Origin of the sequence: Acinetobacter sp. 243_ASPC, assembly GCF_001054715.1 — a bacterium.
GTDB classification, from domain to species: Bacteria; Pseudomonadota; Gammaproteobacteria; order Pseudomonadales; family Moraxellaceae; genus Acinetobacter; species Acinetobacter soli.
In genome coordinates, this window is sequence record NZ_JVOR01000131.1 from 1 (window position 1) to 92,477 (window position 92,477).

Genomic DNA, 92,477 nt, shown 5'->3' on the forward strand with positions numbered 1-92,477 from the left:
TGAACTGCACCCCAAAAATTGGACATAAAACTCCAACTGATGAGGTGCATTCACATGGGACGGTATACGTTAGAATTTAAACTCTCTGTCGTAGAATATTTTCTATCTGGACAGGGAGGACAAAAAGCTACAGCCAAAAGGTTTGGGACAAACCATTCTGCTGTTCGCGTTTGGGTTGCTGCATATAAAAAGTACGGTGTTTCAGGATTAGAATCACCACAAGTAAATTTCACGCCAGAATTTAAAGAATCTGTGATTTTATATATGCGCGAACATGGTTTATCTATGCGTGAAACTGCTGCGCATTTTAATATCCATGCTGTATCTTCTGTCAGTTTATGGGAGCGATGTTATGATGAAGGTGGTTTGCAAGCCCTAATACCCAAAAAAAGAGGGAGACCATTTGCAATGAAGCTAACAATAACAAAGTCACTACCTACTAATAAAAGCTCCTCAACTCTCAGTCCTGAAGAAATGCAACGTGAGTTAGATTATTTACGTGCTGAGAATGCCTGTTTAAAAAAGTTGCATGCCTTGATTCAGCAACAGTCACCCAACAGCAAAAAACGCTAATCATCGTTGAATTAAGGCAACAATATCGTCTAGATAGTCTGCTGAGCATCATGAAATTAGCTCGCAGCACTTTTTATTACTGGAGCAAGGCGTTACAAAGGCCCGATAAATACGAGCAAATAAAACAACATATTCAGATGATCTACCAACACCATAAAGGACGTTATGGCTATCGTAGAATTACCTGCCAGTTAAAGCGTTATGGTTACGCTATTAACCACAAAACCGTACAACGATTAATGCGGCAATTGAAGCTAACAGCATTAATTAGATGCAAGAAATATCAATCATATAAAGGTGCTTATGGGAAAACAGCGCCCAACTTGCTTGATAGAAAATTTAACGCTACCAAACCCAATCAAAAATGGGTCACGGATGTTACTGAATTTAATGTTCATGGCAAAAAGTTATATCTTTCCCCGATATTGGATTTGTTTAATGGTGAAGTGATTGCATGGCAATCCACTGAAATACCTAACCAGAAAATGATAGCAAAAATGGTTGATATGGCTTGTATGAGATTGGGTTCAAAAGACTCACCGATACTGCATTCTGATCAAGGTTGGCAATATCAAATGAGGAGCTATCAAAACAGACTTAAACAAACTGGCATAGAACAAAGCATGTCGCGCAAAGGCAATTGCTTAGATAATGCTGTAATAGAAAACTTCTTCGGATTATTAAAATCTGAACTATTTTATTTGCAGCAGTTTGACAATATTGACCAGTTAAAATGTAGTATTGATGAATATATTTATTACTACAATAACGAACGAATTAAGATGAAATTGGGTGGATTGAGTCCAGTTGAATACAGAACTCAATCCTGTTTAACCGCCTGAAAAACTGTCCAACTTTATGGGGTCAGTTCACGCAGGTGGTTTTCGTTTTAGCTCAGATTAGTGACCATTGCCATTAATGGCTTTGGTCATATCTTCCACCACTTTCTTGGCATCACCAAAAATCATCATGGTTTTTTCGTTATAGAACAAATCATTATCCAGACCTGCATAACCTGTTGCCATTGAGCGTTTGATCACCATAATGGTTCGTGCCTTGTGGGCTTCCAAAATCGGCATACCATAAATTGGAGAGCTTGGATCATCTTTCGCAGCCGGATTGACGACATCATTGGCACCAATCACAAGCACGACGTCGGTTGCTGGAAAATCAGAGTTAATCTCATCCATTTCCAGAATATCTTCGTATGCCACATCTGCTTCTGCTAACAATACATTCATATGGCCCGGCATACGCCCCGCCACAGGGTGAATTGCGAAACGCACTTTTACGCCTTGCTCTTTGAGCAATTCACAAAGTTCTTTTACTGCGTTTTGTGCACGACCTTGCGCCATACCATAACCTGGTACGATCACCACACTATCTGCATTCGACATCAAGAAGCCTGCATCATCTGCCGAACCTGAACGATGGTTACGTTGAACCTGCTCACCTTTGGCAGCACCCGCAACCGCAGCACCGCCCATTGCGCCACCAAACAAGACATTCAAAATGTTACGGTTCATGGCTTTACACATAATGTAAGACAGAATCGCACCCGATGAACCCACCAGAGAGCCTGCTACAATCAGCATGTTATTTTCTAATGTAAAACCAATCCCTGCTGCCGCCCATCCAGAGAATGAGTTGAGAAGTGACACCACCACTGGCATATCACCGCCACCGACAGGCGCAATCCAGACCCAGCCAAAGGCCAGTGCCAGTGCAGTCATTGCCCAGAACGCCGTCATGTTGCCCGTCGAGAAGAAGTAAAAACCACAGGCAAGCATTGCAATAAAGATAATGGCCTGCACTGGCTTTACCCAAGCGCCAGAAATGGTTTTGGCCCATTTCTTTGCAGCCAGTTTACCGTAGGCAAAAACCGATGCAGTAAAAGTAATTGCGCCGACAAAGCAACCTACAAACAGCTCAAACAAATGTACTGGGCTCATGTGTGCATGCTGAACGCCCGCAGCAGTCAACGCTGCTTCGTTTTGTTCAAACAGAACTGTTAATTGGTTGTTGTGCAAAATTGCCGCAATAGCAATCAGTACCGCTGCCAGACCCACCAAGGAGTGCATCAGTGCAACCGTTTCTGGCATTTGTGTCATTGGTACCGTCCGTGCGCGCACAATCCCCACAATTGCACCCAGCACCATCGCCCCCACAATCATCCAAACCACAGGATGATCAGCCACAAAGAACGTGGTCAATACCGCAATCGCCATACCGATCATGCCGTAGCGGTTACCCGAAATTGCTGTTTTAGGTCCAGACAATCCGCGAAGCGTCATAATAAACAGGACTGCACCGATCAGGTAGAACCACTCTGCGTTTGCTCGAATAAATTCCATGTTTTCGTCCTCTTATTTTTTCTGCTTCGGCTTAAACATTTCAAGCATGCGCGCTGTTACAGCGAAGCCACCAAAAATGTTAATACTGGCCAAGAACACCGCAATAGCACCCAATACACTCACGACATTGATGCTTTGAAAATCGACACTGCCTTCTACACCAATCATGGGTAAACCCACGGTTTGGATCATCGCCCCCACGATGATAATGGAAGACAATGCATTCGTAACCGCCATCAGCGGTGTGTGCAATGCAGGCGTAACGCCCCATACCACGTAATAACCTACGAAGATGGCAAGGACGAAAATTGTAATCGTTTCAACCATGAGTATTCTCCTTAACCACGCTTGAGCAGTACATGACCGCCATGAGTGACCAATAGGGCTTTTTGAATTTCTTCTTCTGGATTGATGGCAAAATTCTTGTCTTGATCAAACAGAGTTTCAACAAAATTGAATACATTGCGTGCGTATAGTGCTGAAGCTTCTGTCGACAAGGTCGATGGAATATTTGGAACACCTAAAATCTTCACACCATTTTCGGTGAATACCGTTTCGCCGACTTTAGAGCCTTCAACATTACCACCTGTTTCGACGGCCATATCCAAAATGACTGAACCCGGTTTCATTTTGGCTACGGTTTCCGCTTTAATTAGACGCGGTGCATTTCGACCCGGTAATAGCGCAGTCGTAATGACGATATCGGCATTGGACACTGCTTTATCGACAATGGCTGCCTGATCCTTGATGTACTGCTCACCCGGCGTCCAGCCATATCCATTTTTGGCAGCTTCATCGGCACGCGCTTGCTCTTCAGGTGACATCGGCACATCTAACCACTTACCCCCAAGCGATTCGACTTGCTCTTTAGCCGTTGGGCGTAAATCGGTGGCTTCAACCACTGCCCCTAAGCGTTTGGCTGTGGCAATCGCCTGAAGGCCTGCCACCCCAACCCCCATAATCACCACACGTGCAGGTTTTACAGTACCTGCTGCGGTCATGAGCATCGGGAACATGCGCTGGTATTCTGCTGCTGCCAGCAAAACCGACTTATAACCCGCCAAGTTGGCTTGAGAAGACAACACGTCCATGTTTTGCGCACGAGACAACGTACGTGGCAACAACTCTAGAGCAAATGCAGATACGTTTTGACTGGCAAAGGTATCTAGGTCTGGATTTCGATATGGATCAAACATCGCCACAACGGTTGTATGTGCAGCTAACTTTTGAATTTCGTCACCTTGAGGTGCCCGAACTTTCAAAATCAATTGACTACCCGAATAAACATCTTCCGTAATGGTAGCACCTATCTGTTCATAAGCGCTGTCGATATACGCGGCTCTTACCCCTGCTCCACGCTCAATCAAGACGCGATGGCCAGCACTGATCAACTTTTTCACTGTCTCTGGTGTCGCTGCGACACGATTTTCACCAGCGATCGTTTCTGTTGGGATTCCGATCTGCATGAGCATTCCTCAAGCTAATTTTCTTAAGTACAAACACCGTATTAAACGATGTTCTCCCCCAGGTTATGTTTTGTTCATTTTTTGGATTCTAATTGAACTTTTTTAAATTACCACCCACTATTTATTTAATAAATACCTATATTTTGAACTAATGATTCATCTTTATACCTTAAATCTATAAAATAGGAGAGTTTGACTAAAAATTAAAAAACGACTCAAGATGCTATTTTTTAGATGAAATTTTCAATGAATCCGGTACAAACAGGATCCCTGTGTGCCATTTTTGCTGCTTTTTTATTCAGCACCAAAGCCATTTTTATCAAACAGGCTTACGCCCTCTCTCCTTTGGTTGATGCAACCACCTTAATGGTGCTTCGAATGGGAAGTGCTTTACCCTTCTTTATACTTATTTGCTGGTTAAATCGGCATCATAATCAAGGCATTCATATAAAAGATTGGCTCATTTTAGTTTTTGCTGGGCTATTGGGCTATTATTTCGCCAGCTGGTTAGACTTTGTGGGGCTGATGTTTATTAGTGCTTCACTTGAACGCATTATTTTATTTTTGTATCCCACGCTCACTGTTTTGGCCTCAAGTTTAATTTATCGTCAAAAATTAAATGCAAAAACTTGGTTTGCCATTTTTTTGAGTTATGGAGGAACGGTTCTGGTCATGCTACAAGAAGGCAAAATCGCACCAAGTCAGGGCAATCTGTGGATCGGCTGTAGCGCCGTATTTGCCAGTGCCATCGCGTTTGCAGCGTATTTATTATTGACCCCTCTTCTTATTAAAAAATTTGGTTCATGGAATTTTAACGGTTTGGCGCTCAGCGTAGCCTGCGTAGGCACACTGCTTCATTTTGTCATTGGCACTACACACCCTATAGATACACTCATGCAGTTGCCAACCGGTGTTTGGCTATATGGCATTGGTCTTGGTTTTTTCGTTACCGTTTTACCAACGGCTTTATTAATGCAAAGTATTCAGCGCCTGGGGGCTTCACAGTCTGCCATGATTGCCTCAATTGGTCCCATTCTCACCATTATACTTGCTGTCTTGTTTCTCAATGAGCACTTAAATCTTTGGCAATGGATTGGATGTGGGCTCAATATCGTTGGTGTATTAATGATTAGCTTAGGCAAAAGCCGATTAAAACATTAATCTTCTGCTTCAAGTGGTTCAATGCGATATTTAATCTTCTGAAAATGTGCTCCATTTGACTGGCTCGCATAGTAATCATCAGGATTACGTAGCGGACATTGATCAAGCGATAAACATCCACAACCAATACACCAGTCCAGTTGCTGTCTAATCTGCAATAAGGTCTGAATTTTTTCTTCAAGTTGATTTTTCCAGAGATTAGACATCTTTTCCCAATCTTGTTTAGATGCCATTTTTCGATCAGGTAAGACCGAAAATGCTTGTTTAACCTCTTCAAGACTGATACCCACCAACTGCGCTACTTTAATAATGGCGATACGTCTGAGCATCGAACGCACATATCGGCGTTGGTTGCCATTAGTTCGAATACTCCAGATCAATTGTTTTTCTTCATAAAATCGTATTGTAGAGACACTTACCCCACTACGTTTAGCCAACTCTCCAATCGTGATGAATTGTTGTGCTAAATTTTCTTGCTTCAATCGCTTGACCTCAAGTTAACTTGAGCTTTGATACTAGCATTTAATTTAATCATCTTCATATTCTCATGTCATTCAAATCTAAACATTGTTTTCAAATCATTAACCCTGAAACGTTATATAATCCCCAAGCATTTGCTTATAACCATGTTGTAGAAGTTAGGAATTTTCAGCGGATCTTACATATTGCAGGTCAAGGTGGTGAAAATCAGGCTGGTGAATTTTCACATGATTTTTCTGAACAAGTATGGCAAGCATTTCACAATATCGAACGAGCGCTTAACCATATCAATGCCTCTATCACTAACATCGCAGTGTTACGCCTGTTGATTGTGAATCATGATACGACCAAACATAAGATCGTGATTAAAATCATGCAGACATTATGGCCTGAACAGAATTTCCCGGCCTGTACACTTATTCCTGTGACAGGACTGGCATTACCCAATATGCAATTTGAAGTTGAAGCAACTGCGTATACCCATTGATATGAGAGAATTTTATGCAAGAAACATCTGATATTAGCCAGAATAAAAAATTACTTTGGTTGATGGCGCTTGCATGTGGTCTGACTGCGGGCGCAAACTACTTTTGCCAACCACTAATCAATTCGATTCAACATGCCTTTGGGGTTACCACAGCCCAAGCCCAGTTAACCATTACCTTTGCGCAAATGTCGTATGCTTTTGGCCTACTTTTGATTGTGCCTCTGGGCGATATTGTCAACAAAACCAGATTCATTCCGTTATTGATGGCCTTGGCTGGTGTAGGACTTTTGATCTGTGCTACATCCGTGAATTTAACCATGCTCTGGATCGGAACCGTGATTACGGGGCTGTTTTCGGTTGCAGCTCAAGTCTTGATTCCGTTTGCCACCATGACTGTGCGGCCTGAAAAAATAGGCGAAGTGGTTGGATTCTTAATGAGTGGATTGCTGGTTGGCATTTTACTTTCGACCAGCTTGTCAGGGTTACTGTCGCAATTGGTCCACTGGAAACTGATTTATGTGGTTAGTGCAGTACTCATCTTTATTTTAGCCTTTAAACTAAAATCCGAACTGCCTTATGCCATGCGTATTCGAATGAAATACAGCGATGTATTTAAATCGATGGCTGAACTGTTGGTGAGTGAAAAGCGCTTATCGATTCGGGCCTATGCAGGCGCGGGTGCATTTGCTTCGATGAGTGTGATTTTCTCGACCATTGCCGTGTATCTGTCTTCCGCACCCTTTCATTTGCAAGATATGTGGATTGGCTTGGTGAGTTTGGTGGGAGTATTTGGGGCTTTGTCTTCTCAGTTTGTAGGGAAGTATGCCGATCGTGGCTACGGAACGCTGTTTACTTTTCTGGGCTGTGGTTTCTTAATTTTAAGCTGGGTGATCTTTTATTTTTCTTCGGCTGGATTAGGACTGTATTTAATTGGTTTTGCCACGACGAATCTCGGTTTGGCATTTGTGCATTCGTGCAATCAAAATATTATTTTTCGAATTCGTCCCAATGCCAAATCTCGCCTGAATGCCATTTATATGACGCTATATTTTGGTGGCGCTGCAACAGGTTCTGCGATTGGTACATACGCATGGAATCATGGTGGATGGGTATATACCTGCATGGCAGGTTTGGCACTGGCCATCTTTGCCACCTTCTTTGCGCTTTTAGATTATTTGCTGTATCGGAATAAAAAACCCAATGTGGCGTGAGAAACATCCCCAATTGCACAATTTGGGGATTTAGCATAAACCGCGTATAATTTATGCCCTCGTTGCACACTCATTGTTTGGATCTGTTTTCATGAAATCATCACTAGAGACGTTAAAGCCCCGTATTTCGGTTGCCCCGATGATGGATTGGACGACCAAAGACTACCGCTTTTTTGCTCGCCTATTTAATCCGAATGTGGTGTTGTACACCGAAATGGTCACGACAGGCGCGATTTTATTTGGTGATGCCAAACGCCATCTCGATTATAGTCATGAAGAACATCCTATCGTGCTACAACTGGGTGGTTCCAATCCCAAAGATCTGGCCGAATGTACCAAAATGGCACAAGATTGGGGCTATGATGAAGTCAATCTCAATGTCGGCTGTCCAAGTGACCGTGTACAAAACAATAAAATTGGCGCATGTCTGATGGCAGAACCCGATCTCGTGGCCGAATGTATTGCACAAATGCAACAGGTCGTTGATATTCCTGTACACGTTAAGCATCGTATTGGCATTGATGACATGCAGTCTTACGATGAAATGCTGAATTTTGTAGATACCGTGGCAAAGACTGGCTGCCGCCATTTTGTTGTCCATGCCAGAATTGCCATACTTAAAGGGTTATCGCCTAAAGAAAACCGTGAAATTCCGCCGCTACGCTACGAAGATGTATACCGACTCAAACAAGAACGCCCAAATCTCTATATCGAAATCAATGGTGGCATTAAAAGCGTTGCGGAAACACAGCAGCATTTACAACATGTTGATGGCGTGATGATTGGTCGCGAAGCGTATCATAATCCTTACTTACTGGCAGAACTGGGGCAGTTGTGGAACCTTACGCCTCCAGATCGATTTGAAATCATGCACAAAATGCTTCCATATATCGAACAACGATTGGCTGAAGGTGCACCACTGTCGATTATCACGCGCCACATTTTAGGCCTGTTCCAGAACTTGCCGGGTGCACGTAAATGGCGACAAGCATTAAGTGGTGGAAACGCCAAAACTCTGCATGATATAGATCGGGCACTGCATCAGATGGCAGAAAGCTTAAGCCGTCGCGATACGGTCAGTATTGAGCAAAGTGTTTAAATCAAAATAGTGCCATGACTTACGGTTTTCGTCATGGCACTTCTTTATGTGCTTCGTACAAACAGTTGTCTAAAAAATCTTCATTCATCTCTTTTTTTCACAGCACTAAGCGTCTGATTTAACGTGCAACTGATTTAAAAATAATCACTTTGTGAAATATTATTACATAGCTTAAAAAATTCTTTAAGATTCGACCTGTAGGATAAGCCGGTCAGGAAATTACATCATTTGCACAGCGACTTAAAAAACGTAGGGATGAAGTTCAACCATGATTTATGACGGACAAGCTGCCGATTATTATCCAACGCAAAGCACAACAGAAAGAACAATTATTGAATCTTCAAGCCGGTCATCTGGTCCGTTTTCTTTTTCCTCTGAAAAGGCAGGACGTAGTCAGATTGATGTGCATAAATTTGTCTCAAAATTGCAAACAATGAGTGGATTTACCAGCACGGCAAAATGCGCCAAGATGGTTCGTATTGCCCTAGAATCTGCGGGCGCAAAGATTCAGAGCCATCCTGTCGCTGCTTCGGACTGGGGAGATACGTTAAAGAAAATTGGCTATCGCCAAATTCAACCTGCATTTGACCACCCAAAAGTCGGCGATATTTATATTATTAAGCGTACCAAAAACCATGTATATGGCCATATCGCAGGTTATAGTGGCAGCCAGTGGATTTCTGACTACAAACAACCGAGCTACAACGTATATCGCGATGATGACGTGAGCTACAGTTATTTTAGACCAGGCGCAGACGACGACAATTAAAGCGGATTATTTGTCTAAATTTATGCGTGCTGTTTGATTTTGTGATTTTTCAGATCGAGCTTTTTAAGCACTTCTGCCACGGCGACCATGGCAAAGCTTGATGTCACCACCACCGCAGAGCCATATCCGCCGCAGCGTAATCCCGCCGCTGCGCACACCTCTGCACTGGAAAATGGATTATCAATCGAATAAATACAGGTAATGCCAAACTTCTCTTTGGGCTTTTTACAAATGCCTTTGGCCCGCAACTGACTTCTTAACTTGGCCAGCATCGGATCTTGTTCGGTTTTAGACAAATCTGCAACGCGAATTTTAAGCGGATCCAGTTTGCCACCTGCTCCACCAGACACAATTAACGAAATCTTATTGAAACGACAGTGCAGCATCAGTGCAAGTTTGGCTTTGACATCATCAATACAATCCAGCACCACATCGGGTTGATCAGCCAATATATCTGCAACATTATCGGCCGATAAAAAATCATCAATCACATTGACCTGAATTCGCGGGTTGATCTGACGGCAACGCTCCGCCATGATCGCTGCTTTTTCTTGCCCCAAGGTCGATGATAATGCAGGCAACTGACGGTTAATATTCGATGCAGCCAGCACATCCATATCGACCAACGTTAATTGAGCAATTCCCGTGCGCGCCAAGGCTTCAACCGCCCAACTCCCGACACCGCCAATTCCAATGACCATGACATGACTTTGTTCATAATGATGAAATGCTTCATCACCATAAATTTTGGCAACGCCTGCAAAACGGCGTTCATATTCATCGTCGTGGAAGTCGGTCATACGGCTCAAATCAGTTCATTTTAAAGACGGCATATTTTACTGGTTTTAGCTGCCGATTGTTAGCCCAACAGTAAAGGCCTTTGTCATGATAACAAAGGCCTTTAAAAAGTGAACTCAAGTGTGTTTAAGCTGCAATCAGGTTGCGCAGTACATAATGCAAAATACCGCCAGCTTTAAAGTACTCAACTTCGTTCAGTGTATCGATACGACAGAGTACTTTGAAGCTCTCAGTCGATCCATCTTCACGCGTCACACTCACGTCAAGCTGTTGATGCGGCTGAATCTCGTCTGATAAACCAGAAATAGACAGCTCTTCTTTACCGGTCAGATTTAAAGATTGTCGTGTTTGACCATCGACAAACTGTAACGGCAAAACCCCCATTCCAACCAGATTAGAACGGTGAATACGCTCAAAGCTTTCAGCAATGACTGCTTTTACACCCAGTAAATTGGTGCCTTTAGCAGCCCAGTCACGAGAGGAACCCGTGCCGTACTCTTTACCTGCCACAATCACCAGTGGCGTGTGTTCCTCGGCATAACGCATGGCAGCATCATAGATCGCGAGTTTTTCACCGCTCGGAATATGCAAGGTGTTACCGCCCTCTTCGCCTCCCAGCATTTCATTTTTGATACGGATATTGGCAAAAGTACCGCGCATCATGACTTCATGATTGCCGCGTCGCGAACCGTAGGAATTAAAATCTTTAGGTTCAATGCCATTTTCTTGCAGGTAGCGACCAGCGGGACTGTCTTTCTTGATATTACCAGCAGGTGAAATATGATCTGTGGTGACCGAATCGCCTAGCACGGCCAAAATACGTGCATGCTCAATATTCTGAATCGGCTCAGGTGGCTGATCGATTTTTTCAAAAAATGGAGGATGCTGAATATAAGTTGAATCATCGGCCCATTCATAGGTTTTACTGTGTGGAATTTGAATCGATTGCCAACTTTCATCCCCTTCAAAAACATCTGCGTATTCCTTGTGGAACATCTCGGTATCGACTTTTTGCAATACTGCTGCAATTTCTGCACTGCTTGGCCAAATGTCTTTGAGGTAAATATCTTCACCATTTTTGCCCTGACCTAAAGGCTCGGCGGTTAAATCTTTACGAATGGTACCAGCCAGCCCATAAGCCACAACCAAAGGTGGTGAGGCAAGCCAGTTGGTTTTCACCAGCGGATGGACACGACCTTCAAAGTTTCGGTTACCCGATAATACCGAGGCTACATTTAGATCATACTTCTGAATGGCCGCTTCAATTGGGTCGGGCAATGGTCCTGAGTTCCCAATGCAGGTGGTACAGCCATAACCCACCAGATTGTAGCCAAGCTGATCCAGATAAGGTGTGAGTCCGGCAGCTGCCAAATATTCGGTGACGACTTTTGAGCCCGGTGCCAGTGAACTTTTCACCCAAGGTTTACGTTGTAGGCCTTTTTCAATGGCTTTTTTCGCTAACAAACCTGCCGCGAGCATTACGCTTGGGTTAGACGTATTTGTACATGAGGTAATGGCAGAAATGACCACATCGCCATGATGAAGATCATAACGCTGTCCATCGAGTTCAAAATGCGGCGTATCGGATTCATGATGACTTTCTTCAACATCTACCGCTGTACCACCGCCTTCATTTTCTAGGCGCTGTTTTTCAGGTTTGGCCGGTTGTAAGTTCAACTCGACAGCGGCTTGAAATGCTGCTGGAACTTTTGACAATACCACTCGGTCTTGCGGACGTTTTGGGCCAGCCAAACTCGCCTCAACACTGGCCATATCGAGTGTTAGCGTATCGGTAAATACAGGCTCATCGCCAGTATGACGCCATAATCCCTGCTCTTTGCTGTAATCCTCGACCAGTGCAATCCGCTCTGGATCGCGGCCTGTCAAACGCATGTATTCAAGGGTAATCTCATCGACTGGGAAGAATCCACAGGTCGCACCGTATTCTGGCGCCATATTGGCAATCGTAGCACGGTCTGCAAGTGGTAAATCTGCCAGTCCATCACCGTAAAATTCCACAAACTTACCCACCACACCTTTCTGGCGCAGCATTTGCGTGACAGTTAATACAAGGTCGGTTGCGGTAATACCTTCTTTGAGTTTACCAGTCAGCTTGAAGCCAATCACTTCTGGAATGAGCATGGAAATGGGTTGTCCCAACATGGCTGCTTCAGCTTCAATTCCGCCTACGCCCCAGCCTAATACGCCTAAACCATTGATCATGGTAGTATGCGAGTCGGTTCCGACCAATGTATCTGGAAAGGCATAGGTGTGCCCTTGTTCTGCGTTGGTCCATACCGCCTGCGCCAGATATTCAAGGTTTACCTGATGACAAATACCCGTACCCGGCGGTACAACGCTGAAATTATTAAAGGCCGATTGTCCCCAGCGTAAAAATTGATAGCGTTCGCCGTTGCGTTGCATCTCAATTTCAACATTTTCTTCAAACGCATCGTCTGTGGCAAAATGATCGACCATTACCGAGTGATCAATGACCAGATCGACTGGTGAAAGCGGATTAATTTTTTCCGGATCACCTCCTGCCTTGGCCATCGCTGCACGCATGGCAGCCAAATCGACGACAGCAGGAACACCAGTAAAGTCCTGCATGAGTACCCGTGCAGGTCGATATTGAATCTCCTGCTCAGAGGTTTTCGTTTTTTGCCAATCCACAAGTGCCTGAATATGGGCTTGCGTTACGGTATGGTTATCTTCAAAGCGAAGTAGGTTTTCAAGCAGTACTTTTAGCGATTTTGGCAACTGCGCAAGATCACCCAATTGTTTTTCTGCCTGCGCCAGACTAAAAATTTGGTAATTACGACCTGAAACTTTTAATGTTTTTAATGCATTAAAACTGTTGATTTTACTATAGCTGGCCATGCGGTCATCCTCCGGTTGGCTATTTGTTTTTAAAGATTTTGTTTGATGTTTTTCTACTGTATGCCAGATTTGGACACACAGTGTTCAGTTTTGGTTATTGTTTTTAAGGATGTTGTTTTTTATTGATTTAATCGTAGCGCGTTCAGTGCATTTTGCCACATGACCGGCGCCAACTCATCTGCTGACAAACCGAGTGATGTCGCCAGTCCTTCTAAGACATAAGGTAAATTAACAGGTGTATTTCGTGTACGTGTCTGATTGGAATGCTGACAGCATAACGGGGTCATATCGGGGCAATCGGTCTCCAGCACCAAGTGCTTTGCACCAACAGCCTGAACCACTTGATGCAGTTTTTTTGCGTTTGGATTGGTGATTTGTCCAGTAACACCTAGTTTGAAATCAAGTTTAATGAGCGCTTTGGCTTCCTCCACACCACCACTAAAGGCATGTGCAATACCGCCGTGTTTAAATTTGTGCTGTTTGAGCAGTTGGATCACATCGGCATGGGCTTTACGGATATGCAATAAAACGGGTTTGTCATATTGCGTTGCCAAGTCGAGCTGCGCAGAAAAATAAGCACGCTGTTGAGTGAATATTTCAGGTTGCTTGTGCTCGCTTAAAAAGGTATCAAGGCCAATTTCACCGACTGCCACACAGGGCCGCTGTTTCAGTAATTGCTCAAGCCGATGCAGATCTGTATCGGTATGTTCTTTGATATAAAATGGATGCAAACCGGGCGCCAGATAACTTTGAGGCGCCTGATCGCGCTGATTGATTTGATCATGTACGCGGCATAGATCGTCGAAGCGCGAAGCCACAAAACCAATCAGAACCAATGCCTCAACACCACGTTCCTTCGCCCGATAAGCCAGCTCCACGCGATCCGGATCAAAATCCGGAACGTCAAAATGCGTGTGCGTATCAAACAGGCGATGCATCTAAAAATATCCTTGTATTAACGCTGCCCTTTGGCTTGAGGTAAATATTCGGGTTTCAAAATACCGCCGAGTTGTGAGTATGGAATCACCAAGCGCGGTAAACCAACCGCATATGGGCCAATTTCATATTCACCGTATTGCAAAATAAGTCCATCATCGCCGAGTAAGAAATTATCCGAAAGCTTGAATTTCCACGCCTGCTCATATTCGTCTACCGATGTCGCGAGCTTCGATTCAATCACCCAAGCTTTAAAGGCCTCGTGAGCTAACTTTTCTAGCGCTACTTTTTGCTTGGCTAACAGTAAGTCATTCAAATGCAGTCGTTTCTGCTGTTTTAAATCGAAATTATAATATTCTTGCATGGCTGAGCCATGAGCTCCCCCCAAGTAACTACTGGTATTGAGTACAATTGTGGCGACTGGTTGCTGCGATTTTAAAATTGAGGGCTTGATCATCAGATTCAACTGATGATTCGCACTTAAGGTTTTCATTTCGTTGTCTAAAGCAACAAATGAACGCACATAGGGTTTAATTTGCTGTTCAAGGGTAATTTGCTCTGGTTGCGCGTCCGTTGCGGCACTGGCAGCGCCGGTTTCAGGCTTTGCCGCGCTATCACCAGCTTTGACCGACTTGGATATTTCAAGAATACGCGCCAAATTATTTAAAATTTCTGCATCAATCTGTTGGTCGATCCATGGCATATTACTTTGCAGGCGTTCGATCTCGAATTCTGGACAATTATTGCCGTCACATTCTGGTAAATCTGCATTCAGTTTTACCGTTTTTCCTTCGATGGCCAAGGCCTGTGCCTGAGTGGATGAATCGGTGGCCGATACTGCTTTTGCAGCGTCTTCTGCTGCTTGCTTAGGCTGACAAGCCGCCAGAGCCAGTGTGCTTCCCAAAATGGCTATCCATGCATTCTTCTGAAATCGCAACATACGCAATGCCTTACACATTTATTTACATATATGATGATGCTAATCCAAGCCACTGCGCTTTGACCAGCATTACTTAAAATATCTATACAGAGTTAAAACATATCTCGATAAATAGCTGGATTCAATACCGTCTTGGTTTGCTGTGCAGTAAAATACAGATCAAACTGATCGGCGTGTTCTGAAATCTCGCTGGCACGATAGTGCAAACCAATGCCCTCCTGATCAAAGAACAAATCGGCTTCACGCCAGTCGAGCTGTTTCGGTGCTTCTTTTTGTATGTCTTTCGGCTGCTGGCTGCGCCATTTTTTGTAGGCTGTCTGTACCCATTGCTCAAATTGTGCTTGCTGTTTCGGGTTAAGAATATCATTCACAGCAATCATACGTTTGCTTTTACGATCGGCCACCATAAAGTAATAACGATTCTTTATGGTAATTTCTTCCTGTTTGGCATTGAGTCCAATTTGTAACAGCACATACTGGTTTTTTTGATAAGCGATTGCACTACTTACCTTGAGTTCATACGGTCGATTGCGTGAGTATTGTGCTTGCCATTGTTTAGATTGTTTCAGATATTGCTTTAACACTGCATCCAGAGTGGGCGGCGTGATTTTTTTCTTGAGCTGCTCATTGATCACTTCCGCAATCTGTAGATCAATCCATTGTTTCAGCCAAGGATCATTGGTCTTCAGCGTTTGAACATCCAAACGAGCACAGGTCGATGAAGACGAACACTCAAGCTTTGGCACCTGAAGTGCAGTAGACTGACTCTGTATTGGAGCGACTTGTATTGTTTTGCTTGGCGTCTTCGCTGGAACTGCTGGCGGTTTTGGTGCAGCAGCAAACCACAACCATATACACAGTGCGGCAATGATGCACAAACAGAGACCTAACAGCCAGATGTATCGACGCATATGCGAATCCTGCAAACTCAAAGCTGTACTCTAAAAGAAAAAACAGCGTCTGTTTAGACGCTGTTTTTTACATTATTTAGTGTTCTCGTGTATTTCGGAACTGGATATCAGGCCAGCGTTCCTGCATCAGTTGCAGATTGACCCGACTTGGTGCCAAATAAGTTAAGTGTCCACCACCATCGACCGAAAGTTGATCGTGAGCTTTTTTCTTGAATTCATTAAAAATCTTTTCATCATCGCAATGCACCCAACGCACGGTGTTCACGCTGATCGGCTCATAAATACAATCGACTTTGTATTCTTCTTTTAAGCGATAAGCCACCACATCAAACTGTAGCACCCCTACTGCCCCCACAATCAAATCATTACTGATTTGTGGCATAAAGACCTGTGTTGCGCCTTCTTCTGACAGCTCTTTTAAGCCTTTTTGCAACTGCTTAGATTTAAGCGGATCTTTAAGACGTACACGGCGGAACATTTCAGGCGCAAAGTGCGGAATACCGGTAAAATGCAGTTTTTCACCACTGGTAAAGGTATCCCCAATCTGGATGGTACCATGGTTGTGCAAACCAATAATATCGCCCGGCCAAGCCTCTTCCAAATGCTCACGTTCGCCTGCCAAAAAGGTTAGTGCATCTGAAATCCGCACGTCTTTACCCAAGCGCACATGATTCATTTTCAGGCCTTTTTCATATTTACCCGAACAAATTCGCATAAAGGCAATCCGGTCACGATGTTTCGGATCCATATTGGCCTGAATCTTAAATACAAAGCCACTAAATCCTTCTTCAGTCGCCTCGACGGTACGCTCTTGGGTAGGATGTGCTTTTGGTTCTGGTGCCCACTGAATAAAGGCATCCAAAACATGATCGACTCCAAAGTTGCCAAGTGCGGTACCAAACAGTACAGGTGTTTGTTTACCTTGCAAGAACAGCTCACGGTCTAACGGTTCGTTGGCCATTTGTACCAGCTCTAAAGACTCTTCAAAAGAGGCCCAAGCCAGCTCACCCACTTTTTCACGGATATCGGCGTGATCATAGCCATCACGAATTTCAATATCGGTAATGGTCGAACCAAAGCCCGCTTTGTACACATAAAGCTTGTCTTCAAGCAGATTATATACACCTGCAAAGTCGCGTCCCATACCCAGTGGCCATGTGATCGGTACACAGCGGATATTTAAAACGCTTTCAATTTCATCGAGCAGCTCAAGCGGTTCGCGAATTTCACGGTCCATTTTGTTGACAAACGAAATGATTGGCGTATCGCGCATACGACACACTTCCATCAGTTTAATGGTTCGTTCCTCAACCCCTTTGGCACCGTCAATTACCATCAGCGCCGAGTCGACAGCCGTTAGAGTACGGTAGGTGTCTTCGGAGAAATCTTCGTGTCCCGGTGTATCCAAAAGGTTAATGGTGTGCTGCTTAAATGGGAATTGCATCACCGAGGTGGTAATCGAGATACCACGCTCTTTTTCCATTTCCATCCAGTCGGAGGTTGCAGAGCGATCTGATTTACGGCTTTTGACCATACCCGCCACCTGAATGGCCTTACCCCATAACAGCAGCTTCTCTGTCATGGTGGTTTTACCCGCATCGGGGTGGGAAATAATAGCAAAGGTTCTACGAGCCTTTACCTCTCTAGCTAATTGATCTTTAAACATGAGAAAAATCTACAATATGTACACAGTTATGTACACATTTCTAAATATGTACTAAAACTGAAAAAGTGGGGATTCAAAATTGGCGTAATTGTAGCAGATTTGAATAGGATTTTACTGATTGCGGATATGTCTTGATTTATCCACAATTCAAATTATTGAATAGATTCACCAACACTCATTTCACAAAGTCTTGGTAATCTAACTCAAACAAATCAAGCATCTTTTTCTCGTGATCTAGGATTTGTTCTTTTTTCCAAACTTTTTCTTCTCCAAGCATTTGAATCATCCGATACAATTTAAGTGTATCAATTTTACCCTTATTTATCTCATGCATAAAATAATCAAGTTTAGCACTTGGCAAGCGATTACCTATGCTCGAATTCTTACTCGAACTAATGAGGCATAAGTTACCAAAGCTATGTAAATTTTCATCATCCAATTTACTATCCGCAGCCTCAACTTGTTGTGCATAAAAATGCTCAACTGAACTCCGTTGCGTAAATTTAAAGTTTTTGATTACCTTATCATTGCTATTTTCTGAATCACAATAAATCAAGAAATCCAAATAGTTAAAGACAAAATTACTTTCAATATTGCCAAAGCTTAGTTTTGATGGATCAATTTTAAAATCATCAATTGTATGATTACCATAAATCAAATCAAAATAATCAATCTGTTTTTCATTTAGATACCGCTGAAAAATAAATTTTCTCGCTAAATGTTGTAATGCATTAAAATAGTCAGACTCAGATTTATCTTTATTTTGATAAAGCCAATACAGTGCACCATTTAACCAATATTTATAAGACAAGGTAGGCGTGGATACATGAAATGCTGTCATCAATAACAGAACTCTTTGAGCAATATCAGTATTATTTCCCTCAAAAGTATTCACATATGAACTATTTCTTTCATATAATTTAAGCCGCTTTATGCTCCAATCATCATGATCCGTAGAATAATCCCGTTTAACAATGTATTGATCAAATATAAATTTGCACTTCAGCAAGGTAAACATAAAACCTTTTACATTCTCAATAACCCTTTCATGCTCTTGGTTTCCATGCCCTTTTAATAGAATATATTTTTCAAATTGATCAATCAGTTGCTTATCATCCAATGCCACTTTTTCATTACGGTTCGTTTGACTTAGCCAAATTTGTAAAACCTGTAATAAGAAATTCGGAAAATTGATAATACTGTTGAATCGTTCAGGCTTTTCTTCTTTTGTATCTTTATTTTTAATACGCTCAGGCACTTTTTTTAACATTTCAGAAATAGATTGAAAATTGCTTTTCGAATTTGTTTGTTCTTGTGGTTCTACATTTCTGCTAAAAATTTTAAGTAAGCTAGAAGCATTTTCAGGAACAAAATCACCCCAATCCTTTCCAAAAATCACATCACGATATATTGTAGAAAAACCATATTGAACGTAACGCTCCATATTGGCAGTCGCGTTCCAAATACTCGTAAATAGTGTCATGCTTGATGTTTTATCTGCTTCATCTTTGATTTGATTCAATACGCTCATCAATCTCGCTTTTAAAATTTCATGCTTTTCTAATTGTTCACCACGGTTATTCATAACCTCAAAATAATGATTGAGATCAGTATCTTTCGGAACTAAAACTTGTGTGATGACTACATTTTCAAATAAATATTTGCAAAAAACACTCAAACCGCCTTGATTGATGATTTTTTCGATTGCTCGTTGTAGCAACACAAACCCCTGAACTAAATCGGCGTTATATTCGGATGATTTTAAATGTTGTAGATGATCGCCTCTAAGTAAAGCCTGAAACGTTAAAGAAGACTTTGGACGACTTTCAAAATCAAGATTGAATTGATTAAACCAAGACATATCAAGAACAATTTTTTCTTCTTTGGATAATCGTTTCAGGCAAATCGCTAACAAGGTTAAAGTGGTAAATCGTTGCTGACCATCGATAATTTCATAAGTGCCATCGCTACGCTCAAAAACAACCAACGTTCCAATATAATATTTTTTACTTCCTTGAGTCTGCCCTTGATTTAACTGATCAGATTGCTTTTGATAATCTTGAATATCCAAAATTAACTGATCAATTTCTTTCTCACCCCAAGCATAATTACGCTGATACATCGGGATAATATAAGTCTGTTTATTCTCGAACAGGGCTTGAACCTTAAGCGCTTGGATTGACTCATTTGTCATTCTGATCTTCCTGTTTGAGATAATTTAGTTCTTTAAATAAAGTGATCAAAGGCTCAACTTTAGTGCCTTCCTGTTTCTCGACTACCGGGAGTGACCATCCGATGAGTTCACTTGGTGATTGAGCATATTTCAGTAAACTAAATATGTTCTTTTCTAAGACATAATTATCTATCGTTGCTAATTGCACCGAATATTGACTAATACGACAGCGATATGCCCAAATAAAAATCTTTTCAATCGCTTCTGATAACCGATCTGTAGCAAATTTATCGATATAAAAAATCAATGCAGAATCAAACAAGGTTCGCACATAACGATCCCCATCCCTATTTCTTGCATCATATGAATTCAATATTTTGATAATTCTATTTGCTCGATCCTGTAGTGCCGCACCAAATATAGAAACCTTCTCAGACTGTTCTTGATGATCCACCACTTTACTAATCTGTTTTTCATAGTGCTCAACCATTTCAAAAAATCGACGACCATTAATGATCATTTGATCTAACTGAAACGGAAAACTCATTTCTTGTCGATCTATTTGCCGTTGATACTGTGCGTTATAGTCATCAATAAAATAATGCGCTATGCGTAATGGTTCTAAATATGGATGATGGTCTGATTGCCCAAGATGAATACCTTTAAAAAGATGCACATGATCTTTATTGAAAAATCTTGCGGACTTTCCTCTTGACCAAAGACGGATACGGAATAGATAGTTCGAAAATAACTTTGCCAAATGAGCCGAGTCTAAACTTTCCCAATGAGCAACAGTTTGGGCTTTTAAATATTGCTCCTGTGCAGAAAATTCTCGTAGATGATAAGCTTTTAAAAGATCATGCGGTTCTAAATCACGACCACGTGCATTTTGTGAATCAAAAAACTGAAATGCCTCTGAAACATCATCTAAAATAAAAACCGCAACCTGACAATTATTTAATAAAAAATCAATATCTTGTTCCGAAAAGTTTACTGAAACGATCCGTTTAGCGGCATTAAAGTTCTGATAAATATTGTAATGGCTAATATCACTATTAAATTCTTGCACAGCCATAAAGACATTAATTTGATTCGATATTTCATTCAAAGCTGTTTTCAGATCCTCTCGTTCTAAATCTAATTCTGGCTTCTGAATAATCGCCCAAACAAGCAGCATTAAAGTTAAAGTTCGTTGTTGTCCATCCACAATATTTATATTTTTAAGGCTCGTATTATTTTTATCGTGGTGTAATACGATAGTACCCAATCGATATGCAGATTTATCTTTATGTTCTTGTATATCATTGACGAGAGCATTTAAATTTTTTTCAGTCCACTTGTACGGACGTTGGTAATCAGGAATACTCAGTTGATCTAAACTTAATAACAAATTATTTACTGACCAAATCCCTGTCTTAAATTGATCAACTTGATGCTGAGCCATAAAAAACTATCCTAAAAATAAAATTTTTTTAATTGTTAAAGTTGTTAGTTCATACCTTGATGCAATTTATAGCCATACCCATAATCTAGAACAAAAGTTTTTGTAGCTTCACAAATACTTTCTTCAATTAACTCATTAAGCAGTTGTTCTGCCTGAGTATGTCCAATTAAAAACTTACGCTGTAAACTCGATACCGAAACGACACCCACTTCCTCTGTGAATAATTTGGCACGTTCAAAAAGATCATCTGATTGCATAATTTCCCCATTCTCAATGAATTAATTTTTTTGCTCGAACTAAGACCATGCTGACATTGTCATACGCCTGTTTTGAAACTAATGACGCTTTCATATTGAGTAACCATGTTCGAAGCTCCATATCTGCTTTTAAAGGAAGCCATTCCCCACACTCCATCACATCATGTACACCATCTGTACAAACCAATAAGGCATCATTCTGAGTCAAATATTCTACTGTTCTTGTAAAATCCATCACTTCATGCAAAGGATCAGCACAAAAGTATTGTAATAATGCACCATAAATACTGGCGTAGTTTTCTCCTGCTCTTAGCTCGCCACTTTCTCTTAACTGTTCAAGATAATTGTGATCTCTGGTCAGGCAGTGCCACTTTTGATCATGTTGGCTAAACAAATAAACTCGACTATCGCCAAGATGTTGAATGGTCACAAAGCCTTGTTCGCCATCATTTTCAATGAGTGCGAGAGTTGAACTTGCGCTAAAACTATTTTTTTGATGTGCTACTTGATCAACAAGATACTGCTGAATAACGGATGTTTGATATTGGTCTAATTCTCTATTTTGAGTTAAAGCCTTTAAGACCGCGTATGAGGCTTTATCTGCTGTTGGGCTATTGCTAATCCCATCCGCTACAGCAACACACCACTGTTCTTTTTCAGAATGGCTATATAGTTTAGTGATGAGTCCATCATGTTGAATAACTTTATTTTCAATCAATATGGCATCTTGTTGGTACTTTGACCTTGCCTTCCATGTTAGACCTTGCATTTCAAAAGTACTCATCACACCGATCTCACACTTGGTAATGATTTTATTTTTACCAAACCCCAATAGCACAATCAAGAAAAATATTAAATAAATTATTGATTAACAATAAATTATTTATTTAAAAACTTACTTTACGCTTTTTGCTTCTCATTCATGTCTAACTACTTAAGCAAAGATGTAATAAAATATTTTTCAAGCTAAATCATGGTTTAAGACGATACTTTTGTTTCGGACTTTTCGGTTTATCTGGAATAGTACGTTCAATCAAGCCAGCTTCTATAGCAGGATTCAAGTAATTCTTTTGGAACGTTGCTCGATGGTTTAAACCAACCAATTGCATCAACTCAGCCAAAGTGTAGTCTTCTAGCTTCATTGCTGAAATTAAACGCTGAACTTGGTCGCTCACTTGTACGTTAACTTGAGCGGTAACATGATCGCTATCTTGAGCGGTATCAGTTGAACTAAGAATGGCATCTAAAATCATCTGTAAGATGAATTCTATAAACGGGGCTGAATCAGTACGACCTGTACTTGCTTGCAATGCTTCGTAATAAGCTTTTTGATTTTGGTAAATCAAGCTTTCAACTGGAATATTGGCAAAGATTGGATTCCATCGACTAAGAATCAATGTTTGCCATAGTCTACCCATTCGACCGTTACCATCAGCAAATGGATGTATAAACTCAAATTCATAGTGGAATACTGAACTCTGGATCAATGGATGCTCTTCACTATCATTCAACCACTCCAGCAAATCAATCATTAAGCGTGGTACTTGATTAGCTGGAGGAGCCATATGTACTACGCGATCACCTGACATCACACCAACACCACCATGACGGTATTGACCGACTTCATCAATTAAGCCAGTCATTAAAATTTGATGCGCTTGTAACAAGTCTGCTTCTTGACTCGGTTTCCATTGCTGAAAGGCTTCATAGGCTTTAATGGCATTACGAACTTCTTGTACTTCTTTCGGAGGTGCAATTACGGTCTTACCATTCAGGATCGCCGTGATTTGTTCGGTACTGAGGGTGTTACCTTCAATCGCCAGTGAACCTTGAATGGTACGGATACGATTAGCTTTTCGTAGTTTTAAGCTGTCTTGGATTTCTTCTAAAACAGTCAAGCGCCCTATATTCTCACTAATCTGTGCAATTAGATGAATGATTTTAGATGTGATGGTATAAGGCGGTTGGTATTTCATAAGGAGGCTATTCCTACAAATTTATTTTAGAATTATACGATCTATTGTAAAATATTGATTTTACAATTATTCAATCATTTAAAGTCTATTTAATTCTACCATTATAATTCGTTATTCATTTTTCCAACTCATTATGGATGCGCTTACAGTGGTTGGATAACTGTTTTTTTACAGATAAATCATTCATGATCTCTGAAGCTCTATATGTATAAGTTATAAAATTTCGTTGTTTATGAGCTAGATGACTATACATTCGATAGATTTTTCTACGGTAAGTTTTTGATTCATTTCGTTTAGCTTTATTTTTTGATGCTCTAATTTTGGAAATCAAACGTCGATAATAATTCGATAAGCTAGATGACCTGATCAATATTTTTTGACCATCGTATATAAATCCAAGATACTGTAGGGGCTTATCAATGTTAGTACCTACGTTGATAGCTCTCAATTCACCTGAAATACAAGTAAATTTTATTTTTTCAACCTTACTTGGATTTATCTTTAACTCTTTTCCTCCATGATTAAGCAATAGCTCTTCAATAGTTTTATAAACATCGCTCATTTCTATGTTTTGAGGAAAAACTAAAATAATATCATCACAATAACGCCTATATATTCCACCAAAATTATTCGCTAACTCACAACAATATTTGTCAAAGTCCAACATATAAATATTTGAAAGTATGGCAGACATAGGAGAACCTTGAGGAATTCCATATCTTTTCCCATCGATTTTTTTTGGTTTCTGGATTAAGTATCTAACAACACCATCAGCATTAGTAACTTGTTTTTTTCGAATGCTTCGAAAATCATCTAGGGCTTGGTAAGGCTTGCTAGTTTTTTTTCTCAAAGGATTTGTAGTTTTTTCACCTTTCTCTTTTCTTTTTGACTTATCGGGCCATCCTAAAGCAACCAGAGCTTCTTCTATATCTAAAAATGAGTAATTAGTTAATGATTTAAAAACAATATAATGATCTTTAGATAAGCAAGGTACGCCATTAACACGCTGCCATTGTTCTTTCAGAATTCCATGATCTAAAGTATCAAAAAAGCTTGATAGATCAATTGTGAGTACATTACATTCTCTTATTTGACTGATCCAATCAAAAATCTCTTTAGCAAATTCAATGTTTGATTTACCCAATGCGCGATAGGCTAATACTGAGTTTTGTAGAGGAGTATCTTTTATGAAATTTTCATATTTTTCAGTGAGAAGATGTGAATAATAGGCATAAATATAACCGTCTTGGTTAGCTGCATATCTTAAAGGTCGTTTTTTAGCGGCTCTACGACTTAAACCATTATGACTTTTAATTTTTCGTGTACGTTGTTCAAATCCAATAAAAGGTAAAAACCAATGTTTAGCTACATTATCTGGCTGAGCGACAAGAGAATAAGCGGCTTGAGCATCAAGTGGTGTATCAAAATGAATTCTTGATTTAGGAATTTTCTTATTCTGAACTCTTAGAATATGTTTTTTATCATAGATTTCATTTTTATATTTTTCAAAATTCAATGCTAATCCCTATTTAGCAGATCCGTAAGGGCTTGTGTCGCGTCTCACGTTACGCCCTTACGGAGTCTTTAAACTTTGATCTGAAAATGTTCTTACTTCTTCAAATCCAGCACTAATTTTACCGAAAAACATCCTCGGATAACGCATTAACTTAATATGCTATACTATTGGAGCTAGTATGATGAACAACTGTGTACTGATACTATTGGAACAACTTACAACCTTGATGGTTCAGTTCTTTATTACAATATTTCTCAATAAACTGCTGGACAGTTCAAACTGCATCCCTCTGCGAGCTGGATAGTCCACTCCAAAGGCATAGTAAATTTACACAAAAAATTTATTAAAATCAATACATAGTTTTATTACTATCTTTTGAGAATACCGCTATCTCAACTCAATCTCTTTCTTAAACTTATTGTATTGATAACTCATAATCTGCCCATTTACTAGCAACTCAACAGCTTGCTGAATTACTTGTAAAGGTGCAATAAACCATTCTTTCGGTTGATGATTTTTACCATCTTTATCTGCGACCAATAAATCAAGGCAAGATTCACCGAAGAAAGCATGTAAGTAATATTCAAACTTCTGTGGATTAATATTGAAAGCTTGATATTCAGCAATGACTTCAACATCAGCCATCAAATAAGTAGGCTCTTTTTTTGCATTCGCAATACGTTTTTCAACAGTTGTTGTGGCGAAACCAATTTTGTAAAGATGATCGTATGATTGGATACGTGGATCTGTACTTTTAGATTTCAGAATATAAATATAGCCTGTCGATGTATCATCTTCAGTGATACCACTAAAATTAGTATAAAAGTTAGAGTTTTCTTGCTCATTCGTTTCTGAAACAATGCGCCCATCTTTATACAATGCTTTAGCCAATGAGCGATAAAGCATACTTGATTCGGTGCCATTCTCAAAGATAGTACGGGTACGCCCATCTTTACGGAAACGCTTACCATCAACTGTTTTCGCTTCAGAAGTAAAATTAATATCTGCTAGATAAACTAATAAGCCGTTTAAAACATAGTAATTACCTTCAACCAGTTGATAACCCTTATCGTTGAACGGTAACAGCTTACGTTTCCCTTCTCGAAGCTCTCTGTGAACATCTTTAAATAAATGCTCAAACTGATCAAAGTCCTTACAACGTTTACGTTTAGCAACTTCATCTGCTGCTGCACGTTGGATAGGTACATGCTTAATTTTAAAGATGTCACCATCTTTACCATCATCAAGCAAACCTAGATCATCATCGTTAAAAATATCTTCAAGTGATTTAATATCTGACATATTTTAATCCTGATGTTGTGGTAACAAATTATGTTCATCATAATCAGCTAAAGCCATGTATTGCTCTGGATTGGCTTTCATTGCATCTAAGCGAGTCGCAAGCATATATTCAGTAATATTTGCCATATTTTTCTCAGGCACACGCCCATGCTGCGTCACAAAATTATTAATTTCATTAAATTTAGAGACTAATTGTTCGTCAGCAGTTAGGGCAGAAGTCTTTTTCTTCACATTTAAAAGCCCTAAGTCGTCATCAGCTATCATATCTTGAAGCCAGTTAAAATCTTCCATGCATTAAACCCCAGCTCGTCTACGTTGTTCACGGATATAGATTAGGCATTCGGCTAATCGTTTCTCAATTAAGTTAATTGATTCTAGACTAGGCTCACGACCAAATTGAACTTTGAAGGCTTTTAACTTTGGCCACAACTCAACGGCTTCTTCCTGAGACATACTAATCTTAGTTGCTTCGATTGCCTCCTTAATCAATTTAAGCACATTTACTGTGACTTCTTTTGACAAGATTTCAAAAGCTTTTTGGAATGGATTTACAGATTGAATTAAATCAATGTTAAGGTCTTCTATATTGATAAATTTATCTGCCATGCGAATAAACTTTTTATCGCCAACTTCTTTGACTTCTGCTGTACTAATCACTGAGTCTACTACCAAATATTGACTCACTTCTTCAAGTTCAGCTTTCGTTAAATCAGGATATTTCGTTTGGATAATCTTAGGGATAAGGATTTTATTCACCACTTCAGGCTCAACCTTACCTGCTGAACCTGCAATTACTTTAGCATCTTGGAGGATAGCGGCTTTTAGGTCCACAAGATCATTTTCAATAATCGCTTTTGTTTTTGCTGTACTTGGTTCTTTAAAACCTTTGATCGTGAGCGTTCCCGGTGGGACAATATTTTCATCATCACGTTTGGTTTTAAACTTAAAGTTTGGTGCGAGTATTTGCTCCATTAATAAAGAGGCAGTAATAGCTTTCAGCATATTGTTTACTGCAAATTTAACCTCAGTATCCTGTGCATCTGGTTGTGCAATAAGATTGGTAAATTGCGCATGTGATTTGTTCGAGCTATCTCGTGTACAACGTCCCACAATCTGCACAATTTCAGTCAAAGAGCCACGATAGCCAATCGTTAAAGCATGTTGACAGAATTGCCAGTCAAAGCCTTCCTTCGCCATGCCTAGGGCGATGATGAGATCAAGATCATCTACGGTTTTAATGTTACGTAGATATTCAACAACTTTATCACGACCATCTTCTTCAACGAGGTCCGCTACTTTTAAAATCTTACCATCTGCACGTTTGACGGTGATAATTCCAGTATCAGGATCTTTAGCGACAAATTCACCAATGATTTCGAGGATCGCATCCACCTCATCATATTTATCTTTGGTTGATTCACCTGAATTTACGTTTGGAATATGAATGATGGTTTTTTTATCGGTATCTAGTACTTCTGCAATTGCAATAACGCCTTCATCATCTTTTGCAAAGTAACGTCCTTTATAGAAGTGATAGCCAATACCTAAAGACTTTAAATAGGTATAGCCATTAAGTTGTTCGTAATAGTTAAAAGAAACTTTATCAAACTTCGCTTCGTCTTCAGGCGTAAGTACAGGAACGCTATCGCCACGGAAGTATGAACCCGTCATCGCAACAATATGAGCTGAGGTATTGTCCATTAAAGATTTAAGAACAGTACCTAGAATATTGTCAGCATCTGCTGAAACATGATGGAATTCATCAATTGCTACTAATGTATTGTCAAATACATGATCTTCGAGTTCTTCAAAAGCAAATCTTAGTGTGGCATGTGTACATACTAAAATTTGATCTGTACCTTTCATAAAACGTTTAAAGGCTTTTACTTTGCTTTTATCGCCACCAGCAGTACACAAATTGTTTTCAGGTTTGATATCCCAATCTGCAAAAAAGCCACTTTCGCTCAGCTTTGTGCTGGCAAATGAACCACCAATAGAGCGTTCAGGTACGGCTACAATAACTTTGCTTAACCCTTGGTTATGTATCTTATCTAAACCCAAGAACATTAATGCACGAGACTTACCTGATGCAGGAGGAGCTTTTAACAGTAAATACTGACTATTGCGAGATTGAAAGGCGCGAGCTTGCATCGCTCTCATGCCCATATTATTTGTTGAGGTACTTTCCCCAGTTTGTTGATAATTAACATCAATAATATTTATCATATTTTACCCCTCAATTGACATTTTATTATATAAAAAACTGAGAATAGAAAGTCGACACTCATCGCTCTTAATCTGTTTTTGAGATTTTTTTTGATAAATACTATCAACATATTTATCTAATTTTATATGTGCATTTCTTAAATCATTCGGCATAGTAGCTTTAGAATATAAGTCTGCCAAACATTTAGAACTATCATTTTCTCTAATGCTTAAAATTTCAAATGCAAGGTTACTGAGTTCTTCCAGTTCACTTTTAGTTAAAGTAGGTATTGGAAAATTGTTGTAAACAGTATCTTTTGAGTATCGAAAATCTGTTTTTATTCGACCTGCGACCGCTCTAACCCAGACCATATGCATTCTTGAATTAAGAATTGCAAATAATGCTGGAGAGGCATCAGGTATTATTAGGCAACTATCGTGTGCTATATAATCTTCTGAAAAAAATCCCATAGGTATATAATCTCGATTCTCTGAAGAATGGCGAGGTATAAGAATATAATTTTTCCCTTTGGGTTGTGTTATTTGAGCAAATAAGTGTGGGATACTTGCTAAATTAGGTCTTGATGAATTCTGTCTAATAATTTTGACTTCTTCAATTAATTGTCGAATCAACTTGAGCTTGTATAAGTCATCTAAATCTTCATCAGCAAACCATAAACAATAACGTTTTTTTCCATTAATAAATTCACGTGCTGATATCAGCTCTTTAAAATATCTTTTGGATAATGGTTCTTTTTGAATAAAGGATGTTTTTTCCTCTTCATTGAATAATAATTTCCCACCATCAGCAGGCATATTCCCAAAACACATATCTGGAATATTTGATAAAGGTTTTTTCCTGCTAGAAACTATTAGTTCACTAGATTCAGTTAAATTTGGATTAATTGTTCCTACAATTGTTTCAAGTGACTCCGAATATAAAATTTTACTTTTATTCTCATTTATCTTTTCGATACCAATAATAACTACGGTAACTGCAGCATTATGCTTAGCATTATTTTTCCACTTAAATGATTGATGTGCCCATGAAATTTCTACTCCCATATTAAATATTCTAGGCCAAAGTAAAGAAACTTGTTCACCTTGAGTTACAGAGTTAGTTGACACAAATCCCAACTTCGCATTGGTTTTAGAAATAAAAGAGGCCCCTTTATAGAACCAAGCACTAACATAATCTAATAGCTTATAGTTTTTATTATTAAAAACTAATTTCAAGTCTTCACTTTGTTGAGAGTTTCTTTTTCTAGATCCTGCAAAAGGTGGATTACCAATAATTAAAATTTGAGTATCAGGGGAATCAGGTTCACAAAATTTTAGCCAATCAACCTGCGTTGCATTATTACAAATTACATTACCTGATATTTTTAATGGTAATGCTGGTACTATTTCACCAAATTCAACTCTAAAAGCTAAATTCATTTGATGTTCAACTAACCATAAAGACAAGATAGCAACTTCATGTGCAAAATCATCAATTTCAATACCATAGAATTGAGAAACTTGAATCACTGAAAATGGTTTTGAAAATTGACCTGTTTTTTCTAGTTCTAACTCTTGAATACGTTTTAAAAGCTCCATTTCAAACTTGCGAAGCTCTTTATACGCAATAATAAGGAAGTTTCCTGAGCCACAAGCAGGGTCAAAAATTTTCAATTGCCCTAAACGCTGCTGTAATTTTAATAGTTTATTAACACTATCTTGGTTTTTCTCTAATTCTTCATATAGATCGTTCAAGAATAAAGGTTCAATGACCTTCATAATGTTGGGAACTGAAGTGTAATGCTGTCCCATCGTACTACGCTGTTCTGTATGAACCACCGCTTGGAACATAGAACCAAAAATATCTGGGTTGATATCGGACCAATCCAGTTCTGCACCACACTCAATCAAAATTCTACGTGATTTACGAGTAAATTTTGGTACTTGAATATCATCTTTAAATAAACCGCCATTTACATACGGAAAATCTGCTAAGTAGTCAGGTAAATCTGCTTCACGATCTTCAGATGATTGGTTTAATACTTTAAACAAACGTCCTATTAAAGCCGATAAATCTGATCCATCTTCATTACTCTTGGATATTGCCGAAGTAAACTGTTTGTCCTTAAAAATCTCTGTATCTTCAGCAAAGTAACAAAATAGCAGTCGAGATAAGAAAATATTAAGGTGATGTAAGTTCTCTTTATTGTTTAAGTCGTCTTCATTGAAATTATCGGCTTTAATTTCGTCAAATAGCTTTGCTAGTTTTTCAGCAGCCTTAACATCCGCAGGGTTTTCACCTTGATATACAGCTTTCTCCATCCCAGCCCATGGTAAGAAGAAATCAAATTTTTTAGCTAAATCACCAAAAGGAATATCCAATGTATCTTGTGTTTTAGTATCTACGGCTAATAGATTTTTAAAATCAGTCACGATCAAGAAACGAATCTTATTGCTTTCAGTTCGCTTTTCATTCTTCATTTGGTCAATCAGACCATGTAAATCATCTTGTTTCGCAATTTTGAAATATATTTGACGCTTCCAAAAAACAGAATTTTCTTTATCTTCCGCTAAATTACGCTCGCCATTACGAACACGTCCAATAGACTGACTGCGATGCCCATAAGCTAAAAGTAATTCGTAGATAAAATCTTTGTGGGCCAACTTACCCTGAGAAATCAAGTGAATAAGTTGTTTTATATTTTCTTCAATTTGGATAATATTCATGTAGGCACAGAACCATTCAATAGCTGTCTAATATTTTATATAAATAAAAAAATATATAAATAACAAAATTTTATCCTCACGACATATTTTGTCGTCATTTATACTTACCCGATAGATAACTTCTGTTAGTTTTATTTAATATTTCAAAAATAAGGTTTTTGCTAATTTATGTGTAATACCTCATATTTATCAAAACACAACTAACCAAGACTTTAATTCACTGCACTTAAAAGCCTTCTTAAGTTTTCAAAAATTTGATTCTGAACATTTTCCTTGGGTTCTCCCCAAATATCACTTAACTTATTAATAACAGGCATGACCGATGCTGGCTGTAGCGGCTTATTCCCATTCATAACAAAAGGTCCATCTGTTTCAGTTAATATTCTATCTTTTGGTATATGACTTACAAGCAAACGACCTCTCTCACTAGACAACATTCTTTGGTTAACTGAAAACCAGCATCCTTGAGCAATGGCTTTTTTTAGACTATCCTGCTTTCCTGTATACCAATGCAAAATTGGTATACCATTATTAAAATAAGTATCTAATCCATCTAAAGTCGCTTCTACAGCATTAAGGCTATGAATGGTTAATATTTTAGGTGACGAACTATTAGCTTTTCGCAAAATATGTTTAAAAACTTTACTTTGTATATTTTGATGAGCTTTCAGTACTGATGAGCCGTCCAGACCAATCTCACCTATATACTTTGTTTCATTGATTAGTAAATCAAAAAAATCTAACTCGTCATAACGCTCATGTGCTATTTGAGGATGAAGACCAAGGGCTGTCTGAATTCGTTTATGATTTTCAGCAAGCTTCTTTGTACCAAACCAAGCTTTTGGCGTAGTTGTTACAGACAAAATATAATTTGACTCTCCACAAGCTGAGACCACAGCTTGTGGATTTTCGTATAAGTCCAAATGACAATGAAAATCGATCAACGGAAACATTAAATGTTTACACCTAAATTCTCTTTTTTTAGATACTGCTCTACTTCCGTAAACCCTCTTAAAACAGTATCAATGATTTGCTTACGTTCCTTAGGCTCTATTGGCAAAAATCCAGATTTTGCTACCCACAAATTTGTGTTTCCAGTATTTTTAATTTTGCTGATCGCCATAACCATAGACATTAGGTCATCCCTCTGCTTATCTCGTTTAATCACATCACTTAAAACAGAGTATTGATAATCAGTTAAATCTTTAAATTGGGATGCATTAAATGAGGCACGCCTAATCAAACACGGTAAGCACTTACCACATTGCACTCCTGACCTCTTCCATTTCCCACAGGATACTGTATCAGTAGCAACCTTTTTCAATAACTTTTGATCTTTACATTCGAGCATCATTTCTCCTTTGGTCTTGAACTGATAAGGATTTAATAACTCTACTGGTAAATCTATACTTGAAAATAGTTCATTTAATTTTTTTAGAAAGTATGGATGTGTTGTTCGCGTACTTAATGAACCTATTCGCCTAGGAGTAAGTGGAGGGTTAATAGAAATGAGGCCATTCTCGGGAATGTAAAGCGGTATTATCTTATTTGAATAATGGTTTTTACTCAAAGCAGTAGCGATTAAAGCTCCAAAGGCAATAAAGTTAAAACTGCGCGTTCTCATTTGAACATCTGCTGGAATTTCTTTAACTTTCCGAGGATTTGCTACAACTTGAAATCTAGCATTACTAAGTCGAAGCTTGTGGTACACACCATCTTGCTTTTGTCTATCTTTTGGGTAGGCATGACTGACTAAAACTGATTTTTTTCCTTGAAACTGCAAATCTATCGCACCAATTGTACTATCCAAACCTCCTGAAAATAAGCAAACAGAATCATGCTTATTTATGAAAATTTTTCGTGCTTTGATACCTTTCATCATTTCAGGGATTTGAAAGTCACTTTGTCTAAATTCAAAATCCCACAAGTCTCCGCTTAGAAAATGTAAAGTTTCCTTTAAGAGTGTTTTTTGCTTATTCCAAAGAATCGGATTTAACATTGGAAGATTTATCTTAAATTGACGACACCATGCATCTTCTGCTCGACTATCTCTCTCTACAAAAGTATCAGCAGCCGTTACTGCTAATGAAAGCATCATTAAATCAAAAGCTGTTTCATCCGCTTCCTCTTGAAGTCTTCTAAATTCAATTAGTGCTGCTCCACCAATACTATTGTATTTGCCAGAAACAGCAGACTTCCCAAACATCAAAACAGGTAATAATCGATCTGATAAAGGTGGTAATTTTGCACTATCGGTCTCAAAATAAAGCTCAATCATTTAAATAGTCCTCCCATTCACCCCAAATATCTTCTAATGCTTTCATTTGTATATTTTCAATATCTTTTCTTGTTAATGAATTTGCACCATTCTTTAATTGCTTACTCATATGCTTATCCACAGAAGAATTTATTAAGGAACGTAGATCCTGCTCAAGACTAGCAACATTCTCAGGCGTATCAGCTTTATCAAAAGCAGCTCTTGAATCTAAGACGATTTGTTGAAATAAATACTGCTCTGTGTAATTCAGCATTAAATCTATAATCATATCGCTAGAAATTTGAGTGAAATCAAATTCATCCATCCCATCTAAACATTCAGCTAAAGATTGATTCAAACTTGCCCTGATTCGTTCAGAGTCTCCATCAATAACTAAAAGGTTTTCTATAATTTGATCAATGACAATATCAATAGGCTTACCATTTAGATCTGATATTTTCAGGTTTAAATAGTCATTTCCAGCTTGAATATTCTGGAATAAATCAAATAAACCTCCACCAGCTGCAATAAGTTTTTGGTAGCGTTTAGGAGCTACCTTTTTTCCACCTGTTGCATTCTTAGCATAATGACCAATTGCTTTTCTTAAGTTTGTCCCACTTGGACCCGACGGTTTATTCGCAGCTTTCCCTAAATACCCCCTAAATTCACCTAGAGTATTATCTATTCCACATGCTATTGATCCTCCCCCCTCATTTGCCCAAGATGGCACTAATGGTGTCTTTCCATTTGGCCCCTTACTTGAAGTTGATGTTCCCATAATCCCTTCCTTTTAATAACTTATAAATTAGCTGTTAAACCAAACTTCATCTTTAATAAGACTTTTAAACCAAGGTTTAAGTTTTGGCATAACTTCTGAAATCAAGGCTTTGAACTGAGCCCTAGTTTCTTCTAATTCTTGTGCTAGTAAAAATGCACCAGCAAAACCTGATGGTATTTCACTCCAATTTGAATGTTGTCTTAATTCTTCTAAAATCAAACGCATTACATCTTTTTCTTCCCCTTGAGGAATTGTTCCAATTGCTTTAATTGCAGATGGCGAAGATACCTTGGATGTTCTTATTAATAGCCTATACGCACTATCTGCAATTTCAGATAAACCTCTAGAAACTATGCGAAGTGGGACAGTTTCTTTACTTAAATAAACAAGTGGTCTTAAATCTCTATCTGAAATAGACGGTTCCAAATTCACCCAATCAAAAAGGAAGACTTTGTGTTCTTTCCAATCTTTTGGTAATTTTTCTTCAAAAGCTTCGAGATCATTTTTAACAGCCTCAAGCTGTCTAAATAGTTCTGGCTTTCCATCGGCAGTAGCATTAATTTCATTGTAGAGAATAGATATCGCAGTTGATTTACAGCATCTTTCAAACAATGCCATTTTTGCTATAAGTTTCAAATCCACAGGCATCTGTCGGGCGCTTGCTATCATATTTCGCATACTTATTACATTTAGCATACGCTTTACAATTCTTGGATTACCTTCAACGCTTTTGGAGGTTGCCAATAATGGTGCTATTCGATCGGCTACAGTAAAATCATTTAAAAGATTGAATGTACTTGGACCATCCGAATCTAAGAGTAGCAAAGCTTTCTCCACGCTAATCGGATCTTCTTTCCAAGAAAGCCTCAAATTCTTTTCTAAACCAGTTCTTAATGCTTCTATTTTAACCTGTTGCTTTCCATAGGTTTCATGAATTGATGCGTAAAGTAAAAATAAATATGCTCTAACTTCACGAGTACTAATTTTTGGAACTTTAACTGGAAATTGAATTAACTTATCCAAATAGTCTGTAATATGTTTTTCATCTATACCATTGAAGTGTTCTTTAACAGCATGTCTTACCATATCTTCATCAGCTGCTATCACAAAAGCGGTATTGGGCATAAATAAAAATAAGCGTAATGATTCCAATGTTTGTATAGTCTGCTTTGGTAAACATCTATCTAGGTTGTCTACGAAGATGACTATTTTCTTGTTAAATCCCACAAGCAAATCTGCAAATTCTGTTTTTAAAGCAGCTATTTCTTTCGGTGCAGATGTCATTTCTTCATTCAAAAGTTCTTTTAAACTACTCTGACCATCTTTTATTATTTTACTTATTGCCTCACCATCTTCTGAATCAGCTTTCCCTTTAATCCCATCACCAAGAGCTTCAACTGCTTTGTATGCAGCACCAAAAGTTGGCACTCCAGCCATCCAAGAAGCACCTTCTGCGGCCATTGCTAACAAACGTAATTTATTTACTCGTTTAGTTATTGTCTTCGTTTTATCTAAAAGGGTCTTATTGTCCTCTACAAGTTTGGCTATCTCTAAAGTAACAACTTCAATTAATGCGGCTCTCGCATCATCAAACCCTTGATAAAGCCATGCATCAAACTTTATAAGAATATAATCTTTTTCATTTTCTGATTGTAGCTTTTGTTCAATCAAATTTAAGATTGTTGATTTTCCTGTCCCCCAAGAGCCAAATACTCCTATTGAAATCGGTAACATTGTAGGATTACTTAATACATTGACTACAATTTCAGAGGCTTCAGAATAATTTAAAAAATCCTTTTTTGATTCGATATCTGACCACATAATATTTGTTTCGCAGTTTTTTTACTTGACTTCTAATCTATCAATAAATATTTAAAATTCAATAAATAAAAAATCTATGTACAATTTCATACCATGTAAAAATGCTAATACAAATACCCTATGCCCTCAAAAACCTAAATTCCATAAGTTAATTTATATAGTTAACGTCCTAATCATTTTTTAGACAATAGCAACCATTGATGCGCACAAAAAAATAAGGGAGCTTGTACTCCCTACTATAAAGAAATTCCTCAACATAGATGTATCAAAATCACTAGCTGATCAATCAACGCTTAAGCTATTTAATTCACCGCCCTTACACTCCCCTGCAATCCTTTCTGTATATCCTGCACAAATCCTTCCCCTTGATTCGGTTTAGGCTTTGCCTTGGTTCGAGCTGTAGTTTCAGACTTTACTTGTTCAATATTAGTTTCTTGATTTTCATCACTATAAAACTCCTCCACAAAATCCAAACCTTCTTCTGCATTGACTTCAAACTGTGCATTGGCAAAACCCTGCCTTGCAGTCTGATCTAACGCCGTTTGATTAAAACCTGCTTGTTTACTTTGTTGATCAATCTCTTGCGCCATTTGAATAGCTTGTTGCAAATTCGCTCCATCACGCAAGGTCAAATCCACGTAGTACACAGGTGTACGATAACTTTGTGTGGTCGATTTTCCTCTGAGTGTCAGTTGCAGTGGTAGGCATAACAACAAGCCATTCGATGCCGCATGGTAGTAACTGAGTCGTGCTGCCAAAGTGCGGATACTGTTAAAACCTGTGGTTCTAAAGATGAATATACCCAACTCATCAGACTCATCTAAATTAACATGTAATCTACCGAAAGGCTTACAGTGCCCACCTTGTGCCAGTGGGCATAAATCAGGAGATGGACAAGGATGTTGCTCAATACCTTGCTGAGTTAAACGCTGACAAGTTTGCCCATTCCCGACACATACAGGACGACCTGTTTGGCGGTCAAACAATGTGTATTCGGCTCTAAGATTCAGTTCAGGATCATTGAAGATCACCCGTACTGGAATCGTGCGGAGTTTTTGATTTGGAGTTTTCGCGCGAAGTTGTTCATCTAGGGGATGTTTCACCCATCCATCTTTACCTTGAATTTGACTGGTAATGGTAAATTGATCATCTTTTTCAGGGAGTCGTTTCCCGTTCTTTTCAACCACTTTACCAATACTAATTCGTCCAAGGATCGGTGGTGTTATCGCTAAACCTTTGATCATGATATTTGTCCTATAAGTAAAATTTTACTGCTTACCCTTTGTTATGTAAGTAAACAGAAATATGAAAAAGCTACGATTACGCAAAGACTGCCATTTGGGTTCACCGCACCTTCGGGTGTTGGTGAATCGGGGCGGTTTTTTGCGCTTTTTGACAGAATGGATAGATTGACCTTTTTGTTTCAATCGTCATCGCTATAAATTTGAAAGCGTCGAGTACCAATTTTGTTTTGAGGGAATTGATTGATCAGTTCAGGATGAAGTTTCAGTACAGCCTTCGTATCTAAGCCAATCGAATCTTTCGCTCGTTTCCACGTGACTGAACCCTTGGCAAAAGTGGCTCGTTCTGCATCCTTCATCAGCATTTGGATTTGATGCTTGGTTTCATCAAATTTATTTTGGTGGGCTTCAATGTGATGTTTCTCTTGGATCAGCTGTGTGAACAATTGATTAGCATGTTCATTTTGACTGAGGTCTTCCACCGTTAAAGGGATATGCTGGGGATAGAGTTGCTGAATCGCTTTGGCTGCCGATTCACTGGCATCCGCTTCAGGTGGTATATCTTTTTCTACGCACTCCCAGAAGTATCGTTCAGCATTGACGATGTGTTGAATAACCGATTCACTGCGAACCACTTTATAAATACGTGTTTCGTGACCACAGATCAGTACACAGATATGTGCTGCCTTTTTCCCTGTGACTGCCAATTGATGTTGTACCTGACACAGTACGTATAAAGGCACACCATCTCGCCATAACTTTGCGCCATATTCCCCTGCGGTTTTACATTCTAAAATTTTTACTTCATCACTGCCCACCACGGAATAATCTAAGTTTGCCAACATGAAGTATTTGTCTTCGTCAGGGTGTTGCAGTACTGCATTGATACGACGGACTTTATTTTTGGTATGCATGCTGTAGTATTCCGCAACCAAAGGTTCAAGCTGTTTACCCCAATATAAAGGCCCGTGTCCTGCACTTTCATCTTCAATGGATTGTTTGACTCGTCCTGTCTTGATCATCCATAGTTCGAGCATCGACATATAGGGACTGAGTCCACAAGCAGATGCACAATCGCTACTACCAATTCCCTTACGTCGAACTTCAAGCCATTCTGCCTGAGTCATATTTTTGGTATTGACCAATCGTTTTGCAGTAAAGAATTTGGGTGCAATAAATGGGGTACTTGCTTGTTGAATTGTAGGATCTAATATTGCTGTATTCATGTTGAATTCCTGATATCTAACTGTGAGATTTATGGATGACTTGATTGAGAGCGGAGTAAGCGTCTTGATTGGAAAGCGGATTGAATAGACAAATTTCGGGCATAAAAAAACCACAGCCAAAGCTATGGTTTTAATAATTTATAAAATTTAATATTTCATTTAAAAATGCGTAGATAGGTCTAATTTTCCATGAGTGAAAAATGTGTTTTCAGCACTATGCAAGCATACTGAGTGCCTGTTCCAATCCTCGTTGCTTGATCGATGCGCCAACACCAAACCACGCTGAATCAAGTCGGTGATCGATACTCATAGCACGTCGTTCATGGTCTATAAATTCAGTGATTGAACAGAGTAAGCCATAGGCTGTTCCTTTGGCAGAACTTAGCTCCGCACCTCGTCCTTGACCATTAAACATTTCCATAGCTCGACTCATCGCTTTGCCATTTGGTTCAGCCTTATCCTTGCCATTGGCTTGGGCTTGTGAGGCTACATCACGGTAGAATTGAATGATATTGTCCTCCTGATCTAATACGTTGTTCATGGTGCTGTTATTGAATACAGCATAAAAATAAGCTGAGGCTTCCATCTGACTAACCTTACGCTGTGTTAGTTGTTTCATTTCATACATATGTTCATCCCATGCATGTACTGAAATGCCGAGTTGCTGTTTGACCTTATCTGCATCAAATTTAGTACTGTGTGGAACTTTGACCACACCTGCACTGCTGTTCTGTCCTTTTAAGGCAATCGCTAAAGTGTTGTTACACACCACTCGGATCGAGGTAAATTGTGCGGTGGTGGCAAGGGTTCCATCACATGCTGTTGCCAAGAGTATATAGCCATTACTGACATCTTTGCCCTTGAACATGGATGTTTGCCCTGTCCGAGCCAATGCCCAGAATTTCTTGCCACCTTTAAGCACGCCTGCGGTTTCAAGCTCAAAACCTGATTGTTCAGTCAAGTCACGATAGAATTCTAAAATCTCTCTCGGTTGAACTTCCTGAAAGCGTTGGCTAACGACTGATAGTGGCGCATGAGTATCAGAGCGATATAAAACTCGTTGTTCTTCATAGGGCATGATGATGCTTTGCCCTCGCTCATTCTGTGCCATATAACTGACATTGGATGATTCAATGCGCCACTCCATACCTGCCTGCTGTGCCCAGACTTCTATCGGTTGGTTTTGGGTGAGTTGATTCCCTAGACCATGCCAAGGGGTATCACCGACATAAGCCATTTGTTCAAGTTGATGTGCCATGATTTTATTCCTTTTAAATGAAACTGAAATTTGAATCTGTGTAGATCTGAGTAATCTTTAGTGCAAAAGATGACTTGGAAACTTTTGATAACAGTTGTGGCAGAAACACAAATTCTGGTGTATCGGTACGCTTGGTTCTGTGAATGTATTCAAAACACTGCCGAGTACCGTTCCTGCAATTCCACCGACAATCGGTGGCAGATTGAAAGACTTTGCGATCGTGGTTCCCAATGCACCCAATGTGGTCGGTGTGACCAAATTGGTTAAGGTTGTATTTGATTGTTGTGTACTTGCTTCAACCAATATCACATTCGTTGAATGACAAAAGGGACAGCTCAAGCTCATGGCTCGACTCCTTAAATTTTGGGCACAAAAAAGCCTGCTCAATGGCAGGCTTTGTTTTCATATTTTCATGGATGACTCAAAAGAGTTTCATGATTCTCATCAGGATGTTATGTATCTGAAATTATTTGGAATAAATTAAAATTTACTTTTTCAATTAGTAAATGATCTCTCCAATTTTTTAAATACAACTATTGATATTATTCCAACACTTAAGCTGGTTTAAGCTGATGAGAAAGATTAGGCTGTGCTGAACCGGGTTTAGCAAGTTCTCTATAAATATCTAATTGACGATTAATCTCATTAATTTTTGACTGTAGATCAACTGATATAAAATTACTTGATTCACCAATAGCCACCCAACCAGCTTGAACTTTTTCCATTTCATTACCCTTTTGCAACTTATGTAAGATCCATTGGTTCAGATGATAAGCACGCATATAGGCTTCATGTTGATAGATCAATAAAGTACTAAAAACAATAATACGATCAGCATTATTCAACATATGAGTTTCAAAACTTTGTAGCTGTTTGAATAGCACATTTGTTCGATGGATCAATAAATTTTCATTGAACCACGCTGCGAATTCAATGAGTAATTTCACTACTATATCTCTCTGATTACACAAAGCTTCTCGATTCATACTATTTGCACCCGTAGAACCAGCAACACCTCCCATATATGCACCAATACCACCCACAACAATGACTCCGACACCACCTGTAGCAAGACCTGCTAATGTGCCGAGCAGCATTGATCCTGCCATTGCACCTCCAGCAATGGCAGCAGTTTCTTTGCCAACATTTTTTAAGTATTGTTCGCCATCCACTTTACCAGAATTAAAATCACCATAATTACGATATGCCGCTAAGCCAATCGTTAATAGTGGGATTGGTAGCATATCTCCTACACCAGCAAAATCTGCAATCCCCTCTAGTCCTGCCCCTGTGGTTTCCTGAACAGCTTCATAACTTAAAGCTGTATCCACTAAAACCATTGGATGATTACCTAGCTGTTCTGCAAGTTCACTGTTCACAATTACTGGAATATCAGGATACTTATCAAAATGACTTAATACATAATCAGCATCCATTGAGCACTTAACTTGCATCGGTGTACCATCAACAATCAAATCATAACCTGCTTGATTTGCACTATCGGGGAATTCAACGGTATGTCCTTGTTGTTGTAGATTCAGTGCAACCTGTTGTTCAGCAACATAACCAGTTAAACGTGTCACTGCTCCTGCACTATCTAGTGTGTTCGCTGAAATGTCTTGTAAAGTATTAAAGTTCTCAGGATTTCCTTTTGATGCAAAGCTCAATGCATCTAATACAGATGGATCAATATGTGCATAGTCCCAAATTAAGCCTAAAGAATATGTGGATGTCATTAAGCCTACCCCCATCTTTAGTCCTTGATCTGATAATATTTTTTCGAGCTCTTTTTGTGCTTTTTGATTTTGATTAAGACACCCAACAATTTTTTGATTTTTCAAAAGTTTGGGGGCACTCGCAATAATTCCCTCACTATATGGAATCTGCGAATCACGCCCTCCAAAAAATGTACCAACTCCCTTACTAAAACTATTTAGCCCACGTCCCATGTCAGCTAAGAAATTAGTATCTTCAGGACGAGTTGCAATAACGTCTTCTGGTAAAAGAGCTGTTATAGCACGATTGAGTAGATTCCCTTGTAAAGCTCTATCTTTCGCATCGTCTATAGAGCAAAGTAAATATATAGCATATTGCAAATCACCAAACTCTCCTTTTTCCTGATTATAGATAACATTCTTCCGCATTATTAAGCATTCAAGATAATCAAAATATAATGTTTCTTGATAAGGACAATGCTCAAAATAGTATTCAAACTTTTCTATAGCGCTAGTATAGATTTCACTACGTTTGTACACTATCGCCTGTGCTTTAATGACAACATTGCTAGGCTCACGCTCAAATAAAATTTTTAAGATCTCTCGACTAATCTGTAAATGTTCACTTTTTTCAATCTTCGATAAATACCGACTGACTAATTCAGAAATATTCATCGACGCTTGATGCTTGAGTTTGAATAAAATACATTGCTCTAACCAAGCATAATTTTTTGCATGCCCCTGATAGTGAGGGATAAATACTGTTTCAATCAATTCAGCCAATTCTAAAGAAACGCCAATTTCCTCAGATGAATTGATAGAAAATTCCCATTTTTGTGGAATAGTCACACTAAATAAGCGAGAGAAAAACCCCGAATTGAGATCAGCTTTTTCTTGAGTAACTAACATCAACATATCTTCTGGAGTAAGTGTATGTTTTTGAGTTTTAATTCTATCTAGTCGTACTTTAAGTAATTTAAAATTCATATATCCCCCTAATTTTTTGAATTTTCAGATAATTTACTATTTTAGGCATCAGAATTATATTACTTAAAATTGAAAAAGTACTAGTGTATTAAAAATAATAAAATTATTGATTTATTTATATATTTTCATAACCTCGATTGACTAAACTCACCCTTAATTTTATCATTCGACTGCTGACCTACATCGTCAGTCGGTTTTAGCAGACCGTTTCATACAGCGCATCAGGGTTTATTCTTCTGAGTATCCCTTATGCGTACAACCTTCTCGTCCCCCTTTGCGGTAGAATGATCTGCCCCCATAAAGTTGGACAGTTAGTTAAGCAGTTTTTATAAACTGGTTTCTATATTGTACAGGGGATAAACCTTGTAGCTTCACCTTGATTCTCTCATGATTATAATAATGAATGTATTCTCGTATCGTTTTCTCTAATTCATCAATTGATTGAAATTTTTCTCCATGAAAGCATTCCGATTTTAATATTCCAAAGAAGCTTTCTATTACAGCATTATCTAAGCAATTTCCTTTACGAGACATACTTTGAATTAAACCATGTTGCTTTAATTGCTGTTGGTAATGAGCCATTTGATATTGCCATCCTTGATCTGAATGGAGAATTGGTTTCTCATGTCGCTTAAGTTTAGCTAAAGCATGAATGAGCATATCTTTCACTAACTCATAATTGAGTTTACGTTGGATTCGGAAGGTAATAATTTCCCCATTAAACAAATCTATAATTGGTGATAAATAAAGTTTTTCACCGTTAACATTAAATTCCGTCACATCAGTTGCCCATTTCTGGTTGGGATGGTTCGCTTTAAATTGCCGTTGCATAATGTTATCAGCCACCGTCCCGACACAACCACTTTTATATGAGCGATATTTCAATGCTCTGATACGTGATTTAATTCCCATGGTTTTCATAAGGCGATATACACATTTATGGTTGATTATTATTCCTGTACTTTTCAGGGCAAGAGTAATTCTACGATAGCCATAGCATCCCTTATGCTTGTGATATATGGACTTAATCTGCTGTTTTAACTCAGTATATTTGTCATTAGAGCGTACAGCTTTCATGTGATAGAAATAAGTACTACGAGCAATCTTTGCAATACTGAGTAAGAGTTTTAATGGATAAATTTGCCTTAATTCTGAAATAACCTGAACAGTGTCTGCAGTACAAAGTGTATTTAAGTACGTTGCTTCAGTTTTAAGGCTTTTAGCTTTTTTAAAAAGGCAACCTCCGCACGTAAAGCGGTCACTTCATCAATGAGCTCCTGCTGAGATTTATCTTTGTCATCTTTTACCGGTTTGTTTATTTTAGTTTTATCGTGTTTAACCATATTGTTATAAATCCTCGTGGTATTAAACCCGGCAATCCCTTCTTTATGATACTGAGCTAGCCATCTTCTTAAAATTGACGTCCCGCTCAGATTTAACCGTCTTCTAACTTCTCTTACAGGTACCTTATCAAGAAGCATTTGTACAGCCTTGATTTTAAATTCGGAAGAGTAATAGGTTTTTTTAGTTTTAATATTTAAGCCATCTTCACCTTGTGCCTTATAGTTTTCAATCCATAGCCGGACTGTTTGGAGATCTACATTAAATTCTTGTGAAAGGATTTTGTAGCCTTTACTTCCATCTAAATAAGCCTGAATGACTTTTAATTTTAACTCTTTTGAATGCTTTGGAACTGGCATAGGACACACCTCATAAGTTTAAAAAGTCTAACTTATGGGGTGCAGTTCAGAACGGGAGGGGGACGCGTTCGCGCGTGCTGGTTCTGTATGTCCAGTCTGCTAACCCCTTTTCGTTCTGCCACCATTATTTAGCAGTAAGTTGGTAGAGCTTCTTAATACATACAGGAGTAGTCGCCATGACTCAGCACTTTCTATCTTTATTATTTTCCCTAAAACGATTTTCTATTCCTCTGTTGCATTAGCAGCATTCATAAATTTTTGCTTATTTGAATGATCTGAACGCTATCTAGCCTTAGACGGTTTTGTTGCATCTACGCTTTAGTCCATTCAGTAAAATTTATTACACATCAAATAACTCAATAAAAAATTAGGGGAAATGATGAAAATTCAAACTTCGCTTGCACTCATCACACTTACATTGATGATTACAGGTTGTGCCAGTAAAACCGAACGCCAGTTTATTAGTGGTTGTAAAACAGGCGGCATTGATGGCAATACCTGTTCATGTATCTACGACAAACTTGAAAATAAATATGGGGAAGATGGGCTTAAAGAAAACCTCTACACCTTGCAGCAAACTGAATCCTTTCAGATGGATATGGTCAACATTTCCTATCAATGCATGAAGGAATAACCATGAGAATATTTGCTGGCATCATCTGCATCATTGCAGTGATTTGCTTTTTAGGTTTGCCATTTATTGGCTTCATGATCGTGATGGGACTATTTATCGCATTGGCAAAATATGCAATTGGGGGAAAGTAAATGAATTCAAATATTAAGACATGGGTGATTAGTAGCTACTTGGTGATTGGTTTTTTCTTTGCCATATATCAACACTTTTGGGGGCAGTATAACTACAAGCCATTTACTTACAATTTGGGGCAAGGCTTAGTGTGGCCTACGGTAATGTTTCCAGTCATCGGTAAAATTGTAGGTGGTATCTTGATCCTATTATTCATTTGGTTCGTCGTTATTCGACCTAAGTTATAACGGAGTGCAATCATGAAAAAAATACTTTCCACAGTAGCACTTTCAACTTTACTGCTCGCTTGTAGCCAAAACAATCAGCAAGCTCAACAAAGTGCTACAGATCAAGCTGAACGCAGCTCATCTAATACTGCTACACAGCAGGAGCAATCTAAATATGCACCATATAGCAAGGAAGAGGTTGAAGCCAAAGTACAAGCTTTAACTCAGATTGTAGAAAATGATACCGAATATCTCCCTGCTGCGGTCAAACAAGCTCAATCATTTCTTGAGAGTTGGGATAAATATCCTGAAGCACTCAAATCCATGATGGAGTCTGATCTTGATCCCAACAATCCTGAATATAGCAATAATATTCCGATGGAGATGGAGCAACCAGAGATATCTGTTCGTGCCCAAATTTCCAGTCGGGAATCTCAATCAGCGTTTAATGTGCCTGGTGCAATTGAATATATTTTGGAAATTCAGTCCACTTCTGAACAACCCTTCACTTTAGAGGGATTAAATATTAACCGTGGTCGCTGTGGTTTTTATACAGGAGATTTCTATAGCAAAATTCCTGTGCAAATGAACTATAGTTCTACGGTATCCTATTTACTGAAATGCCGTGGTGATCAGGTCATTGAAGCTGAAATGATTACAGATCAGGGCAATGTAAATTTATCATTTTAATCTCAAACCCGACCCTATAGAGAACACTGCTGATAGTTGTGTTCTCTATTGAAAATTCAATATTTATAAACCTCTTCGATTTTTTGAATCAACCACTCCTCTGCCAAAGCTACGCATATAGGCTGAATCTTTCACTCGGAGATGCTGCTGTTCTTTTTCGCCATTCACCAAATAAGGGACAATATAATTAAGAAAGTTATAGACTTCACTGGCATTGTTACGATGAATCATACCAATCCCTAAAGTCCCCATCGCTTCATAGATCGCCATATAGTCGGAATGGTTACAGTTAAAAATATAACCATATCCGTGTGTAATCTGCTTCCAGCACTCACCTATCCACTGCCCCATTTCAAAACCACATTGATGCATATTTCCATCGTACATAAGCAAAAGATGGCAATGGTAGCCCTTACTAACCCCATGCTCTAATGCCCATGCATAACCATATAACCCACTAAAACAAGTATCTTGATCGGCTATACGCCGTAGCAATGTTTCTAGCGCTTTATTGAACACTTGGATGTTGTATAAGGCTTGATATTCTTTCTTGATAGATAAATCCACTCGAACCACCAGTGTTCTCGCATAATGATGAATGAGTGTGGATGTATAATCAAAAAGGCTATGCTGATTCTCTAATTCACGTTGTTGAAAATCAATCAGTTGCTGTTTTACACAGCCTGATAATGATTGGATATAAGTCAGAATATGCCAGACTGTCATATCATCAAAACAGACTATACAATCATGGTCTGCCTGCGGCATTAGACGGAGTGTGTGATCAACGATGTTCACCACCTCAATGAATATCTGCACTGTATTGCAATAGAAAAAATTAGCGTTATAGATTGGCTTAAATGACTGAACTAATTTTTGTAGGTCTATCATCAGGTTTTGATGATATAAATCATAACTACCTAAGCAAACTTCTTGAATGAAATGGTCTACTGCTGCCAATACTTCTGCTTCATGGTAAAGCTGATCATATTGAATATTCTGGTACATTTAGGTTCTCACTGAAACATAAGGTTCATATGTAAGTGAGGAATATATTTTTTTACTGATCTTGATTCTAAAGCAGGATGTTGTGATCATCCTGCTTAGCTGAATATGCTCATAGACTTTGGAACATACTATAGGGTTAGTTCTGAATATTTTAATACTGTGTTATTGATACATAGTCTATAGCCCATTTGAGTATGGGCTATACTGTGCTAAGTGTCTCAATCAACTAGATAAGATATTGTTTATGTTTAATATATTATTTATATATTACTTATAGTTAATAATATATATTACCTGTTAAGCACTCTACACTGTAGTTTCGATAAGTTCGTTCATCTACATAACGCTAATCGCCAATCTATCGGATTTTGCTTAGGCTAAAGTTACACTAATTTTTATTTTTTGGCAGGCTTCCTCTGAACACCCTGTACATTCTTTTCCCCTCAAGACGTAACACTTGATCCACTTCAGACTGTTCCTCAGAAATCATCTTAATGGATTTCAGGTATAGCTGAAGCTCGAATGGGCAGTAAAAAAATTCAGATAGTACGATGTAAGCAACAGCATGTTCACAAATCAACCTTTTCATATTCTGATTATTCTTGCCGACTGCTAAAAAATGGGAGATAAGTTTTTTATGTGACCATGCAACAGGCAGCTCAACCGCTTCAAATCTTATCGCATCTGTGCCTGTAAATTGATATATTTCCTCCTCTCTAATTTTATTAAAATAGATGTTTTCCCAATAGTAACTGATATCTTCAATCCATTCTTCTGCTTCAATGCCAATATCAGGCACAATGAACATCATCCTGAAGCACAATTTATTGTTTTCTGCCAGATCCCAGAACCCCATATACCCTGAAATCTGAGCAAGTTGCCTGTAGCCCCTGATTGCGTTCATAAAGTCTTTTTTTAGATTGATGAGGGTATGATCGTATAATTTCTGTAGACCATGTATAAGAAATTCAAGGGTAAAAATAAAACTTTTGGCATTTAGACTCATTACATCATTAAAATAATGACAATATTCGTGAAATTTTTTGATAGCTTTATTTTCGTCATTTTTTCGCTTTATAAATTCCTCATGGTTTCTGAACTTTTCAAGAAATTCATCCATATAAGCAATATTTTCGACACTCATATCACTAAACACATCAGGGAAGAAATTCGCAGGCAAAACGTTAAATTGTGTAGGCTTGCTTCTTTCATTCAGAGTGGGACGTAATTGTTCATTCAACCTCACTAACTTCTCATTTTTAATATGTAAATCGAGAACCTCGTAATACAGCTCCACCCGTGATGTCGACTCAAATAAATTGACTTTATATTCCACATTATCAATATGCATCCTACGGGTATTCTTCAGACCAAGATCATTACTAAGAAATTTAAAAGGATAAAACTTATAAGCAGAAACCGGAAAATAGAACTTATTCCATGTGATTAAAAAATAATGTCCTTTCATCTTATCTAGTGATCTTATAAACAGTATCAATTCCAATAAAACTCCTAGATTCAACTCATCCCTGTGTTTCAGAAAACCGCTGCGATTCAGGTCGATGCCAAGGTTGTGAAAAATATTTTTAATTATTTTGTCACTGAAATAAACTAAAGACATTACCACACCTGCATTTCAACTATTTTTAGAGATCAAATTTGTAGATCATATTACCAAAATTATTAGCTTATTATCCAATCTTTGTAAGGTTTGTGATTCATATAATTCAGCCAAATTTTCATTATAGTTAAATTTCGGCTGAGGGCCACGGTTTCACCAAGGTGAACTTTAGCCCAGTGAAATTTGCCCTGTTCCAGCCGCCGGGCTGAGTAGATATCCAGATTTCATTAATACGGATCATGTTGCAAGCGCCTTGAGTAATTCTGCTAAAGCAGATATTTCTGATACTTGCTATTTCAAGCCAATTTCTGCTTTTGAGTGGGGTAAAGTAATTTGAACCGTTAATATGTCAGTAGGAGTAGGATCTAATGGTCCAGAACAGGATAAGGCAATAAATGCAGGTTTATTCGGTAGTGGGGGAACGATCATCCCCTGGCTTAGCATCAATTAAGCGAATCCATTTGGATACAAGATTTGTATTCAATCCATGTTGCAAAGCGACTGAAGCAATTGAAACGTCCGGCGCTTTACAAGCCTGAACGATCTGCTGTTTAAATTGAGCACTGTATGTTCTTCGTTTTTTCGTAAGAGATGCGATGGATGTCTGGTTATTTGTAGTCATAAATTTAAGTCCCCACTTGTTTCTAAGTGGGGACTAAATTAAGGCTTATAGGATGAATTCAGAAGGTGTGTTCAGCGGACGCTTACAAATAAACCAGGTTCACCTCATTTGAATGGCAAGGTAGAGCGTTCTCAAAAGACTGATAAATCTGAGTTCTACGCTACTGTCGATATTAATTCTGAAGATATCCAAGACAAGCTAGCCGAATGGCAGCATGACTATAACTGGATGAGACCACATTCAGCTTTGAAAGGTAAAACACCGATGGAAAGGTACTTTGAATTATGTGAAGAAACCCCTTTCTCTGATGAGGTCCAGAAGCAATACAACCCATCCAATGAACGGATTCAACACGCCAATTACAAGATGGATTTAGAGATCGCTAAATTGAAACGATCTCTATGAATCACACAAGCGTTGGGGAGACGTCCGCATCGTACATTTCCTTGAATGTGGCAACAATATCTCGTGTCGTCATGCCTTTGGTGTATAGGGATAGGATTTGGCTATCCATTTGTGTGATACGGGTTTTCATTTTTAATCAGCTGGGTCTTACCTTTTGCCTCTGTCGCAATACGATTTAGGGCAACACCTTGCTGAGTTAGATATTGAGATACTGCCTGCGCACGACGCAAGGACAATTTTAAATTATATTGTTCATTTGCCTGCTGATTGGTAAATCCATACAGTGTCAAGGTGTAAGCTGGATGTGCTGTTAGGAAGTTCACGATCTGATTGAGCACATTGATGGAATCTTGCGATAAAACTGCCTGATCCAAAGCAAAATGTACAACATCCGGCACAGGTTGATCAGCAACCTGGCTATTTTCAGAGATGACTGTTTTTTGTTGTGGCGACCAAATCGGCCATGTTCCGACCACACCATGACATCCCTGCTCACTGCCATTCAGTTCCTGTAAAGATGGATAACTAATTTTCGGAAGCTGTTGAGGAACATCTGCACTGCAACTAAACGCCCGACTATTTGCCTGATCAATTAAGCGCTGTGCTGATAAAAACAGCTCCCGTGAATGTCGCCAGCCCAACTCACAATGTTCAGCGGCTGCCCAGACCAGCATCACCTCTGCCTGTGCAATCTGAGACTGGGCACAGGAAAAACCTGCATGCTGTTTCAATAATTCAGTATTTGCCCATAAATCCCGACGCATTACACTTGAGGTAGACAGAATCGGTGTGGTTAAACTTAACTGCTTAGCCTGACCTTGCTCTAATGCCACTATAATCATTTCCGCCTGGGCAAGGGCCTCCTTTCGCGCAACCGTTGCACTTTTTTCACTTCCCTCATGGGCTGCATAAGTCAACCATGCGGCTGCTTTGACAGCATGATAACGTTCAATTCCCTGTTCATTCAAAAAAGGAACGAGACGTGTTTGCAAGGCAGCAACCTGTTGATCTTTTGAATTATAAATACCTGACTGGGCTGTAGTATCTGGAGAATCTTGCGCCATAACAGGTGCAGCCAAATGATCAGGATTTTTTGCCCAAACCATCACGCTCCAGCAAACCACAACAGTTGCAGCACCACGATAAAATTGACGCAAGGCAGGTGTGACATATTTCATCTTTATGGTTCTCTTGAAGCGTTCACGGTAGAATTGTTGCGAGAAAACAGGTTCTCATCAAACTTGAATCTAAAGCGTACATATGCGCCCTGAAGAGTTGTGTCACTATCCACCAGATCATCATCTTTATAGCCAGAGAAGTTATAACCACCTGATAACCAGAGGTTTGCAGCCAGCAAATAGCCCACTTCCCCCCCAACCAAAACACGGCGGCCCGAACTCATGTTCGACCATAACACGCCTGTATGAATACCCGCATCCCAACGTTCATTGATGTCATACATTGCCCGACCACTGAGCATATGTGTCATACCACTTGACTCCAAACCAGAGAACGTTGTGTCCACATTTTTAACTGCATATTGGCCTGAAAGGGTAATATCGCGACTTGGATGATAATTCAAGTGATTTGAAAAAATATAGACATGCTTTAAGTATGGATTATTTAAATCTGACTTGTTACTGTCATAGCGGTATTCCACCTTGGTCAGCGCATCAAAACGATTGTGCTCAGTGTCACGGTAGGCAGCCCCCACCTGGAAACGATCAACCAGGCGATCACCACTGTTTTCATTCTTACTATCAGTCAGGCTAACTACATTTTTCGCCAATAAAGTCACGTCATTGGAATATTTGTAGGCAATCCCCAGATTATTCAGGATGGTGTCAGACTGGTCAGCCCAACGTGCTTCAATTCTCGCAACAGCTTTCCAGTTTGGATTGGCCAGATATTCCACACCTAAAGATGCAGCAGTGTTATCGGAATTTTGGTTATCGGTATCTGCTTTTGACAATGACTTCACCTGTTCAAAACTGGTGGTTGCATAGAAGCCTTTTTCCAGTTCCCAACGGTTACGTAAACCGATTGCAGCTTCAGCTTCGCGCGCACTGATGCCATCGCGAACACGATATTCACTAAATGCCGTACCGTTATTGTTATATTTACTGTCCAGACCAAACACTGTGACATTACGACGCTGATTGTTATTTAGGTCATACAGTCCCTGAATACTGGACACCAACTCATGGCGACCATAGGCACGTAGTTTTGAATTAATCTGGTAATTCGCACCCAAGGCAAAATTACGACGCTCAGCTTCGGAAACATCCTGCTCATATTCAGCAAAAACATTTGAACCCTGCCAAGGAAGCTGTGTGGTGATTTTTGTACGTGCGGTTAAACCATGATACGGCGCTGTTTGTGAAGCCCCCAACAGTGCTGGATTCTCAGACTCATCATAATATTTCAGGCCCAGCTCAACTGCCACAATACGGCTGATCGCACGTTCAATACTGGCAGAAACACCCTGATTGACACCACTTTGCAAATCTTCAGTACGGATGGCCTCCAGTTTTGCCAAACCGATCTTACCCAGTTGCGCACGCCCTTTTATACCACTTTCCTTACGTCCAGCGGTGATTGGTGCCGCTGTATTATAAAATTCTCTATCAGCTTGGTTATGATAAACTTTCATTTCCAAGTCTTTATAAGAATAGTTTAATTCAACTCGTGCAGCATTACCCGATAATTTACCAGTTGCATCTGGTGTGGTGTTAATCTGTGTTAAAGAGTTTAAACCGTCATTGATATTTTCAGAACGGGCAAACTCAGCAATCAATTTACCCTTGTCGGCAAATTTCACCACGGTATTGACACTGGCCAACTGGTCCTGCGTTAGTGGATTATTACTCTTCACATAAGAACCACCTACTTTGGCTTTATCTGTGACTTTTACAGAACCAGACACACCACCAACCGTGTATTCATCCCCACCCTGCTCAGATTCCACTGTAATACGTAGATAGACTGGATTCAGGTCAGCATCGACACTTGGTACAGGATCTTTTAAGTAAATGCTGTTGCTAAAGGTATCCACTTCATAATCAGTAAAACGTGCCAAAGTACTACGCGAAATGATCAGGCCTGGATTATCGCGGTCACGGGTCACCACCTCAACTTTTTCACTGTTGGCAAGCACATCATCGGTATTGACATTACCCATGCTATACGGACCTGAAATCCCCATAGCACGCTGTTCATTGGTCACCTGTTGCGTATTGGTCTGCGCAGCAAAGGCCGTGACTTTATAGCGATCTGTTTCGACAGCCCCACGAACACCTGTTAATGAACGGCTATATTGACCTAAAGCCAGGCCCTCATCATTTTCAGTACGTGTGACATAATCACCATACATGGCATAAGAACGGCCTTTATCCACACGCACGTAGAGCTTACTGGTTGTTTGTGCATCAAAACCTTTCGCCGCCGAGTCACCATAAACTGGATAATATTCATCTGGACGAATATCACGGAACAAGCGCTGGTTTTTATCCTTGTCAGAATCATAGGCAAGGGTCAGTAAATATTCACCCTTGACTTTCCCTTTCAGGAACATGGCTGCACGCCCTGTGACATTGCTTTTGCCATTGTCCGATGATGAAATCTCTTGCAGTTCTTCCTCAAACCCATCCTGCGAACCGACATTGCTTAACTGTTTCGGGTCAAATTTCTTAAAGTTAATTGATCCTTCTACCAAACCAACTGCAATGATCGGACGTAAATCAGGTAAGAAACGTATTGGTGTACTGCTATGAAAAATACCACTTTCAACCGACAGCGTTCCTTCACCCGCCTCAATTGGCGCCTTTATTGGCACAACAAGTGTACCGCCCTCAACAAACACCTGAATACCAGGTTGTTTCGGGTCCAGGTCAGTCAACTCAATTTTACCAATCGAGCTGTCGAGCGTAACTGGAGTTCTGGTAGAAACCAATGTGCCATTACGGTCAACAATTTTCATGGTTACATTGAAATAATCACGACCGTTGGCTTGCGGTTGTACTTTGGCTGACTCAAGTAACAGCTTATCCATTTGGTCAGGCACAACCACATTAACCTGTTTGGTATCGCGAATATTGCCCATCATGTCGACTTGACGAACTTCTATACTGTTCTTACCCACAGCAAGATCGACACCGATAAAATCCAGACCTGCAACCTGCAAGTCAGGCAATATTGCACGTTTACCAATGCGTTTCTCAGAAACCTGTGTGCCATTTACCCACAGTTGTAGTTCTGTGCCAGCAGCACCCTTAACCTGAACCGCTGTTTGGGCATAACCAAGAAGTTGCCCATCTTTTAAGTTGATAATTTCGAGCTGATTATTGGCAGCATTTTCCAGCACTGTTTCCAGACTAAGCATTTTCGCCGCTTGCGTGGATTCGGCTGGCACACTCTCAGTTGCTGCCAATGTTTCAGTCAGTGGCAAGGCAACTGAAGAAGCAACGCCAGATTTTTCTGGTTCAAAAGTAACCTCTTTCAGTTCCTTAGCCTGTTCCTTGGAAAAATCAAGGTTACAATTGGCCCTGATTCCCTGTGCCGAGATACAACCACTTGCTGGCTGACCTTTAACATCGGTAATCTTGGAAAAAACTGGATCAATGGTAAGGTCTGAACGTAACACCTGTTCTAAATTGGTGTTGTCCTGTTCAATGCGTTTTTTACGTTCTGCGATTTGTTGCAATAAGGCTTGCGAACATTGTCCTGTACCATTGGCAATTGCAAAATCGGCACGATGTAGTTCACCACGTTTTAAATCCACAAAACGGCTATTTGGATCACCTGCCTGACGATTGCCAATTAACACCAACTCAGAATCAACTGGCAAACTGGTACGGTCAACCTTTAGAACGTGGGTTTTGGCACTGATCCCATAAAAATCATATTTACCTTCACTGTCAGTCACCACATAGCTACCATCTTCAAGGTAAATACGCACACCTGGCACACCGACTTCACCTGCATCCTGTACCCCATTACGGTTACAGTCAGTAAAAATCTTACCAACAATAAAGCCATCAGAGATCATTGCGCCAGGAGTTACTTCTACTTTTGCAGATGCTTCGTTTGATTCGATTCCCTGACCATCTTTTGCCCGAACACGGTTAATGCCATCACCATTCAAGGCATTTGGACCAATATAGACGCGATACTGAACCTTAACTTCCTTACTTGGAGTCAGTGTACCTAAACCAAGTTTCAAATAAGGACCTTTTCCACCTAATGGGTCAGCAACCTTGGTGCCATCGATACGCATAGAACCCTGAACATAGATAAAGCCTCTAGGCAAGGTATCAGTAATCGAAACATCTTTGGAATCCACCGTGCCACGATTGGCAACCGTCACGGTATATTCTTCAAACTCACCGATTTCCGAGTTTTTATTGGTCGCAACCTTTTGTACAAATAACGGCGAGGTTGGTACAGTCAAATCAGGATCAATTGGAATATCAATATTGAGTGCTGGATCACCATTATTTAAGGTGAATTTGCCAGCATAAGACCATTCCAGATCAACAGCCTTATCCGCAGGGAAACTTGGATAAACAGATTTATCACTGACAAAGCTATAACGTGTATTTCCAGGAATTGTGGTTGTATCCACAACAAAACTGTAGGTTCCTGCTTTAACAAGGGGATAAATAAATTTACCCTCGCTATTGGTGATCTGCTTGGCTGGAATTGTAACCAGCTCTCCAGTCTGCTCATCAAGTTTGTATGCAATATTGTCCGCAATTGGCTGACCATTCTGGTCTAATAAAGTGACCGTTGCTCCCGCCACAGGTAAACCTGTCTTGGCATCAAACACTGTGCCATATGGGTCAATAAGCACCTGAGTACTAATATTGGTAAATGTCTGGGTTGAATTACCCTGTGCATCCAGACAGTCCGTCAGGCTAACTTGTACTTGATCGCGTTTGACAGTTTGTAATAATGAATCATAAGCAATACCTTCATCTGCAAATGCGGTTGGTAGCGTGTAATGGAATACGCCTGTATTCGGCCCAGTTTCTACCCCAATGACTTCTTCAAGATCACCTGTCTTGGCTGATTTAATCTTAATTTTCACCTTGTCGGCAGTATAACGGTCTGCATTACAGCTGGCATTTTGCGCTTCAAGATAAAGTGGTTTATTCACACTGCCTGTAGTCAAGACATTTTGGAAATCACCAGATTTATTATTAATCACTGCAAGACCACCTACCACGGTGAAAGCAGGATTAGACAATACCTCTTTTTGGCTATTTGTGGTTGCATACGAAACTTTATAGGTATTTTTAACCGTTGTTTTGGCAATATTACGATTCATTGTAACCGTAAGATCGACTTGTTCAGTTGTATTAGCCTCAATTTGTGGAAAGCCAACCACCAATTGATCAACCTTGCTTAAATCACTTGGCAAGGTCGTTGTATAGTTATTGCCTGTTTGCTTATACAAAACCTTGGCCTGCGTATTTTTTAACTGTGCAGACTTAAATGTTGTATTGGCAGGCAGATCATCAACTAAAAGCACCATTTTCTGTGCCTGACCATCGATCATCACATCCACTGGTTTTGCCGCTTTTTTACCTTGATTGGTTATGGCCAAAGTATAGTTAAGGTCATAGCTGGCATTGGCTGATGGCTCAAAAGTTTTCTGGACAACCTCTTTGGTTGCAACCAGTTGTGGTCCATAGCTGATGGCACTATCTGTAGCCGTTGCTATTACACTATTATCCTCAACAAGTGTTGCTTTTAAAGGTAAATTTAACTGCTGACTTTCAGTCAATGTGGCACTTGCTGTTGCAACGACCCACAAATGAACGCTCTGGCCTACCGCCAAGGCAACATTGGTTGTCAGTTGTTGATCATCGGTGTCGAATTGACCGTTTTTATTGGTATCTACATAAATTTTAACGTTGCTTAGTTCATTTATTGTTAACGCTTCTAGTTGTACATTGACAGGCGCATTACTATTGTTGACTAAGGTATTTGCCCAAATAACACGGGTACTTGGTTCAATTTCCTGAACTGGTGGAGTAGTTAAAGCAATTGCGTAAAGAGCAGAAACATTGATTTCTACGGTATTTGAAACTGATTGTTGGGATTTACCATCGGGTGCAACATAAGTTGCATAGGCGATATTTTGGATAGAGCTACCCACTTCAGGCATATTCGCTGCATAACCGTACTGCGCTGACAATATTGATACTGTCAACGTTGATAACATGAATGTCATGTTATGGAATGCGTTAGATTGCTTCTGTTGTAGCACAGCGCTTACCCTTCAACTAAATAGTCTAAAAAATTCAAAAATTTATTTGAGATGAACACCTGCCTAGGCAAATGTTCACATCTCTAATTATTTGTTTTCATTTCAAGTGAATGAATAAAGCTTATGGTGTAAGTGGATTCACTTTAATCACAAACTCTAATGTCGCACTTGCATTTGGTGCTAAAGGCGACTGTTCTGCTGAAACAGTACCTGTATAGCCATCAACATAACTTGCTGTGTTTTGTAATGTTGCGCTTGTTGCAAGTGGAGACACACTTGTGATTGCTTTCAAGGTAGTGTATGACGGCGTATTATCGCTAATCACCACATTCGTTACGGTTGCATTACCTTCATTGGTCGCAACAATACGGTATTTCACACATTCGCCTGGTTTTGCACTAACAGTATTCTGTGTATAAGTTGCACCTGTACCCGTTGTACAATCAACCAGAGCCTGATCCTTAACCAGACGCACCTGACCTTCAGTCACTGTGGTTAAGTCAGTATTAGAAATACTTGCATGTGCAACACCACCCACACTTGTTGGATTAATGGTGAAGATAACTGAGCTTGGTGTTCCAGGGGTTGCATTGCTTGGTGCCTGAACCTTGATGAGTAAGTTCACGGAGGTATTACGTGTAATCGCTCCTGTTACCGCTGCTAAATCATTACCTGTAACCAAGGTATCGCCTGCATCAATGTTACCGTCGTTATTCACATCGATAAACAAGCTTGTTACCCATCCATTACCAGACTGATCGTTGGTCAAGGTAAATGGCAAGCTACCTGTTGTTGCACCTTCATCAATGTTACCTGTATTGGTTAAGGTATGTTTATAAACAACGGTACCACCTGGTGCAACCTGACCAATACGGTCATTTTGCAGGCTTAACTTACGGTCTGCCTGAACTGTAACCTTGTCCACCATCACATCGCTTAAGCCTGTCGCTGGCGAAGAAACCTTGAAGTAAACTTGTTGGTCACCAGCTGGCGCATTGGTAGGAGGCGTTACCACAGCAACAAGTTTAATATTGCTGCCACCATTAATATTACCTGTATTGGTTAATGGTGCGCCTGTTGGGTTGCCACTACCATCAGCCACATAGAATTTGACATCCCAGCCTGCTGGTAATGCGTGTGCAGGATCAATACCTAGATTGAAGTTATCACCTGTTACACCAGAATTATCAATTTGAAGTGGGAAATTCACAGCCTGATTCGGTTTAGTGCTACGAACGTCAATATCTAAACCAGTATCTTTACCAGATGCGCCAGCCACTGAACCAGTAGTATTTGAAGCATCACCATTATGTAAGTCAACTGTTGCAGGCGTTACCTGACTAATTACCAAGTCCAATTTATCTGTCTTGGTTGCATCAGACTTAGGACTTGTGGTTAAAATGGCTTTAATAGCAGATGATGTTGAATAACTTGCAGGTAATGTTACTTTTGCAACAAGGTTATACGTACCACCACTTGGGATAGAGCCTGTTGAAATAAATGGTGTTACACCATCAGCTTGATATAAGGTAACAATACTGCCTGCTGGTAAACCACCTGCCCCATCCGTACCTTTATCAACACTTACTGTAAATTCTTCACTCACATTACCCGTGTTATGAATAACGATTGGTTCACCACCTTGACCAGTGGCGCTAAATTCAGCAACTTCACCCTGCTTGATTGAAGCAATGACAATTTGGTTATCTTTTGCGGTTGCAGAAGTTTTTTCCGCATCTGCGTAAGCATCATTTTGGTTATCATTGATTGTACCTTTTTTGATGCTTAAGATATTTACGTCATTCGGGTTAGACGGCGTATCCCCTTCTGGACCTGATGGACCATCTGGGTCAACATATGCAGTGTTCCTGATCACGCCTGCTGGTGTATTTTGATCTACGCGAACCTTAAAGGTTAATGTACCTGTAGTGTTCGGTGCTAGAGTTGGAATCGTTAAGGTTACAGTACCTTTACCTGATCCTGAAGTGGTTTCAACAAACTTATAACCATCAGCATCAACACCATCAGTTTGTGCCACGCCAGCAAGTTTTGCAGAATTAGCAACATAAGTTAAACCAGCAGGTAACAAGTCCGTAACTGTAACATCAGTTGCTGTTGTGTTACCTGTGTTTTGGTAAACCAACTTATATTCAACTTCACGAGCGGTTGGACTAGCTTGGGTCGCATCAATCGCCGTTACGCTGGCAGATTTAATCACACTAATCACTGCACCGTTGGTAATTTTAACGGTGTCTGTATTTGTTGCTGTGAGTGTATTGTCTAAAGTACTTTGTGCAGTGATGGTTAATTTACCCAAATCACCAGCAGAAAGTGCAGCACCACCTGCACCAGTTGTTGGAGTGGTTGCCTGAACAATTAAGTTCACCGACTCACCTGCTGCCAAGGTAACACTTGTTACAGGAGTCTGGCTATCAGGAACACCATCCTTATTGGCATCAAGATAAACTTTTAAATTACTGAAGTCATATTGGTCACCAGAGGTAACATCCGCCACATTTACCGTGAACGTATCACTACCGTTACCCGTGTTGGTTAAGGTGTGTGATAAAGAAACCTGGTTGTTGGCATTGGCATTTGCTGTTCGGTCAGCAATCAACGTGAAACTTGCAACTGGCAATACTGTGGTGGTCACAATATTTGAAGATACAGTTTTAGTGTTTCCTGTGCTATCAGTATAGCTTGCAGATGCAATGTTACTGATATTTGTACCAGCGGCTGGTGCAGCGGCATGTGCAGATGAAATGAAAGCTGCGCTACCTGCAACCAAAGCAATAGAAGCCGCTAGCTGTGTGAGTTGTAGACGGTTTGACATTATTTTACCCCTTATATGTAAAATGCCAATTAGTTAGTTTTTTCACTATTTACACGTGTTTGAGCAGAAACCGTCACAGACTTTCCAGCAGGAAGTTCCTCAATGGTCCAACGCAATGCACGATAATCTTTCAGTGGTACATTCACCATTTGATTACTCTCTTTGCGTTTTAAAGGCATTGGGGCAAAATGTGTACCATCAGTACTTGCTTCAGCATTTTCTGGCTGAGACTTTGCCAAAAATTGTGTTTCTACAGGTATCGGTAAAGTCGCAGCCAGATTCTTGATTTTTCCAGTGGTGTTATTGGTATAGGTTGCCCGATACTCAATCACATCATTGGGTTTTACCTTGGTCACCAGCTTTGAAGTTGGTTTCCCATCAGTGCCTGCACTGATCAGGAAAGTTTTGAGTTCTACTGAAACGGGCTCTTTTGTCGTTTTAGGCTCAGCGAATACACTTCCAGCCAAAACAAGAACCGCAGTACCAAGCAAACATTTCTTGTACATATTGTTCAAATACGACATTCAATTATTCCTCGTCTTTTTTTATTTTTGAACATTACATTTACCATCCAAAAAAAAGTTAACCATTTTTTATGAAAATATATCAATAATCAACAAATTTATTTGATTTACTTCACACTTTTACAAAAAAAATTACATTACATCAAGCCAAAGCAACTTCCATACCATCTTTCCTCACCGAAGCCCTTTGCATGTTTTTCAACCTACCGATCTGTGATAGGTTCTGTTTACTGACTAACACAAAATCTTAAAGTTCCTGTGGCTGATGGTTTTAGCAAACCTGTTAAAGTCCATTCAAGAACTTCTCCAGAACGTGTTGCATTACAAGTATTTCCACTTGGTGTTAGGCCGCAACTTAGACTGCCAAAATTAGTACCAGTTGGTAAACTATCTTTTACTTTGACATTCTGTAGGTTCTTCACACTATTATTTTTATAGGTGATCTCATACTCCAGATTTTGCTGTTTTGTGGCTTCGTTATTCACTAAAAAGCCTAAAGAATCAGATGGAGTTGAAGAACAGCTGGTTACTGCACGTACTTTTTTTGTCAGTGTTAATCCTGCACTGCCAATAAGTGTCACATCCTGACGTTGTTGGGTTTTCTGGTCTGTGAGGTTTAATGCACTCACAGCATAGCTTGCCTGTAGCGTTCCAATATGCTGTGCACCAGCAAAAATATTGGTCGGTGCAAATACACGTTGTACAAGACAGATATCAGTGTTTGGTTGCAACAACACAGTACCTGAGGCTGTTGGATCAAACACTGTTTCACCTGTATCAACGGTACCGTTACAGTTGGTGTCTTGGTAAACCAATGCCTGCCAAGGTTGATCATTGTTTGAGTTTGATTGGGTTTGTTCCAACTTTGTTACCCAAACAGGGGCCTGGGTACTTAAACGGTGTGGATAATCAGTCACTTCACCTGCGGTAATGGTATGTTGTCCATCTTCTGTTAGAAGTACATTGAGTTTAACATCGGCAAAGTTATTGTTTGGATAGCTGGTCGCACTTGTGTTTGCTACCGTTATACTATCGGCACTGACAGAAATATATTCAGGTAAATTCTGCTGAACAATACAAAATGATGATGGTAATAAGCTTTGTTCAATTGAGAAAGTATAATCACCATTTGCACTTGTCACTGTTGAAGCTAATTGTGTAGTACTACAGTTATTCAAACGAATTGTACTATTTGCAATCCCAACTTCACCTGCATCTTGTATGCCATTATATGCTTTACTCACATCTAATGTTGTTCCGCTATTATCAACAAATACTCGTCCAGTAATATCAACGTAAATAAGCTTAGTATTTGTAAAAGTACAGGTAATATCGGCGCCTTCTTTTATGCGAACAGCGGGAATCGTCACAATATTATTTACACGCGTCCAAAAAGTACCTGTATTACCTGTTACACCGCTATTTGCATCTACACAGCTGACACCTGATAAGACATATCCTGCTAAAGCACTTTCTGTAAAAGAAACATCTGTATTCAATGTTTGCGCCCAAAGCTGTTGTGCAGAGGTTGCTGTGGTTCCTGCTGTGACTGTAGTTACAGAATCCGTGGTAACTGCTGTTGTATTATTTACAAGATTGCTAAGATTAATATAGTTAAACGTACCCGTCCCATTCACAGAGTTTTTAGCAATTTTAATTTTTGCACCATCTATAATGTGAATACTGACAGGAACACCTGTACCTGTGACTGTGTCATAGTTTGCAGTCGAACAATTCCCACTTAAAGACAAACCAATTGGTCCATAACCCCCCGGAGGTAGCTCACTTCCGGCAGAATAGGTGTTACGGTTAACAATACGATAGCTAATACGGTGATAACCAGCACTAAGAGTAGTTGCTGTTGATATTACGCCTCCAGGTACATAACCATCTACAAGCGTTACAGCAACACCATCAACCATGATATAAGCACCATCATCCACACCAACGCTTGTATTTCCAACACAAAAAGTGACTGCTTGTGACGTTGGAATGTATACGCCCGTTGTAAACTCCCATGCTCTACGGTTATCCCCAATGTCAGGAACACTAATGTTATTTAGTTGAACTGTTGCATTTGCATCCGAACTCATGTTGGTAATAATTCTTTGAATCATTGCAGAAGCAGTTGTACTTGATGCTCCATAAGTTGAATCACTCGTACCATTATTACCAGAAACTAAGTATCCACCTGTTGGGCTGGCTTGGTTCAATGGCCATGCACTCAAGATTGGTGTGCCTTCATCAGCAAAATCACCGACTTTTGCAGTTCCCCCAGTTCCTTCATAACCCACCCAAAATGCACCATTAGGTCTGTATTCATTTTGCTGATTAGTTCCCCATACTTTATAGAGTGTCTCTCCTACACCACTACCTGGGTTAAACTCATCACTATAAGCTTTAACTGTTGCCTGTTGTGCAGTTCCTAGTACCGCATTACTCATCGTGGCGTAAGTAACCAATAATTGCTTCGTTGCACCATTTGCCATACTACTACCAAGGTCACAATTCCAGTTATTGCCACTTTGTAGACAGGCTGAACCACCTATCACACTTACAGAACTGACGTTAACTCCTGTTTGTGGTGCTGCAACATAGGTTGCTTTTGGATTGGTTGCACTATCTGGCCCTTCATTTTTAATATTGATGGTTTGTGTACCAACTCGTCCTCGTACAATCGTTGGTAAATCAGAAGTAATTGTAAAACGAGCTTCTTTGATAACTGGGTCTGGTGTAATTGCTGTTGGGTTAACGATCACGGCATTAACAGAACTACTCACTGGCGTATTTGATGAGGTTGACTCTATCGTTGCTGTATTGGTTAACGTACCTGCTGCGGTTGCTGTACCCTGAATCGTGATTATACAGGTTGCTGTTGTTGCACCTGTAAACAGTCCCGAAACTTTCCAGCCTGCGGTATTATCGCCTGTTAATGTAGGAGTACAGGAAGTAGTAACAGGGCTTGAACCTCCTGTACCTTGTGTCGTAGCTGGTGTTCCGACAATAGAAACATTTTTTAAACTGACTGGGAGTGTGTCATTAAAAGGTAAATTTACAACTGTCCCACCCAATGTTGCACCTGATGGCGTATTATTGGTAATAGTTAATTGATATTGCATCAATGAATTAACAGGAACATTATCCAATTGTGTCCGTACGAATGTTCCTGTGTTGCCTACACGTTGAGCTTTAACTAGAGCGATGTCGCTATCAACGTCCATACTTGAGATACCAAAAAAGAATGAATCAGCGGCGCTATCTATCCAGGTACCTCTACCATCACCTCGTATATACATATCAAAAACTAAAGTTGTAATTCCTTTACCTTTAATATAAATACTACCGCTTGCTCCACCTTGATCACTTGTTGCACCCTTTGTAGATGCATTATTCGTAATATCATTACCAATCACTGATAATTCTTTACTACCAGCTAAGCGACTAAGCACTGGTAGTGAACTTAAATTACTACTAACCAATGTAAATTCTGCACTATAACCTAAACCGCCTACAACAGCCCCCCCCATCCCTGCTGCCTGCAATATAGGATTAGTTACAGGTCTATTAAAATTAACCTGAACCCTACCAACATAAACTCTGTTTGTAGTCGATACATTCAATGCTGCAAAACCTGTAGCCTTGATAAACATTGCTACGCCATAATTGGCAGTAGTATCAGATGAACTGCTGCCTGCTCTAATACCACCATTGGTACTATAACACCCAGAGCCATTTGTACATCCAGTTGGAGCGTTTTGTAATGAGGCAGCGAACATATTATCTCGCCCACTGCCAATCGATACTAAGGGTTGAATTACATTGGTTGCTTCTACTGTTGCAGCTGTGCCCGCACCACCTATCATTAAATTAGGTCTATTAGTACCAATAGATCCTTGATAAGACGCCGAATTAAAAGCGGAATTGGTTATCGTATATGTAGCAGTAGTAAGCGGCGCATAATCAACATAATTGTTATCACTTGGATTGTTGGCATTTAACTTAAATGTTGTTACAACTGGCCCTGCTGTTGGACCCTGCCCAGACCCTGAGCCTGAAAAAATCTCAATCGTTGGCGGTGCAGCCAATACATTTTGGCTACACATCAAACAACTTAAGATAAACAAAACCAAAGTATATATATAACTAACTTTATGATTCATCATGCTGTAATTAGAGGTATTCTTTTTCATTTTTTGCTTACTGACCCACATAGCGCACCCCGAAATTAAATTCATAACTTTGGTTTGCAGCCACACTATTTAATGTTCCTGAAACCGCGCCAGCATTACCAACTGTAGGAGCCGTCATACTACTACATGATGTGCAGATAGGCGATTGAGATAAAACTGTATAGGCAGGCGTCATGTCTCTAAAGGTAAATGCAGTACTCATAGCAGTAGCACTTGTATTGGTTAAAATCACCTTATACAAAACACATTGACCTTGGCCATTTGCTTGTTTACCGATATTGAGACTATTTGTTGTATAGGACTCATCAGCTGTGCCATTACAATCAAAATCACGTGCTTGCAACTTACTCAACTTCAATTGTCTCTGATTCACTGTAGTTACATCAGTAATTGATGCCAAAACTTGACCATTGGCATTATTCGTTAAATTAATCGTGGTGGTATTCGCTTGGGCAATATTATTTGCTACAAGATTTTTAACCTGAAGCAATAATTTGACTTGTGTATGTGCTGCTAATTTTCCACCTGGCAAGTCAGCTAAACTTCTCATCACCAAATCCCCAGCATCAAAAACACCATTTCCATTTACGTCATAGAAAAGAGTGCTGTTAAACTCAACCTGATCGTTATTCGAAAGAAAACTATAGTTACCTGTATAATCAACATCAGTATTATTGGTTAAAAGATGACTATAAATGACGGTGCCTAATGGCGAGACTTGTCCACGAAAATTTGGCGTGAATTCTACTTTAGCTACAGAATTGACACTTTGAATAGTAATCGCATCCATAATAATATCTTGGCTCGGATTACTACTATTATTACCACTTACAAAACTTGTAGAAAGAGCGCGGAAATAGATCGGTGTAGTTACACTACTGTTCAATTGATCCACTTCAACAACAGCACAGATTAACTGACTCTCACCATTATTCAGATAGATGGTTTTACCTGTTTCGCTACCCATGACATTACAGTTTGAACCATTTCCAGAAACATAAAAACGAACACGGTTCACGCCATTAGGCAAAGTTAAGCTTGTAAAATTACTCGTCGAGTTCGCACTAAGTAAATATTCAGTTCCAATACCAGTATGGCTCACTTTTAATGGAAATATTGCTTGCCCACCCGCAACAGGATTGGTACTTGTTGCGGCAATCACGGTTTTCCACGGATTACCAGCATTATTAACATTCCCATTACCCAAACCATTGTTTTCAGGACTATTCGTCAAATCAACTAAACGTGCTACCGTTGTGGCAAGTAAATTACCCTGATCTTTAATCAAACTCGTTTTGCTAATATCACCTAAAGACTGAGCTTGAGGTGAAACTTCGAATGTCGTATCAGTCGTTACAGCATAACTACTAGGTAAACGTACTTTAACAACGATTGGTAAATTTACGCCTGCGGATAATAAACCTGTATCAGGAATACCATCTCCATTGCTATCTAATAAAGGGGTTACGCCATCTGCACGATAAAATTCAATTTGGCTACCTGTCGGAAATGTACTGTTAGTTAAAGTGAGGTTAAAACGATCTGTGGTATTCCCTATATTCCAGACATAGTTGGTAAATTTAAGTTCACCACCCTGGGGAACCGCACTGGCCGTAATGGTATTGGTATTATCACTGACGTTGCTTGCACTACCATTCATTTTGACAGCATAGACTGGAGCAACATTTACAACTGCTGTATTACTTGTGTCTGTCGTTAGCCCTGTTACATTAATGACGTTCTCAATTTTCCCTGCAATGCTTTTATTAATTTTTACATTAAATTCGATATAGCCAATCGTATTCGCTGGAATATTGGTTAGGGTTGCGGTAACAACATTCGAGGTGACACTATAATTAATTCCTGTTGGATCGGCTGTTCCCCCCACTGCATCATATACAGTTACGCCATTCCATTTACCAGTATTTACTTCATAGGTTAAATTGCTTCCTAACGTGTCAGTCAAGGTTGCCGTTGGTACAATTGTGTTTGTTGGATTTTGATAATCCAGACGTATGGTGACCACATCACCATTTGCAGCAGTGATTTGAGAGAATTTTTTACGCACCACCAGAGTTGACTGGTCAGTTACAGTTGCCTTGTCAACATTGCTATTTGTTCCACTCGCGCCATTCGCAGATGTCACCATCAAAGTTAAATTTGCAACTTTTCCTGTGGTAATCGTATTCGGTATGCTTGCTGCAACAATTAGTCCAACTGACCGACCTGCACCCAATGTATAACCTGTAATCGCTGATCCATCGGGAATACCATCATTATTGGCATCCAGATAAACCATCAGGCTACTATTCACAAAATCAAAATCATCACCAGTGGGATTATTGCTTACAGTGAAAGTATATTGATCTGTCTCATTACTGGTGTTGGTTAAGATATGGTTAAAATAAACTGTCTGTCCCGCCACTACTGTTTTGTTATTGGCTGCCACCAAATTTAATGAGTACACAGGCAAAATCGTGGTTTGGACAAGATTTGAACGCGCCACCTGTACAACCGTTGAGCCCTCTTCGCTATATTCACCAACTGCCATGTTACTGATGATCGAGTTGGTTGCAGCCCAGGCCGATTGCTGGACCATCAACACGCACAGCAAGGTCAAGACCCAATTAAACAGTTTTGGGCGGTTATTATTTAGTGTATTGATCATCTTCATGCTCTAATATCCGCTCTGTTTATGGGCTTACCCGAATAGAAAAGTACATGGAAGCCTGACCTTGTGGTGTAAGCGATCCCACACTGCCTGCAATTTGATCGTTATTTACAGCGATTGTGCCTTGACTAATAGATGGTGGTAAACCACTACGTAATTGGCTGTAAGCAGGCACAATATCATTAATCACAATATTACTAGCTGGGGTGGCGCCCTCATTTTTAATGGTTAAACGATAGCTCACACATTGATTTGGTTTTACTTGAAGTGGTGTGCTTCCATAGGTTGCACTGCTTACCGTAGCTAAAGTTAAGGCACAGTTTTCATCTTTCGCCTGCTCTTTGGTCAAACGTAACTGGGTTGGATCTACCGTGGTCAAGTCAGTGTTTTGTAAATCATCCAAGGTCAGCCCCTGAATGGTATTGTTTGCTTTCACCACAATATTCGCCACACTAGACATACCATTGGTTGCCGTTGTTGGTGCCTGGACTTTTAAGAGAAGTTGAATTGAAGCTTGCGGCGCTAAACCACCCGTAACCGTAGATAAGTCATTAATGAGTGGATCAGTTGCATCAATCACGCCATTATTATTGGCATCATGATACAAAGTATAAGTAAAGGTATCATTTGGGTTTTGCGGAATAACACTAAACGTGATCTGGCCTACTGCATTCCCCTCAACCACAGTTCCTGTATTCTTTAAGGTATGTAGATAGACAACTGTGCCACCAATATTGACCCGACCCTGCCGATCATTTGCCAGTGTCATTTGTCTCTGGATAATATCAACTTGGTCCTTAATACTATCCGCCTGTGCATTCATTGGGGATTTTATCGCAAACCAAATAGGAAGATTAGCCAAGTCTGTATTAGTGGGAACAGTGACAACAGCAAAATATTTTTTGGTTGCACCCGCTGCTACATTGCCAGTACTGCTGATTACATTTCCTAGGCTTTGGCAATCATCACTCGTATCATAGAATTTCACTATCCACTGGGCAGGCAAACTGGTACTGATATTATTGACATCAATTTCAGCAACCGAAGCATATAAATTATAGCTATTCGTTACCGTACTCTTATTCTCTACAACCAAAGGAAATACGGCTGTTCCACCCCTAACTGCTGATTTATTTACCCATGCCTGTCCACCAGGTGATGTAACAGCACCTATACCAGTTCCTGAACTATCATTATTGTACAAGTCACTAGAACCTGCGGTATTGGTATTGTTTAATCGATTACTAGTACTATTGGTAATTGCTGTATCTGTAACTGAAGTTGCCTTAACATCAAAATCTAGTATTTCATTAGTCGCTGTAACACAATTGGCAGGGAAATAAACACCAAGCACAATTTTTTTCGATGCGCCTGCTGCCATCGAACCTGTATCAATAATACCGTCAGCATTACTATCTGTCAGTAAAGTACGCCCATCGGACTGGTATAAGCGTGTGACTGCACAACTTGGGACATTTGCACTTTTTGTAATGTTTAAATTATAGCTGTCTGTCGCCTGTCCTGTATTCCAAACATAATTATCAAACTGGATTTCTTTGGCTGCACCAGTAAATGTGTTTGATTTGGTGAGCAAGTCATTCGTTCCTCCATCAGTATTTCCAACAGAAGAGTTATTCAGTATCACCCCTAAGGTTTGCTGAACTGTAAAAATAACGGTATTGGTTGATGTATCTTTTAACAAGGTAGTTGTATTATTTTTATACTGTTTATAGTTAGCAGTGTTATTGATTTTTTCCGCTGCATTTGGATTAACTTTTACCTTAAAACTAAATGTACCTTTGCTTAACGCAGTAATGCCTGTGAGTTTAAATTCCACCTCACCACCCTCATATTTATAGTTCATAACTGACTCAGCAGTACTGCCTGCTTCATTGTCATTATCTACATCTGTTAATGTACTTGCGCCATTATTCCAAATAGCTGTTCCAGCTTGGTAACTTACACTGCTCGGCAAAGTATCACGGACAAATAGTTGACCTAGTGCAGTCCCCGTATTGTTATAGGTAAATGTATAGGTAACTTCTGTGCCTGTTTTACCTGTACTGATATTTTGAGATTTTGTGACCTGAATAACCGCATCATCAACCACTTTTGCAACATCTGAGACAGTGGCAGACACATTACCTGAATCAAGTTGACTGGTTGAAGTTAAAGTAAAGTTTGCAACATGACCTGCGCTAATGCTGTTGACTGGAATACTTCCCACCACAACCACAGCCACAGACTCACCTGCTTCTAAATTCAGAATTGCATTATTGAGTAAATTATTATTGTCATCAGGCTCACCATTTTGATCCCGATCCGCATAAACTGCGATATTTTCTAGATCAAACTGGTCATTTGTAAGTTGATTCAGTGTAATTTTATAGCTATCAGCAATATTTCCCGTATTGGTGAGTACATGAGGAAAATTGAGTTTACTGCCAATAGTTCCGATATTCTGCTGATTGCTTTGCAGGCTCAATGAGTAAATAGGCTGAACTGTGAGGATAACGGGATTGGAGTTGATGACTTGCAAGTTGCCTTGCTCATCATAAAAGTCACCACTCGCTATGTTAGTAATGCTGCTTCCCGCCTTGGGTTGAGCAAAAACCACAGGGCTATAAGTAAAAATAAATAAACTAAGACAGCAGGCAAAAGAAACTCGTGAAATAACACTTCCCTTGAATCGACTTACCATATCCAATAACCCACTAAAATCATAAAAATAAATTCTTGTTGATGATTTTTTAACCAAAATACTACAGAAAGCCAACTTTTCATACAAAAATGTAGCAAGTCTATTGGTTTTTATCAAAAAAACCAACCAACACTCACTTAATTTTAAATCAGAGACCAAAAACACACTATTTATTATTAAATTCCGATTTTAAGTTAAAGTTTAGAAGAATCCTATCACAATAAAAGCAAATATTTTATCTCTTTCAACACAGAAAATGACCTAGATGAATACTGTCAGTTTGAAGCATAAAACAAACATTCACTGCATAAAAATGTCATATCAATCATTAGACCTCCTGCAAAAGTAAAAACTGCCTCAATATAGATTTCTATTTATGGGGTCTTATCTGGAAAAAAGGAAAGGTTTGATGGAAGATTGGGCTAGGTTTTGTTTGATCCTAGACAAAATAATGGACAGCACTTCCGTCTAAAGATAACCTAACTTTAATCTTTGGAGATTCAAGAAATGGCTAAACGTTTTAGTCCTGAATTTAAACAGCAAGCGATTGATTATGCACTTTCAAACTCACACGAGCCTATAGCTGCAATCGCCCAGAAATTAGGTGTGGGTTATTCAACTTTAGACAAATGGATTCGTGAAGCCAATCCAGTGGGTTCAAGCAAACGTCAACTTTCACCAGAACAACAGCGGATCTTGGAATTAGAGAAAGAAGTCAAACAGCTCAAGGAAGCCAATGACATCTTAAAAAAAGCGCATGTGTACTTTCTAACAGATCATGCCTAGAAAAGTACACGGTAATTCAAGATCTAGATATGAATGAAGTCACCGTATCTTCTGCCTGTAAATACCTAGGTGTCAGCACTTCAGGCTATTATGCCTGGCGAAAACGTCAAGCCAATCCAGCACAGAAATATAATGACTTAAAAGCCGTATATTGGCAGCATCATGCACGATTGGGGGCACCTTCATTAGTACATGACATGCATGATTTAGATTACAACATGAGCGAACGTACTATTGGAAGGATGCTAAAAAAGCTTGGTTTACGTAGCAGGATTGCACGTAAATACAAGCATACGACTGATTCAAACCATCGTTTGCCTACAGCACCCAACTTGTTGGATCGTCAATTTACGGTCAATGAACCCAATAAGATCTGGACAACGGATATTAGTGTGCCGCAGCAAGCGGCGTAAGAGATGAGGGTATGGCCCCTCGCTATCGGCTTGCAGGAGCAGGTAGCAAACCACCATAAGCGGCTTGGATCAAAAGTCCCGGTCGTGAGCGTTATGGAAAAGGCGTTGTAAAGGCGTCAGGTAAGAATTAGGAAGGCGAACAACAGTGAACTGCCGTTCAAGTGTCGAAAGTACTCAAATGACATCAAAACCGGGGATGGATGTTGCCCCGCGATTAGTTTGGCCGTTACCTGCTTACGGGCCATTCGGTGTCCGGCGTAGAGGCAGCGCGATCCTAATTCAGGCTCTTATGCTGAACTGTGGGAACCTTCGGTGGCGATGTCAAGCGAAAGGCACAAGCTCAAAAGGCAAGGCCGACAATAGCAATGCGCCACCAAGGGGCGGAGCAGCTCGTAGTAGTGTTGAAGTTACCGTAATAGTAATGGAGCGAAGGGGCTGCATTATCCCGGTCTGCGGTCTTGTCAACTGTACAAGCAGGAGGAACAAGGCTTTATGACCAAACCATTTAACATTCCTAAAGCGTTAATTTGGGAGGCATTCAAAAAAGTCAAAGAGAATGGTGGCGCCTCAGGCGTCGACCATGAATCTATTGAGCAATTCGAAAACCATTTAAAAGGTAACCTGTATAAGCTATGGAATCGACTTTGTTCAGGCAGTTATTTTCCACCGCCAATCAAGGGTGTGCCGATTCCAAAGAAATCAGGTGGCGTACGTATGTTGGGTATTCCGACAGTAGCGGATCGAGTAGCACAGACGGCTGTCAAACTCTTGTTGGAGCCACAGATTGATCCTCTATTTCATCCAAACTCTTATGGCTATCGTCCAGGGCGTTCTGCCCATGATGCGATAGCTATGGTGAGGCGACGAAGTTGGGAGTATGACTGGGTTGTGGAGTTTGATATCAAGGGTCTCTTTGATAACATCGATCATGATCACTGATGCGTGCACTCAAGAAACACTGCGAAATCCCATGGATTCTTCTATACGTAGAACGCTGGTTAAAAGCACCCATGCAAGACATAGATGGCCATCTTTTAGAAAGGAATCGTGGCACACCGCAAGGTGGTGTTGTAAGTCCTTTGTTGGCAAATTTATTTATGCATTATGCTTTTGATATGTGGATTACCAAGAATCTTACGAGTGTAAGATTCTGCCGCTATGCGGATGACGGAGTGATTCATTGCCGGAGTTTATCTCAAGCCAAACTTGTTTTACAAAAGATTGGTGCACGATTTCGTGAATGTGGGCTCGAATTGCATCCAGATAAGACAAAGATTGTTTATTGCCAAGATATTAATCGTCGCAAAGCATATCCCGATGTTCAATTTACTTTTCTCGGATACACGTTTAGGCCCCGTAAGGCTGTAGACAAATATCAAAGGGTTTATGTGAATTTTTCTCCGGCGGTCAGTCGTGATGCACTTAAGGCAATGCGGCAGACTATCCGGAGATGGCATCTACATTTGATGTGTGAGCGTGAATTAACTGATCTATCAGCAATATTTAATCCAATTCTTCTAGGCTGGCAACAATACTATGGTCGTTTCCATAGTTCAGCGATGTCAGTGATTTGGAGACACATGAATGCATATCTTATACGCTGGATGAGGCGTAAGTATAAAAATTTAGCCCGTCATAAAAGACGAGCTAAATATGCCTTAGGGCGGCTTGCACGTGATTTTCCAAATGCCTTTGTGCATTGGAAAATGGGATGTTTACCACCGGTTGGATAATGGGAGCCGGATGAATCGAGAGGTTCACGTCCGGTTCTGCGAGGGGCTAAGGGTGAAATTCCCTTGGTCTACTCACCCCTATATCCGTACTAAGCAAGGTTGGCTGTATTTGTGTGTGATGCTGGATCTATTCAGCCGTCGTATCGTCGGTTGGCAAATCAGCCATCGAATAGACCGTCAATTGGTGTGTGATGCGTTTCATTATGCAATGGCTCGTCAGGGGTATCCAATGGGTGTCATGGTGCATTCGGACCAAGGCTCACAGTACTGTAGTCGTGATTTTAGGACGCTATTATTGACGAATAACTGCGTTCAAAGTATGTCACGCAGGGGAAACTGTTGGGATAATGCAGTGACCGAAAGCTTCTTTCATACATTGAAAGGTCATGTGGTCCATGGCAGTGTGTTTGCCACTCGAAAAGAAGCGAATACTGTCTTGTTTGACTATATTGAGATTTATTACAATCGGGTCAGAAGGCATTCCGCAAACGGCTAGTTAAGCCCAGAAGCCTTTGAACAGAAATATTTTAAGAATTTAGAGGGATTTGTTGTCCACGATACTGTCTAGGATCAATTCAGCCAAATTTTCATTAGATATATTTTACAGGTACAGCTTAAAACAAACTTTTAGAACAAGATTTCTTTCAATATATCAGGCTGAGTTCGGAGCTCATGAATGATGGTTTCGGCAATGTATCCACCACTGTAAGGCATCTTATACCCAAACTTTTCCATCTCTTTAGAAGGATATTTTGCTTTCAGTATCTGATTAAGATTGTTAAGTTCGAGCTGTAATTTTTCTATTTTTTTCCCAATTGATGCTGGCTTTCTTCGCACGCCATCTGACTGAGCTTTAGCATACAACTGCTTACTCTCCTGCTCTAATTCACTGAGCATTTTTTGCTTAAGCACAAGTTCAGACTGAAGCCATTCAATATCGTAAACCTCAAAAGCTTTGACTAGATCATCAAGCACAAAATTAACTGCTTGATTCAAATTATCCCATTTGCCACGACGCACAATCTGCTCTCTTAAAGTGCGATATAAAATTTCCCGTCTTGGATATAAATGCTTGTCGTAACGAGCTTTGACTGCAATAATTGCCTTTGCACTTTTGGCAAGTGTACGGTTCTGAATAAACTCCACCCCACCAAGCATTTGCACATAAGCAATTAAAATATCTGAATATTGCCTTTGGAAAATTTTGGCAGGCAAGTTATTCACCTCAGGTCTTAATGTATTTATCTGCATTAAAAGCTGTGCAATCTGGAATGGCTTGAAAGAGATTGAAACCACATCCCCCATCATTTCTAAATGAAAAGCTGACTGCTCACTCAATTGAAAATCATTCTGCTGCATTCTTTTTATGATTTTTTCTTTTTGATCAATATATGATTGATTCTCCGTTTCTATTAATTCATTATTCAATTCACACTCATAGTAGTAACAAAAGTTTAACCATATATCCTGCTCAAGCTGCTCTAACCTTGATAATTTTTTATCAATCATAATTCATTAAAATACAGATAATTACATAGCATAATACTACTATATTTTTAAAAGCTAGTACCAATCTACTTTTACAATTTTTTAAATTTTATAGTTACCCCATCAATGAACTGATCTAATAGTTTTAACATTATAGGTTGATCTCCAGCCAATATTTAAGGTTAAAAAATTAGTTCTTTTATCTAATTGCGATAATCACAAAAGGATCAAAGATATGGGCTACTTAACATCTAAAGAAATTCGCCACAAACTCAAAAATTGCTCTGCATCGACTTTATGGCGTTACCAACAACCTAATCAAAAAATGTTCGAGCAACCAATGCCTCAACCTATTAAGAAATGCGCTGGCTCTACTAGCCTTTGGGATGAAGAAACGTTTAACGAATGGCTAATCAAATATTTCAATAACAACCAAATGAGTAATCTGTCTAGCTAGACAGATTACTTAATTTTTTCCACCATTTTTTATAAGCCTTCGACATCTCTTTTTGATAATCATAATAGTCATATGTCCCCTGTTCCCCAGGCATCACATGACCAACCATCAGTTCCGCAACATCCCTACTTGTAAACGCACTGAAATTTGTCCTTGCTGTACGCCGTAAATCATGCATAGACCAATGATCCATTTCAATTTTATAATTCTTCCTTGCAAATTGCATGAAGTTATAAGGGGTATCTGTTGGCCCACTACGCCCCATTGGCTCTTTGCCATTTTCATGTGGGAAAATGTATTCAGAATTACTCAAATCCATTGCAGACTGAAGCCACGGTTTGATCTCATCAATAATAGGTCGAACAATGTCCCCTTTACTTTCTCCTGTCTTATGATTTTCATACGGTACTGTCCATGTATTTTTACTAAAATCAAAATCTGATTTCCGTGCAAGCCTCAACTCACTATATCGATTACCATAAAACAAACATAACTTGAGAAATAAAACATTCCTTAATGATGTTCTAGACTCATCACAAATTTTAAAAATTAAAGACAACTCATCATCTTGTAATACTCGAACAGTTTTATTTTTCTTAATATTTAAGTCACGCTTTCCAGTGATATGTCTTATGGGATTTTGCTCAATTAATTTTCGATTAATCCCCCAATCCAAACACTGCTTTGTATTCGTAAGAATGCGATCAGTTATCGATGGCGACTGTTTAAATTGCTCTTCTAGTAAATCTAACCACATATGTAATGTGATTTGCTCAGCAGGTATGCTACCTAACTTTGGGAAAACATAAAGTTCAAATGATCTCAAATATTGATCTGCATTCTTTTTATTAGGAATACTATATTTCGCATGCCACTCACGAAATAGCGCTTCAAAAGTTATAGCCTCTGTGATCTTGTGAAGCTCTACTTTTTTATGAATACGCGGGTCATGTCCCTTTTCTAAAATTGCTTTCATTTTCTGCAATTCAATACGAGCTTCTTTAAGACTCATATTTGGATAGGTTCCCAAGTCTAAACGAGCTTGCTTATCGTTATATCGAAAACGCATCTGAAAAGTGAGTTTTCCTTTTTGAGAAACACGAACGCTCAATCCATCTTGATCAGACTCCGTATGTATAGCTGAACGTTCACGATCTAGATTCTTCTTAAGCCACGTATCTGTTAAAGGCATTTTACTCCACCTGTGTACATATTTTTTTCAAATAGAAAATTCTAGAAAATGTGTACACACATATGTACACAAACATACTGACTAGACTTGAAATCTATTGAATGGGGTTGAAAGATATACCAGATAAAGAATATCAATATTTTTATATTTTTACAGCACTTACAATGCTTTTATTATCATATTTGAAATAGGTTGAATGGGCTTGAATAGATATCAAACATTTGGGTGGGAAATAATTGCAAAAGTACGTCGTGCGTTTACTTCACGCGCAAGTTGTTCTTTAAACATGAAAGATGTCTTCAATCTAAATTCAGCAGGCCATCAAACGTACGTCCGGCACAAGACTGAAATGTGGGAATTCGAAATTGTCGCAATTGTAGCAGATTTGGCAGCTAATTTAATGCTTGTTGATATCTTCTAGGTTATCCACAGAAGAATCCATCCATAAGGTATTGCATGCGCACTACAATGAATGAACTGTCTGAAAATCGGCTGTTGTCACTTGAGAGATTAACTGCGCCACAGGCATAGGTCTGCCCAGCAAATAACCTTGTAGCTGATGACAGCCGAGTCGAATTAGAATGTCGGCCTGTAACTGAGTTTCAACGCCTTCTGCTGTCACATACAACCCGAGTTTTGTCGCCAGATGAATAATACTGTCCAAAATGACCTCTTCTTTGGAACCGTTAGTCAAATGAATAATAAATCCACGGTCAATCTTTAATTCATCTACTGGCAAATCTTTTAAGTACAGAAAACTCGAATGGCCTGTACCAAAGTCGTCAATCGCAATTCGGATTCCCAATGCACGAAGTTGCTCAAAGGTCGAAATACTCAAGTCGATATGCCGCATCGCGGTTGACTCGGTAATCTCGATCGTCAGGTGATTGGGCCGGATGCGATATTTTTTGATCAAGTCTTCTAGCGTCTTGACCAGATGTTTATTTTCAAACTGAATGGCCGATAAATTGACTGCAATTGGATATAACGCTGTTCCTTGTGTTTCCCACTCTTGAATTTGCTTACAGGCTTGCTCGAGTGCCCAGTAACCCATCGGAACAATCAAGCCAGTTTTTTCAGCACCATCGATAAACATATGCGGGCTAAGCAATCCAAAACTAGGATGCTGCCATCGAATCAATGCTTCAACACCACAAATTTTAAGCGTGGTGTCATATTTGGGCTGATAGAACAACACAAATTGTTTTTCTTCAACAGCCTTATACAGGTCATTAATTAACTTGGATTGACTGCGTGTTTCATTTTGCTCACTCGAATAGTTAAAAATCGAATAGGTATTCCGGCCTTGATCTTTGGCCATGACCATGGCGATATCGGCATTAATGAGCAAATCTTGCATGTTGTGACCATGTTCGGGATAAATCGCAATCCCAATACTGCCCGAGATATTAATTTCTTTACTGGTGATCTGGTAGGTTTCTTGCAAATGCTTGAGAACATCTTCTGCGATTTTTGCAACTTGGCGGGTTGTTTTATTTTCGATAATCAGTAGGAACTCATCACCTCCAATCCTGAGCAACTTCCCGTTTTCATCGAGCTGCTCTTGAATGCGATTGGCCACCTGAATCAGTAATTGATCACCCACATGGTGGCCAAATGCATCATTGATCGAATTAAAGCGATCTAGATCCAGATATAAAAATGCAATTTTTTCATGTTGCTGGTGCGGGTCTGCAAATCTGTCTTTAACATAGTCCATCAAAAACAAACGATTGGGCAATTTAGTTAAATTATCATGTACAGCTAAATTGGCCAGTTCGCGGTTGAGTTTAAGCAATGCCTTATTACGCTCTTCAAGACGCAACTCCAACACGGCCACGCAATAACCCGCCATCAATACCAAACTGGTAATAAAAATAATCGTAAATAACAGCAAGTCATGACTGGTCTGATTCAGCGCAATGCCGCTAGTCAAATCTTTATCGATAAACATCGTGGCAGTCATGCCGGTATAATGCAAACCGACAATCGCAAGTGCCAAGGTGGTTGCGGCAGCAAGTTGCAGGTACACTTTATTTTTTTGCGCGTTTTTATATTTAAAGATCAATAAAAAGGCAAGTCCTGACCCGCTAATCGCGATCAATACCGAAAACACCACCAATAACGGATCATAGTCGATGGTGTAATGTTCGAGTATCAGTCCCATCATGCCAGTATAATGCATGCCGGAAATGCCCAAGCCCATAAGCACCGAACCAATCACCAGTCGTGCAATCGGCAAGGTTTCACGAGTAATCAACCAGATTGCAAAGGTCGATGCCACAAAAGCAATCAGGTAAGAAACCAGCGTTAAACTCGGATCAAAATAATATGGCTTGGGTAAATGGCAAGCCAGCATACCGACAAAATGCATGGCCCAGATCGCAAGACCAAGGACCAGACCACAGCCCAGCATAATGATCTTTTCATAAGGTAAATAACGTTTTTTAAAAATTAATTGTTGCAAAGAGATTGCGACAAAGCAGATTATCACCGCCAGAACAATAGAACCGATGACAATGGTACTGTCGTAATCAACATGTTCCATAAAGGACTTCCATGATTATTTATTAAACTGCTTGCTGTTTTTAGAGTGTTAGGCAACAACAACGCATCATTATTATTGTTAATCCGACCCACACGATTACTTATGATTCTAACATTAAAGCGCTTCTTTACTATTCGTAAATCCACCTTTTTTTATTTTAAAAATCAATGAAATAAAACACGTTATTTAATTATTATTATGAATCAATTCACATTATCTAATTAAAAAGGTAAAAAAAATCCCGTCTCAAGACGGGATTTTTTTACCAAAAAGAAAAATTAGTTTTTCTCTTTGTCTACGATTTTGTTGGCTTGAATCCACGGCATCATTGCACGTAATTTCGCACCTGTTACTTCAATACCGTGTGCGGCATTTTGACGGCGACGTGCAGTCATAGAAGGATAGTTCAACGCACCTTCCTGAATGAACATTTTCGCGTATTCGCCAGATTGAATACGTTTAAGTGCATTACGCATCGCTTCGCGAGACTGTTCGTTGATCACTTCAACGCCAGTTACGTATTCGCCATACTCCGCATTGTTTGATACCGAGTAGTTCATGTCCGCAATACCGCCTTCGAACATCAAGTCTACAATTAACTTAAGTTCGTGCAAGCATTCGAAGTATGCCATTTCTGGTGAATAACCCGCTTCAACCAAAGTTTCGAAGCCCATTTTAACCAGTTCAACTGCACCACCACAAAGTACCGCTTGCTCACCGAACAAGTCAGTTTCAGTTTCTTCACGGAATGAAGTTTCGATAATACCGGTACGGCCACCACCAACACCAGAGGCATAAGACAATGCAACGTTACGTGCATTACCTGAAGCATCTTGATGGATTGCGATCAAATCAGGTACACCTGAACCGCGCTGGAATTCAGAACGCACTGTATGGCCTGGTGCTTTTGGTGCAACCATGATCACGTCAAGATCTTTACGTGGAACAACTTGGTTGTAAAGAACAGAGAAACCGTGTGCAAATGCTAAAGTTGCACCTTCTTTGATGTTTGGCTCAATCACATCACGGTAAAGTTGTGACTGGAACTCGTCCGGAGTCAAAATCATCACCAAGTCAGCTTGTTTCACAGCTTCAGGCACTTCTGCAACTTTTAAGCCAGCATTTTCAGCTTTTTTCCAAGATGCTGAATTTGCACGCAGACCAACAGTCACGTCTACACCAGAATCTTTTAGGTTTAGCGCATGCGCGTGACCTTGTGAACCGTAACCAATAATTGCTACTTTTTTGCCTTGGATGATTGATAAGTCACAATCTTTATCGTAAAAAATTTGCATCTGTTTTCTCCGCTAAAATACGTTAATTTGGTTTAAATACTTAATACTTTTTCGCCACGCGCGATACCCGAGACACCTGAGCGAACCACTTCTAAAATGGTATTTTCAGCTAAGGCATCAATAAATCCATCGAGCTTATCTGTCGTCCCTGCGATCTGGATGGTATACGTGGTCGGTGTCACGTCGACAATTGCGGCACGGAAGATATCCGCTGTACGCTTGATTTCCGCACGTGCTGAACCCAAGGCTTTAACCTTGATCAACATCAGCTCACGCTCAATATGTGCGCCTTCTGAAAGATCAACCACTTTGACCACTTCAACCAGCTTATTTAGCTGCTTGGTGATCTGTTCGATTTTGTGATCATCACCATAGGTGGTCAGGGTTAAACGCGATAAGGTCGCATCTTCTGTTGGTGCAACATTCAAGGTTTCAATGTTGTAGCCACGTTGACTAAATAGCCCGACTAGACGTGAAAGCGCACCAGCTTCGTTCTCAACGAGTACCGAAATAATGTGTCTCATTAAATGCGCTCCCCTTTAGAAATCCACATATCACGCATCGACTGACCCGCAACCAACATTGGATAAACGTGCTCAGTACGATCAACCATGACATTGATAAACACACATTTATCATTGATGGCCATGGCCTCTGCAAGCTTAGACTCTAACTCATCGGCATGATCAATCTGAATACCAACATGACCATAGGCGTCCATCAGCTTGGCAAAGTCAGGTAAAGACTCGACATAAGAGCTTGAATGACGGCCTTCATAGTTCATATCCTGCCACTGTTTAACCATCCCGAGGGCACGGTTATTGAGGCACAGAATCTTCACGTTTAAGCCATATTGCTTACAGGTCGAAAGTTCCTGAATACACATCTGGATCGACGCTTCGCCTGTAATACACACCACGTGCTGATCAGGACAAGCCAGTTTGGCGGCCATCGCATACGGCAAGCCAACGCCCATGGTGCCAAGACCACCCGAGTTGATCCACTGACGCGGACGCTTGTACTTGTAATACAGTGCGCCAAACATCTGATGCTGCCCAACGTCTGAGGTGATAATCGCTTCACCATCAGTCGCTTTATAAAGCGCCTCGACCACCTGTTGTGGCTTCATTTCACCGTTTTGCGCGGCTTGATATTTCAATCCGTGAACTTTACGCCACTCATTGATTTGCTCCCACCACTCAGCCATCGCTTCTGGGTTTGGCTTCGACACATTCAGCTGCTTAAGCTGTGTCAGCATTTCCTGAAGAACTGGCTGTACCGCACCCACAATCGGGATATGCGCCATAATGGTTTTTGAGATGGCCGCCGGATCGATATCAATATGAATGACTTTGGCATTTAAACAGAACTTGGCCGGATTATTGGTCACACGGTCATCAAAACGTGCACCAATTGCCAAGATCACATCGGCATTATGCATGGCCATATTGGCTTCATAGGTACCGTGCATGCCAAGCATACCCAAGAATTGCGGATCATCACCCGGAAATGCACCCAAGCCCATCAAGGTATTGGTTACAGGGAAACCCAGCACACGTGCCAGTTCTCGGAGCGATTCAGATGCATTGCCTTGTACCACACCACCACCGGTGTAAATCACCGGACGCTTAGCGGTTAATAGCTCATCTACAGCTTTACGAATTTGACCCGAATGGCCGCGAGAAGGTGGCTGATACGAACGCAGCTTGACCTTTTCTGGGTATTCATAGGCAAATTTTTCAGCAGGATTAGTCACATCTTTTGGAATATCAACCACGACCGGACCAGGACGACCCGATGAAGCGATATAAAATGCTTTTTTAATAATTGCAGGAATTTCACTTGCATGACGGACTTGGAAACTGTGTTTGACGATTGGACGGGAAATTCCCACCATGTCTGTTTCCTGAAACGCATCTTCACCAATAAGATGTGACGCAACCTGTCCCGATAGAATCACCATCGGAATAGAGTCCATATATGCAGTTGCAATTGGAGTTACGGTATTGGTTGCCCCTGGGCCAGACGTGACGAGTACAACACCAGTTTTTCCGGTTACACGCGAATAGGCATCAGCCATATGACCAGCTGCTTGCTCGTGGCGTACCAGATAGTGATTGATTTTGTCTTGTTGAAAGAGCGCATCATAAATATGTAAAACTGCGCCGCCTGGGTATCCAAAAACGTGCTCAACGCCCTCATCCGCGAGTGCGCGAACGAGCATTTCACCACCAGATAAAAGTTCCAACGTGATTCACCCTAGTCTTTATCACTATTTATGGGAGGCACAAATAGTGTTCATTCATTTACTGTCTGCATTGTTATAGCACACATAGTTCCAAGTTTTTGCTGCAATAGGAAAAATTTCTGAGCTCACAACCGTTTGAGTTGTTACAGCATCGTAGAAGAACTGTTGGGATAAACAGCACTTGGACAAAATCATTTTCTCGGCTAGAGAAAATGTCCATTGCAAACCATGTCATTTAGTCGAAGGGTGATCGAATAAATGCATATAAAACTAAAGCAAGCATTTTTTATGTTTCGTCCTACAAAGTCAAGTTTTAAAGTACATTTTTTGGCATTAATTTAAACCTGAATAGTTTTTAAACAGTTTTCGCAATCATCTCCTGCACAGGATTTATTTTCGCTCTCGATCAAATATGCTATTAATACTCGATATGATGCATGGTCGAGTGCGCTGAAATGCAAAAAATAAAACAAAATCACCTTTCAATCATGATGTCCCTAGTGCTACTTAGCAGCGTTGCTTTTACGACTAACACGCTTTACGCCCAAAGCTATTATAAGTGGATCGATGCTCAAGGTTCGACCCACTACACCAAAATGCCACCGCCCAAAGGTGCAAGAAAGCAAGGCAAAGTAGATACGTACAGCTCAACATCCAGCACCTCTGCTGCTACATCAAGCCCTACGACACCGCCAACACCTACTACAAATACAGCCACATCATCACTTGGGAGTAATTCAAGCCCTGCCAGTACGCCAGCCACCGCACCTGCTATCTCTAGCGAATCATCAAAGCGCGACATCGCTGATCGCAGCAACCCCACCATGAAAACACCGGCTCGCACAGCGTCAAGCAGCACTTTTTAAACGAGGCCTGTTCAATTATTTTCAGATCGCTTTGCAAGTTTTTACGCATCTGCCTGAAAATACCTGCCCACATGATTCACTTCTTTATGGGTTTTGCGCTATGCTGTGCAGCAATATTTTTTAACTTCATTTTGTTGTTGCCAATACATTTATGACTACCGCACACATTGACGCCGAATATCAAGCTAATGCGATCGAATCTCAGGTTCAAAACGACTGGGAAAACCGCAAAGCATTTAAAGTCGCAGACACTGTTGAAGGAAAACATCGTTATATCCTGTCGATGTTTCCATATCCAAGTGGCAAACTGCATATGGGTCACGTGCGTAACTACACCATTGGCGACGTGATCAGCCGTTTTTATCGCCTCAAAGGTGAAACAGTACTGCAACCTATGGGCTGGGATGCATTTGGTCTTCCTGCCGAAAATGCAGCTATTGCACATCAAGTCGCACCGGCAAAATGGACGTTTGAAAATATTGCCTACATGCGCGACCAACTGAAAAAACTCGGTTTATCGATTGACTGGGACCGCGAATTTGCCACCTGTACACCAGAATACTATCACTGGGAACAGTGGCTCTTTGTGCAGTTGTATAAAAAAGGCCTGATTTATCGCAAGCTCTCTACCGTCAACTGGGATCCGGTAGACCAAACCGTTTTGGCCAATGAGCAGGTTGAAAATGGTCGTGGTTGGCGCTCGGGCGCTTTGGTTGAAAAGCGCGATATTCCGATGTATTACTTCCGCATCACCGATTATGCACAAGAACTGTTAGATGATTTAGATACGCTCAAAGATGGCTGGCCGCAACAGGTCTTGACCATGCAGCGTAACTGGATTGGTCGCTCAACGGGCATGGACATCACGTTCCCATCGGCTAACCCAGAAATTTATGCCGATGCTTTAACAGTTTATACCACACGTGCCGATACGCTGATGGGTGTGACCTATGTAGCGGTTGCCGCAGAGCATCCAATGGCGCTTAAAGCAGCCGAGAATAACCCTGAATTGGCGGCATTTATTGAAGAATGCCGTATGGGCTCGGTTGCCGAAGCCGATTTGGCCACCGCTGAAAAGAAAGGCATGTCGACTGGTTTATCGGTTAAGCATCCGGTCACAGGTGAAACCCTTCCTGTTTGGATTGCCAACTATGTGTTGATGTCGTATGGCTCTGGTGCTGTGATGGCTGTGCCTGCTCACGACGAGCGTGATTTCGAGTTTGCCAATAAGTTCAATCTACCGATCAAGCAAGTGATTGATGCCAAAGGCGCAGATGATGCTGAGTATTCGGTAAACACGTGGCAAGAATGGTACGGCTCTAAAGATGGAATTCTGGTCAACTCTGGTGAGTTTGATGGATTGCAATTCCAAGCAGCATTTGATGCATTCCTTGCAAAATTAGAACCACAAGGTTTAGCAAATTCGAAAGTTCAGTTCCGTTTACGTGACTGGGGTGTATCACGCCAGCGCTACTGGGGCTGTCCAATTCCAATGATCAACTGCGATAGCTGTGGTCAGGTTCCGGTTCCAGAAGAGCAGTTACCTGTGGTATTACCGACCGACGTTGTTCCAGACGGATCGGGTAATCCACTCAACAAAATGCCTGAGTTTTACGAAACGACTTGCCCATCGTGTGGTGGTCATGCGCGCCGTGAAACCGATACTCTCGATACTTTTGTTGAGTCATCTTGGTATTATGCACGCTATGCCTCTCCTGACTTTACCGGCGGAATGGTCAAACCAGAAGCAGCGCAAAGCTGGTTACCGGTCAATCAATACATTGGTGGCGTAGAACACGCGATTTTGCATTTGTTATATGCGCGCTTCTTCCACAAACTCATGCGTGATGAAGGCGTGGTTCAAGGCGATGAGCCGTTTACCAATCTACTGACTCAAGGCATGGTGCTGGCCGATACATTCTATCGCGAAAGCGAAAGTGGCAAAAAAACTTGGTTCAACCCTGCCGATATCTTGCTTGAACGCGATGAAAAAGGCCGTATTGTCTCTGCCAAATACAGTGGCGACGGGCAAGAAGTGGTGATTGGCGGACAAGAAAAAATGTCTAAGTCCAAAAATAATGGCATTGATCCACAAGCGATTATTGATCAATACGGCGCAGATACTGCACGCGTGTTTATGATGTTTGCTGCCCCACCTGATCAATCACTCGAATGGTCAGATGCAGGCGTAGAAGGTTCTAACCGTTTCTTAAAGCGTGTTTGGCGCCTTGCGACTGGATTTTTGGAAAAAGGCTATGCGCAGGCACCAATTGCTGGCGAGCTATCTAAAGATGCACAAGACTTGCGCCGTAAAACGCATGAAACCATTCAAAAAGTGGGCGATGATATTGAGCGCCGTCATGCATTTAATACCGCCATTGCAGCCTTGATGGAATTACTCAATGCCACCAGCAAATTTGAAGTTCAAACTGCTGACGATGCTGCTGTTGCGCGTGAAGCCATTGAAACCTTGCTGACCTTGCTGGCACCATTTGCACCGCACTTGAGTCAGACCTTACTGGCAGAATTCGGCATCGATTTAATTGCAGCACAATTCCCAACGGTGGATGAGTCTGCATTGACACGAAATACACAAACCATCGTTGTACAAGTCAATGGTAAACTTCGTGGTAAGTTGGAAGTGTCGGTCGAAATTTCTAAAGATGAGCTGTTGGCACAAGCCAAAGCGTTACCGGAAATTCAGCAATTTTTAACAGGTCCAACCAAAAAAGAAATTGTGGTGCCAAACAAACTGGTTAACCTAGTGGTTTAATTCTAACAAGCGTCAAGAGGAACAAGCATGCACTTAGTTCAACGTTTAGCAGCAGTTGTTTTAACTTTAGGTCTAAGTGCAGGCTTGGTCGGCTGTGGATTTCATTTGAAAGGAATGAATCCATCTGCCAGTCCGATGGCTTACACTAAAATTCAGTTGGCTTTACCAGCCAATACTGAGGAGCTAGAAAAGCAGTTGAGTGTTTATCTCACTGCGTCTGGCGCACAAATCAGTCAGGCCAATGATGCCTATGTGCTTCGTGTACTCGATTACACCCCGCGCAGACAGCTTCTGAACGGTAAACTCACTGAGGTGCTGCTGCGTTTGACTGTGACTTTCCAAATTGAAGATCGTCAAGGTCATGCGCTGACAGAACCAAGAACCATTACCGCAACACGTAACTATCAATACGATGTGGCAACGGTCAACACCGACAACCAGCAAGAGATTTATCTGAACCATATCATTGTCGATGATGTGGCACAGCAAATTGCTCGTCAGATTTCAAACAATCGTTTACCTCAGGTCACTGCTCAGCCTTAAGGCTGTGTCATTCATATGAAACTGGATTACTTACAAGCACTTAAGCGGGTCGACGAAGCCCGTGGTGCTTGGATTGTTCACGGTCAGGAGCCTTTGCTTGAGCAAAATCTACTTGATGCCTTTCGTAAGAGCTGGCAGGCGCAAGAGATCGAGCGGCAGCGTTATGACATTGGCAGCGTGAGTGACTGGAAAAACGTGTTTAATGGTTTAAATAGCCTATCGCTTTTTTCGCAGCAACTGGCAATTGAAGTGCATGGCAACATCAAGCCCGATGCCAACGGTATCAAGCAACTCAAAAGTTACTTGCAGCACAATGAGCATAATCTGCTACTGGTGGTATTGCCTAAACAGGATGCCTCAAGTCTAAAGTCGTCTTTTTTTCAAACGGTTGAAGCCAATGGCGTGATTGCGCATTTGAGCGCACAGTATCCACAAGATCGTCAGCGCATTCTGGCAAAAGAAGCAGAAAAAATTGGGATACAACTGGATCAGGATGCTTGGACATGGCTGATGCAGCACCACGAGCATAATCTGCTTGCGGCTAAAAACAGTCTCATGCGCGTAAGCGATACCTTCCCCGACCATCAACTGATTCAAATTGAACAGTTGTATGCCTGCCTGCAAGATCAATCACGTTATACCACCTACGATTTAAGTGACGCCATGTTACGTGGCAATCTGGCGCAGTCAGTCAAAATCTTTCAATATCTGATTGGTGCGGGAGAACCCCATAGTCTGATTTTGTGGACATTAAGCAAAGAAATGCGTCTGCTGATGCAACTCTTTGAGCAACCGCAAAATGCCTTACAACTGGGGATCTGGAAAACCAAAGTATCGGATTATCAGCAGGCACTGCGTCGCTTAAATCCGCAGTGTTTTTTAAACTGGCCTGCCTTATTGTTACGTATCGACAGTGCCATTAAAGGCATGTCGGATGAAAACCCCGAGCACTTGATTTTACAGGCGCTGGCCGAATTATGTGGTGCTTCGCTGTTTGCCCAACCAGCCTGATGAATGTATTTGATTGAACTAAATTAATAAAAATATTCACGTTTTATTCTCATTTCACTTCTATACTAGCGCCAGTCCTTCTTACTTTGCCTGTATCGCTATGCCTAAAATAAAACCATCTAGACTTGTGATTATTGCCATTGGTATTGTGCTGATTGCCCTTTTGGCTTGGTTCTTTTTGAAACCTAAGCAACAGCAACCGCAGTACATCACCGAAACAGCAAACTACGGTAATCTTGAAAATACGGTACTGGCAACCGGTACACTGGATGCCACCAAACTGATTAGTGTCGGTGCACAGGTATCTGGTCAGGTGAAGAAGATGTACGTTCAGTTGGGCGATGAAGTGAAACAAGGGCAACTGATTGCGCAAATCGATTCGACCACGCAGGAAAACAGTTTAAAAACCGCAGATGCCAATATTCGTAATTTAGAAGCTCAGCGTTTACAACAAGAAGCCAATCTGAATGAGGCACAGTTGGCATATCGTCGTCAGCAACAAATGTTTGCACAAGATGCCACGTCTAAAGCCGAACTTGAATCTGCCGAAGCCAGCTACAAAACGGCTCAAGCTCAGATTAAAGCGATTAATGCGCAAATTGAATCGGCTAAAGTGACGCGTTCGACGGCACAAACCAATATCGGTTATACCCGCATTGTGGCGCCGACCGATGGAACGGTAGTGGCCATTGTGACGGAAGAAGGTCAGACGGTAAACGCCAACCAGTCAGCTCCAACGATTGTGAAAATTGCAAAATTACAGAACATGACGATTAAAGCCCAAGTCAGCGAAGCCGATATCATGAAAGTGGAAAAAGGCCAGCAGGTGTATTTCACAACTTTAGGCGATGACAAAAAGCGCTATGCAACACTACGTCAGATTGAACCGGCACCAGACTCAATTTCTAGTGAATCCACTTCATCTAGTAACTCATCTAGTTCAAGCAGTAGCACCGCAATTTATTATAACGCCCTGTTTGATGTACCCAATGAAGATGGCAAATTACGTATTGATATGACAGCTCAGGTCTATATTGTTTTAGATTCGGTCAATCATGCCTTACTGGTCCCGTCTTCTGCCTTATCGACACGTTCAGCAAATGGTCAGGGTCAATCGAATCGTAATAAAAATGCTGCTGCATCTTCGGCGACAGCCAGCCATAAAAAAGACAAAACTGATGCACCTAAACTCGAACGCCTGAACTTAACCGCAGAGCAAAAGCAGGCAGTCGAAGCAGGAAAAGCCACGCTTAGTGTGGTGCGTGTATTAAATGCAGATGGCACGGTGCAGCCAAAACAAGTATTGATTGGTATTAACAACCGAGTCAGTGCACAGGTCTTGGCAGGGCTTAAAGCAGGTGATCAGGTGGTGATTGCTGACAGTGCAGATACCTCAGCTGCTAACGCCAATAGTGGTAATCGTCGTCGTGGACCAATGGGATTCTAAGCATGACCAAACAAGCTTTGCTTGAAGTCAGCAATCTGGTACGAGAGTTCCCTGCTGGCGATAGCACCATACAAATTTTAAAAAATATTGATCTGACGATTTACGAAGGCGAACTGGTGGCAATTGTCGGCCAGTCCGGTTCGGGTAAATCGACCCTCATGAATATTTTGGGCTGTTTGGATCGACCGACCAGCGGCAGCTATAAAGTGAGTGGGCAAGAAACCGGACAACTTGAACCCGATGATCTGGCCAAGCTCCGCCGTGAATATTTCGGATTTATCTTTCAGCGTTATCATTTGCTCGGAGATTTATCTGCAGAAGGCAATGTGGAAGTTCCAGCAGTTTATGCAGGCGTTAATCCAGCCGAACGTAAACAGCGTGCAACAGCACTGTTGACCGAGTTGGGACTGGGCAGTAAAACCCAGAATCGTCCAAGTCAACTGTCGGGTGGTCAACAACAACGTGTCTCGATTGCCCGTGCGCTGATGAACGGCGGCGATGTAATTTTAGCCGATGAACCTACCGGTGCTCTCGATTCGCATAGCGGTGTCGAGGTGATGCGGATTTTGCGTGAGCTCAATGCAGCAGGTCATACCGTTATTATTGTCACGCACGATATGCAAGTGGCCAAAAATGCCACCCGAATTATTGAGATCAGTGATGGCGAGATTATTGCTGACCGCGCCAATACTCCTGAGTCCGCCGCTACACAAAAAGCTGAACCAGATCCTGATGCTGCACCCGCCCTTGCGCACAAGCAGAGTAAAAGTCAAAGTGTGTCATCTTGGCGATCATTTTTAGATCGCTTGTCTGAAGCATTTCAGATGGCGCTGATTTCGATGAATGCACACCGCATGCGCACCTTTCTGACCATGCTCGGGATTATTATCGGTATTGCATCTGTGGTCACTGTGGTCGCGCTCGGAAACGGCTCACAGAAGCAGATTCTGGAAAATATCAGCAGTCTGGGTACCAATACCATTACGGTCTTTCAAGGTCGTGGCTTTGGTGACAACTCCAAAACCGCCAACTTTAAAACGCTGGTTCCAACAGATGCCGATGCCTTGGCAACTCAACCTTATGTTACAGCAGTCTCGCCGATGGTGAGTAGCTCCAAAACCATTCGTTATCAAGAGAATGAAGCTACCGCCACCATCAATGGTGTAGGAAATGACTTTTTTGGCGTGCGTGGCTTAACCTTTAAAGATGGGCAAAGTTTTGATGCAGTCAGCGTGCGGGATCGCTCGCAAGATGTGGTAATTGATACCAATACCCAAAAGCAGTTTTTTGCAGATGGAACCAACCCGATTGGGCAAGTGATTTTACTGGGTAGCGTACCGGCTCGAATTATCGGCATTATCGAGCCGCAGAGCAGCGCAATGGGTTCAGATGATAGCCTGAACGTCTATATGCCCTACACCACTGTGATGAGCCGTATGCTGGGTCAGTCGAATGTGCGTAGCATTATCGTTCGTATTAATGATCAGTATTCCACCAGTGCTGCTGAAAATGCCATTGTGAACTTGCTTACCTTGCGACACGGTCAGCAAGATATTTTCACCATGAACAGTGACAGTATCCGTCAGACCATTGAAAAAACCACCAGCACCATGACGCTTTTGGTGTCTGCCATTGCCGTCATTTCACTGGTTGTTGGGGGAATTGGGGTTATGAATATCATGTTGGTTTCTGTGACAGAGCGAACTCAAGAAATTGGGGTACGCATGGCGGTTGGTGCGCGTCAAAGCGATATTTTGCAGCAATTTTTAATTGAAGCCATTCTGGTATGTTTAATCGGTGGTGTGCTTGGCGTATTACTGTCCTTAGGATTAGGTCAACTTATCAACAAAGTTGCCGCCGGGAATTTTGCAGTGGCGTATTCAACCACCTCGATTGTTGCGGCTTTTGTTTGCTCAACCCTGATTGGTGTGGTCTTTGGTTTCTTACCCGCCAGAAATGCTGCTCAGCTCGATCCTGTTGCGGCCTTGTCTAGAGAATAAGAGGAGCTCTCATGCCATCATCTAAACTTACTATGCTGTGTGCCATGCTCGTTGCCTCCTCGACGTTGGTCGGTTGTGCTGCAGTGGTGAAAACGCCCTATCATGTACCCGCTGTACAAACACCTTCGAGCTTTCAATACGACAAGACCCAAGCCACATCAAATTATGCCAATTATGCCGACCGCTGGTGGACGTTGTTTGGCGATACACAGCTCAATCAACTGGTCGATCAGGTGATTGCCAAAAATACTGATTTGGCTGTGGCAGGTATTACACTTCGGCAGGCTCGATTAAAAGCTGGCTTGGCTGCAGATCAGCAAGGCCCACGCGTTAATTCAAGTGTTTCGACCAGTCAGAATATTGACGTAAACTCGGGTGATAGAAGTTCAAATGGCCTCTCGCTCAATGCCGGGGTAAGTTATGAGCTGGATTTATTTGGTAAATTGGCGCGTCAGACCGAAGCAGCCAAATGGGAAGCATTGGCCACAGCGCAAGATTTACAGGCGACTGCACAAACCCTGATTGGCACCACCACGAAGCTCTATTGGCAACTGGCTTACTTAAATGAAAGCTTAAGTACCGCACAACAAAGCTTGGCCACCTCTGAAAAACTATATAGCTTGGTGAATACCCAATACCAAGCAGGTGCTGTTTCCGGGCTGGATTTAACACAAGCCGAACAATCGGTCCAAAGTCAAAAAGCCAACTTAAGCCAGATCCAGCAAAGCTTGGTAGAAACCCGCACAGCGTTGGCTGTACTGTTACACATTCCTGTACAGCAGTTAAATATCCAAGAACCACAGCGCTCGCCTCAGGTCAATTTACCGCAAATTCAAGCGGGATTGCCGGCCAGCATTTTGTCACGACGTCCGGATTTACGTGCAGCTGAGTTGAGATTACGCGAAACCTTGGCAACTAAAGATGCTACCGTGGCCAGTTATTATCCATCGATCAGTCTAACGGGAAGTTTAGGTTCAAGCAGCACATCACTCACAGAACTGATTAGAAACCCAGTGTTGGCGCTTGGTGCGAATTTGAGTTTGCCTTTTTTGCAATATAACGACATGAAAAAGAATATTGCCATTAGTCAACTCGATTATGAAAAAGCCATTATTCAGTATCGTCAGACCTTGTATCAGGCTTTTGCCGATGTTGAAAATGCACTTTCTGCCCGCACCGAGTTGAATCAGCAAGTTCAATTTCAGCAACGAAATCTCGAACTGGCAGAGAAAGCAGAACGCCTGACCGATGTGCGCTATCGTAATGGCGCGATTGCGCTTAAAAATGTACTAGATCAGCAGCAAACAACGCGAACTGCGCGCTTAAGTTTGGTCAATACCAAACAAAGCCAGTACAATGCCTATGTCACGCTCATGCAGGCATTGGGTGGCTCTCCAATTCAATAATGGATCTATAAAAAAGCCACTACGGTGGCTTACTTTTCTTGAACAAAATAATTTTCTGGATAATGATCTTTTCCTTTGAGATTTTTTCGATATTTCATAACACTCATCAGAACACGATCATCAGTTAAAAATTATTATAAAAATTCTGCTTTTTAGGAGTACCAGAACCTGGTCTTTCAAATATTTTTTCTGATAATGATAAAAAATCCCATGTGAATTATGATAATTGAAGTAAGTTTAAGAACATATATTTCAACTATTTTAGCTACATGCTAAATATGAGTTTAATATAAAAATTGTTAAAATCTTTTAAACTATTTATGGCAATACTTCAAATTATAATCACTTAACATAAAATCTCTGTTCAAGCACCTACACCTAACTTAAAATTTATACAATATGTGTAACGTTATGACTTATAAAAAGATGATGAAACAAAATCTTGTA

66 protein-coding genes and 5 pseudogenes are annotated in these 92,477 nt (G+C 40.4%); 22 read left to right on the forward strand and 49 right to left on the reverse strand.

Going from position 1 to position 92,477, the window contains the following annotated elements:
• Positions 1–54 precede the first annotated feature (54 nt).
• Positions 55–1,415 (forward strand): IS3 family transposase gene (locus ADA42_RS18235; RefSeq protein ID WP_409360268.1). Its coding sequence is split into 2 segments (ribosomal slippage): positions 55–550 and positions 550–1,415, totalling 1,362 coding nucleotides; the frame shifts between segments, so codons are not numbered across the junction.
• Between the two features lie 57 nt (positions 1,416–1,472).
• On the opposite strand, the gene ADA42_RS16535 is transcribed toward ADA42_RS18235, so the two are convergent.
• From ADA42_RS16535 to ADA42_RS16545, 3 genes are read right to left on the reverse strand one after another with little or no spacing between them, the layout of a single operon-like run.
• Positions 1,473–2,927 carry an NAD(P)(+) transhydrogenase (Re/Si-specific) subunit beta gene (locus tag ADA42_RS16535; RefSeq protein WP_004945351.1) on the reverse strand — a complete coding sequence of 485 codons (1,455 nt, stop codon included), beginning with the start codon at positions 2,925–2,927 and terminating at the stop codon, positions 1,473–1,475.
• Positions 2,928–2,939: 12 nt separating this feature from the next.
• The gene (locus ADA42_RS16540) at positions 2,940–3,254 is read right to left on the reverse strand and encodes a proton-translocating transhydrogenase family protein (protein WP_004940548.1); all 315 of its coding nucleotides are present in this window, start codon (positions 3,252–3,254) and stop codon (positions 2,940–2,942) included.
• Between the two features lie 11 nt (positions 3,255–3,265).
• Entirely contained in the window at positions 3,266–4,393 is a 1,128-nt protein-coding gene (locus ADA42_RS16545; protein WP_025095872.1) for a Re/Si-specific NAD(P)(+) transhydrogenase subunit alpha, read from the reverse strand.
• 234 nt (positions 4,394–4,627) lie between these two features.
• Between ADA42_RS16545 and ADA42_RS16550 the strand changes: the two genes are divergently transcribed.
• On the forward strand, positions 4,628–5,554 hold the full coding sequence (locus tag ADA42_RS16550) for a DMT family transporter (protein ID WP_025095871.1): 927 nt from the start codon (positions 4,628–4,630) through the stop codon (positions 5,552–5,554).
• On the opposite strand, the gene soxR is transcribed toward ADA42_RS16550, so the two are convergent.
• Positions 5,551–6,036 carry a redox-sensitive transcriptional activator SoxR gene (gene soxR, locus ADA42_RS16555; RefSeq protein ID WP_048766330.1) on the reverse strand — a complete coding sequence of 162 codons (486 nt, stop codon included), beginning with the start codon at positions 6,034–6,036 and terminating at the stop codon, positions 5,551–5,553. The two genes, ADA42_RS16550 and soxR, sit on opposite strands and share 4 nt — an antisense overlap.
• A gap of 65 nt (positions 6,037–6,101) precedes the next feature.
• On the opposite strand from soxR, the gene ADA42_RS16560 reads away from it, so the two are divergent.
• The 4 genes from ADA42_RS16560 to ADA42_RS16575 all read left to right on the forward strand — a co-directional run bounded on the left by ADA42_RS16560 (position 6,102) and on the right by ADA42_RS16575 (position 9,600).
• Entirely contained in the window at positions 6,102–6,521 is a 420-nt protein-coding gene (locus ADA42_RS16560; protein WP_025095870.1) for a RidA family protein, read from the forward strand.
• A 14-nt stretch (positions 6,522–6,535) separates the two neighbouring features.
• Positions 6,536–7,732 carry an MFS transporter gene (locus tag ADA42_RS16565; RefSeq protein ID WP_048766332.1) on the forward strand — a complete coding sequence of 399 codons (1,197 nt, stop codon included), beginning with the start codon at positions 6,536–6,538 and terminating at the stop codon, positions 7,730–7,732.
• 91 nt (positions 7,733–7,823) lie between these two features.
• Positions 7,824–8,831 carry a tRNA dihydrouridine(20/20a) synthase DusA gene (gene dusA, locus ADA42_RS16570; protein ID WP_048766334.1) on the forward strand — a complete coding sequence of 336 codons (1,008 nt, stop codon included), beginning with the start codon at positions 7,824–7,826 and terminating at the stop codon, positions 8,829–8,831.
• A gap of 268 nt (positions 8,832–9,099) precedes the next feature.
• A complete protein-coding gene (locus ADA42_RS16575; protein ID WP_004940560.1) occupies positions 9,100–9,600 on the forward strand; it encodes a hypothetical protein in 501 nt (166 codons plus the stop codon).
• 20 nt (positions 9,601–9,620) lie between these two features.
• On the opposite strand, the gene ADA42_RS16580 is transcribed toward ADA42_RS16575, so the two are convergent.
• The 27 genes from ADA42_RS16580 to ADA42_RS16710 form a co-directional block, all read right to left on the reverse strand.
• The gene (locus ADA42_RS16580; protein WP_048766336.1) at positions 9,621–10,400 is read right to left on the reverse strand and encodes a tRNA threonylcarbamoyladenosine dehydratase; all 780 of its coding nucleotides are present in this window, start codon (positions 10,398–10,400) and stop codon (positions 9,621–9,623) included.
• A 124-nt stretch (positions 10,401–10,524) separates the two neighbouring features.
• Complete coding sequence (acnA, locus tag ADA42_RS16585) at positions 10,525–13,278, reverse strand: aconitate hydratase AcnA (RefSeq protein ID WP_048766338.1); 2,754 nt, start codon at positions 13,276–13,278, stop codon at positions 10,525–10,527.
• Between the two features lie 119 nt (positions 13,279–13,397).
• Positions 13,398–14,216: a TatD family hydrolase gene (locus tag ADA42_RS16590; RefSeq protein WP_048766339.1), complete on the reverse strand. Its 819-nt coding sequence runs from the start codon at positions 14,214–14,216 to the stop codon at positions 13,398–13,400.
• A 17-nt stretch (positions 14,217–14,233) separates the two neighbouring features.
• A complete protein-coding gene (locus ADA42_RS16595; RefSeq protein WP_048766340.1) occupies positions 14,234–15,154 on the reverse strand; it encodes an RsiV family protein in 921 nt (306 codons plus the stop codon).
• A gap of 92 nt (positions 15,155–15,246) precedes the next feature.
• On the reverse strand, positions 15,247–16,065 hold the full coding sequence (locus ADA42_RS16600) for a hypothetical protein (protein ID WP_048766341.1): 819 nt from the start codon (positions 16,063–16,065) through the stop codon (positions 15,247–15,249).
• A gap of 76 nt (positions 16,066–16,141) precedes the next feature.
• A complete protein-coding gene (locus ADA42_RS16605) occupies positions 16,142–17,731 on the reverse strand; it encodes a peptide chain release factor 3 (protein ID WP_048766342.1) in 1,590 nt (529 codons plus the stop codon).
• A 175-nt stretch (positions 17,732–17,906) separates the two neighbouring features.
• Complete coding sequence (locus ADA42_RS16610; protein ID WP_048766343.1) at positions 17,907–19,925, reverse strand: GmrSD restriction endonuclease domain-containing protein; 2,019 nt, start codon at positions 19,923–19,925, stop codon at positions 17,907–17,909.
• On the reverse strand, positions 19,915–21,348 hold the full coding sequence (locus ADA42_RS16615) for a DUF262 domain-containing protein (RefSeq protein WP_048766345.1): 1,434 nt from the start codon (positions 21,346–21,348) through the stop codon (positions 19,915–19,917). The genes ADA42_RS16610 and ADA42_RS16615 overlap by 11 nt, the downstream gene beginning before the upstream one ends.
• Positions 21,349–21,392: 44 nt before the next feature.
• Entirely contained in the window at positions 21,393–21,605 is a 213-nt protein-coding gene (locus ADA42_RS16620) for a DNA translocase FtsK (RefSeq protein ID WP_016803815.1), read from the reverse strand.
• Positions 21,606–21,618: 13 nt separating this feature from the next.
• On the reverse strand, positions 21,619–22,389 hold the full coding sequence (locus ADA42_RS16625) for a PP2C family protein-serine/threonine phosphatase (protein WP_048766409.1): 771 nt from the start codon (positions 22,387–22,389) through the stop codon (positions 21,619–21,621).
• 187 nt (positions 22,390–22,576) lie between these two features.
• Positions 22,577–23,581 carry a Fic family protein gene (locus tag ADA42_RS16630; RefSeq protein ID WP_048766346.1) on the reverse strand — a complete coding sequence of 335 codons (1,005 nt, stop codon included), beginning with the start codon at positions 23,579–23,581 and terminating at the stop codon, positions 22,577–22,579.
• A 115-nt stretch (positions 23,582–23,696) separates the two neighbouring features.
• Positions 23,697–25,097, reverse strand: coding sequence for an antiviral reverse transcriptase Drt2 (drt2, locus tag ADA42_RS16635; RefSeq protein WP_020752789.1), 1,401 nt, complete (start codon positions 25,095–25,097; stop codon positions 23,697–23,699).
• Between the two features lie 387 nt (positions 25,098–25,484).
• Entirely contained in the window at positions 25,485–26,399 is a 915-nt protein-coding gene (locus ADA42_RS16640) for a GIY-YIG nuclease family protein (protein ID WP_048766348.1), read from the reverse strand.
• 3 nt (positions 26,400–26,402) lie between these two features.
• Entirely contained in the window at positions 26,403–26,690 is a 288-nt protein-coding gene (locus ADA42_RS16645; protein WP_016803699.1) for a hypothetical protein, read from the reverse strand.
• A gap of 3 nt (positions 26,691–26,693) precedes the next feature.
• A complete protein-coding gene (locus ADA42_RS16650) occupies positions 26,694–28,625 on the reverse strand; it encodes a DEAD/DEAH box helicase (RefSeq protein ID WP_048766350.1) in 1,932 nt (643 codons plus the stop codon).
• A gap of 3 nt (positions 28,626–28,628) precedes the next feature.
• Positions 28,629–31,331 carry a DNA methyltransferase gene (locus ADA42_RS16655; protein WP_048766352.1) on the reverse strand — a complete coding sequence of 901 codons (2,703 nt, stop codon included), beginning with the start codon at positions 31,329–31,331 and terminating at the stop codon, positions 28,629–28,631.
• 212 nt (positions 31,332–31,543) lie between these two features.
• Positions 31,544–32,284, reverse strand: coding sequence for a Qat anti-phage system TatD family nuclease QatD (gene qatD, locus ADA42_RS16660; RefSeq protein ID WP_048766353.1), 741 nt, complete (start codon positions 32,282–32,284; stop codon positions 31,544–31,546).
• Positions 32,284–33,609 (reverse strand): Qat anti-phage system QueC-like protein QatC, encoded by a 1,326-nt coding sequence (gene qatC, locus ADA42_RS16665; protein ID WP_048766354.1) that lies wholly within the window; start codon positions 33,607–33,609, stop codon positions 32,284–32,286. The genes qatD and qatC overlap by 1 nt, the downstream gene beginning before the upstream one ends.
• A complete protein-coding gene (locus tag ADA42_RS16670; protein WP_048766355.1) occupies positions 33,602–34,366 on the reverse strand; it encodes a hypothetical protein in 765 nt (254 codons plus the stop codon). Before ADA42_RS16670 ends, qatC begins: the two co-directional genes overlap by 8 nt.
• A gap of 27 nt (positions 34,367–34,393) precedes the next feature.
• Positions 34,394–36,187: a KAP family P-loop NTPase fold protein gene (locus ADA42_RS16675; RefSeq protein WP_048766356.1), complete on the reverse strand. Its 1,794-nt coding sequence runs from the start codon at positions 36,185–36,187 to the stop codon at positions 34,394–34,396.
• A 302-nt stretch (positions 36,188–36,489) separates the two neighbouring features.
• Complete coding sequence (locus tag ADA42_RS16680) at positions 36,490–37,431, reverse strand: hypothetical protein (RefSeq protein ID WP_048766358.1); 942 nt, start codon at positions 37,429–37,431, stop codon at positions 36,490–36,492.
• 179 nt (positions 37,432–37,610) lie between these two features.
• Positions 37,611–38,654: a YqaJ viral recombinase family protein gene (locus ADA42_RS16685; RefSeq protein WP_048766359.1), complete on the reverse strand. Its 1,044-nt coding sequence runs from the start codon at positions 38,652–38,654 to the stop codon at positions 37,611–37,613.
• A 214-nt stretch (positions 38,655–38,868) separates the two neighbouring features.
• Positions 38,869–39,912 (reverse strand): DUF932 domain-containing protein, encoded by a 1,044-nt coding sequence (locus ADA42_RS16690; RefSeq protein ID WP_048766361.1) that lies wholly within the window; start codon positions 39,910–39,912, stop codon positions 38,869–38,871.
• Between the two features lie 57 nt (positions 39,913–39,969).
• The gene (locus ADA42_RS16695) at positions 39,970–40,257 is read right to left on the reverse strand and encodes a hypothetical protein (protein ID WP_048766362.1); all 288 of its coding nucleotides are present in this window, start codon (positions 40,255–40,257) and stop codon (positions 39,970–39,972) included.
• Between the two features lie 209 nt (positions 40,258–40,466).
• Complete coding sequence (locus ADA42_RS16700; RefSeq protein ID WP_048766365.1) at positions 40,467–42,614, reverse strand: hypothetical protein; 2,148 nt, start codon at positions 42,612–42,614, stop codon at positions 40,467–40,469.
• Positions 42,615–42,929: 315 nt separating this feature from the next.
• Positions 42,930–43,772 (reverse strand): IS3 family transposase, encoded by an 843-nt coding sequence (locus ADA42_RS16705; protein WP_223673390.1) that lies wholly within the window; start codon positions 43,770–43,772, stop codon positions 42,930–42,932.
• Between the two features lie 32 nt (positions 43,773–43,804).
• Positions 43,805–44,314: a helix-turn-helix domain-containing protein gene (locus ADA42_RS16710; protein WP_017898102.1), complete on the reverse strand. Its 510-nt coding sequence runs from the start codon at positions 44,312–44,314 to the stop codon at positions 43,805–43,807.
• 379 nt (positions 44,315–44,693) lie between these two features.
• Here ADA42_RS16710 and ADA42_RS16715 point away from each other — a divergent pair, with 379 nt between their 5' ends.
• The 4 genes from ADA42_RS16715 to ADA42_RS16725 are packed head-to-tail and all read left to right on the forward strand — an operon-like array spanning position 44,694 to position 45,976.
• Positions 44,694–44,948 carry a hypothetical protein gene (locus ADA42_RS16715; RefSeq protein WP_048766374.1) on the forward strand — a complete coding sequence of 85 codons (255 nt, stop codon included), beginning with the start codon at positions 44,694–44,696 and terminating at the stop codon, positions 44,946–44,948.
• Positions 44,949–44,950: 2 nt separating this feature from the next.
• Positions 44,951–45,079 carry a hypothetical protein gene (locus ADA42_RS18905; RefSeq protein WP_256121644.1) on the forward strand — a complete coding sequence of 43 codons (129 nt, stop codon included), beginning with the start codon at positions 44,951–44,953 and terminating at the stop codon, positions 45,077–45,079.
• Positions 45,080–45,307 (forward strand): hypothetical protein, encoded by a 228-nt coding sequence (locus ADA42_RS16720; RefSeq protein ID WP_048766377.1) that lies wholly within the window; start codon positions 45,080–45,082, stop codon positions 45,305–45,307. It begins immediately after the preceding gene.
• A gap of 12 nt (positions 45,308–45,319) precedes the next feature.
• Complete coding sequence (locus ADA42_RS16725; RefSeq protein WP_048766380.1) at positions 45,320–45,976, forward strand: hypothetical protein; 657 nt, start codon at positions 45,320–45,322, stop codon at positions 45,974–45,976.
• Between the two features lie 63 nt (positions 45,977–46,039).
• On the opposite strand, the gene ADA42_RS16730 is transcribed toward ADA42_RS16725, so the two are convergent.
• From ADA42_RS16730 to ADA42_RS18240, 3 genes and pseudogenes are all read right to left on the reverse strand, one after another.
• Positions 46,040–46,984, reverse strand: a complete 945-nt coding sequence (locus ADA42_RS16730) for a YagK/YfjJ domain-containing protein (RefSeq protein WP_004992793.1) — start codon at positions 46,982–46,984, stop codon at positions 46,040–46,042.
• 388 nt (positions 46,985–47,372) lie between these two features.
• A complete protein-coding gene (locus ADA42_RS16735) occupies positions 47,373–48,605 on the reverse strand; it encodes a hypothetical protein (protein ID WP_004992792.1) in 1,233 nt (410 codons plus the stop codon).
• A gap of 291 nt (positions 48,606–48,896) precedes the next feature.
• A pseudogene (locus ADA42_RS18240) lies at positions 48,897–49,227 on the reverse strand (transposase).
• 87 nt (positions 49,228–49,314) lie between these two features.
• On the opposite strand from ADA42_RS18240, the pseudogene ADA42_RS16740 reads away from it, so the two are divergent.
• Positions 49,315–49,632: pseudogene (locus ADA42_RS16740) on the forward strand (integrase core domain-containing protein); the annotation flags it as partial.
• Positions 49,633–49,636: 4 nt separating this feature from the next.
• Here the strand turns inward: ADA42_RS16740 and ADA42_RS18435 are convergent.
• The 8 genes and pseudogenes from ADA42_RS18435 to ADA42_RS16775 form a co-directional block, all read right to left on the reverse strand.
• Positions 49,637–49,765, reverse strand: a pseudogene (locus ADA42_RS18435) (transposase); the annotation flags it as partial.
• Positions 49,734–50,810, reverse strand: a complete 1,077-nt coding sequence (locus ADA42_RS18930; RefSeq protein ID WP_017403325.1) for an OmpA family protein — start codon at positions 50,808–50,810, stop codon at positions 49,734–49,736. The gene ADA42_RS18930 and the pseudogene ADA42_RS18435, both read right to left, overlap by 32 nt.
• A gap of 2 nt (positions 50,811–50,812) precedes the next feature.
• Entirely contained in the window at positions 50,813–56,905 is a 6,093-nt protein-coding gene (locus ADA42_RS16750; RefSeq protein ID WP_039250482.1) for an SdrD B-like domain-containing protein, read from the reverse strand.
• Positions 56,906–57,026: 121 nt separating this feature from the next.
• Positions 57,027–59,738, reverse strand: coding sequence for a beta strand repeat-containing protein (locus ADA42_RS16755; RefSeq protein ID WP_048766393.1), 2,712 nt, complete (start codon positions 59,736–59,738; stop codon positions 57,027–57,029).
• Between the two features lie 29 nt (positions 59,739–59,767).
• Positions 59,768–60,262 carry a repeat protein gene (locus ADA42_RS16760; RefSeq protein WP_032059496.1) on the reverse strand — a complete coding sequence of 165 codons (495 nt, stop codon included), beginning with the start codon at positions 60,260–60,262 and terminating at the stop codon, positions 59,768–59,770.
• Positions 60,263–60,489: 227 nt separating this feature from the next.
• Positions 60,490–64,473 carry a prealbumin-like fold domain-containing protein gene (locus ADA42_RS16765; protein WP_039250479.1) on the reverse strand — a complete coding sequence of 1,328 codons (3,984 nt, stop codon included), beginning with the start codon at positions 64,471–64,473 and terminating at the stop codon, positions 60,490–60,492.
• Positions 64,460–67,126, reverse strand: a complete 2,667-nt coding sequence (locus tag ADA42_RS16770; protein ID WP_039250478.1) for an isopeptide-forming domain-containing fimbrial protein — start codon at positions 67,124–67,126, stop codon at positions 64,460–64,462. Before ADA42_RS16770 ends, ADA42_RS16765 begins: the two co-directional genes overlap by 14 nt.
• Positions 67,127–67,145: 19 nt before the next feature.
• Positions 67,146–69,824 (reverse strand): DUF11 domain-containing protein, encoded by a 2,679-nt coding sequence (locus tag ADA42_RS16775; RefSeq protein WP_048766411.1) that lies wholly within the window; start codon positions 69,822–69,824, stop codon positions 67,146–67,148.
• A 507-nt stretch (positions 69,825–70,331) separates the two neighbouring features.
• Between ADA42_RS16775 and ADA42_RS18245 the strand changes: the two are divergent.
• From ADA42_RS18245 to ADA42_RS18255, 4 genes and pseudogenes are all read left to right on the forward strand, one after another.
• Positions 70,332–71,002 (forward strand): annotated as a pseudogene (locus ADA42_RS18245) (IS3 family transposase); the annotation flags it as partial.
• Positions 71,003–71,515: 513 nt separating this feature from the next.
• Positions 71,516–71,962 (forward strand): reverse transcriptase domain-containing protein, encoded by a 447-nt coding sequence (locus ADA42_RS18910; protein ID WP_254946359.1) that lies wholly within the window; start codon positions 71,516–71,518, stop codon positions 71,960–71,962.
• Between the two features lie 71 nt (positions 71,963–72,033).
• Positions 72,034–72,756 (forward strand): reverse transcriptase domain-containing protein, encoded by a 723-nt coding sequence (locus tag ADA42_RS18915; RefSeq protein ID WP_264673578.1) that lies wholly within the window; start codon positions 72,034–72,036, stop codon positions 72,754–72,756.
• Positions 72,757–72,820: 64 nt separating this feature from the next.
• A pseudogene (locus tag ADA42_RS18255) lies at positions 72,821–73,324 on the forward strand (IS3 family transposase); the annotation flags it as partial.
• Positions 73,325–73,383: 59 nt separating this feature from the next.
• Here ADA42_RS18255 and ADA42_RS16795 read toward each other — a convergent pair.
• Positions 73,384–74,265 (reverse strand): hypothetical protein, encoded by an 882-nt coding sequence (locus ADA42_RS16795; RefSeq protein ID WP_039250473.1) that lies wholly within the window; start codon positions 74,263–74,265, stop codon positions 73,384–73,386.
• A gap of 214 nt (positions 74,266–74,479) precedes the next feature.
• On the opposite strand from ADA42_RS16795, the gene ADA42_RS16800 reads away from it, so the two are divergent.
• On the forward strand, positions 74,480–74,701 hold the full coding sequence (locus ADA42_RS16800; RefSeq protein WP_000541018.1) for a hypothetical protein: 222 nt from the start codon (positions 74,480–74,482) through the stop codon (positions 74,699–74,701).
• On the opposite strand, the gene ADA42_RS16805 is transcribed toward ADA42_RS16800, so the two are convergent.
• The 6 genes from ADA42_RS16805 to ADA42_RS16835 form a co-directional block, all read right to left on the reverse strand.
• Positions 74,694–75,893, reverse strand: a complete 1,200-nt coding sequence (locus ADA42_RS16805) for a tyrosine-type recombinase/integrase (RefSeq protein ID WP_004890115.1) — start codon at positions 75,891–75,893, stop codon at positions 74,694–74,696. The two genes, ADA42_RS16800 and ADA42_RS16805, sit on opposite strands and share 8 nt — an antisense overlap.
• Before the next feature lie 463 nt (positions 75,894–76,356).
• Entirely contained in the window at positions 76,357–78,441 is a 2,085-nt protein-coding gene (locus ADA42_RS16815; RefSeq protein WP_048766400.1) for a bifunctional diguanylate cyclase/phosphodiesterase, read from the reverse strand.
• Positions 78,442–78,719: 278 nt separating this feature from the next.
• Positions 78,720–79,736, reverse strand: a complete 1,017-nt coding sequence (ilvC, locus tag ADA42_RS16820; RefSeq protein ID WP_004940573.1) for a ketol-acid reductoisomerase — start codon at positions 79,734–79,736, stop codon at positions 78,720–78,722.
• Between the two features lie 32 nt (positions 79,737–79,768).
• Positions 79,769–80,260, reverse strand: a complete 492-nt coding sequence (gene ilvN / locus ADA42_RS16825) for an acetolactate synthase small subunit (protein ID WP_004940575.1) — start codon at positions 80,258–80,260, stop codon at positions 79,769–79,771.
• Positions 80,260–81,984: an acetolactate synthase 3 large subunit gene (locus tag ADA42_RS16830; protein ID WP_004940576.1), complete on the reverse strand. Its 1,725-nt coding sequence runs from the start codon at positions 81,982–81,984 to the stop codon at positions 80,260–80,262. Before ADA42_RS16830 ends, ilvN begins: the two co-directional genes overlap by 1 nt.
• Positions 81,985–82,570: 586 nt before the next feature.
• Entirely contained in the window at positions 82,571–82,810 is a 240-nt protein-coding gene (locus ADA42_RS16835; RefSeq protein ID WP_048766412.1) for a hypothetical protein, read from the reverse strand.
• A gap of 191 nt (positions 82,811–83,001) precedes the next feature.
• On the opposite strand from ADA42_RS16835, the gene leuS reads away from it, so the two are divergent.
• The 6 genes from leuS (at position 83,002) to ADA42_RS16865 (ending at position 92,030) form a co-directional block, all read left to right on the forward strand.
• Positions 83,002–85,623, forward strand: a complete 2,622-nt coding sequence (gene leuS, locus ADA42_RS16840; protein WP_048766402.1) for a leucine--tRNA ligase — start codon at positions 83,002–83,004, stop codon at positions 85,621–85,623.
• Positions 85,624–85,650: 27 nt separating this feature from the next.
• Positions 85,651–86,166, forward strand: coding sequence for an LPS assembly lipoprotein LptE (gene lptE, locus ADA42_RS16845; protein WP_004940589.1), 516 nt, complete (start codon positions 85,651–85,653; stop codon positions 86,164–86,166).
• A gap of 15 nt (positions 86,167–86,181) precedes the next feature.
• The gene (gene holA / locus ADA42_RS16850) at positions 86,182–87,177 is read left to right on the forward strand and encodes a DNA polymerase III subunit delta (protein ID WP_004945307.1); all 996 of its coding nucleotides are present in this window, start codon (positions 86,182–86,184) and stop codon (positions 87,175–87,177) included.
• A gap of 100 nt (positions 87,178–87,277) precedes the next feature.
• Positions 87,278–88,624, forward strand: a complete 1,347-nt coding sequence (locus ADA42_RS16855; RefSeq protein WP_048766404.1) for a MacA family efflux pump subunit — start codon at positions 87,278–87,280, stop codon at positions 88,622–88,624.
• Positions 88,625–88,626: 2 nt separating this feature from the next.
• The gene (locus tag ADA42_RS16860; protein WP_048766406.1) at positions 88,627–90,624 is read left to right on the forward strand and encodes a MacB family efflux pump subunit; all 1,998 of its coding nucleotides are present in this window, start codon (positions 88,627–88,629) and stop codon (positions 90,622–90,624) included.
• 32 nt (positions 90,625–90,656) lie between these two features.
• Positions 90,657–92,030, forward strand: a complete 1,374-nt coding sequence (locus ADA42_RS16865) for an efflux transporter outer membrane subunit (protein ID WP_373431654.1) — start codon at positions 90,657–90,659, stop codon at positions 92,028–92,030.
• Positions 92,031–92,477 lie beyond the last annotated feature (447 nt).

Coding starts and splice junctions, on each gene's coding strand:
- ADA42_RS18915 (WP_264673578.1), top strand. CDS start 72,034: ATGCAAGACATAGATGGCCATCTTTTAGAAAGGAATCGTGGCACACCG.
- ADA42_RS16765 (WP_039250479.1), bottom strand. CDS start 64,473: ATGTGGGTCAGTAAGCAAAAAATGAAAAAGAATACCTCTAATTACAGC.
- ADA42_RS16865 (WP_373431654.1), top strand. CDS start 90,657: ATGCTGTGTGCCATGCTCGTTGCCTCCTCGACGTTGGTCGGTTGTGCT.
- ADA42_RS16775 (WP_048766411.1), bottom strand. CDS start 69,824: ATGGTAAGTCGATTCAAGGGAAGTGTTATTTCACGAGTTTCTTTTGCC.
- ADA42_RS16685 (WP_048766359.1), bottom strand. CDS start 38,654: ATGAATACAGCAATATTAGATCCTACAATTCAACAAGCAAGTACCCCA.
- ADA42_RS16700 (WP_048766365.1), bottom strand. CDS start 42,614: ATGAATTTTAAATTACTTAAAGTACGACTAGATAGAATTAAAACTCAA.
- ADA42_RS16815 (WP_048766400.1), bottom strand. CDS start 78,441: ATGGAACATGTTGATTACGACAGTACCATTGTCATCGGTTCTATTGTT.
- ADA42_RS16640 (WP_048766348.1), bottom strand. CDS start 26,399: ATGTCAGATATTAAATCACTTGAAGATATTTTTAACGATGATGATCTA.
- ADA42_RS16730 (WP_004992793.1), bottom strand. CDS start 46,984: ATGTACCAGAATATTCAATATGATCAGCTTTACCATGAAGCAGAAGTA.
- dusA (WP_048766334.1), top strand. CDS start 7,824: ATGAAATCATCACTAGAGACGTTAAAGCCCCGTATTTCGGTTGCCCCG.
- ADA42_RS16735 (WP_004992792.1), bottom strand. CDS start 48,605: ATGTCTTTAGTTTATTTCAGTGACAAAATAATTAAAAATATTTTTCAC.
- ADA42_RS16715 (WP_048766374.1), top strand. CDS start 44,694: ATGAAAATTCAAACTTCGCTTGCACTCATCACACTTACATTGATGATT.
- ADA42_RS16655 (WP_048766352.1), bottom strand. CDS start 31,331: ATGAATATTATCCAAATTGAAGAAAATATAAAACAACTTATTCACTTG.
- ADA42_RS16860 (WP_048766406.1), top strand. CDS start 88,627: ATGACCAAACAAGCTTTGCTTGAAGTCAGCAATCTGGTACGAGAGTTC.
- ADA42_RS16565 (WP_048766332.1), top strand. CDS start 6,536: ATGCAAGAAACATCTGATATTAGCCAGAATAAAAAATTACTTTGGTTG.
- ADA42_RS16625 (WP_048766409.1), bottom strand. CDS start 22,389: ATGAGTACTTTTGAAATGCAAGGTCTAACATGGAAGGCAAGGTCAAAG.
- ADA42_RS16615 (WP_048766345.1), bottom strand. CDS start 21,348: ATGGCTCAGCATCAAGTTGATCAATTTAAGACAGGGATTTGGTCAGTA.
- ADA42_RS16760 (WP_032059496.1), bottom strand. CDS start 60,262: ATGTCGTATTTGAACAATATGTACAAGAAATGTTTGCTTGGTACTGCG.
- ADA42_RS16855 (WP_048766404.1), top strand. CDS start 87,278: ATGCCTAAAATAAAACCATCTAGACTTGTGATTATTGCCATTGGTATT.
- ADA42_RS16770 (WP_039250478.1), bottom strand. CDS start 67,126: ATGAAGATGATCAATACACTAAATAATAACCGCCCAAAACTGTTTAAT.
- acnA (WP_048766338.1), bottom strand. CDS start 13,278: ATGGCCAGCTATAGTAAAATCAACAGTTTTAATGCATTAAAAACATTA.
- ADA42_RS16725 (WP_048766380.1), top strand. CDS start 45,320: ATGAAAAAAATACTTTCCACAGTAGCACTTTCAACTTTACTGCTCGCT.
- leuS (WP_048766402.1), top strand. CDS start 83,002: ATGACTACCGCACACATTGACGCCGAATATCAAGCTAATGCGATCGAA.
- ADA42_RS16710 (WP_017898102.1), bottom strand. CDS start 44,314: ATGCCAGTTCCAAAGCATTCAAAAGAGTTAAAATTAAAAGTCATTCAG.
- ADA42_RS16690 (WP_048766361.1), bottom strand. CDS start 39,912: ATGGCACATCAACTTGAACAAATGGCTTATGTCGGTGATACCCCTTGG.
- ADA42_RS16795 (WP_039250473.1), bottom strand. CDS start 74,265: ATGATTGATAAAAAATTATCAAGGTTAGAGCAGCTTGAGCAGGATATA.
- ADA42_RS16720 (WP_048766377.1), top strand. CDS start 45,080: ATGAATTCAAATATTAAGACATGGGTGATTAGTAGCTACTTGGTGATT.
- ADA42_RS16675 (WP_048766356.1), bottom strand. CDS start 36,187: ATGTGGTCAGATATCGAATCAAAAAAGGATTTTTTAAATTATTCTGAA.
- ADA42_RS16580 (WP_048766336.1), bottom strand. CDS start 10,400: ATGACCGACTTCCACGACGATGAATATGAACGCCGTTTTGCAGGCGTT.
- ADA42_RS16670 (WP_048766355.1), bottom strand. CDS start 34,366: ATGGGAACATCAACTTCAAGTAAGGGGCCAAATGGAAAGACACCATTA.
- ADA42_RS16605 (WP_048766342.1), bottom strand. CDS start 17,731: ATGTTTAAAGATCAATTAGCTAGAGAGGTAAAGGCTCGTAGAACCTTT.
- ADA42_RS16545 (WP_025095872.1), bottom strand. CDS start 4,393: ATGCAGATCGGAATCCCAACAGAAACGATCGCTGGTGAAAATCGTGTC.
- ilvN (WP_004940575.1), bottom strand. CDS start 80,260: ATGAGACACATTATTTCGGTACTCGTTGAGAACGAAGCTGGTGCGCTT.
- ADA42_RS16590 (WP_048766339.1), bottom strand. CDS start 14,216: ATGCATCGCCTGTTTGATACGCACACGCATTTTGACGTTCCGGATTTT.
- ADA42_RS16695 (WP_048766362.1), bottom strand. CDS start 40,257: ATGAGCTTGAGCTGTCCCTTTTGTCATTCAACGAATGTGATATTGGTT.
- ADA42_RS16540 (WP_004940548.1), bottom strand. CDS start 3,254: ATGGTTGAAACGATTACAATTTTCGTCCTTGCCATCTTCGTAGGTTAT.
- ADA42_RS16645 (WP_016803699.1), bottom strand. CDS start 26,690: ATGGAAGATTTTAACTGGCTTCAAGATATGATAGCTGATGACGACTTA.
- ADA42_RS16680 (WP_048766358.1), bottom strand. CDS start 37,431: ATGATCAAAGGTTTAGCGATAACACCACCGATCCTTGGACGAATTAGT.
- ADA42_RS16620 (WP_016803815.1), bottom strand. CDS start 21,605: ATGCAATCAGATGATCTTTTTGAACGTGCCAAATTATTCACAGAGGAA.
- ADA42_RS16630 (WP_048766346.1), bottom strand. CDS start 23,581: ATGAAATACCAACCGCCTTATACCATCACATCTAAAATCATTCATCTA.
- ilvC (WP_004940573.1), bottom strand. CDS start 79,736: ATGCAAATTTTTTACGATAAAGATTGTGACTTATCAATCATCCAAGGC.
- ADA42_RS16600 (WP_048766341.1), bottom strand. CDS start 16,065: ATGCGTCGATACATCTGGCTGTTAGGTCTCTGTTTGTGCATCATTGCC.
- ADA42_RS16800 (WP_000541018.1), top strand. CDS start 74,480: ATGGGCTACTTAACATCTAAAGAAATTCGCCACAAACTCAAAAATTGC.
- ADA42_RS18930 (WP_017403325.1), bottom strand. CDS start 50,810: ATGAAATATGTCACACCTGCCTTGCGTCAATTTTATCGTGGTGCTGCA.
- ADA42_RS16755 (WP_048766393.1), bottom strand. CDS start 59,738: ATGTCAAACCGTCTACAACTCACACAGCTAGCGGCTTCTATTGCTTTG.
- ADA42_RS16550 (WP_025095871.1), top strand. CDS start 4,628: ATGAAATTTTCAATGAATCCGGTACAAACAGGATCCCTGTGTGCCATT.
- lptE (WP_004940589.1), top strand. CDS start 85,651: ATGCACTTAGTTCAACGTTTAGCAGCAGTTGTTTTAACTTTAGGTCTA.
- holA (WP_004945307.1), top strand. CDS start 86,182: ATGAAACTGGATTACTTACAAGCACTTAAGCGGGTCGACGAAGCCCGT.
- ADA42_RS16610 (WP_048766343.1), bottom strand. CDS start 19,925: ATGACAAATGAGTCAATCCAAGCGCTTAAGGTTCAAGCCCTGTTCGAG.
- qatD (WP_048766353.1), bottom strand. CDS start 32,284: ATGTTTCCGTTGATCGATTTTCATTGTCATTTGGACTTATACGAAAAT.
- ADA42_RS18905 (WP_256121644.1), top strand. CDS start 44,951: ATGAGAATATTTGCTGGCATCATCTGCATCATTGCAGTGATTTGCTTT.
- ADA42_RS16650 (WP_048766350.1), bottom strand. CDS start 28,625: ATGATAAATATTATTGATGTTAATTATCAACAAACTGGGGAAAGTACC.
- ADA42_RS16560 (WP_025095870.1), top strand. CDS start 6,102: ATGTCATTCAAATCTAAACATTGTTTTCAAATCATTAACCCTGAAACG.
- qatC (WP_048766354.1), bottom strand. CDS start 33,609: ATGATTGAGCTTTATTTTGAGACCGATAGTGCAAAATTACCACCTTTA.
- ADA42_RS16835 (WP_048766412.1), bottom strand. CDS start 82,810: ATGGTGGGGTTGCTGCGATCAGCGATGTCGCGCTTTGATGATTCGCTA.
- ADA42_RS16535 (WP_004945351.1), bottom strand. CDS start 2,927: ATGGAATTTATTCGAGCAAACGCAGAGTGGTTCTACCTGATCGGTGCA.
- ADA42_RS16595 (WP_048766340.1), bottom strand. CDS start 15,154: ATGTTGCGATTTCAGAAGAATGCATGGATAGCCATTTTGGGAAGCACA.
- ADA42_RS18910 (WP_254946359.1), top strand. CDS start 71,516: ATGACCAAACCATTTAACATTCCTAAAGCGTTAATTTGGGAGGCATTC.
- ADA42_RS16805 (WP_004890115.1), bottom strand. CDS start 75,893: ATGCCTTTAACAGATACGTGGCTTAAGAAGAATCTAGATCGTGAACGT.
- ADA42_RS16575 (WP_004940560.1), top strand. CDS start 9,100: ATGATTTATGACGGACAAGCTGCCGATTATTATCCAACGCAAAGCACA.